Source organism: Candidatus Nitrospira neomarina (genome assembly GCF_032051675.1).
GTDB classification, from domain to species: domain Bacteria; phylum Nitrospirota; class Nitrospiria; order Nitrospirales; family UBA8639; genus Nitrospira_E; species Nitrospira_E neomarina.
Map to the genome: position 1 here is coordinate 1,901,975 of NZ_CP116968.1, position 115,343 is coordinate 2,017,317.

Genomic DNA, 115,343 nt, shown 5'->3' on the forward strand with positions numbered 1-115,343 from the left:
AACGTGCAGCTTTTAGGGCCTTGGCAATAATTCTCCGCGTCTTTTTGGCAAGAGTCGCATTCTTGACAGCTATTGACCATACAGCCAACACCAACAAGATCGCCTTTTTTAAATTTAGTCACACCCTCACCAACGGCCGTCACCACTCCTAATATTTCATGGCCTGGCACGCACGGATATAGTGAATTATCCCAATCGTTTTGGATTTGGTGCAAATCAGAATGACAAACACCGCAATATAAAACCTTAAATTCAACTTCCCCCTTTTGCGCATCTTTTCTTTCGAATGTTACCGGGGCTAGCTCTATATCGGACGATTTTGTGCCGTAGCCATAAACTTTCATAATAATACTCCTGATTATATGGTTGGGTATAATGTGGAATTAATCTGACGTTGCGCCATAAAAACTCTATGTGGTAGCTCCAGGCCACCTACTTTTATTGTCCAAAAAATTTTCCCTCTTTATTCTTCTTTACCATTTTGCAACTCCTATTTTTTTTGTTAATCCTATATCCCCACTACCAATATTACTATGCCTTTCAAGCTGGGCTATTAATTAGTTAGGAGGTAGTTGAATTTTTTTAAAAATGAATATTATATTTGAAATTTCTCTGGCGGCGTCGTTGACTTTAGAATTTGTAAAATAAAAATGGTTCTCATCAATACTAAAGGTGTCTGCCCATTTAACTGTATCACCTTCAACTAAGTGTGTACGCTCCCACCGGGCTTTCTGGGTTAACCTTTTTTATCTTTTAAATCTGTAAAATATACATTTCATGCTTTATCGAATATCCTTCCATCAGTTGCAGCAGCTTTAGTAGTTGTCTCGCCTCCAGGAACGGAAGACGAACAGAACCGCATCAACCACCAGAGTATGTCGGCGAGCATAGAGAACTGTTCGGCGAACACTTTTGCAATCACACAATACGCTTCCGGCTTCACTCATTTACCCCAAAGCGTACCATCCACTCAGATATTGCAAGACCTGCCCCAAGTGTTCATTTTAATTTCCCCAAAAACAGAGAAGTGTTCAAGTTATCGCAACAGACAGAACCCGCTTTAAGACAAACTCCCTTGTGGAGCAAGTAAAAATTGAACGGACTGTATAATTTTGAAGGTGTGAATTAGATGCAGGGGTTCGGCCCGGCAGCCCAGCCACTTTGAATTCGGAGTGGCCAAAATCATTGACGCCCCGTCCGGCTTGACCGGATTGCACGGTCGCGCAGAAAGGGAGACGGGTTAACTCGCGGGGCTCGAACAAGCCCGTCCAGGACAACAGCGTCCGATCATGGGGCCGAACGGCAGGCGTCGGACAATGAGAAAAAAAGCGTGCCGTCTCGCCTCCTTACAAATCAAAATGAATTTTAAGGGTTTTTGCCAGTAGCCAATCCCTTCATCCTGTCCTAAAAATTGAAGGAGTTAATTAATTACTCTGACAGGGAATGTGGAACGATTTATAAGATGCATTCGAGCAAAGAAATTCTGTTCGGTGAGGTGAGAGAAGGAGCTGACGAGGTGAAAACGCCCTCCAACACTTTAATTATCACCGGCAGCAGCGGGCTGATCGGCAGTTCGTTCATTGATCGCGTGGGGGAGAGCTACTGGGAAATGGGCTTTGATCGGGAAGGCCCGCCTCATCCTCCGCCCAGCACCGAGCAAGTTATCGCCTGCGACCTCAGTTCTGATACGAGCGTGAGCGCCGCGATCAACGAAGTGCGTCAGCTCGGATGCACACACATCGCCTCGGTCATTCATCTGGCCGCCTATTACAGTTTCTCCGGAGAGCCCAGTCCGCTTTATGAACAGGTCACCGTACGGGGCACCGAGCGGCTGTTGCGTGGATTGCGTGACTTCGAAATCGAACAGTTTATCTTTTCCAGCACGATGCTTGTGCATGCACCATGCGAACCCGGTGAATCCATCAATGAAGATTCCCCCCTCGGACCAAAATGGGATTACCCACAGTCAAAGGTAAAGACGGAGCAACTCATTTTGCGGGAACGAGGCGACGTGCCGGTGGTGTTCCTGCGCATCGCCGGTGTGTATGACGACCACTGCCATTCGATCCCCATCACGCATCAGATCAAGCGTATCTATGAAAAGAAGATCGTCGCCCGTGTGTTTCCCGGCGACATCACGCACGGACAATCCTTCGTGCATCTTGACGACCTCATCGACGCCCTGGTGCGCGTCGTCGAACGTCGCAAGTCACTTCCCGCAGTTACCACGCTGCTCATCGGCGAGCCGGAAACATTGAGTTATGACGAACTCCAGCGCACGATCAGCCGTCAGCTACACAACGAGGACTGGAAGACCTATCGCATTCCCAGGGCGGTCGCCAAGTTCGGGGCCTGGCTTCAGGGCTTGTTGCCCGGCCCAGGCCCGTTCATCAAGCCATGGATGATCGATTTGGCAGATGACCATTACGCGCTCGATATCAGGCGCGCCCGCCAGCTTCTCGGCTGGAAACCGCAACATTCCCTGCGCGAGACATTGCCCAAGATGACCGCTGCGCTGAAGGCCGACCCGGCCGGCTGGTATAGGGAAAACAAGCTGAAGGCGAAAACAACTTCACCGGATCGGCCGACGTGGCCGCATGTGGCCAACATGTTTCTCGGTCTGTGGCTGATTGGTTCTGCGCCCGCCCTCGGCATGATGAAACCCGCGCTATTCTGGAGCGATCTGGTGAGTGGGGCGGCAGTGATTCTCTTTAGCTCGTTCGCGTTTCGCCATGCGTGGGCAGCCTGGGCTGTGTGTGCGGTCGGTCTTTGGGTGATGAGCGCCCCGCTGCTGTTTTGGGCGACGAACGCCGCAGTTTACAATAACGACTTGATTACCGGTGCACTAATAGTCACCTTTTCCGTCATCATTCCCCGGCTCGGGCTTTCCTCCCCTACCCGCAACTCAAGAACAGGGAACGTTGAGCGAGAAAACGATTCCGGAACCGAATTGTCCGGTTCAGGTATTCCCCCGGGCTGGAGTTATTCTCCTTCCGGGTGGGAGCAACGATTGGGAATCGTGTTTCTGGCGATGGTCGGGTTTTTTCTCTCGCGGTATTTGGCGGCCTTTCAACTCGGTCATATCCCGCATCCGTGGGATCCATTTTTTGGTAATGGCACGAGGCAGGTGCTCACCTCGGACATCTCAAAAATGTTTCCTGTGTCGGACGCGGGCTTAGGCGCGTTTTCGTATCTGCTCGACGCGCTCGCCGGATTGATTGGAGGACGTCGACGCTGGCGTACGATGCCGTGGATGGTGTTGCTGTTCGGATTGTTTATAATTCCGCCGGGCGTGACCAGCATTGTGCTCGTGATTCTCCAGCCGGTCAGCATTGGCGCCTGGTGTACACTTTGTCTGGTGGCGGCGGTCGTGATGCTCCTGATGGTACCGCCGGCGTTAGATGAAGTGATTGCCACCAGTCAATTTCTTCTCCGAACCCGAAACGAAGGTGGGAACCTTTGGCGCGCATTGTGGCTAGGGGAAGGCCAGGCGGAGGAAGAACCGGAGTCCTCACAAAGGCGCTCATCTCTAAAGGAAGTCATCCACAGCATTGAAGTGTTCTCCGCCCCATTGAACCTTTTGCTGAGCGCCCTCGCGGGCATGTGGCTCATGGCAATGCCTTCGGTGCTCGGACTGAACGGGGCGGCGGCGGACAGTACCCACATCGTGGGCGCGCTGGTCGTGACCGTAGCCGTGGTGGCATTCGCCGAACCGGCGCGCTTGGTGCGGTATTTCAACGTGCTGTGCGGTGTGTGGCTCGTACTCGCGCCGTGGCTGGTGGCAGGCGGTACGGCAGCCTGGCCGTGGAGCAGTGTCGTCAGTGGACTTGCGCTTATGGCCTTGAGTTTTCCCCGCGGCCCGGTTGAGGATCGATATGCCGGCTGGCAGCAATTGATTCGTTGAGGAGACGATGAGTCAGAGAACCAACGGTTATGTTTTCATTCGAATAAAGATTAGGCCCATAGAGCCAAACGTGACAAAAATGGAATCTATCGCCGCCCAATTATTAATAATTTCCTGATGGGCTACTCTTCCGTATGAAAACGCGTTCGTCCACTTTTGGAATCCCGCCTACTTAATGTTCTTCTAGCATCTGGGCGCATTTAGCTTACTGGAGATGCTGGCTGTCGGCCCGGCAGCCGAGCCACTTTGGTTTCGGTCAAAGTGGCCAAACCCAGTGACGCCCCGTCCGGCCTCATTGGATTGATCGGACGGGAAGGAGGGAGACGGGCTAACTCGCGGGGCTCAAACAAGCCCGTCAAGAATAAGAGCGTCCGATCAGGGGGCCGACCGGCAGGCGTCGGTCAGGGAAAGAGAGGCAAAATGAAATGGAAAGAGAAGTCGGGTCACCGGAAACAGATCAGGGGAAAAGGGTCAGAATTGCTCCAACACCTGGTAAGATTTTCAACGTGCTCGGGCATAAAATTTCCCAGGTAGTTTTTGTAGGCAAAACACGTGTGCCTATGTGCTTATATCCAGCAGGAAGTTTCGAACGTATTGTTATATCCGCTCACGCCACACCATGGGATTACGCCTAGCGTGAAATACCGCTAACACGATGAGCCGATCGTCTCGGAGACGGAAGAAGATTGAGTACGGAAATCGTCGCACCCGTATGCAACGCACCTCCTGAAACATCTTCGGAAACCGTTGTGGCATTTCACAGGCTTGCAACAGCGCCCTTTCGATTTCTGACACGAACTCTCCACCCAGTCCGGGTTTCTGAGTTTCATACCAAACGGCCGCTTCGTCATACTCAAGACGAGCAGCTCTTCGGAAAAACGCCTGCAAATTCATTTTCCGAGGCGGGAGAGAGTGGAAGCTTTAACCTGCTCCCACGATGTCAAATCGTCCGGATGAGTATCATCCTCTTCGATTCTCTTCTGAAGCTCAGCGCGTTGCGCCTCGGTGAGTGGGACGGCCGCGCTATCAGCCGCAATGCTATCCCAAATTTCCTCCACCAGGGCAAGTCGCTCCTCAAGAGGGAGACGGTCAATACCCAGAGATTTGATCGAAGCGTTCATACGGTCACCTCCTCAATGCAGGGCCAATTTGGCATAGGACTTTGGGTGAAGATATGGGAGCCATTGCTTAGCATATTACATCCCATGTTAGTAAGAAAGCGATTAATTCACGAGCGGAAATCTTTCTAAAAAGTGAGAGGAATGCCTTCTCTGCTCCGGGTTTTTTAAATTGAAATGGCTTTAACTCGCGTTTTTCAAAGAATGGGGAAAACGTCTGGTCAGCTTTAAGATACAGCTTATGATTTGCTGCCAGCAAAACCCTGTAATGGCTTCAAATAATTTCCGCCCTGTTCGGGCAAATATTTAAGCTTACCAAAGATGCCGGGTTTCGGCCCGGCAGCCGAGGTCCTTTTGTTTCGGCAAAAGGACCCAAAACCATTGACGCCCCGCCCGGCCTCATTGGATTGATCGGCCGCGAAGCAGGGAGACGGGCTAACTCGCAGGGCTCGAACAAGCCCGCCAGGGCCAAGAGCGTCCGATCATGGGGCCGGGCGGCAGGCGTCGGGGAGAGAAAAGGAAGAACCAAAAAGGGGGAAGAGAGGTTTTGGCAATAAAAGCTTCTAGCTAACCTAAAAAGTTCGCGACCTATTGATCGACTAGAGCCCATCGGTTATAACCGCGAGTTCAAAACCGGAAAGCATTTGATGAGGGGGCCGAGCCACGGACTCCGTTCACCGGACCTCGCATCAGTTTCTTTCTATCCCACAACGAGCACGCATGGCCCACTGCATCCATACTTTACTCCCGTTCGCTGCCTACGGTCGGCCAAACGAACGCACGCTAAAGCTCAATGGCTCGGCTTGTTCGCGTCTGCTGGAGCGTCGTGTGCGACGATCTTTTTGAATTTTTTTCCAATCTCATTAGCAAAAACCTTGATCTTTTCTTCTGGAATGGCACCGCTCAGCAACATAGGTTGAGAGAATGCATCATGCCATTCGAGCAGGGCTGAATCGTTATAGTAGACATGAAAATGAATAGCCAATTCTGGTTCCGCATGGTGTTTCATGATCCTAGACAACTCGGTCAATATGATACTTGTAGCAGGGACGTGAAATATCTTCGGGCGTGGCCATATAGTTCCCCTAGCAACGTGGGATGATTCCGGAACTGAGTGGGTGGTGATGAAACGATCGATCTCTGCATCCGGAGACCCGCCCTCAAAATAGAGAAAGGCATCTTCTGGAATCCAGCCATTGAGTGCGTTGAACATTTCTTCGAAGGTCTTTGGTCCTTCTATCTCCCAATGGGTCTCTTTTGTATTCAGACGAATGCCTTCCATTTCATCATTTGGTACGGCTTTGAATAGTCTACTGAGCCAACTCATAATTGTCGTACAGAGTCCATTTCTGGGGTAGGTCTTGCAATCCCCCAATCCGCTTCTGCTGCACAAACTATCTTAAAGCGTGACCAATCGCTCACCGAATGTCCTGATTTATGAGCTGGAGTATTGGAGGATTCGGGCGATTAAACTTTGATGCTGAATCTGTCTTTCCTCGTCCGGATCGTCCACCGATTCAATCGATTCGATGGAGCGAACATAGGCATCGGGAAACCGTAAATGCCTGGCGCCTAGAACAATCAGTTCCTTATACCAATGAAAGGGCTTCAGGCTATTCTGAATGTACGATGGCTGAGCCAGGTATGTCAGGCAGGAGTACTCTTGCCCATGGAATTCAACCGTTAGTTGGCTATCATGATATCCATTCCCTTCGAAACGGTCGAGGATAGATTTATGGGTTGAATCAATTTGATAGATGGCCCCATACACTCCATCCGATGCTTCTCCCGTGCGAGCCATATTGCACTTACTCGACCCGTCCTGCCCCCTTTTCTGAAAAGCCAGTCGATAGTGTTTCAACTCAACCACATCAAGCAGTTCGGCAGACGGCACGCGTTCCCGTAACCGGACAGGGTGGAGGTTGGAACCATAGGCCAAATAATAAAGCAAACTCTCACTCATCTTTCATTTTTAATTGAGTAGAAGCACGGGTTATTAGCCCACACTACGATCCAAGAATCCCTGTCGGTTTCCCGTCGATACTGAGCTGATTCTTCTTTTGCCAATGCTCCCAAATTCCTTCCTCCCCCTTCTTCTCCGCCCACGTTGAAAGCACACGACGGTCCTCAATATAGTTCATAAAAGGCACGGCATACCCGCAGGAGGTTTGGACTAAATCAATAGCCACCAAAAAGTATTGTCGCGTTCCTATGGTGGAAGGCAATTGAGTCGAAAACTCCTCCCAACGAGCATCCCTCGGATGAAAGACCTGGGCCGTCCCATAGACGCGCAGGATTCGTGGCGGCCCTTCAAAGGCACACCACATCATGGTGATTCGGTTGAATTCGGCCAGATGGGCTGCCGTTTCGTTCCCGCTCCCGGTCAAGTTCATCCAGAGTATCTCGCGAGAGTTAAGCACACGAAGTGAATCCTGGCCCTTCGGGGAGAGATTGATTCTTCCATCCGGCACAGCCGTGGCCACAAAAAATACCTTTTGTTCACCAATAAATTGGCGTAACTCATCACTCAGCTCTGGAAATTGAACCGCCACGATAACGCTCCATTGATTTTAATTTCTCACCGCGCAGCCCATTTTCAGATCATACCTAAAGAGGGCTCAAAGGCTAAAGAATGTCTGTGGTTCAGCCTAACAATATTTGCACGGACTGTATATTTTTGAATTATGCCGGGTGTCGGCCCGGCAGCCGAACTACTTTGGTTTCGGCCAAAGTAGTCAAAACTATATACGCCCCGTTCGGCATCATCAGAGTGATCGGACGCGAGGAAGGGAGAGACGGGCTAACCCGCCAGGCTCAGACAAGCCCGCCAAGAACAAGAGCGTCCGATCAAGGGCCGCACGGCAGGCGTGGGATAGGAGTAGGGAGGAAAAATGAAGTAGAAAGAGAGGTCATGGCTACCAAACATCCGCCGTGGATGAATGGGTCCGATTTGCTTGAACACTTCTTTGAGAATTGCAATTTATTCACTCATGAGATTTTTTGTGGCCTTTGAGTATGGGGGTGCAGTTCATCGGCCGCGGAAGGCGGTCTACTGAGGAAAACGTTAGTCACCCTTGCACCAAGGGTACGTACTTATGAACTTTCGTTCGAGATCATTTAGAGTTGCCTCAGCCCACTGACATACATCTCCAATCGCGGATGCAGCGTTAGCCAGGTCGTACTCGTACTCATATAGAACTCTGCTCGATGCCGAGAATCCAGCGGTCATCCATGAGCTGAACTCTCCCTTGGCACGCACCAAGGCGGTAACCCAGGAGTTCTGTTTACAGATCTGAGCCTCCACTAGATGCCCTGACTTGGACGAGTCATCGATGATGATGAAGCGAGCTATGGCACCAACTGCCGTGACTTTCTGGCTCAGATCATGGTGAGGATGATCGGGAACATCTCGGATCAGCAGTGGTAAATAGCCAAGTTCGGTCAAGGACTTTGCAATGGTTTCGAGCCGAATCATCCCTCTTTCGTCATATGCACCTAGAAGGAGGACAGTCCTATTCTTGAATTCCGCGATGTACTCGCCAACCGTAACGTTTCGCTGTTTAGCCCGAGCAACCTCGACCATAGCGGCAAGGATTTCGTCTTTCGCGCGAAGCGCAGCCCGGTCACGCGACCAGTATTCCACCGTTCGGTTTGCCTGTACCTCTGCATACGCAATCGACCGTTGCCAGGTTCCAGCACTGAACATCATTTCCTGCAAAATCGCCGAGGCATCTTGAGAGGCCAAGCGGAATGGAAACGCACCATTCAGGTGCAGGTCATGAATTTGGATGTTGGAACCAAGGATTTTAAGTAAGGGGCCGCTTTCTTGAAGGCCACGCGGCGCCCTAAATAAAAGGTCTTCTACCCTCGCGCTGCCTCGAACAATGGTGAGGGAGGTCTCACTGGCCGGTTCGTACTCTAAGGCCACCCCAAATTGCGTTGAGATGTAGCCTGTGATCTTCGCAGGTAGAAGCGCTGCGTGAAGCAAGCGGGACTGATCGTTTTCCGCGAGGCACTCCGAGGCCGTCTCCCTAAGAGTATCGTGGAAGGTCTCCACGTAATCCTTAAGCATGTGATCAGTGACGTTGGACATTTAGAGTCTCAGGAATGGCCAACAGTGATTATATGGATTCGCATAAGTTGCGAATCTTGGATTTTCTGTTCGTAAAACACGCCTCGGGATTTCTCGCCCTGATTTGTAAACTCCGTTTTTATTCGACGGATTTCTATCCGCCCAAAGCTCAGCGGAATCTTCTGAGATCGGCAAAAATCAACGTTCTTTAATGAGTTTAAAGCTCATTCACCAAACTGCAGACCCATAAAAATCGCCTTCTCCAGACGTTCAAATCAGAAAAGATAATTTAATAATTGTCGAGATAAGTCAAGGAAAGATTTGTGTTTTCTTTGAAAATATTCGAGGCCGAAACCAAACACTTGAATCCACCTGGGCTTTGTTCAAGCACGAAAGCAATCGTCCAGCTGGGCACAGATTCTTCGCCGGTGGCTCAGAATGACAATTCAGCTGAAAACTCCGACGCCTGCCGCCCGTCCCCATGATCGAACGCGATTTCTCTTGGGGGGCTTGTCCGAGCCCCGCGAGTCAGCCCTCCATAATTAAGGGCCTATGGTTTCAGCAGGCTCTCCTGGACTTATGGTGAGGCCGAGCAATGCAGCCGACACCGGAGAAAAGGCACTGAAAAAAATCTTGCGTTGGGCGCGGCTGAGTCTCTGGCCAAATCCGGCTGTCTGGCGAACTTGTTTGAGCCATTTGACAAAACTCAGGTCAGGTTACACGAATTGATCCGCCCTCCACGGGGGGGCAGGATTGCGAACCAGTCATTCGCGGTCGGATTGCGCAAGATGGTAGGCGGCAGTTGCAGCTAAAGGTTGGGCAGTATTTGGATTAAAGCAGAAACGTGGGTCGTGGCCAAGTCGCGAACTTCAACCACGAGGTCCGCAACTCGTACTCGGTTCGCGCCGACCTGCAGCTTGAGCCTCTCGTCCAGGCAGGAAGAACCAATCGACATAGAGAAATGGCGGGAAAGCCTGCGGTGCGTAAGTGGATGACGCGCATCCTTCAATTTTGTAAGTCCCGGATCGTCAAGGACACCTTCCAGCCATTGGACGGCCTCCTTCGGCAGCTTTCTAAAAAGCGCCTGCTCCTTCAACCGGTCAACCTCAAAGCTGCCGAGATCGAGTTCTCTTTCCTTTGAGTGCTTGCATATCGCGCGACCGAGAGCTGCGGCGCAAAGGTCGAGGGCGGTCATCGAAGTACCCGCAGCCCACCGTGCATGAGGTACATCAATGACGTCTGGGTTGTGGGTACCGAGGACTGAGCGGCTGGAATCGTAGGAAGCATGGATATCAGCCAGATAGTATAGCGCATCCACCGCAGACACAGCCCAACCAAGAAGTGCCCCCGCTTCGGGCGCGGCATGGCGCTTTTCGAACGCAGCAATGATCCTGGAGCGCTCAGTTGGCCAAGTGAAAGGCGGCATAGGACTAATTCGGGCTATCAATGATTAGGCGAATCTGCAAAGCACCACCTTCATGAATGAGTTCATCATTCATTCACTGAACTGCAGGCCCATCATTATAGTCTCCTCTTTACGTTTAAATAAGAGATGATAATTTAATAATCGATGAAATATGTCAAGGAAAGATTCGTGCCTGTTCGAAAGTTACTCGAGGCCGAAACCAAACGCTTAGATCCCCTCAGCCTCCTTTTCAAATCGAAAAACCAATGTCGGCCTAGGCATAGATTCTTCGCCGTTGCCTCAGAATGACAAAAATGAGATCTCCGAAGTCCGCCGGCTGGCCCACGGGAGGGAAGCTCTCACCCAACACAATAACAGTTGAACACAATGTGGTGCTTTGTTGCGTGGATCGGGAGCAGCGAAGTGTTGGGCGAATATTACTACTGGCTATGGTCGAGGATCTTGGAATAGGAACGAACTACAAGACTTGGGTAGCCGGTATCGAGACACGCGGGATGACCCGAGCCCAGTCATCGCTTCGCAGGCACGTGAGTGACCTTTGTAACGGGACGGACGCCTTTCGTGGCGTAGACGATGTTGACATAGATCAACGCCTGCAGTGTTCCGGCCCCTATGCCAGAATCCGCGGTGGTTTGGAAGGAGGCCGTCGCGGTCACACCTTCAAGGACATTTCCTGGACCCGTGCATTCAACAAATTTACCGGAGCGGGTGGCCGTCCATCGTGGCACGTCTACCATCAGATTGGTGGTAGTAATATCTGTATCGATGGGTCCGACATGAAATGAGTTGATCTCCGAGTGCAGCCCAGTCACCTCATACGTCCATACGAGGTTATTCTGATCCGATGTCGGTACAGGTCCTAAGGGGTCGTGAGTGACAGAGGCCGCCTGGTCTTTGGCTCTTTTTTCATTGCGAATAATGAAGGCGAGAGAACCAGCCATTACAGCGCCCCCGACCAGGACTATGGTGAGACTGACTAGTAAGCCCATGAGAGCCTCCTCTTCGATTCCATAGAATGAGACGCCACACCATCTTTATTTGCCATATAGAGGGTGTTTCGGAGCTTCCAAGAAGCACATGCATTTGCTTCTCCCTCGACTACGGTACTGCTGCCGATTAGTTCGCCGGTCGTCAGAATGCTTTCGAAATTCTGTCGTGCCTCCTTTCGTCTTTTCCTCAGGTCAAGTACGTGAGTTTTGAATTAGCCTGTGACCTTTTTCTTGGACGAGTCAAAAACCCGTTCGACGGAGGGAAGATTCATCCAGTAAATCCTCTAACCCTTCGAGCTAGAAGTATCCTTAAATAATCATAAAAATTTGTCAACAATAAATAATTTGAGAGTGAAAGTTTTCCTGGTTTGAAAACTTACGAAGGTAGCCCGTCTCCCCTCCTTCGCCTCCGATCAATCCGATTCGGCCGGGCAGGGCGTCAATGGGTTTGGCCACTTTTGCCGAAACAAAAGGACCTCGGCTGCCGGGCCGAACCCCGGCAATACGGAACATCACCCCGACACCAACTCAGCGCGAATAAGTATGTGTTGAGGTACGAAGTTGTTCCCCTAGTTCGACGCCTGCCACCCGTCCCATGATCAGACGCTCTTGTTCTCGACGGGCTTGTCTGAGCGCAGCGAGTTAGCCCGTCTCCCCTTTCTGCGCGTCCGAGCAATCTAATGAGACGGGTGGGGCGTCAATGGTTTTGCCCACTTTTGCCGAAACAAAAGTGGGTCGGCCGCCGGGACGAAACCCGGCATCTATCGTATTTCAGGAGTCGGCAGAAATTTTTTCTAAGACTTTTTGAAAGAGGCGCTCCACCCGCTCACTGGAAAAGACGACTTCATAGGGCCTATACGCAGGGCAAAGCCGTACCTGCCGAGCGTGAGTATTCATCATGGCAAGAGTGAACCGACACCCGCAGCAGCGGATCTGGGGAGCCCCAATCAGGGTTGGAACGCATTTCGGAATTGGGTACCCGTGACTTGCTAAATTTGTATATGGTGATAATATACAGGAACCCTTGACTCACCATGATTGACTGGACGCCAATAATCGGTTTTGACTGGGATGAGGGCAATGCTCGCAAGAGTGCCGATAAGCATGATGTCAGTCAGCCTGAGGCTGAGCAAGCATTTCTTAACCGGCCTTTGTTGGTATCGCCTGATACACTGCACAGCCAACGAGAGCCGCGCTATCATGCGCTAGGGACAACCGACAACAAGCGGCAGCTTCACCTGACCTTTACTGTACGGTCTAGTACTGCCGGTATGTTAATTCGGATCATTTCAGCCCGTGATATGCACCGCAAAGAGAGGGCCAAATATGAACAAACGAAAAAAAATTCCTGAGTTCAAAAGTGAAGCTGAAGAACGTGCGTTCTGGGAAAGTCATGACTCCAGCGAGTATATAGAATGGGATAAGGCTCAGGCTGCCTCTTTCCCAAATCTGAAGCTGTCAACAAAAACCATCTCGCTCCGGCTTCCAGAGGGACTGCTGGATCGTATAAAAATTGAGGCTAACAAACGCGATGTACCGTATCAATCCCTTATCAAAACCTGGCTGTCGGAAGATGTTAAAACCCGCTAACAACGGTCCTCACGGTTTTTCGGTGGGGTGAGGTCTCCTGACCGAATCCGGCTCGTTTTCACTACCTACGACACCCTCTGCTGACTTCTGCATGCCCACCCGAAACAAGCCTCCGCTCTGTGCGAACAGCAGGCAGATCTCCTTGCGAGAGAAAACTTAGTGGTCATGCGTGTCTGCCTTAACCGCGTCACCGAAGGCAAATTACCACTCGTTCCAGATGTATCACACCTAAAATGACCCCACCTCTGAAGCCATGGCCAAGGGTTAGGGTCTGAAAATATTCCTTTGGTCCGACGCCTGCCGCCCGTCCCAATGATCGGACACTGTTGTTCTTGACGGGCTTGTGTGAGCCCTGCGAATTAACCCCTCTCCCCCCTTCTTCGCGTCCGATCAATCCGATTCGGCCTGGCGGGGCGTCACTGGGTTTGGCCACTTTGACTGAAACCAAAGTGGCTCGCCTGCAGGGGCGAGACCCGGCAACACAAAACCTCATGCCGACACCAACTCAGGGGTTAAAGGAAGTGTTGAGGTACGAGTTTGTTCCCCTGGTCCGACGCCTGTCACCCGTCCCATGATCGGACGCTCTTATTCTCGACGGGCTTGTCTGAGCGCAGCGAGTTAGCCCGTCTCCCCTTTCTGCGCGTCCGAGCAATCTAATGAGACGGGTGGGGCGTCACTTGGTTTTGGGTCCTTTTGCCAAAACAAAAGGACCTCGGCTGCCTGGACGAAACCCGGCAAACTTTCCAAAAACTGTAAGACTGACAAACGAAAAGAAAAATAATTAAAAGACTCTACCTCCCCTAACCCCGCCTTACAAAGGCGGGGGATCTGCAAAGAAAAGATTGCCATTTTAAGACCATAGCTATGATCAAGAGTTGAAGCTTCCGGTTGATTCTTCTTGGCCTACGATGCGGGGATATCCCCGCATCCACTCATTCGTCCCCGCAATCCCCGCAAATCGAGCAATGCCACATCACGCCTAAGCCACTGTTTTACAACACCTTTTCCATTTCATCGTCGTGGCAAGCCCCTTGCGATAGGAGGGTTTCAACAATCGCATTCGCAACCGGAAAGGAGGTGAACATTCAGAGGGGCCAAATGGCGGATTTTCAAATGAGTTCGCAAAACAAGACGACCGGAAATACCAACGACAACTTACCAACTTCACAAGGAGACAGCCATGAACGTGAAAATTTCTCAGCCAACCACACCACAGCATCACACGGAGACCCAAGCCCCTGCGACCGAAGCCGGTCCATCGGACACCAAAGAGATTATCTACCTCGCCTCCGGGTTACTCATCCTGGTCTTGGGGATAGGCGGCCTCTTGATGTATTCCGAGGAAACGCCCCTGCCTGCAACCGCTTCCCAGGGAATGGATAAGGCGCAAATGGCGAGTGCATTTACCTCTTCTTCCGAACGCCAACCCGCTTCTGACGAACCCCTGGCATTGAGCCAGGCCTTGGCTGAAGAGCCAGTGACCAATACGATCATCCCGATCACCGGAATGGCTGTGAGCCAACCACTGGAGGAAACAGATGTCTATTTTGGGTTTAACGAGTCGACCTTGTCCGATGAGGCAAAGGACAGACTTCAAACCCGAATGGAGAACAGGCCGGAGGGATGGAGCGGCACCCTCCGCATCGTGGGCCATACCGATGCTCAGGGGCCGGATGCCTACAACCGTGCCTTGGGGCTCAAGCGAGCCCAGTCTGTCAAAGCCTTTTTGATGTCTCTTGGCGTGGCTGAGAATGACGTCCAGGTAGACACGTTGGGGAAAGACGGATCGATCTGTCAGGAAGAAACGCCGGAATGTTTTGAACAAAACCGGCGGGCACATGTCGCCTTGCTTCCCGCTTCCACACCAGAAGGAGAATACCTCCACCTGTCGATGACTCCTGCCGACACTGAAAGCCCGGCCGGTGAAGAACTCGTTCTGACCACTGACGAATCACCCATCGTCTCTTCGGACTCTGAAGTCTCCTTCCAGGAGGACGTTCAAGAGGAATCGGTCTCTTCCGATCCACTCCTCACTGTCGAATCCCTTCCGTAAGACTCTCACCCCGGGTTGGCTCACCCTGCTGTGGGTCGGCCCGGGCCCGCCCTGACGGACAGTGTTAGCCCTCACCCTTCATGACGATAAAGGAGCCGGTATGAATTACTGGAAGCAAATTCTTCTGCCTCTTGCATTTTGGCTCACCGGCAGTGTGGTGGATTGCCTGAGTCTTCCTCCCGTGTCCGCTCAACCACCGGAACCTGACGTTACTACACCCTCTCAACAGGCCGGACCGGACATACCTCATGGCTTGTCGATTCGCCCCATGTCGGGAGGACCCTTTCTCCCCGCCCCCACCGTCTCCACCCATGTCACCACGACCATCAGCGCGCTGATCGTTCGCACCAACGTCTCACAAACCTTTTACAATCCCAGCTCAGAATGGGCTGAGGGCATCTATGTCTTTCCGTTACCCGACCAGGCGGCCGTCGATCACCTGCGCATGCGGATCGGCGAGCGGGTGATTGAAGGAATCATTCAAGAACGGGCCGAAGCCAAGAACACATTTGAACAGGCCAAGCGCAAGGGACAGCGCGCCAGTCTCCTGGAGCAGGAACGATCCAATGTGTTTACCGCGTCCGTCGCGAATCTTGCGCCGGGTGAACCCATCATCGTGGACATTGAATATCAGGATACGGTCCGGTACGACCAGGGCCGATTTTCTCTCCGATTTCCGATGGTGGTCGGGCCACGCTATATTCCCGGCACTCCCCTGTCGATGGTCGAAGCGCAATCCCAGACGACCGGCGTGGGATGGGCCGTCAATACCGATCAGGTTCCCGATGCATCACGGATCACGCCGCCGGTACAACATCCCGGCGAAGGCCCCCTCAATCCCCTCACCTTGCAGATCGATCTGGCACCCGGCTTTCTTCTTGATCGCGTGGAGTCCCCCACTCACCCCATTCAGGTTGACACCCATTCCAACGGACGCACGCACATCACGCTGGCCGACCCTTCCACCTTTGCCGATCGCGACTTCGAATTGGCCTGGACTCCGCACGCTTCCCATGAAGCCCAAACACAACTGTTTCTAGAAGAACACGGCGGCGACACCTACGGTCTGATGTTTTTCCTGCCGCCACAACTCATCGAAACCGGGCCGGGTGATATGCCGCGTGAAGTCCTCTTTGTGATCGACACGTCAGGATCCATGGCCGGCACATCCCTCGTGCAAGCCAAAGCCGCACTGAAACAGGCCGTGTCCCGGCTGACTCCCACGGACCGATTCAACATCATTCAGTTCAATTCCATCACGAAACAGTTATTTCCATTGGCCGTGCCGGCTGACACCCGCGCAATTCAACGCGCGCTTTCGTATGTGAGAAGCCTTCAAGCTGAGGGCGGGACGGAAATGCTTCCGGCTGTGGTTCAAGCATTGTCTCATCAAAAAGAAGAACAGCTCTCTCTCAGGCAGGTGATCTTTATCACCGACGGGTTGATCGGCAATGAGAAGGAACTCTTCGCAACCCTTCACCGCCTGCTCGGCCAGACCCGCTTGTTTACTGTGGGTATCGGCTCGGCTCCCAACGGACATTTCATGCGAAAGGCCGCTCAACACGGCCGGGGCACCTTTACCTACATCGGCACCACGCAAGAGGTGCAAGACAAGATGCATCGCCTGTTTGTCAAACTCGAACAACCCGCCTTTCTCAATCTTGAACTGGAAGGTTCCACCGATGGGGCATGGGATCTCCTTCCGGTTCCACTGCCTGATGTGTATGCGGGCGAACCGCTGATGGCAGCGTTTCGAACAACAACCACTCCCGCCCATCTGACAATTTCCGGGACGCACGGAACCGTTCCATGGAAAAGGGTCCTGCCGTTCGCAGCCGGGCTCTCCCGGTCGGGCATTGCGGTCCATTGGGCCAGGCAGAAAATTTCCCAACTCATGGGTCAACAGGCCTCATCACCCCAACCTGATCAATCCGAACCGCAAACGGAACTCCGACAGGCTGTCATCGACGTGGCCACTAGACATCATCTGGTCAGTCGCTACACCAGTCTGGTGGCCGTAGAAACCACCCCTGCTCGTTCTGAACATCGCCCTCTCCACTCCCATGCCATGAAAGCTAACCTTCCGCATGGCATGCAATACGAGGCCATCTTTGGCTGGCCGCAAACCGCCACACCGTCCACGCTCTATCTCCTGGTAGGAATTTTCATGGTTTGGGTGGGATGGTTATGGACGCGACAACAAGCCGCACGAATGTGACACCCCATACGAGTCGGGTGTTGGCTGGCGTGTTGTTGGTTCTGGGAGTCTGGTTAATCGAACAGGGACTGTGGATTTCCGTGAAGGCCATTGCCGCCCAATGGTTCTTGCAACAGGCCTGGGCACAGACTCTTAAGACACAACAGCCCGCTAAGCCCTGGCCGTGGGCGGATACCTGGCCGGTCGGACGATTGCTCGTTCCGCGACACGGCATCGACCAGATCATCCTGGCCGATGCCAGTGGACGATCGTTAGCGTTCGGGCCGGGGCAGGTCGGGCATGGCGCTTTTCCTGACGGAACTCAGTTATTGATCCTGAGCGGTCACCGGGACACACATTTCTCTTTCTTGCGGAAGGTGCAACCGGGAGAGTTCATGATTGTGCACACCGTTCAGGGAAATCGGCTCGCGTATAGAGTGGAAGACACCACAATTTTGAATAGTCGAACGGATCAACTATTCAATAATCCATCCGATGACAGCCTGATCCTCATCACCTGTTACCCCTTCGATGCGGTTCTGCCCGGAGGACCGTTGCGGTATGTGGTCAGGGCAGAACAGGTACCTTCAGAAGTCCTGTCGTCAACAGCGAGTCAATAAATCCCACGATAGGGGATAACGCATACTGGTCTAAAAATGTGCGCTAAGACACCTGTCCAGACCATATCTAGACCTCAACTTCACCAGCGTATTGTACAACGGGATTACACAAGATTTTTTGAGTTAATTTTCACTACGCCATGACATAACGTGATCATGAAGCAAGATAGTTCTCCATAGGATTATTGGAAGAAAGCGAAATCAGACACTAATTCGAAACCGCCGGAGTTATGTACTATCCGGCCAGCTCTTGCCTTTTGCGCTTCTCGAAATCATCCGCAAGCTGGTCAGCTTTCCCGGCATCTATCACTTGTTTCGCTTTTTGAAATACCTCGTTTTCTTCTTCATCCATATGATGGTCTAGTTCATTCTTAAGCTTTTCAAATTTCTGAATCCAGCCACCTGTGCCCATATCCATCTCGTCCAGTTCTTTGATGGCATCGTCGGTCTTTTTGTGCTCGCTCACACTGTGGCGGGCTTTTTCCTGCGCATCCGGCTTTCCGAGCAGCGTAGCATAGAAGGACTGCTCTTCCGCGTTGGCGTGGGCGACAGTTTCAGGCTTGAATTGATCCCATAGTGAGCGTCGGTCAGCGCTGTCGCCGGTTGTGCCCATGATTTCCTTGGCCAATTGACGGTGCTTCTCATGGTCTTGGGTCAGACGTTCGTAGATATTCATAATTTGTTGCTCCTTTAAGATTGTAACTGGTTTGTTTTTTCCGCATCCCCGTCCATGTGAGGGAGAACGGTAACCCTAGCCTTGCCACCGCTATTACCCAACGCATCGGGGAACTCGCCGCCCACGCAATTTTGTTATCCTACCACTCGTGGGGCTTTTGATATGCAGATATGTTCTCCGAACATAGCTGACATTTGTACAGACCCCGTTCACTATGTCCTCTGCGTCAGTCTCTATAGAGAATCACCAGTTTCTTGGTCTTCTCCCGTATCGGCCGGTATAACACCTAAAATGCACCTGATGGCCGAGTTTCTTCACACCAGACTCCCACCACCTGAGACATAATGCTGGCCAGGTTTAAGTTCATGACCCTGGCGTAGAGCGAATTCGTGGGCCCTTTGGTCACCAAATGGATGATCGTCACCCGAGGTGGGCACATACGCATCTTCCAACGGCAAAAATCGTTAAATACGGATATGAAGACGGGATTGAGTAAAGGGGAAGGAAAGTTTCCACAACTTGGGGAAAGGTCCACCACAGCGAGGGGTAATTCCCTTTTCATTAAGACGCGGCTTCACGGTCACCAGAACATCGGACACGATCGTCACCAAGTCCACGTCTTGGAAACCGAAATCACTTTTACCTATCCTCGAGTAGTCCAATAAGGTGTTCTGTTGATCAGGCCCTCCGTACGAGATGACAAATCCATAATGACCTGGCATTTTTGACGCCCCTCCTCACCGTGCACGCGGCCATAGTCCTACCAGAAACCGGAATAGTTGGTATCCTCCGCCAGGGTTCCTACCAGGTTTTCTCTCGATATTCCTACGATACAGTAAATAATATTGCAGTAAGGTGATGGAGAGTAATTACAAGAAACAACAGGACACTCGGGAGCGGGGAAAAACGACAATCTTCCGCACCCGATTTGAAGAGCAGCGGTTTTCCACTCATTAATTGAGAGGATGATGTCATGTCAAAACATATTTTTGTTGTCGGCCTCGATGAGTTCAACCTGGCGTTGCTCACACCGATTGGCCAAAAAAAGTCACTAACCTTTCATCCTCTCTCACGGGCTCATGAGGTGAAACGGCGCGAGAGTTATCACCCGGAAAAATTGTTGCAGGAAGCTGAGCGCATTCTTGACTCGTTTCCGGGGACCGTTGATGCGATTGTAGGATATTGGGATTTCCCCACCACGTGTCTCGTCCCCCTGTTGAATCAAAAACGGGGCATGCCGGGGCCTTCGATGACAAGCGTATTGAAATGTGAACATAAGTATTGGAGCCGATTGGAGCAACGCCAGGTGCTTACTGATATTCCGGAATTTTGCGCGGTCAATCCTTTTGAGCCCGATGCCCAATCGCAGGTGACCCTGGCCTATCCCTTCTGGATTAAGCCCGTTAAAGCGTTTGCCTCGCAGTTAGGCTATCGCATTCATGATGACCGGGAATTTCAGGAAAAGGTGGAGATCATTCGCCAGGGAATTCACAAATTTGCCAAACCGTTTAATTTCTTTCTTAATCACATCACGCTTCCACCATCAGTGGCGGGTATTGGAGGCGACTACTGTATCGCCGAAGCCCTGGTGTCAGGACGGCAATGTACCTTGGAGGGCTATGTCTATAAAAACCAGGTCGAGGTCTATGGGGTGATTGATTCTATTAGAGAGAGCAACCGATCCACGTTTAGCAGATATCAATATCCGTCGCATTTGCCGCAAGAGGTGCAAACACGAATGAAGGCTGCGGCGCAGGCGATCATGCTTCATCTCGGCTATGACCAGGCACCCTTTAATATGGAATTTTTTTACGACGAATCGAACGACCGCCTGTGGCTACTGGAAATCAATCCCCGTATTTCCCAATCGCATTGCGAAATTTTTCGCAAAGTGGACGGAGCCTCCCATTTCGAAGTCATGATCGATCTGGCTCTTGGCAAGAAGCCCGAATTTCCGCACCGGCAAGGGGAGTTCGGCTGTGCGGCAAAAATTTTTCTCCGCAAACATGAAGATGCCGTCGTGAAGCGAGTGCCGAATGATGAGCAGATCACGCGATTGAATGAACAATTTCCGGACGCTCTCGTGAATATTCATGTCAAAGAAGGCATGCGACTCTCCGAATTGACTAATCAGGAAAGTTACAGTTATGAATTGGGGTATATCTTTTTGGGAGCCAAAAATGAACAGGACCTGCTGGAGAAGTACCACCAATGCCTGGACTATTTACCCTTCGAATATTCTTCTTAGCCCGATAGCCCTATTCCCGAAAGGGAACTCTATTCGCATCTGTTAATGGCAGGAACTTTCAAAACCGTCCATTCGTTCCCGTATCCCGTTCGTGAGATGGATCATGTCTGGATCCCGATGTCGGACGGCATTCGCTTGGCCGCCAGAATCTGGCTCCCGGAGCAGAGCGAAGCCAATCCGGTTCCCGGAATTTTAGAATACATCCCCTATCGTAAACGCGATGGCACCGCCCATCGGGATTCCGTCACGCATCCCTATGTAGCCGGCCATGGCTATGCCTGTGTCCGCGTGGATTTACGGGGAAGCGGCGACTCCGAAGGCATTTTGACGGACGAGTATATCCATCAGGAACAGCAGGATGGATTGGAAGTTTTGCAATGGATCGCCAATCAACCGTGGTGCACCGGCTCGGTCGGCATGATGGGCATTTCCTGGGGCGGATTCAATGCGCTGCAAATTGCAGCCCACCGCCCGCCGGAACTCAAAGCCATCATTACGGTTTGTTCCACCGATGATCGATACGCCGATGACATTCATCATATGGGAGGCTGTCTCCTGGGCGACAACCTCTCCTGGGCCTCCACGATGTTCGCCTATAATAGCTGCCCGCCCGATCCTGAATTAGTGGGAGACAGATGGAAAGAATTATGGCTTGAGCGATTACAACACAGCGGTCTTTGGTTGGACACCTGGCTTCGTCATCAGCGGCGCGATGAGTACTGGAAGCAGGGGTCAATTTGTGAAGATTTTTCGGCCATCACCTGTCCGGTCTTTGCTGTCAGCGGATGGGCGGACGGATATTCTAACGCCGTGTTCCGGCTTCTGGCTCACCTCAAGGGTCCCCGCAAGGGTTTGATTGGACCGTGGGGGCATAAATATCCTCATCTCGGTGTCCCGGGTCCGGCCATCGGATTTCTTCAGGAATCCCTGCGGTGGTGGGATCAGTGGTTGAAACAGATTGATACGGGTATTGTAGAGGAACCGATGTTTCGCGGTTGGATGCAGGAGAGTGTCCCTCCCACCACCTATTATGAAGAGCGGCCGGGACGTTGGATTGGGGAACCGACATGGCCGTCATCCTCCATTGCCTCCCAATCCTACCCTTTGGCAGTCGGGAGGCTTGCCAATGCCGATGAGCAAATTTCTGAGCAGGCTTTGAGCATTCAATCTCCCTTAAGTGTGGGGTTGTTTGCCGGCAAATGGTGTTCCTATGCGGCCGGTCCGGACCTGGCACATGATCAGCGGGAGGAAGACGGCGGAGCCCTCGTGTTTGATAGCGCCCCTTTAAAGGAGACGATTGAAATTCTTGGGGCACCTGTTGTGGAGCTGGATCTGCAAGCCAATAAACCCATCGCGTTGGTGGCCGTACGATTGTCGGATGTGGCGGAAGATGGTAAGGCCACTCGTGTCACATATGGATTGCTCAACCTGACTCATCGAAACAGCAACGAACATCCGGAGTATTTGAAGCCGGACGAACGATATCGGGTTCGTGTGCAGCTCAATGATACCGCGCAGGGTTTTCCGCTCGGGCACCGTCTCCGTCTCTCGATTTCTACTTCGTACTGGCCGTTGGCCTGGCCGCCTCCTGAACCAGTCCGTCTGACCGTCTATACCGGGGTTAGCAGGTTATCCATCCCTGTTCGCCAGCCGCGAACTTCCGACAGGCAATTGAGAAAATTCGGTGAACCGGAGGGGGCGCCACCGTTGGCCACAACCTTAATCGAGCCTGAACGTCATAACTGGCGGGTCATTCGGGACCTGGCAAAGGATGAGTCCACTCTGGAAGTCGTGAATGACAGAGGTATTGTCCGATTAGATGACATTGATCTTGAAGTGCAGAATAATGCCGTTGAAACCTACACGTATCAGGCCGATGATTTTTCATCTGTGAGAGGAGAAACGTATTGGGTCCGGAGTTTCACACGTCGTGATTGGTCAGTGAAAACCATCACCCGTACCGTCCTGACGTCCACACCGACCCATTTCCATCTTCGGGCGAATCTGGATGCCTACGAAGGCGATACCAGAGTATATTGCACCAGCTGGGATCAGACCATCCCGCGGGATTATGTCTAGCAGGATTTTAGAACACCCGTTCGTACTTTGCCATCGAACTCCACTGGCCTGAAAGGAGGTAATAAAATAATTGCAAGACTGAAGTCTTGCCTGCACCATTCTCTCCAACTAAAAAAGTGTGTTGTCTTGCAGCTTCAAATCGAGATCTCTGAAACCATGCAGCTTCTTGATTCCAAACCGCGTGATCTACGTCATTATTTGAACCCTCTCCTTTGGGATGGGGATCGCTATACCCCCTAGCAAATGCTTGCTCATTTCTTTTGCCCACTCTAGGGACCTACTCTGCGCGCCATCTAGCTACTAGCAATCTCACTGGCGTCTTTGCAGGATGCCATTCTTGCTTGAGAATTAATCCGTGTCTTGATGTTTGATGAACACCCGGTGAGGAGCAGTGCGCACATACACAAGGCATGCGGTCGATACATCGGGTCCTCCTCACATGCGCCGGGTGTGAAATGTGAAGGGGGCTGTTGAAAAAATCCGCCAGCGGCGTTCTCGCCATTTTTCCGTGCTCACGTACTGGAAGTACGCTCTGCGCGCAAAAATGACTGCGGCCTTCCCTTCGGTATGACTCAGGGCAGGACTGGACGAACTTTTTCGAACCGCCCCGAGGCCTCTAATATGCAACGTGCCTGTGGGTCAATATGCCCGTGGAAATTGTTTTTATTCAACACTCACTGGGCTTCATCCGGTGCCGGTGCACATCCTGCCGAGTGAGGTGAGATCCTATCGTGCCTGGGAGCCCGCCACCACGTCGCCTATGATCGCGCCGATCTCGGGATGCCCAGGACCGCAAGCAAGATGCTGCCCTAGCCGCTCAAAGCCCGTTATCCCTCACAACCATCCCTTCCGCTTAAAATACCAATATGGAGCGATTCCGGATAACACCATGGCGCATACGGCCAGAGGGTATCCCCACCACCAATGCAGTTCCGGCATCACATCGAAATTCATCCCGTAGATGCTGGCAATCAAGGTCGGGGGCAGAAAGACCACGGCGGCGATGGAAAAGGTCTTGATAATCTGGTTTTGTTCGATATTAATCAACCCCATGGCCGCATTCATTAAGAAATTGACCTTTTCAAACAGAAAGGTGTTGTGGGGGAGCAGAGAATCGATATCGCGCAAGATTTCGCGAATCCAATCGCGTACCGTTTCGTCTCCTCGCCCTCGCCGCAGGAGGAAGGCCAAAGCGCGTTGCGTATCCATCAAACACAGCCGGACCTTTCCACTGACATCTTCCTGTCTGGTCAGCGAATCGATCGCCCCATGCAGATTTCTGCCCTCTTTCGCCAGTACCGTTTGACTGATGGTTTCCAATGCCAAATGTGTGGCTTCCAACTGGTCGGCCAGATGTTCAATTTTCAGTTCAAACAAAGCCAGAAGAACCGACAATGGATCCCGGATCAGATCCGATTCATGTCGGGCTCTTCGCCGCATCAGACGAAACAACGGGATGGGATGATCGTGTAAGGTAATGATGCAATTGTCTTTGATCGTAAAGGCCACCGCCCTCGTGGTGGCACGATGATCTTCTTCCTGAAAAAAGAATGAATAGATATGGAGGCTATCCTCTCCTTCATTGACACGGGCACTGGCTTCAATTTCCCGCACCTCTTTGCTGGTGGGAAGAGGTTGCTCGTACAAAGTCTCAATGATTTGCCGTTCGTCGTCCGTCGGGGCAGTGAGATCGATCCACATGGCCACGTGAAGAGTATTGGAAAGCTCCGGGACGGGCAAAGCCTGGAACTTTCCATCATGTAAGGCATACGCGTTGATCAATGGTCGATCCTTTCTTCCTCGCAAGATCGAAAAGAATATCCCTTTATGGTGATCCTTCGTCCGATCCCCGGCTCGGTACCACCAGGCCGCTGCAAAAATTATTGTCGGAGTGGCACCCTCATCAGAGCCACATTAGGATTAGAAGAGCATTAACAAAAGGCCGTTTTTACATCAACGGGATTCGATGAAGCAAGCGACCCTCCCGTGGGCGACAGTCTTGTGTTACGCGGCTAAAACAAGGCGATCCTCTTCCGGTGAAAAGAGCCAAGGGGACGGAGGAATAGCGAGCATTTTTCTATTCCCGTAAAAATCAGGAATAGATCAGAGGGGAAGGGTGGTTCAAATCCTGCTGACGAGAGCCGGTCTTTATGGACCGGTGAAGTAGACCCAGGGGCTTAATGCACCAATCCCGGAAGTGGCCCCACCTCAACAAGCGCAGGAGTGGGCTCCTGGTATGAGTGCAGATACGCATGATGGTCATGCATCGTGGCCCCTTCCGGAAGCAGGTCGTATAATGGGCCGAGTTTTCCACGAATTTTTCTCGCATAAAACTTCGGCAATTCCAAGGTTTCCCCTTCCAGAAAGTTTCGGACCGACACATTCGTATCCAGTAATCCCCGGATCTTCGTATGGTATTTAATCCGGCCGAACCCTTCACTCGACACCGACCTGATGAAATTAAACCATGTGGGAATCCAGCCACGATTCAGCATCATCCGCCTGGCAATCATCGGCCAGGAAAACGCATGCCGGGACAGATCCACGACATAATCATAAAATTCCGGCCAGGCATAATGCTTGGGACGCACATTCATCGCGTGGTTGTTATCAAGAAAATGAAAAGGAAAGGGCAGCACCCGTCCGTCCCGTTGCAATTCCCGATTAAAGGGAGCTGCCTGGCCAAATGCCGTCAGCAGGGAAAAGGCAGGAAAAGCTCCGGGAGCCAAATCCAAAAATTGTTTGGTGAGGTCAAAGGGTTCAGAGCCCTGGTCGGAATCCAGGCCCAACACGAAATTCACCTGAACATAAGGGATATAGCGGAGTATCAGATTGATATGATCGGCCACCTGCTTCACTTTTTCTTGTCCTCTGTGGCGACCGGTCCGGGATTTATCGCCCATGTCATACCACGACTCAATCCCCGGCAAAATGGCCTTGAATCCATTTTGCTTTAATCGTTTCAGGTGGGGTTCGGCCAGGAGCGACAGGGTACTTTCTGCAATGAAGTCAATACTATCGGGTGGAATTGCCGTTTCAATGGCATTCATATATTCCTGAAACCGCACCCCGAAATTCGGGTCGTGCCAGGCCACAATCGGTCGCTTCAACTTTGTCCGCAGAAATTTGAGATCCTCGCTGATCTGATCAAACGACAAAGGCTGATAGTCCACATTGGCGTCAACACAAAACCCGCATGTATAGGGGCATCCCATGCTGCCGATCATCGGCACGACTTTAAATGACGTGGGCGCCTTGGCGATGGTCGGCTCAATAAATTTCCAGCGCTCCTTCGCTCCAGGCAATGCGGTCGGCTGCCGGGTTGCTGCGAGCTGAACTCCCAGAGGACGATGCTGCGCACAATCCGCCAGAATATCCTGAATGAGATTCTTGTCCGTAAACCCCACGACATAATCGAAGTACTTGGCCGCATCCTGCGGATAGCTCCGAGCATGAGGCCCGCCCAGGACCGTCACGGCCCCTCGAGCTCGAAACATGCTACTGATGGCATAGGCGGTCAGAGCGGACCGGGTAAAGGCCCCGATAAACACAATATCCGTCTCGTCCAGCAATTCCCGGTGAAGATCTTCACGACCGGTATAGCAGAAAAAGCGAACCTGATGGCCCAATTCTTCGCACCACACCCCAACGACCTGCGGCATAATGCTCGCCAGGTTTTGATTCATGACCCGGGCATAGAGAGAATTGGTCGGTCCCTTCGTAACAAGATCCAATATCGTCACTCGACGTGGACGCATACATAACCTCCATAAACTCAAGCGCTAAGGCAGGACAGTTCCAGAATGGGGGGAATAGGGTTTGTTAGCAGCCTATGCTGCCCGGGAAGTTCGAAATCGAATCCCGTTGATCGTTCGGAATTTGGGGGGGGGATGTCATTCTTGTTGGCACGAGGATTCATTCTGATCGTCATTCCGAAAGTTTTGCCCCATTTCGCCTTTGTTAAGTTCCGACCTTGTCCCAATGTAGAAAAATTTGAGAAGTAAAAGATCTGAACGGTTAATATTTGCTCAATTATACACGAATGAATCTTACCGAACCTGTTTTAAATTATTACGGATTGGTAAGGTTGCGGGGTTTTTGTACAACTGGGCATTGTGCATGGGAAATTCCAGTGTCACACGTAATCCTGGATGATTGTCGGAAAGACTGATACGGATTCCATGAAGATCGGCAATCGCCGAAACTAAACTAAGGCCAAGCCCGCTCCCGGTTGTCGTTCGACTGGTTTCCAGTCGATAAAAGCGTTGGAAAATTTTTTCTCGTTCGGATTCCGGAACGCCAGGTCCCGTATCGGTAATGACGGCCGTTACCCCGGATAGTCGTTGAGAAAGGATGAGGGAAATTCGGGCTCCTGACGGGGAATGGCGAATGGCATTTTCCAGGAGGTTGACGAGCATTTGGGTGATCAGTCTGCTATCCCCATGGAACTGCAGATCCGGTTGGATGGTGGTAAAGAGAATTTGCTGTCGCTCCTCCGCAATCGGGGCGTAAGTTTCTTCAAGGATTTCAAAAATTTCACTGAGTGAGATCTCATGAAATTTCTGCCGGTAGGCACCAGAGCCCAACTGTGCGATTCCCAAAAGGGCACTGAACGTTTCCAGAATTTCATCATTTTGTTTGAGCGCCTGATCAATAGCCTGCTCATAATCCTCCAGAGAGGTCGCCCGATTACGCGCTCCTTCCAGTTTCTGTCGCATACGCGACAACGGCGTCCTCAAATCATGAGCCATATCTATTGAAACCTGGCGCAATCCTCCCATCAATTTTTCAATTTGTGCCAGCATCAGATTAATTTGGCGGCTCAACCGATCAAATTCGTCATCGGTCCCCTTGAGAGAAATTCGACGGTCAAAGTGCCCCTTGATGATGTCCCCCACAGTGAGATTGATTTCTTCCACACGTCGCAACGTAATGGCACTCACAATCGCTCCGCAGGCAAGCCCCACTATGAGAATAGCGGCTAACAACCATCCAAACGCTTGGCGTAAAAATTCTTTCGCCGCCTCAAGCTCTTTTAAATCCTGCCCGACGATCAATTGGGTGCCGTCCGGCAACAACACCGCCCGGGCGCGAAGTTTATGTGAGGCATTATCAATCGGGATGTCTTTCGGCGGCAGCTCCTGAAACCATTTTCGGACAGGAGCCTCTGACGGCAAATTCTGAACAATTGATCTCCCGGCGCTATCCCGCAACAGGAGGTAAGTCCCCGGTTCCACCAGATCGGGATTTGCCGAATTGAGAGATCCGGCCTGATACTCCTTGACGAGCATCTGAATCTGCCAGGTGATTTCACCGTCAACACGCTCAAGGAGGTACCGGACGGCTATCCAATATGACACGACAAAAGTGGTGATCACAAAAACCGCAAACAGGCACGCGGTGAAAAGGGTTAATCGGAAACTGGCAGTACGTAGAAGCTTACGCATCGGCACTCATACGATAGCCCGTGCCGCGCACGGTATGGATCAGTTGCTGTGTAAAGCCTTTATTGATCTTCATCCTCAGACGGCTGATATGCGTGTCGACCACACTGGTACGGGGATCAAAATAGAAATCCCATACATGCTCGAGCAGCATGGTGCGGGTCACCACCTGACCGGCATTTCGCATGAGATATTCGAGCAGGCGGAATTCTCGAGGCTGAAGCTCAATGCACACCTCTCCCCGTTTTACGATTCGTGTGAGTAAATCCATTTCCAGATCCCCGACGCGCAACCGTGTCTCAACCCTTGAGATGGGCGGACGACGACGCAGAGCCTCAACGCGAGCCTTTAATTCCGAAAAGGCAAAGGGTTTAGTGAGATAATCATCACCACCACATTGGAGTCCTTCGACTCGATGATCAATCTCACCCAAGGCACTGAGAAAGAGTACCGGGGTTTTCACATTCGTGGTTCGCAGTCCCTTGACCAGACTGATCCCGTCCAGACTGGGTAGCATCCGGTCGACAATCAAGACTTCATACACCTCATCGATGGCCTTCTTGAACCCCTCCTTCCCATCCGAGGCAATATCGACCACGTACCCTTCCTCCATTAGACCACTGGCAATATAGGACGCCGTTTCTTGATCATCTTCCAGCACGAGGATCTTCATTACCGTACGTAAGCCTTTATACTTGGTTGGGGATAACTTCAGCATAACACGGGAAAGGGCCCTGTCTCAGCTAAAATCTCCTGGTCCAACACCTGGAGCGAACGAGGAAATCTCCCCCACCATATCATTAAGACCATTTTTTGCGTTTATCGGTTTTACCCGACGTAAGTCCATCATCTTGAAACTCTAAACTCTACTTATATTCGCCTGGGTACATCGCCTTCGTTTAAATCAGAGGCCATCTAGGTTCCGGTGGTTCTTATTTTCAAGAATCTTCTTAGCTGGATGAAAGGGTAAAAAATCGCCGTCAAACGTTGAAGGGGCTTTTTTACATTTAAGGAAAGTCAAGGAATGCCAGTTGCATTAAGACCGATCTTCCTGTACGGTTTTGTAAGAATCGACCGTCTCGCAGGATCCAAGCCATTCTCCGGCTGTTCTGGCCGGTGCCGTAGCCCAAACCTCCTCAGACCGGCCTCGATACGCAACCTCAGCATAGAACAATGTCGTTCGTGCTTCGTCTGGTTGTGTCCAACAAAGGAACCGACTGTCATGCTGAATCAAAAACGCCGAAAAGACCTTCGCAATGTCGCCATCATCGCTCACGTCGATCATGGCAAAACAACGTTAGTGGATGCCCTGCTCAGGCAAACCGGCGCGCATGTCTTCAAAGAAGGCGAAGCCGTCATTATGGATTCGAATCCTTTGGAAAAAGAGCGTGGCATTACCATTTTTTCGAAAAATGCTTCCCTCCTTTATAAAGATACCCGCATCAACCTCGTTGATACGCCTGGCCATGCCGACTTTGGGAGTGAAGTCGAGCGAATTCTACGCATGGTGGATGGCGTGCTCTTGCTCGTGGATGCCTTTGATGGCCCGATGCCCCAAACCAAGTTCGTCCTGAAAAAATCGTTGGAATTGCATTTGAAACCCATCGTCGTGATTAACAAGATCGATCGCCCCAGCGCCCGTCCTGAAGAAATCGTGAATCAAACCTTTGATTTGTTTTGTGAACTGAACGCAACCGACGAACAGTTAGATTTCCCCATTGTGTATGCATCCGGAAAAGAAGGAATGTCCACGCTGGACATGAGTGATCCCGCCGTTGATATGAAACCCTTATTAGACACGATCATTCATCGGGTGCTGCCGCCCGTGGCTGATCCCGAGCAACCGTTTCAAATGCTCGTGACTATGTTGGAATATGACTCCTATATCGGTCGTGTGGCAGTGGGACGGATTGTTCATGGGATGATTGAAGTCGGCAATCAGATCGTCGCCGTTAAACGGGATGGCACCATTTCCCGCGGCAAGGTCACCAAACTGTTGGCTTATCAGGGGCTCACCCGCATCGAAACCGATTTCGCCCAAGCCGGAGACATTATTTCTCTAGCCGGCCATCAGGACGTTCGGGTGGGAGAAACCTTAGCTTCTCCTATAAATCCCACAGCCTTACCGACCGTCAATGTTGATGAACCGACGATTTCCATGAACTTCTCCCATAATACCAGCCCGTTGGCAGGAAAAGACGGAGGGCGCTTTCTCACGTCGCGACACATTCGTGAACGCCTGGCTCACGAAGCCATGATGAATGTGGGCATTAAAGTGGAGGAGGCCGATGGTGGCGAGCGATTTACGGTCTCAGGACGCGGCGAACTCCATTTGTCCATTTTAATCGAAACCATGCGTCGGGAAGGTTTTGAATTAGAGGTGTCACCGCCCAAAGTTATTTACAAAGAGATGGATGGCGAAATTCTGGAACCTGTCGAACTGGTGGTCATTGAGGTAGATCCCGGTTATCAGGGTGCGGTCATTGAAGCCCTGGGTGGCCGCAAGGCTGAAATGAAAGACCTGCGGATCAGTGCGGTCGGCACCGTCCGCATGGAATTCCATATTGCGTCGCGTGCCCTTTTGGGATTTCGCAGTGAATTATTGAGGATGACCAGAGGCAGCGGTGTCATGTCACAAATTTTTCATGAATACCAACCCTTTAAAGGAGAGATTCCTCATCGTTCGGCTGGAGTCCTCATTTCTCATGGTCCTGGACAAGCCGTGGCCTATGGCCTCTGGGGACTTCAAGATCGTGGAGAAATTTTCCTCCATCCTGGGGACGACATTTATGAGGGCATGCTGGTTGGGGTCAACAACAAAGGCAATGACCTGGTGGTGAATGCCATTCGCGAGAAAAAACTCACCAACATTCGGGCCTCTGGAACCGATGAAGCCATTCACCTCATTCCGCCGCGGGAAATGACCCTGGAATTCGCCTTGGAATTCATCGAAGATGATGAACTGGTCGAAGTGACTCCCAAAAATGTGCGGCTGCGAAAGCGCTACCTCACCGATAATGAGCGCCGCTCCGCTCGCAACCTGTCCAAGAAGGCCCAATGACTTTTGCCTCCTTCCTTTTTTCGACCTGATTTTTGGGCCTTGCCATCACTAAACCGTGGGGGCAAGGCCCATGGGCATTCTCTCCGAATCAACCCGCCTGCCTTGTGAAAAAACTCTTTCAACAGAATGTGTCAATGGCACCTTCCTCTCAGGCCTTTCTCAATAATCCCTCGTAAAAATGGCTCACAAAAGACTGGAAAATCACTTTGGTTGCCCCTCTTATTTTCAAATTAACCGGTCCAAGTAGCTATTAGGCAACTCTCCGCCCTACTTGCCATAAGATTTTGACCTCCTAGGCGTTTTCCCTTCTTCAGCACTTTCCTCTTTCATCATTTTTACGTATAATTCAGGCCTACCGTCCAGACGGGAAAAAGCCTTGCCGGCAAGGCCTATCGCCCGATAGCAGTCCATACCATTGTGGAGCAGGCATGAACAACAATTTCTTCAAAGGACATGGCCTGGGCAATGACTATATTGCTCTCGACCCAGCCAAAATGTCTTTTAAATTAACACCGCGGACTATCCGGGCTCTCTGTGATCGGCATTGGGGAGTGGGCAGTGACGGCATTCTGGCGCTCGGGACCTCGAAAAAAGCGGACTTTGGACTGCGCATATACAACCCAGACGGGAGTGAAGCCGAGAAATCCGGTAATGGACTGCGGATTTTCGGTTGCTATCTGTACCACACCAAGCATACGAGGAAAAAACACTTTACCGTAGAGACCAAGGGCGGATTGGTTGAGATCCATTTGGAACTTAACGGCCATGGATACGTGAATGGGGCCACAGTCGATATGGGACGAGCCTCGTTTCAACCCATTTCTCTCCCCTGCACCTTACGGGTGCCTGAATTAATTCAACAGCCGGTTAAAGCCGCAGGCCAGTCTCTCCGGTTTACCGGGGTCAGTGTCGGAAACCCGCATTGCGTGGTGTATAAGAAACAGGAAGAACAATGGACCCGCCAGGACCTTCTTGAAATCGGGCCTGAACTGGAAAACCATATCATTTTCCCCAAACGAACCAATGTCCAACTGGCCGTTCCAACCGGGCCTCGGACCATTTCTATTTTGATCTGGGAACGGGGTGCGGGAGAAACACAAGCCTCAGGCTCCTCCGCCTGTGCGGCGGCTTGTGCCGGAGTACGGTTAGGGTTAGTTAAAAGTCCCGTGTGCGTAAAGGCGCCTGGAGGAACATTGGATATTACCGTTGATCCTCAGTACAACATCACCATGAAAGGGCCCGTCACCGAGGTCGCCAGAGGGGAAATCAGTCAGGCCTTCATAGACGCCCTGCGTTGAAATAGATATCTATTCCCCCCTCCTGGGCTCGCTTTCGGAGTTGAGTTTTTACCCTGCTGGAATTACCTCCCGAACTCTTACAGAAAGGCCAAGACATTCCGAAATGCTGCTACGATAACTCTTTCCAGAAGGGCATCCAGGTCCCTGACTTTCCATCTCGAAGAATCATTAATGATTCTTTCTCAGACTTTTTCTGCACCGTCTCCGAGGCGAAGGCAGGGGGCCTAAACCAGAGACTATCTGCCACCAGACTCATCAGTTCAGACCCTTTGCCCCATGACCATTCAGGCAATAACCATAGGTCCGATTCACACGTTTGCCCTGCTCTGCCTTGCCTGGAGGATCATCCTCCAACACCATGACTCCCGACAACCTGATACAGACCTTCGCGATACAACCTCGAAACGAGCATTCGCCTACTCTCCTGTGTAGGCTGATTTACTCTGGTAACTTCGGAAACTCAAACGGAATCGGTTCGCCGGTCAATGCTTTCAGAAAGGCAATCAGATCGGCTTTCTCTTGCGGCGCCAATCCCAGTGGTTTCATCAATGGACTTAACTGAGGATTGGCATTTCCGCCTTTATCGAAAAAGTCGATCACCTCCTCTAATGTCTTAAAGGCACCGTCGTGCATATACGGTGCAGATTCCGTAATGCTTCGAAGCGTTGGAGTTTTGAATGCCCCTTTATCTCGTTCACGACGAGTCACATAATACCGGCCCAAATCTTCTTTCATCGGTCCCACTTGCGGCACGCCAAGGTTGTGGAATCGATTATCCGTAAAATTAGAATCGTTGTGACAGAGGATGCACCGGCCTTTTCCTTTAAAAAGGGCCATCCCACGCTGGGCGTCTTCTCCCATCGCTTGTTGATCCCCTAAGACAAACTTATCGAAGGCGGAATTGGTGGAGATGATGGTCCGTTCATAGGCAGCGATCGCTTCAGCGATTCCCTGCAAACTCACTCCGGTTCCGAATACTTTCTGAAACTCTTCCTTGTAGCCGCTTATCTTCGCAATTTTGGGAACGACAGCTTCATGGGTCTCAGCCATTTCAACGGGATTATGAATAGGACCAATGGCCTGTTCTTCCAAAGAGCCGGCTCGACCATCCCAAAATTGGAAGGGATTAAAAGCGGTGTTGTACACTGTAGGGGATTGCCGGCCGCCCCGCAGCCCTCCAACGCCCACCGAGGTTTGGTTGGGATCAGCAAATCCCGCAACAGGGTTATGACAAAACGCACAAGAGATCGCATTGTTTTTGGATAACCGACCATCAAAATACAGCTGTTTTCCAAGAGAAAGTTTTGCCGCGTAATTGAGGTTGCCAGGAGGCTGTGGAACAACAGTCGGGAGTGGACCAATGTCGGGAACCGTATGACCATCAACCGTGATCATTTCCACTGCCGAATGAGGGCTCGTTTCACTCCCTATTCCAGTGGAAGTGAGGCTCAGTCCTACCAGGATTGTGCAAAGTACTGTGGTCAGCCCCCTTTTGATTGCTGGCTTCATTCCGTCTTTCCCTCCTGATTAGTTTGATGCCGTTCCCGATGAACAAAACCCTTTATTGAATAGTTTAGTGTACCCTGAATGTCCGCAAAATTAAAACACAATTGCTTCATCTACACTGAAGAGAGATGCTTCAACCTGGTTTTTTAGGTAAGTTCCTATCCAACATGGGGGCCTTGCTGAAAACATCTGATTCGCCATTCCACCTCACAATGAATTTTACATGAAGACACACATGTATCCCATTGATGCGGTCGTTCCACAACTACAGCAGACCCTCAGGCAACACCCAATCGTCCTGCTCACCGCTCAGCCTGGTGCCGGGAAAACGACACAGATCCCGGTGGCCCTTCTCCAAGAACCGTGGTTGATTCCAAAAACCATCATGATGCTGGAGCCTCGACGGTTGGCCGCGCGTGCAGCCGCGCGCCGTATGTCCGATCTTCTGGGGGAAACCGTTGGCACCACCGTTGGATATCGAACACGGTTGGATACTAAAATCAGCCCCAACACAAAACTGGAAGTGGTAACCGAAGGCATTCTCACCAGAATCCTGCAGCACGATCCCTCTTTACAACACTACGGCCTGGTCATCTTTGATGAATTCCATGAACGTAGTCTGCAAGCCGATCTGGGCCTGGCCTTATGCCTGGAATCCCAGAAGGTATTTCGAGAGGATCTCCGGCTGTTAATCATGTCGGCCACACTCGACAGTGCGGCCATCTCCCAACAATTGAGACAGGCTCCCGTGATCAGCTGCGAAGGTAAGATGTTTCCGGTCGAAACCCGTTACGTCGGAAAGCCGGATGGGAAATTTTTCGCCATGCAGGTGGCCCATACCATTCATCGTCTGCTGAAGACCGAACAGGGCAACCTCCTTGTGTTTCTTCCAGGTGCGGGAGAAATCCGCCAGGTGGAACGCCTCCTGGCAGACCTTCCTCTTGACCCCCATACTCGCATCGCTCCTCTCTATGGGGATCTATCCGCTCAGGCTCAGGACCAGGCTATTCTTCCACCGCCTGCCGGATGGCGCAAAGTGGTCCTATCCACGAATATTGCCGAATCCAGTCTCACCATCGAAGGTATTCGTCTCGTCATCGATACCGGGCTCATGCGCGTACCACGTTTTGATGCACGCAGCGGTATGAGCCGGCTGGCCACCCTCACGGTCTCTCAACAATCGGCAGAACAACGTCGCGGGCGGGCGGGACGCCTGGAACCCGGCCTGTGTATACGGTTCTGGTCTGAAGCCGAGCAGCGTACCCTCACCCCCCGGACCACACCGGAAATTCTTGATGCCGATTTAACCTCACTCGTGTTGGAGTTGTGCCAATGGGGAAATCACGATCCCCAGGAATTAATCTGGCTTGACCCTCCTCCTGCCGGCGCCATCGCTCAGGCACGACACCTCCTTCACTCCCTGGGCGCATGTGATACCTATGGCCACATCACCGATCATGGCCGGGCGATGGCCGATCTCCCCATGCACCCGCGACTCGCGCATATGGTCCTGAAGGGAAAGGCGCTGGGAGTGGGAGCCTTCGCATGCGATCTTGCCGCAGCCCTAAGCGAACGAAACCTGTTCAAAGGATCAATCGCACGGGAACATGCCGATCTTCGCACCCGCTTTGATATGCTCTATGGTGGCGCCCCTGTTCAGAGAAACACCCGGGCTCCGGATAGGGGAACCATCCAACGCATTCGCCAGGTCTCTCAGTCGTGGCAACGGACACTGCACATCATCACTCCTCACCATGGCCCCAAACAACAGATTGATCAGTTGGGTGTACTCCTGGCGCTGGCCTACCCCGACCGGATTGCGCAACGACAATCAGATGAGGACAGACGATACCGCCTGGCCAACGGGCGAAGCGCAAGATTTCATCACCCGGATCCATTGGAACATGAAGAATGGCTCGTGATCGCAGATCTTAACGGTGCCCCGGCAACGGCACTCATCTTTGTGGCTGCCCCGATTTCAGTTGAAGATCTCATCTCCCATTGCGGGGATCTCATACAGTCAACGGATTCTGTGATGTGGGATGCCTCGACCCAAGCGGTCAGATCCATCCGGCAACGACGACTCGGAGAACTCATTCTTGAGGAAGGCCGCCTTCCCGATCCTGATCCTGATTTGGTGTTGACCGCGCTCCTCGACGGCCTTCGAAACACAGGCCTCTCCTGTTTGCCCTGGAATCCCACACTCAGAAACTGGCAGGCGCGCGTCCAATTTCTGCGCCGCGCCACGGAACCGGGATCCCCTTGGCCGGATGTCTCGGACGACACACTCCTTGAGACATTGGACCAGTGGCTTGGGCCCTTTCTCAGCAATCTCTCCAGCCTCAATCAGCTGAAACGGATCGATCTTGCCTGGCCGCTTCAGGCGCTCCTTTCTCCTGAACAACGGCGCACGCTCGACACTCTGGCGCCCACTCATCTCACGGTACCGACAGGATCGCACATTCCCTTGGATTATCTGTCAGGAGAGATTCCCGTTCTGGCTGTCCGTCTTCAGGAATTATTCGGACAATGCGACACGCCCCGCCTGGTCAATGGGAGAGTCCCTGTCCTCATTCATCTGCTTTCTCCGGCCAGACGCCCTGTTCAGGTCACCCAGGATCTCACAAGTTTTTGGAAAACCGGTTACACGCAAGTGAGAAAAGAATTGAAGGGCCGCTACCCCAAACACTTCTGGCCCGATGACCCTCTCCAGGCCCCTCCCACTCGCGGCATTAAAAAGCGATAATTTTTTGCGGGAGGTGACACCCATGAACCTGGCAGGCCAATCCGATGAAGAATCATGAGCCATCGCCATCATGGACAATTTCATGGAAGGATCAACCGACATTGACCGTTCCATGCATACGACGGGTTTTTCAAAATGGCTGAAGAATTGTTCACCAAGAAACAAGAGATTGGTCTCAGGCCTACCTTTCAAGGTTACTTGCACTCATTGAGATTCCCAGTGGGGCATACTTGGCTAAAAAACGGGCGCACTCATCCCTTGGTCTCAAAATTCTCAGCAAAGATTTCCCCTTTACACCTTTAGGGAACGTCCTGACTCCCTTGCTATTCTTATGGAGAATTTTTAAGGTACGCTTGATGACTAATTGTTCTATAGGCCTTTTCATTTTCGACCTAAGGAGCCGGCCTCATGCATTCAAAATTAGCTTCTCATATCCTGGTGACGGCGGGTTGGGTCTTCGGGAGCTTTTTCCTGGGATGCTCCAGCGTGGAACTCACAAAGATCCCCCAAAAACCCCTGCCCTTCCATCCCCCTCCTCTGATTGAATTACCATTGGAATTGCCACCGGAAGGAGGTCCACGACGCCCCGTCGATGCCATGTCCCCCACGACCTTATCCGGTCCGGGACCGGAGATTATCATTGTCGAATCCGACCAGCCTGCCTTACGTGCCACAGCAGAACAGGATCCGGACGTGAAGACCCAATTGGGCGATCGTTTTGCCTACATCAATACCGAGGAGGTCCCTGCCAACCAATGCCTGGTGACCCTGCAGGAAGACGACACGGCTAACCCTCGAGCAACGGAACGGGCATCGGCTTCCGATGCCTCCGCATATCGGTTAACTTACTACAGTTACACCCACAATGTGGCCGTGCATGTCTGCATGGAAAATGACCGAATGTCTTCTGTCCAGCAGGATCCGCGTGAGGGCTACCAGCCCGAAGAAGGTGAAGAAGAAATCACGACAGCCATTGAACTGGCCAGAGGAGATCAACGAATTGCCCAGGAGGTTCAGCATCTGCACGGACATGCCATTCTGACTTCCCCTGAAGAATACCGGTACTTCTGGGTGAGCGACGAAGCGGGGTTCGGTGACCGGGTATTTTGGGTCACATTTTCTGAAACGCCGGAGAGCTTGGCCCTCTACTTTGCACGAGTTGACCTCACTTCTCAGACCGTCTTAGACGCAGGCAAGGAGGCAGGACCCCAATGACTAATCCCAAACAAGGAGCGCGTCGCATGGCATCATTTCGATATTTTCTGGCCGGTGTCGCATTGACCGGTACTTTGATGGTCAGCCCCGCTTTGGCCGACTGGGAATCCAAACCATTTACCTGGGGTCCGTGGGCCTTATATCTTGACATGAAAGATGCTGCTGGCCTGGGGCTTCGCAATGTGTCCTATCAAGGCAACCTGATATTAGGTAAAGCGGATTTGCCCGTGATCCGGGTCAAGTATGTCCGGGAGTGGCCGGCCTGGCATCCCTTCAGTTGGTTTGGCCTAGGACGATCCAGTGGCCGATGCGGACCATTCGAGGATCGGATCAGCCCACAGCGCCTCAAAAAAAATCCTAACTGCGATGGGAAAAAGCTCTGTCAGGCCGAACATACCATCCAAGGCGTGAAGTGGTTGGAATTAGGAATGTATGCCAAAATCGGTCAATACCATCTGTATCAGGCCTGGTATCTGAGCGAAGACGGTCGCCTGTATCCAAGCGTTCAGAGCTGGAATCTCTCTTGTAATACCGACCATGAACACCATGCCTACTGGCGACTGGACTTTGATATCAGCGGATCCGATCAGGATCAGGTCTTTGTCCTGGACCGGAATTCTGTAAAAGACAACGGTTGGGGACCGGGGTGGGAAAAATATTTGGTAGAGGAAGATGACAAGAAGCCCGGCACCAACAGCCAGGATCGCGTTTGGTTTGTGCGCGATTATCCCACCGGGCAGGGTGTCTGGGTTATTCCAGGTCCATTTGATGGGAAATCGAAGAAGTTTTCAGATCGTGATGTCTCGATTCGAAAATTTTACCGGGATGAAGATGCCGGCTGGCCATTTGGCGCACGTGGAGATTTGGAATTTAAAAGCGATGAAAGCGTCCAGGAGACCAATGTGGTCTTTTGGTATGTGGCCCATCTTCCTCATAAGGCAGCGGAAGGGGATCGACCGATGCGTTACTGGATGGGGCCACTTCTCCAGGTTCATCAAGAAACTCCCTAACACATCTTGAGGCAGGCGCAACAAGACACTGCCAATGAACTATCGTGATTTCTCTCGCCTGTGGCCTTAACCGGAATAGGTTCCATGGCAGGTAGACCATCGCTTACTCAGCCTTGACCCGCTGATCCGGCCCGAGCATCCCGGTGAGCGCAAGGAGGAAACCCATCAGAAGTGCCAAACTCTCGACAAGAGGTTCTCCCTGCACCGTCAATTTAAGGGAACCTATTCGAGAAGGCCCCAATGCTCCCAAGGAATTTGATACCGTCACATTTCCAAATTAATTTCACAGGCCCCCTCAACAATTTCTTTTCTGAGTATTCAAACTTCCGGTATGGCTTCAATTGTTGGTTTTCCTGCATTGTATCATCGCCTTTTTCAGGAAAGTTTTGCTATGGTGACCTACTCATAACAAACTGCCGATATTTTCAAAATAGTTCTTATTTTCTTCATTATCTCTAGCTTCACGAGTAAGGAACCTTAAGTCATGACATTACTTTCCGGCATCCTAAGCATACGAACCTGTGCGCTCCTCACCTGTGCTTCAATTGTCCTATCGGGTGGGCTCGGATTAGCAGAGCCCGGAATTAATGGCTTCCGGGAATTAAAATTCGGCATGACGGAACAAGAGGTAGCCGCCCTACCAGCCTGCCACACCTCTAAGGAATGTCTCTATGAACTTACCGATAAAAATCGATATATTGAACTGACCTATTTACCCGACCAAGTCTCAGATACGACGGAACCAGCCGGGAAACTGGCAAAGATTACCATCGATATGGGGCTATTTAGAGATGAGTGGTACCAGCAATTACAGATCATTCTTGGAGCGAGTTATCACCTCACCCAGGATCTTACTGAAGCGACCAAGCAATCGTTTCTTTCCGGACAACTCAACGAGCTGAATGCGGGTTTTGAAGATGGACAGGTGTTACTGAAGGTCGTGCGCCGCCCGTTCGGAAATCTGGAATTACAGGTCGTGTATCAAAATGCTGCCCTTGCGAAAGCATTTATTCAAGAGAGACAAGAGGCGACCATTTCCTCCAAATAAATCCACACTGATAGACCATATCCGACCTAGCACTAATGGCTTAGTCATCCCCACCCTCTCTTCATGGCGAGGATTAGGACGCTTGTTTGGGTACGGAAGCTATTTTGGGTATCAACAGGCGAGGCCGGAGATTTTTCTCTTTCGCAAGGAAGGAAATGGGCAGGGTCACCACCCCCGTCTTCCGTTGTTCATGCATCAACTTCCGCCAACACCGCCGGCACAGATCATGATCCTTCAATGAGACAGCCCGTCCTAATTTACTGGAATGGGGATTTCGTCTTGGAGAAATAAAGACCTTCACCTCACTACCACATCTGGCACAACAGATCGCCCCGGCCGCACTGCTTCTTGATGCCCGCTGGGTCTCCAGACCAATGCTTTCAGCCATATATTTTCGTTTTGGATTCCACGCATGTTCATGTGAGGTGACGGATTCGGGAATATCCCATGTCAGCATTCGTCTCATGGCCCCCTCCTTGAAAAGAATGGTCGGCAGTTCAGTAACTCTTACCCTGAGCAAGGGATATGCCTGGCAACACACCGGATAAGCCAGAGAAGAGAAAAGCGTGTGGAAACAAATGATAGAAGATCCAAGGACCAGAAGACGTGGCTCAGGAGGATAGGCAGGATATGCGGTGGAGGGGCATATCTTTCCTGTTTGAAGTCACTGGAATATTGACATCTGTTGGTACTTTTGACAGAGAGAAGGAGAGCGGATTTGCAACACCCATGAGGAGATTGGTCAATGAACAAGACCAGGAAATGCGGGAACATTCCACCGATCTACCCAAGGCAGACACACGCCCCCCACCTGAGGTGGGTATTCATTTTAACCTGACCGACTCACACCCTTTCCGGTGCCGATTCATTCAAAATGAGCCAATACAGCCCCAGGTTTTGAACCGCTTGAGAAAACTCTTGAAAGTCCACTGGCTTGCGAACATAACTATTGGCTCCAAGTTGATAGCTTTTGACAATGTCCTGCTCTTCCTTGGACGATGTCAGCACAACCACCGGGAGATACTTCGTCCGTTCATCAGCTCGTAACCGTCGAAGCACTTCCAGCCCATCAATTTTGGGGAGCTTGAGGTCCAGCAGGATAATTTGAGGCATCTGGCTTAAATCACGACCGGCATGCGCTCCGGTTCCAAATAAATATTCCAACGCTTCCACGCCATCCCGGGCCACCACCACTTCATTTTTTATATTGTTTTTCTTGAGCGCCCGCATCGTTAACTCTTCATCATCAGGATGATCTTCCACTAACAGAATTACTTTGTTGGTCATCATATTCTTCTCCTCCTCCGGTTGCCTTACAACGTAAAATGAAAGGTCGCCCCTTTGCCCACCACTCCTTCTGCCCAAATTTGACCGCCATGCCGTTGAATAATACGATGCACCGTCGCCAGCCCTACGCCCACTCCCGGAAATTCTGTGTAGGCATGAAGCCGTTGGAACGCGCCGAAGAGTTTATGCGCATAGGTCATATCAAAACCTGCCCCATTGTCGGAGACAAAGTAGGCGGCCTGCCCTTTGTATTGGCCATAGCCGAATTCGATACGTGGATGGGCTTGTTGCTGGGTAAACTTCCACGCGTTGCCGATCAAATTTTCTAAGACGGCCCGAAGCAATTGGGGGTCAGCAGTGGCGAATACATTATTGGCCACAATGCCTTCGACCTGCCGGTCCGGTTCCATCTTTTGAAAATCTTCAAGAACAGCCCGGGCTACAGCACTCAGATCAAAGGTCTGGGTATGGATTTCGGCTCGTGTCAACCGGGCCAGATTGAGCATGGCATCAATAAGCTTGGACATTCGTTGACTGGCCGTCCGCACCCTCCGCAAGTAATTTCGTCCTGACTCATCAAGTTTTTCATCATAATCTTCCAATACGGCCTGGCTAAACCCATCAATCCCCCGCAAGGGCGCGCGTAAATCATGGGAGACCGAATAACTAAACGCCTCAAGCTCCTTATTACTCGCCTCGAGTTGGGCCGAGCGCTGGACCAACTGGGAATTGAGTTTGCGTATATCTTCCTCGGCCCGCTTCCGCTCTGCCACTTCCCGAATGAGTTCGGCATTTGAGGCCGCCAACTTTCCCGTTCGCTCCTGGACTCGCTTTTCCAGATTATCTTTCGCCTTCCGAAGTGTGTCTTCGGCCAATAGTCGATCATGAATTTCCAATTCCAAATGTTTATTGGCACTTTGCAGTGCACCGGTTCGATCACGAATCTGCTCTTCCAAGTCACTTGCCACCCGTCCGAGCTTTAACACCACTAACCCGAACCCGCCCATCCAAATGACGACCAACATCCCCATCAACCCATACGTCCCTTGCCAACTCATGCCCATGATCGTCTCCAACGAATCAACGGGATACACGACCTCCAACAAGCCGCCAACCTGCCCGATCTGCCAATCACGTTTTGGACTGTCCGGATGACTGTTATGACACTCCACACATTCCTTCTGCATCCGATCGGCCTTCACGAAACGGAGAGACTCACGCCCCTCGACTTGCTCAAACCGATAAAACGGCTCATCCGTATCAGGATGTTGCATGAAAAATTTCCACGCCTCTTCCTGGAACTCATCAATGAGTCCTCCTGATTTCCTTTCACGGTAAAACGGATAGGGGCTCAGTAATTCCAATCGTTCGCCATTTCGCCCGGCGACCAATCGATTACCCAGGTCACGACTGAGAGCCGCAGGGAGAGGAATTTCGCCTTGATGGTCCCGATACCCTGTCGAGGCTTCAATTCCCTGGCTATGAAGGCGTTGAACAACCTCGACGGTGTACCAAATCCGCATTTCATTCAGCGCTCTGGTATAGATCTCGGATCCCCGAAAGGCCATCGCCGTCACCATTTGGGTTTTCAATTGAGAAATATGCAAATAAATCACGATGAGACAGAGCCCAAAAAGCACGGTTAATACCAAAATTGTATGCCGATGTAGGAGCTCCATGGCTCCCAGGATTCTGTTCAGACAGGTTCGCCATAGTCCCACAACCGACAACGGCAATTCTTTACGAGGCGTCAACTCAGATACCGACAATGGTCTTTCCTATTCTCAATGCAGACGTTTCAATCCCCTCCCTCTTCGAGGGCGGTCCCCTGACTTACGCTATCGGATCCTTGCCAACAAAATTGAGCATTCCTTCCATGAGAGGTCTCCCTCATCCCCATGGGCCGGAAAACTTTGGCTTGCGATTTTTCTCGAAGGGATTACGCCTGAATCCGACTCCTAATGGGGGCCCCACTATTCAGAAGATGATAGGCACCCATCCGGTCAAAAATACTTGCGGACCCTCAAGAAGAGAAAGGGGGAAAGCACAGCAGAGACTCACATTAAGCCCTTTATTCCTTGGCAGGAGAGTGGCCTTCGCGTAATACGACCGATTCCTCCCGCCTGGTATTCTCACTCACACAGGAGCTTGATTTTGTAAAGCGACAGCCATCAAACTTTCTTCCGACTCCGCGATCTTTTCAGAGTCAATCTCATCTGCCAGCGTGGGTTCCAGCTCCTGATCCTCGTCATACGTTTGCCGCACATCCAGAATTTCAATGTCTAATTGAGCTTCAGGGTACAATCGTCGCAAGTCCCATTCTGTAATCCATCCACGTACATACTCGCGCATTCGGGTACTGGATAATTTCTCTACAGCTGAAACAGGTGGCGGTGTCCAACTATAGGCCGATCCATGAAGCGCCCGAAGCCGCTCATATAATGCATCCACCATTGATTCATAGGGACGAATTAATGATTCGCCCTCCTGTTCGATGAGCCGGATACCCTGAATCGCCTGCAATGCTTGCATATGAGTTTCATCCGTCGATTCCTCCTGACACATCTGCTCCATTTTCTGGGAATCCTGTTTTTCTTCCAAGATCACGCTTTGGAAATCATCGGTCAGAGCGACAATGGCAGCAATAGCCGGACAGGTATCCTCGGCTAACACCCCCATCCACCGTGCCACCTCCCTATAGGACTTGGTCCGTTGTTTAAAAGAATATCGCCCGATGATTTCCGCCTCATCAATAAGCAAGATCCACCCTTGATAGCCAGCCGCCACCATCAAGCGTGAGACAAATCGAAACCGTTGGAAGGCCAAATCCTGACTGGAAATTCTATTGAACACATAGGGGTTTTCGGGCGGACACCCCTGAAGATATTTATTGAGTTGGCTATTGCTCAACGGATCTCCCGCCCAATACCGGATCATGCGATGACTCAGCTCAGGATCATTAATCATCCGCTCATAGAGATACAGGCTGGCAGCAAACCGGGAATCGCATCCTTGGTCCTTCCGATGCACCCAATCAAACAAATTGGCAAAGTGCGGGCTTTGGAAATTCAGTTCACCGGCTATTTCGGTGAGAGCATCACCATGTTTACCGGGAACAATGGCATTGTTGATGGCTGCACGAAAGAGAGGTACACCATTATAAAAGGGTGTCTCCTTACTGATCACAATGGGACTGCAGACAAAATTCTTCTCCAGCGCTACCTGTTGCAATGCATGAAGAAGATGGGATTTCCCACTCCCAAACCCTCCTTCAATTACGATACCTTTGGTAGGCGTGTCATGAGGAACGTTCGCCTCCATCTGTTGAAGTAGCCGTCTGAATTTGCCTTCCAGGTCCGGTTGGTGACTTCCCAGTACCTGCACGACATCACGATTCGGCACTCCGGATCGCAGAGCTTCCATGGCGCGTTGATGTCCAACATCACCATTGGCCATCGCCGGCCGATCAGTGTATTCCTTCCTTCCGGTATCGTGTGCATCCCCGGCCTGTTGAGATCCAAGACGAATCAATGCCCCTAATGGGTTTTGGTATTGGCGGTCACGGACTTCGTCCCAAATGCGTAATTTCAACGCCTCATACCGGTTGAGTCCCCTCCGTTCATCTGTCAAAAATTCTTGCGGCACCTGGACCACCAACAAGAAACTTTCCAATTCATCTGTCCCATCAATAAACTGGCGAAGCATTTCGTAGGCATCTAACGTCGTTGAAATGCCGTAATACAGGCCTTCAGGAGAATCCGGCTTCTTACTGAGCAAACATCGACTCAAATCCAGGGACACGACTAACCCTGTTTTCCCAACTAACCGTAACCAACGGCATAACGAAACAAACATATACCGGGCATTGGTCCGATTAATTTTCTGAAAAATTAGGGCTTCTTTGAGAGCCGAAATCTGACGAATCTCCCCGCCAAGCCATGACTTGACCGGCTCGGTCATAAAGGGAACTTCTGAGCCAGAGTCCAATTGCCCCAGACACAATCGGATCATGGCCATACGAAATTCCTGACACATCTGCGTATCTCGATAAATAGCCCGCTCTAACCAACTATTTAAATCTCGTCGCAGTAACGGTTCCGCCCGTTCATTCATCCGGGCGACTCCCGTCATGCAGAACTCCTCCTTGTTGTCCGGAATCTGGTACCCGTTTTCTTGAAGGAGTCGACGAACAAATTGTGAGGCCAGATCATCCCATGGGATGCGACGAGCAATCTGATGGAAAAACTTATCCATCATATGAATTTTGGTGTCTTTGGCATCAACTAAGATGCACGCATACCCCTCCTGCTGAGCCAAGGTAGCCAGTTGCTCTTGGATGTCGATTCTATCCGAGTCAGAATCTGTTACCACAAACTTGACCGATGAACCTCCTTGCCCAATAAATCGTTGAAGATATTCTTGCCGAAGGGTATGAAACCATTCTTGAGATCGTAACTCCATTGCTCGTATCCTTCACAGGTTAAAAAGTCACAGGCATACACAGAAAGGTTTTACAGACGGTTGAAAAGGCAGAGCCCTATGCTGAAACAATGTGTTACCCCGTCTTGAAAGATTCATTCCAATCTGGTGGTTAAATTGCGCAAATTTTCTGATGACAGCCATTTTGGTCAAGATCCAAATTAGTTCGACTCGGAGAGTGCCGGGTGAAGCTGGTCTTCCTCATCCCCTTCTAATTCAGAATCTTCCGAATAATCCTGTCGAATTTCCGTTAATTCAATGTCAACTTTTTGTGTTGGATCAAGACGTGTTAGATCCCATTCGGTAATCCAGCCTTTGACATATTCACGCATCCGGGTGCTGGATAATCGCTCAATCGTTGGGACCTGAGGTGGTTCCCACCCATACGCGGCTCCATGAATGGAACGAATTTTATGGTAGATTTCTTCTACAAGCTGGTCATAGGGACCGACCAAGGGTATGCGTTCGCATTCAATGAGCCGCATTCCCTGTTCTGCTTGGCGGGACAGCACCAAATCGGTTTCCGATCCTGATTCTCGCAGTTTTTCCGGTACTTTTTCCCTATCACCCTTTTCATCCAAAATCGCACTTTGAAAATCATCTGTGAGCGCCATCACCGCCGCCAATCCGGACTTATAGCCGAGATCGGCAAAGCTGGAGGCTTCCAGTCGGCCCAGCCACCTGGCTAATTCCGCATAGGACTGGGCTCGTTGCTTAAAGGAATACCTGCCAATAATTTCTGCCTCGTCGATCAGTAAAATCCAACCAGAGTATCCCGCCGCAATCATCAGTCGTGAAACAAATTTAAATCGTTGCAATGCCATCTCCATGGGTGAGACTCGTTCAAATCGATAGGCAACGCTCCCATCACAGGATTTGAGTAATCGCTTGATTTCAGCATCGGTCAGCGGATCCCCTGCCCAAAATCGAATGATCCGGTGACGTAACTCCGGGTCATTCACCATGCGTTCGTAGAGAAACACCGAGGCCGCAAACCGCCCATCAATTTCTCCGCCCTGACGATGCACCCATTCATAAAAATTCGCGTATTGGGGACTCTTAAAGTTTAAATCCGCTGCCACCTCGGCCAAGACATCTCCTCGTTTTTCGGGGATATCAGCAGCCTCAATGGCCGACCGAAACATCAATGCAGGACTATAGAGAGGCGTTTCCTTACTTATGACGACCTTGCTACACACAAATCTGGATTCCAAGGCCATACGTCTTAAGGATTCCAGCAAATGTGATTTTCCCGTACCAAATCCTCCTTCAATCAACATCCCTTTTGTGGTCCAACCCTTATGAATGCTGGCCTGAGCGTCCTGCAACATCTGTTGAAATTTGGATTTGACCATCGGCTGTGGACATCCCAGCGCTTGGACCACACCCGGGCTCGGGACACCTGCCCTCAAGGATTCAATAACCCGTTGATGCTGCACATCTTCTTTTCGGTTTCCCACTCTGGCCAGGAGACTGCTCTCGGCAAAGACTGCGGTCTGGTCAGTCAGCCTGACCATCGGCGCAAAGGGATTTTGTCGGGTTTTATCCCGGACATCATCCCAAATTCGAAGCTTTAGGGCCTCATACCGATTCAGACCCAACCGTTGATCCGAGAGAAAGGCTTGCGAGGTAACGACCACGACCAATAGCCCTTCGATTTCATCGCTGCCATCAATGAATTGTCTCAGCATCTCATAGGCATCCATAACTGCAGAGGGCGAATAATTCAGGGAGGTTGCACCGGATTCTTTGCCGCCTGTAAAGGCTGAAATATCGATGGTCAAGACCATACCGGGTTTCCCCAACAGGCGGGTCCAATGGGCTAAGGAGACGATGAGGTCACGCGCATTACTACGGGTGACCTTTTCAAAAATCAATATTTTTTTGAGAGGTGCCATTTGTCTCAGCTCGCCGCGAAGCCAGGCCTTAATTGCTCCCGACTCTGTAGAGGGACTATCCGGCAATTCCAGCTGAGCCACACACAACTGGATCATGGCCAGTCGAAATTCCCGACTCATATGAAAATCCTGAAACAAGCTCCCTTCCAACCATGCGTTCACTTCTCGGTGTATCGTGGCTTCATCGCAACTATTGAGAGAGGCCAGAGAAGACCAGCAACATTCCTCCCGCTGTTCAGGAATCTTCCATTGATGCTCTCGAAAGAGTTTTTTGACATACTCGAACGCCAAGGCATCCCAATCAATTTGTCTGGCCATTTCCTTAAACAAGAGATCAATGAGTTGAACCTTCGTACAATGAGAATCCGCGTGAATCGTGACAAAGCCTTGCTCCCGTGACAGCTCCCCCACCCCCACGCTCACAGCTTTGGCCTTCTGTGCCTCCTCCACGACCGCAAATTTGACGGCCGACCCCCCACGACGAATAAACCCCTGAAGATAGGCAGATTTGAGAACGTTCAACCATTCCTGTGGAGACATAAATTTTTCCTCAATATCCTGTTAATCTCATTCGTCTTCTCGGTTCACCCTAGGGAAACTTAAATACGGTCCGGACTCCTTTATCCCGTCTGGACAAAGGAAATTCCATAATAGGTTTTCTCCCGTCCCCCTTGCGCAATCACGGTTAAGGTTTTGTTGGCATCCCGCACACCGGTACTGGCATGAAAGTTTGCCCGATGATTGTTTTTGGTGGAAATGGTTCCACTTTTATCCAATAAATAGACATCCCGGCCAAATTCTTGTCTGGTGTATTCATTGGCCTGCCACGGAAGGAGCGTCAAGAGTTGGTACAGTTCCAAGAGGGGAATCACCGTTCCTTTGCCAATGAGGTGCTTCCCTCGACCCGCCACCACAATGGAATAGGCCGTAAAGACCATCTCCAAAAACGTTTGCGGCTTAAATCGAAGGGGTTTATTTTGAACTTCCTTTAATCGTTTGACCAAGACCGAAGGACGAAGCCGGTTTTCCCGCATTCGATCAATGGCGACCGCACGTTCTTTATGCAGGATGCGTAATAAGACGGGATAAGAAAATAAATAGCCATCGTGCTCATAGAGATTGACACCCATCTGCTGGGCAGTAGTGAGTAGTTCCTGGCGAAACGCTTTGCCCTCCAAATATCCAGCTTCATCAAAATTCAGACGGTCCTGGGTTTTCACAAAGTCACACCCCAGGCTCAGGGTCACCTCCTTGCCTTCCTCCAGTAATTTTCGCAGATTGACCAAATCACCTACTTTCGCTGCATCTTTAATTTTTTTAAATGACGCCATCACCTGCTTCGTGGTTTTTACTAATCCCCCGGCTTGCTCTTCAATATCAGCCAAGGCCTGCTCCAAATTGACGTTCTTCGGGACAGCCTTTGAAGGAGCATTCGGCAACTCAAGCACACCAGCTGCCGAACTCGACCCGCAGGCTTCTACCGTATGATCAATTCCTTCGGCACTCATGTCGGTTATCGAGTCCTCTGGTTTGTGGTGAATTCAGGCAATCGGCTTTGAAGAACCGATTGATCGGCGCATACCTGTTTCATTCGGCACATCCCGGATAATTCTTAATATTTTCGGGCTTATTCCATGAGCATAGTTCATTAAAAACCGACAACGCCTTGCTCGTGCTCAGCGCTTCTTGGTCGGTCCGCAGTTGACCAGTAGAAAGAAAGCCTTTTATGGTTGAACGATTTCTTCAGACTCTATCCATGAAAAATATGGCGCCATTCGCGGTTATTACAGGAGCTTCACGAGGGATTGGGGCCGAATATGCCAGAGCCTTAGCGGCTCAAGGCTATCATCTCCTGTTGGTCGCCCGGGACCAAAGCCGTTTGAATGAATTATCCAAGGAGATTCAACAGACCACCTCTGTTCAAGTCTGGACAGAAGCGCTGGATTTGGCCAAGCCTAACGCGGCTGAAACCCTTTACCAATTAGCTCAATCATATCGGACGGATGTGTCGTTACTTGTCAATAATGCCGGTTTTGGGCTGTATGGCTTATTTACAAACATGCCACTCTCCACGATCCAAGACATGTTACAGGTCCATATCCATGCGACCACAGAAAGCACAAGACTCTTCCTACCTGATATGATGAATCGACGGCAGGGTGCAATTATCAATGTGGCTTCCGTGGCAGGATTTTTTCCAATTCCCTATATGGCGGAATACGCCGCCACGAAAGCCTTTATCATATCTTTCTCTGAAGCCGTGGCGATGGAGGCCAAGGAAAATGAGGTAACCATCCAGGTATGCTGTCCAGGCTACACAAAAACCGAGTTTCATAGGACGGCAGGGCACTGCCCACGCCACATCTCTTCTGCTCACACTCCCCACGACGTCGTACAAAAATCATTAAAGGCCTTGATGTCCCGGCAAACCCTCGTGACTATTGGATGGCAGGGACTGGCAACCCAATGGATAACTCCATTTTTTCCTAAAAAGTGGCTGACGCGTCTTACCAGCCGATTTGTTCGACCAAATACCTCCTCTCATTGAACACACGGCCTCCATAGAAAAGGAGCACAGTATGTCCCATTCCTATTTCCATTCATTTATTGTCCCCCTTAGCATCTGTAGTGTTTGTATCCTAGCCTTTGGCTGCTCTGGCCCTCGCCCAATCCTTTATCCCAACGATCATCTTCAACAAGTTGGCCCCGATCGAGCAGAACAGGACATTGAGGAATGCCAACAGCTTGCAGAGGATTATGTCCCGGAGCACGATGCCGCGTCGGTGGCTGGGAATACTGCCGTTGGAGCGGGAGCAGGGGGTGCCGTCGGTGCAGTCAGCGGGGCCATTCGAGGAGGAGCGGGTATTGGCGCAGCCATAGGTGCCGCAACAGGTGCGACCGTTGGCTTTATTCGTGGCTTATTCCAGGCCTCGCAACCAACACCTGCTCACAAGTCTTTCGTTAACCGATGTCTTTCGGAACGAGGGTACGATTCGATTGGTTGGGAATAGATCAGAAAACACATAGGGAACATAAGGCAAGAACACCTCCAGGCGCTATTCGTGGTTGTTTCCACTTTGAGCCAATCCAGTATCGAAACGTGGCTCACAGGTGAATTAAGGAACGCCTTAAAAAAATGAGGAGCTTTCTGCACGACGGAGGGCTCGCATCAAAACTGGATCTTGATATGCCACTTCACTTAAGGCGTCCAATATATGAAGATCTTTTTCCTTGGCCAGAGCTTTAGCTTTACTGAATTGTCGTGAATTAAATCGGGCCACGGATGGCTGACCATTGATGATCTGACACGCAAGACCTCCACCATCTTTCAGTGCAAGGGTGCCCCCATGATCAAACAAGGTACGAGTCTCATCCACGCTGATCCCATGCAGTTCCGCAAAATCATGGAGCCCACTGGTCTCAATCAAACGTCCATCTGGCATGACACATTTTCGCTTAAAATGGGGAGACCAATCTTTCCGAAAATCAATATATTGAATGTCTCCACTACACGCGTTCCCTGATTCAACTTTTGTCAAATCGATCCCTAAGTTTTTTTGCCGCAACCGATCCTGTAATTCCTGAGGAAGGCCTCGATAAAAAACCCGCTCCATGCCTTCTTCCAACGTTACACCATAACTTTGACGCATGCGTTCGGCTGCCGCATATTGCTCAAGATCCATGACCCACGTGTGTTTCGGATCTTTACCAAGAGGATCAACACGACAGACGAATGCGCCTTTTGTGACAAGCGGACCTTCATGCGGATAGAGATATATCCCCCCGTCTTGAAGCACGCCAGTTATAGATTCAAGAGGAATAGCATAACTTTCAGACAGGACTCGTGCATGCACCTCCAAATCTTCCGGTTCCGTCATTCCGCAGACCATTACATTTCCAGGAGGATCATAATCGGTATAGTTCTCTAGTATATTATAGAGAACCGGGGGTTTCTCTTTTTTTAAGGGACGTTTTTTCACTTTAAACATTCAATACGCTCCTTCACGCTGAGTTTACTTTTTTTGGCCTTGGCCTTCTTCACCCTCGAGGGAAAGCCGAGATTTTCACGACACCGGTGCTTTCCGATTCCACACGAACATTCTCATTTTTAACACCATAATTTTTTCCGTGCCTTGTTGCAGATCTCGAAGTCGTAATGGTAGAAGGAAATCGCTTGTGACTCAACCGAAACACTCTCCTAATCTTCCTATGCCAAAAAATGCCCTCATTCAGGCCTTCCACCAGCTGGAAGCCTTCAAATGGAATCAGCAAGAGGGCTTCCGGCTCGCCTCAGGAAAAAACAGCCCCTATTATGTCGATTGTCGTATTGTATTGGCTCATCCGCACTCACGTCACCTTGTGGCCCAATTAGCCTATCACCTGCTGAAATCCTTAGATTTTACACTGATTGGTGGACTGGAAATCGGAGCCATTCCCCTGGCCACCTGTATTTCAGATTATGGTTATAGGGCCGATCCACAGCGGGAATGGCGAACGTTCGTCGTGCGCAAACAACCGAAGGATCATGGATTAGGCAAATTAATTGAAGGCACTATTCATCCCGGGGAAACAGCTATAGTGGTCGACGATGTTTTAACAACAGGCGGATCATTGATAAAGGCCGCCGAAGCAGCCCGCGCCCAGGGCTTAATTGTGACGCATGGGTTAGTGGTGGTGGATCGATCTGAAGAGGAAGGAAAAAGCAATCTGGCTCACATGGGCATTCAATTGCTCCCGCTTCTCACCCTGGAAGATTTAAGACAAACCCCTCCTTCCGTCCGGTAAGTCCCCCGAATATTTCCCACCACGGTTCAAAACCTTAATTGGTTCTTACGGCCTCAACGGATAGGCATCCTATTTTTCAAAGATTATCCAGTCCAAATTGATCAATGATAATCATTTTAACTCACAACCTCGTCGGTACTCACCTATTCTGGATGACTCACTTGACCGTCTCTTCTAACCAACCATACAATTTTAAAATAATTACTCAACGATTGTCTGATCAATCCCTATTCAGAGAGGACAATGCCGGCTGCCTTAACTTCCTCAAGCAAGAAAGCCATTCCCAATACTACGGAGAATAACCATGAAACGCTTTTCTTTTTCCTTGACAATCGCTCTTCTATTTCTTGGATGGTGGAACCCCACCATTGTTACTGCTGAGCCCTACCTTTTAACCGTTCAGCAACTCAAAGCAGGACTTGAAAAGGCTTCCCAACCCAAACAAAAAGGATTTGTGCTCATCGACGTTCGGAGTCCAGACGAGCATATGAGCGGCTTCATTCCCGGAACGGATTTCAATATTGATTTTCGGGAAATGCAAGGACGCCACCAAGAGCTCAATGCGAAACTGGACCAGCATATCGTGGTGTACTGCCAATCTGGACACCGCAGCAATATTGCTGCTGAAACTTTAATGGGATTAGGATATCAGCATGTGTATAATGTGGAAGGAAGTATGAATGCCTGGACCGACGCGGGATATCCTATCGAACACCCCAAGTAATCGAAAACAGCCTGCGGCAAAGAATGTTAGATTTCGCCTACAGTAGAATAGATGCCGTTAAAGTCCTGATGCATCTCCCGGAAAGCCTCCAAAAGGTGTGGATCAAAATGTGTCGGCTTTGTTCTGTCGTTCCCGTTTAAAATGATGTCGCATGTCTTCTCATGGGTAAACGCTGGTTTGTATGGCCTTTGGCTTCGTAAGGCATCGTAAAGATCGCACAGCATCACAATTCGGCCTGTGATGGGAATCTGTGTTCCCTTCAGCCCCCGAGGATATCCACTTCCGTCCCAACGTTCATGGTGAGTCAGCGCGACTTCCTTGGCCATCTCTAGCAAGGGAGATGTCGAGCCATCCAATAAACTCGCTCCCAAAAGAGGATGCTGCTTAATCGATTGCCATTCTACTTCCGTCAACGGGCCATTCTTTCCAAGAACGGCATCTGGAACTCCAATTTTCCCCACATCATGCATCGGCGCAACGGCGAATAAACAACGAGCGCGTGGCTGATCCCAGCCAATAGCCAAAGCAAGCGATTGCGAGTAATGGCTTAACCGTTCAATATGTGCCCCTGTTTCCTCATCTTTATAGCGTGACGCCCGGGCTAAGCGAAGAATAGTGTCGGCATAAGCCTGTTCCAATTCACAATTTTTCCGTTGCTCTGCCTCCAAAGAAAGCTTAAGGTCCCGGGCGTAAACAAGCATTTGGGCATGAGCTTTTTTAAGCAGTTGAGTTTTCTGACCTTCCTGCTCCAACATCTGCTTGAGATCTTTGGCATAGGCCATGAGTTGAGAGCGGGCCGCCTGGAGTTCCCCTGTGGCAGATACTTGGGAACCTTCGGCCTTCGAATACAGCATACTTGATGAGGGAGAAACCCCATCTTCCTCGTTGGGTTTATCCTCATTCATTAGGCAAGTACTTCCCGAACTTTTTGAATCAACTCTAATGGGCTAAATGGTTTGACCAAATACCCCGCAAGATCAAGAGAAGCTATCTGCTTACGTGCATCAAGCCCGTCTTTCGCCGTTAACATGACAATTGGAATTCTAGCCGTGTCGGAGTGTAGGCGAAGCTTTCGTACCACCTCACACCCATTTAGACCCGGCATCATCCAATCAAGAATCAATAGGTCGGGAATGTGAGTGCAAACGGCATCCACCGCCGCGCAACCATCTATAGCAGTGAGAATCCGATACGAGGGGTCTTCAAGAGTAACCTGGACCAGGAGCCTAAGATCTTCTTCATCATCGGCAATGAGGATCGTTTTCACGGGACCCACCATGGTAAACATTTCGCGTTGGCCCGAAAAAGGCTCAGGGAATATCTAATCCATCACCGAGATATTCATCCTCCTTGATGACATGATCGTCTTGTTGAGATGCAGGTTCAATAGCGTTGTATGGCTCAGAATTCCAAATGTTATTTTCGACTTTTCTGGCCACGGTAATAAAACCGGAATGGGCAACCATTCGGTGATCGGGTCGAACACTCCGGCCTTTAATATTCCACGTCCGCAACAATGTTTCAAAATTTTGAACCATGGTAAAAACTCGGCTCTGTTCCAAAGCCTGTACCGTTTGCATCACCTGCGGCACCGTCGGGACATAACTCAAATATAGACCCCCGGACCGTAATGCCCGTGCCGCATGCGGAACCACTCGCCATGGCTCTGGAAGATCCAATACCACTCGATCAAACATCCAGGCAGACGCCCCTTCCCCAATCTCGATACCTTCGTATGCATTACGAATCTGAAGGAAATGGTTAGGTACCTTTCCCATGAACCGTTCAATATTTTTCGTGGCCGTGGCCGCAAAATCCTCTCGCATTTCATAGCTCACCACACACCCACGATCCCCCACCGCCCGCAAAAGAGCCATCGTTAATGCGCCAGAGCCCACCCCGGCCTCAAAGACCCTGGCTCCTGGATAAATATCCGCCCACATTGGAATGACGGCTAAATCTTTGGGATAAATCACCTGAGCTCCTCGAGGCATTTTCAAGGTATACTCAGCTAACGTTGGATGAACGGCTACCATTAACTTTCCATTAGAAAACTGGACCACTGTCCCATCCGGTTGTCCAATAATGTCATCATGACTAATCCGGTCTCCACTATGCTGAAAGATTTCTCCGGCTTTAAGCGTGACCGCATACGGTCGTTCTTTCTTGTCGATTAAATGAACTCGTTCTCCCGATTGAAATGTTTTCATAAGGCACGCATTCTAGCAAGGCTTTTCTCCGCTTTGATACCCACCATAATGGTGGAGCCTTCTTAAGTGAACCAACTCGACAACTACTCGACATTTCAATGGGATCATTCTTGACACCCTCCCCATTCAGACGTATGATTAATCAACTTCAGTCTTTACATACCTATCGCCACCAAATTCTCAAAATTTTTCAGATCCTTTATTTTTGCAAATGGCATTTGTGCGAATGTTCTCAATATACAAAAAGAATCGAACACCGGCTCTGGAAGGGATCAGAAGAGTTTTTTTAACCACAGCACTCTCGGCTGCTCTTGATGCAGGAATAGTCGCATGGTGATCACAATGGTTGTTGCCAATCTACCATGAAACGCCTTTTTACAGTTATTGGGCTTGGGCGCTTCGGCTATAGCGTGGCACAAGGACTTGTCACCAAAGGATGCGAAGTACTTGCCATCGATAAGGATGAGGAAAAAATCCAGGCGATCAGTGACATTGCGACATTTGCCGTCCAATGCGATGCGACTGATGAACGCGCGTTAAAAGCGGTCAGTGCTCAAAACGTCGATGTCGCAGTCGTCAGTATCGGTGAAAACATTGAAGCCAGCATACTTATTGTTCAAACACTTAAGGAAATGGGAGTAAAATCCATAGTGGCGAAAGCCGTGGCCCCAATCCAGGGAAAAATATTAATGAACCTAGGGGTCGATGAGGTCATCTACCCCGAACGAGATGCAGCTATCCGTCTCGCACATAGGCTTGTCTCACCGAGCGTACTTGAATATTTAGAATTGGCTCCAGGCTTTAGTGTGGAAGAAGTGTCCGTTTCAGAGAGCTTGTCCGGGTTAAGTCTTGAGGATGTTAAGTTACGCGGCAAGCATAACTTGAATGTGATTGGGATAAAAAAACAAGTTACCAGAATGGTCAAGGGGCGCATGATGAAAGAAGAAATATTTAATTTCACCCCAAAACCCGATGACGTCATTGAAAAAGGTGATGTCTTGGTCATGATTGGCCGGGAAGAAGATTTGGACCGTTTTTGCAATAACGTGTAAGAAATATAACAGTTCCGTCAATTACCTCTGCACTTTTTAATTCCTCACCACCTCTCTCCTATAAATTGTGCGTTTTTCCCCTTTCGCACTATCCAGGGAATGCGATGGGCTACCGATTTCTTTAATAGCTATCCTTTCATTCTAAAAGATAGGAGAAATTTCACAGAGCGCAGTTTTGTCGTTAGTTTTCATACTGTTAACCATTTAATGAAATAAGAGCTTCACTTCATACCATCGTAATAGAGGAAATTCAGCTTTTCAAAAATGGGCATTAAGTTCTTTTCCATTGATAGATAAGGGCTGAAACATATCATTGGCTTGGTTTTTGCTTTTAAAGCATTATTTAAGGTTCACATGGATGTTGAACTATCGGCTATCGGAAACCTGAACCCACAGGGGAAACTATCATGGAATACCAAACTGTTTTGGATGAGCCCACAGAATCCGAACTCGCTACCATAAAGACTGAGGGAGTCAAACCTTCAATCAGAGGATTCGGGCCGGCTCTCGAATCATTATATTTCCGATCATTTGGCAGCCGCCCTCTTCTCAATAAAGATTCCGAGATCGAATTGGCGAAGGAAATTGATCAAGCGTCCAGAACAATCAGGGTCATTATCAAACAAAGCCTTCATCTCACTCAGCCATTAAAAAAGGGACCAGAGAAAGAAGAAACTATTGCTTTACTCAAGGAAACGTTTGCCTTGAGTGGTTTTTCGGCTCCCGCCATTGAAAAATTGAAATCCGTTCTGTTGGCCTTAGGCCAAACGAATCCCTCCGTGTCCTCATCCATTCAGGAGCTCTGCCGACAACTTCAAAACGCGAAATTTCAACTAGAAAAAGCGAAATCCGAACTCGTTCAGCGGAATCTTCGCCTGGTTGTAGACATCGCGAAACGATATACGGGTCATGGATTGGCCTTTTTGGACTTAGTCCAAGAGGGGAATATCGGGCTTATGAAGGCGGCAGAACGATTTCAATATCGCAAAGGGTTTAAGTTCAGCACCTATGCCACATGGTGGATTCGACAAGGGATTACGCGATCACTCGCCGACCAATCTAGAACCATTCGTGTCCCCGTCCATTTAAATGAAATCTCCAATAAGATTGCTCGCGCCTCCAAACGGTTGACACAACAGCATGCCCGCCCAGTTCAGTTGGATGACATTGGAGAGGCGCTCAAATTGAGTGTGGAAAAAGTTCATGACACCATTCAAGCCTTTCAAGATCCTATATCGTTAGAAACTCCGGTTGGAGATGGAGAAACCTTTCTCACAGACTTCATTCCGGATATGGGAACTTTGACGCCCGATGGACCTGTCTCACGCCAGGAGACGAACCAACAAGTCGAACGGATTTTGGATTCGCTGACTCCAAGGGAACAAATGGTGATCCGCCTGCGTTTTGGCATTGGCCAAGACGAGCCCTGGACCCTTGAAGAAGTCGGACAAAGTATGTCGGTTACCCGGGAACGTGTCCGCCAAATTGAAGCCAAAGCCCTTCAAAAATTAAAGGAGCCTGCTATGAAGGATATGTTATATTCCATTAAGTAGAAAATCACTGCGTTCATTACCTCATCACTTTTCGCATTCAACCATTTTATTAGGTGGATTTGCCTTTTCTGAGCAAGGGCTTGTCAATCAGCCAATTACCGCCTTAACATAGGGCTATCCGGTGCTTGTTTCATTCTTGAATAAAGACCAGCGCACTTGTTGCCATCAGACCCTATTTACAGACTTCGACAAGAATTCAGAGGCCACCTTGAAGAATTCTACACCCATCTGAATCTGGCCCCGCCCTACCATAGTATTGAAAAAGCGGTTCAACATTTTTCCAATACGCTCAGAACAAAACCTGAAGAATTCTCCCGGGGATTGCTACAAGATGCGTCAAAAAAATGGACGGTATTTCAGGAAATTTTCTTAGCCTCTGGCTTACATAAAAAGCATCGAGGAATCATTCAACAATTAGCTCATTCTCATGATGCGACTTTAGTTGATGAACCTGAATCCCGTCGCTTCCTTCAAAATTTTTTAACAAACTCGCAAGAATCCACTTCCAAGCCAGTAAATCATCCACCACCGCAGCCAATCCTTCCCCACTGACCAATCCTTAACAACCATTTAGTGAAAAAAGTATACATTTGTTTGGTTTCTGCAACACTCAAAAACAGAAAGGCCTAATTTCAACTATAAACACCGCCTTTCTCTAAATCATCGCGTAGTACAAATTTTGCATGTTTAAATACTAAATTCCCAGGAACTTATGCGTCATCAACAAACACTCGAAACATCATCATTCTTATCTGGCATCGGCCTCCATTCTGGTAACCCTGCCTCAATTGCCATTCATCCAGCTCCGGTTAATACAGGAGTGGTCTTTGTGAAGCATGTAGCTGATCAAATCCAGTCATGCCCAGCCAGCATCGCCTTTTTAGGACAAACCGATCATTGCACCACACTGCAAGTGGGTGATTTTGACATACAGACTGTTGAACATGTGTTAAGTGCACTAGCTGGCCTGGAAATCGATAATGCCTACGTGGAATTGCTTGGCAGTGAAATTCCTGCAGCAGATGGCAGCGCCACTCCATTCGTCGATATGGTTTACCAAAGCGGGGTTCTGACCCAGGAAGAACCACGCAAATACCTTAAAATTATTCAACCGATTACGGTGGAAGATGGGCACCGATCAATCAGTGTTCTTCCCTCGGCCCTCCCACAAATAACCTATTTCATTGATTTTCCTCATCCCCTTATACAACAACAAGAATATCACCATTTTTGCACGCCCCAGGATTATGGCAAAAATATTGCCGGAGCCCGTACATTCGCTTTTCGAAAAGAGGTGGAATTTTTATGGTCGCGAGGACTGGGGCTCGGTGGTTCACTACATAATACAGTCGTCTTTGCTGAAACGGGATTGGTCAATGATGATGCCTTACGGTTCTCGGACGAATGCGTTCGACATAAAGTGCTCGACCTTATTGGCGATTTATCATTATTAGGAATTCCCGTTATTGGTCATTTCTTCGCAAAATGCGCCGGACACGCACTCCATACTCAATTAGTCCAAGCCATCATGGATAATTCTGACAAATGGATCATGTTAAACGCGGGAGAATCTGGAAAGGATGGCATCTTCAACGGACAGTCCTCCTCTCATCCAACGATTCACCTCCCTGAACTCCAACCTGCCTTTCACGCATTCTAACCCCTCTCTTTCTTTCCCCACTGTGTGCCCTCAACTAGCATTGCATTTGCTATCTGCCTATCAATAGAAAGGAAGAAATTCTTTTCTCCATTGTCTTCATCCCCCACGCGTGGTAGCGTCTGGCATAACCATGAGACTCCAATCATTTGTCCGCCCTTATAGAACAAGCAGGCTTAAATTATTTTTCATCATTTGCGTCTGCCTTTTCCCGTGGACGCCCGTCTTAAGCGCCACACCAATAGAAAATGATCCCAAAGGATTCTTCGGCAGCCTCTGGGGCCATTCTCTCCAAGATCGCACAGACTTAAAAGAAATCGATTCCATAGATTCAATGCATATTTATACGATTAAACGCGGGGCTCCCCAGCTTGGATCGACTGAGTTGGAATCCGTCAAACTCTATACTTTAGATGGAAAGTATGCCCGGGCACTCTTTCATTACCAGGGGGAAGCTATTCACAAAGCCATCCTACAGTACCTGAGAAATGAGTTTGGACAAACAAACGACCAGTATGGATCCATGATCCGAGGATTAAGCCAACAGTACGCCTGGCGCGGATCAGAAACCCAAATCACACTTATCTACCATGGATTTCGAGAGCGGGGAACTTTAACTGTCGAGGGTCGGATCTATGCTCCACTGTTTCTTGACACACTTTCTGAGAATTCCTATTAATAGCTGAGTTCCTTTCGTGATCACAAACAATAAATTATCAGACATGTGATAATTCGTCGCAAACCTCGCATGGAGGCCATCATGCGTTTCTTTTCGGTTTACCTCTCCTCTCAATTGTGACGAGGAGCAAACAATAAAGGATTTCAAGACGATAATTGGCTCTTCATAATTCAAGAAGCAACAACAATCGGTTCAAAAAAGTATTACTTCACCCCCGGTCATAACTTCCTGATACAAAAATTTAGAGAATTTCACGCTTGGAAGCATTGCGTTTTAACAGAATGTCACGGAATGCGAACTCATGCATTTCGGTTTCCGTTATCTGAAAAAGCGTCCACTCCTTCGGGATACATCCAAAGGAGCATGTCCGGGCCAAAGTTAACCCGGATGACCACCACCTACTTGGTTAAGATCTTAGACTCATATCTAGGACATCAGGCCGACCCCTTCCAGCCCGGCCAAGCCGATCCCATGATTCAATTCACTCACACTAAATTCGAGTTATAGAGTGAAGCGATCAGGCACCACTAAGAAAAGCGATCGTAAGGCGGGGAACAACACGTTTCCTATTTTCAGGTATGACCCCATGCAGTGAGCCCCGAACAATACTCAATTAATTCCTAGATGACAGTCTCCACACTGCTGTCCTTTTCAGCCTACCTTCTCGGCCTAGCCGTGTATAACCAATTCAACACACTCAAAAAGCACCCTTCATGGCATCCATGAATTCAATCGACCTTAAAATGCTATGGGTCAATGAGAAGTCATGGACTCGATCTGATAATGGCTGAGGGTAAGGTCATGTAAATCTGCGTTCATACTTTCCCAAATAAAGCTCCCATGCCTCAGGACGCTTTTCAAGGCGTTGCTAACCTCGTATGGTAATCGTTCCTCTCTCCAGCAAATTTCATGAAAAGCCCTTGACTCCTCCCGAAACAAAGTTCACTATAGGCCCGTTTTCCAACGTCATCCTAGCCGAATACCAATAGGGACTCCATGTCCAATCACATTCGCTCGGATCTTCTCGCCCTCAATCCCCACCAAACAGTATCAATTCAGCGCGTTGGAATAGGCCACCATCAGGTCGTGATTGTAGATGATTTTTATCAATACCCTGATGAAATTCTGAAAGTCGCGTTGAGCCTCCCCTATACCGACCGCTTCGACATCGTGGGAAATTTTCCGGGAGTCCGAGCCCGCCTGAATTATGAGCACCGGGAACTTGTGAAATCTCTAAGCGCACTTTGGGGATGCCCTCTCTTCACATTTTTTTCTCCCCAACCAGTCGTTTTTCAAGGTATCAAAACCGACAACTACGCGCTCAACGTTGGGCAACGGCAACCTCACATCGATCAGGATATCACCGCCATGGTCTATTTGAACCCTGCAGATTCATGTAGGGGTGGAACCGGCTTATATCGCCACCGACCGACAGGATTCGAACGCGTACCGCCTATACCCGACGGGACAATTCGACAACTTGCGGACCAACTTGAACTCAGCGACGAATTTTTCAACAGCCCGGAAGGATATGAAAATTTTCAAAATAGCATGATTTTCAATCCACTCTTCGCTTGTCGAGACAATAGGTATATCAACGATGGAAATGAATATTGGGAATTACTGCAACTTATCGAGATGCGTCCAAACAGATTGATGATGTTTGATGGACGATGTTTTCATTCTCAGTATATCCAACCTGGCCACTACAACGAGGCCTTTCGGGTAAACCAAATTCTGTACCTCAGTCAAAAGGAAAAAATGCTCTGATAATTTAATACCTCCACCCCGCCTTCCCTACCTACATTTCGTCATTCGTTTTTATTAGACTTCCTACTCCTCCGAATCCAAGCTTGAACAAAAATCAGAACATTATAAGGGTTCTTTGCCTCTATCTGGTTTACAAAGTGCGAGAGAATACCCATCTCAACCAACGGTGAAAAAAAGAAAAAGGCGATCTCCAAACCCGCATAGATCCAGGCCTATGATGCTCTGGTCAGGTCATCCCGGTCGTGTTCCTTGCAAGTACGCTTTTTCCTCGTACCCTTTCATCACCAGAAGAAACAGGCAGGCAACAAGAAACATGATGCCTGCAAAAAACCAATAGTAGTCCGGGCCAGTCAACGCAACAGTCCCATCTGAATTCTGAATCCAATAATTTACAAAGGCGGTAAATCCGTTTCCTAAGGACACGGAAAGCAGAAATAAGCCCATCAGAAGCGATTTGAGTTTGAGTGGAGCCTGTGTATAGGAAAATTCGAGACAGGTAATCGACACCATAACCTCCGCCGCCGTAATCACCACGAAGGCCAATAACTGCCAGGCAATCGCCGGTTCCATCCCCGATTCAATTTGTTGCTCGATATAGGCTGAGATCAGAAACGCTCCAACCGCCAGAAAAAAGCCCATAGCCATTTTTCGCAAAGATGTGAGGCGAACCATTCTATTCAACACCGGATAGACCACATAGGTAAACAAAGGAATAAACACCATGATCAAGACCGGATTCACTGCTTGAATTTGCGAAGGCAGCCATTCAACACCCATCCAAACCCGATCCATATGTTGGGCTTGAAGAACCCACGCGGAAGAGGTTTGGTCATAGAGGGACCAAAAAAATGCGACAAACACATAAATACCCGCCAACTTCCCAATCCCTCGCCATGTCTGTGGACGAGAAAGCGCTTGAAATACGCCTGAACGGTCAGGAGGAATATGCGCATAGTGGGCCCGGCCAGACCAAAAAATGATGGTCGCCACAAACATCAAGATGCCAGGCACCCCAAATGCCAGGCCGGGGCCAAAATGCTCCAACAGCCAGGGGGTGAGCATCACGGATCCGAATGCCCCCACGTTGATCGCAAAGTAAAACCAGGCAAAGGCCTTGGTTAAAAGATGTCCATTGACCACACCAAACTGATCCCCCAAATTAGCTGACACACAGGGTTTAATTCCCCCGGAGCCGATCGCGATTAAAGTCAATCCAACAAGCAGGCCAAATCGGGTGTGATCTAAGGCCAAAACGACATGGCCGCCACAATACACCAGAGAAAGGAGAATGATGGTTTTATATTTTCCCCAAAAGGCATCGGCCAAGATCGCCCCCAAAAAAGGGAAAAAGTACACTCCCGAGGCAAACAGATGGAAATAACTTTTCGCTTCTGCCTCGCCCATGGGATCCAAGCTTCCCTGTGTATTCAGCAACATCCCCGTCATAAACACCACCAGAATGGAACGCATCCCATAGTAACTAAATCGCTCAGCGCCTTCATTGACAACCAAATGCACGACTCCCGATGGCATGGAAGGCGTGGGCAATGGTTCTGTTCGAAATTCATGTTTTTTCATGAACAAACTTTCATCTGAAAGAAGTGGACAACCATTAAAAATTCGTATAGATCCTATCCGGTGAGAACGGCTATGTCAGTCCGACAAGCAAACTTCCGTCCCCACCGGAATGTCATTGTATAATGCCAACTCCTCTCCCGCCATTCTTAGGCATAATCCTCCTCGCCACCCTTTCAGTTATTAGAATATGGCTTCCCACCCCGGTACAGTCCGAGGAATCATCGGTTACGACTCTTGATACGATGATTGTCACAGGTTCCGCCCAACCCACCCAACCCCACCAATCAACTCAAAGCATTACCACCCTCAATGCTGAACAGATTGCCCCCCTTCAGCCCAATCGGGTTACCACCATCCTCCAGCAAGTCCCAGGACTGCATACCGATGAGATGAGCGGGAGAAGTGGAATCAGCTCAGTGTATCTCCGAGGAGCCGATCCCAACTTCACCTTGATTATGCTGGATGGAGTCCCCATGAATGACTCAACGAACCAGCGAGGCGGATCAGTTGATCTTTCCACTATTCCTATTGATCGGATTGAGCGAGTAGAAATTGTTCGGGGGCCTCTCTCGGCATTTTATGGTTCTGAAGCCATGGCGGGCGCAATCAATTTTATTACCAAATCTGCTTCCACGGCTCCCTCCTTCCGCCTCTTGGGCGAAGGAGGTCGATACGATTATCTCAAAGGGCTCGTCCAAACCGGAGGATCACTGGGACCATTGTCCGCCAATCTGACGCTGTCCCATACCCAAAATGGAGAGCAAATCGAAAAAGATTCATTTTTGATGGACTCAGCTGGATGGAATTTTTCCATTCAGACAGATCCCAACTTCGACATCCAACTAAACGGGCAATATACAGATTCAACGGTCCGGAGTTTTCCGGAAGGCAGTGGCGGGTCGAAACTGGCTTTACTCCGGGAAACCGAACGACGAAAGACCCAAGAATTCCTGACCGGTTTGTCAGCCTCATTTCACATTCCTGCGGGTTGGCAGCATCAGGTATTTCTGAGCGTCACCCGAAGACTTCAAGACGTGTCAAACCCCGGAATTCTTGCGACTCCAACCACCTATGCCCTGCCTCCGGCTGACTTTGACACTCTTTATACCCGTTTTCAAACACGCATGACGACAACGTGGACGATCAGCCCCCAATGGAAATTTTCACTTGGTGAACAGCTGACTCATGAACGCGGAAGCCGGAACGGGACTCAAGACCTGAGTTCCTTCGGAGGCTCCTCTAACCAGCCAGATGACTTTGCCATCCGGCGGACACTCGGAGGAACCTTTGCGGAACTCACGACCGTCTGGTGGCAAAAACTGACCCTGAACTCCGGGGTTCGAGCCGATATCTCACAAGGGTTCCAGCCGAAGATTAGCCCCAGGATTGGTGCGAAATATCAACTGTTCGACTCAATCCAGATTCGTGGTGGCTATGGAAGGGCGTTCAAATTGCCCAGCTTATCCAGTTTAGGAGACCCTTTGATTGGCAACCCTTCCTTACAACCCGAAACCAGCGTCGGGTGGGATCTCGGCCTAGAGTATCACACATTGGATGAACGATTTACCGCAACGATAGAATACTTTCACAACCGGTTCAAAAACCTTATTGACCTCGATCCCGACCTCCTCAATCAAGGAATTATTCGCCTGGCCAATATTGATGAGGCAAAAACTCATGGTTGGAATATTTCCTTGTCCCTCACGCCAATCCCTGCTGTTTCTTTTCAGTCTAGTCTCACACACCTCACCACTCGAGTGACGGAAACGGGAGATCAACTAAGAAATCGCCCAAAATGGCGCGCATGGGTCGGGGTTATGATGAAGCTCTCTTCGACCCTCAATGTCAAAAGCCAAGTCACATGGGTCAGTTCAAGTTTTGATTTTCAAGTTCCAACCCAAACCACACGAGTAGGAGGATTTGCCAAGGCAGACATCACGGTCAATTACTATCCCTTTACTGAATGGAGTTGCTATGCAGCCCTCGAAAATGTCACCAACTCCTCATATGAACAGTTTGCCGGGTTTCCAGCTCCCCCCTTGACCTTTCGGTTAGGACTGGAATACCGGCCAGCATTGTGAGGTCAGTAATTATTTCTCATAAAGAGGCATTGGTTCCATCATCACCCAAGCTTTCTCCATGATCCTTTTGCAGAAACCTGCTTAAGCCAGGGCATGTTTTGACCGAAAAAGGGAATGACGTTGAAAAGAGGCAGGCGAAGATGTGCTAAACATCGCCTCCTACTTTACATTCACTAGGAATCTTACATGCAACTCATCCTTCCATTAGATCCGGTTCAGGACGAAGAGCGTTCCACGATTTTTGCCAGAGTTAAAAGCTGTAAATCCTTGCCGATTCTGTCTCCCTTGGCCTCGACCATCCTTAAGATGTGCCAAAATGAGGAAACCAATGCCTCCGAATTAGCCACGATCATCAGCCAGGATCCCGGAATGGCGGCTCAAATCTTATTTATGGCGAATTCGGGGTATTACGGCGGGTCCCGACACAAGGTAACCAGCATTGGACAGGCCGTGACCTTGCTTGGATTTTCAACGATCGCCAATCTGGCTCTATCTTTTTGTTTTTACCGTTTAATTAAGGACATGAAAGAGGTCTCAACATCCGGGATTGACCATGTAAAATTTTGGCGGCGATCCATTCTGGCCAGTGTTGCAGCTCGTGCCATTGGAACACACTTCGCCTTTCCTGATGTCGAGCTTATGTTTCTTGGTGCTCTGCTTCAAGACATCGGACTATTGGCCTTAAACGAGGTGGCTTCACGGGAAATTGTCTCTCTCCAGGAATACAATCAGGACCATCATGCCAATTTACACCAGTATGAACTTGAAAACTTGGGAGTTGATCATTCACAGGTAGGAGCCTGGTTGGCCCAACATTGGCAACTTCCTGAGGAGTTTCAGTTGGCCATCCTCTATAGCCATACGCCCGAATTATTTGAAACGCCGCCGGACTTTCAATCTCTGGTGGATACCGTTGCACTCTCCGGTATCATCGCGGACATCTGGATTAATCCCGATACCGAGGCGGCCATTGCCTCAGTCCGTAAAAATAGTCAGGGTCGCTTATCCGTGCAACCGGAAGATTGGGAACCGATTCTTGAGCACATGATGACGGGAATTCCACAAATTGCCAGTTTTTTTCACAGCCGGATTGGGAACTTCGAAGACATCGCCCACATCCATCAGGTAGCCTTACAACAGCTGAACTCCACTGATCCCCAATTATTCAACTAACCATACCCAACTCCCGCCACTCTGCCTCAGCCGTTCTTCCCCACTCCGTCATGCAGTCGCCAGATACAATTGGTTCCGACCATTGTCTTTTGCCCGATACAACGCACGATCTGCACGTTCAAGCCAGGAGAGCACGGTTTCACCGGGAAGTAGCTCCGCCAAACCGACCGACGCCGTGACCGGAATGGTGATATCTTGATAAGAAAATCCCTCTCCTCTCACGGCATCCAGCAATCGCTCACCCAGTCGTTGACTCAGTTTCCCATCGGCTCCCTGAAGCAAGACACAAAATTCCTCCCCTCCATATCTGGCAATAAAATCAGTTTTTCTGGGAAAAGTCGATACCAGACGTTTCGCCACCTGCTGTAGCACCACATCCCCAGCCGGATGACCATAGGTATCGTTCACAAGCTTAAAATGATCGATATCAACCATCAAAATGCAGGCCGACGTCCCAGAGAAAAAACTCATCCCGGCCGTTCGTTCTAATTGAAGATCCAAGGCCCCACGATTATACAGCTGGGTCAGAGCATCTAGCGTCATTTGCTTTCGCGCACCTCCCAGTTCCTCCTCAACAAGACGTAATTTTTCTCCGAGATTTTCCAATCGTTGCTGCTGACGTTCTTTTCGTTCATCCACAAGAGCACTGATGCCTTCAACCACAGCCAATAAGGCCTGCTTCACATCGTGAAAGGAACCGTCCTCGGTTGCCGTGCGCAATTGAACGAGATGATTGGTCACTTTTTGATCGGTTTCCTGATCCTCGACAAACGCGCGCCCCATGATATTGGTAAATTCGCAAAGAACCGTTCGCATATCTTGAAGATTCCGTGTCACATAGGATTTTTCCTGTTGACGATGTCCATTAACAAATTGCGTGAGCGCCCCCCAATCACGGCGTGGGCCAGCCTCGGGTTTTTTTGAATCGTCGGCATCAATCTGAGTGCCCACCAACACATGTCTCGCCCACCGTTCAAACTCTTTTTCTATATCCTCTTCCGACAGTTGATCGAGTGCAAATGCATGACGGCCGAGACATCGCAAAACCCTGGCTAGGGATTCATATGCCTTGTCGGACTCTTCGGAGATCTCTGTGGCCCCAGATCCGTTGGCGACCGGCTCTTTTGGGGCCCTATTCTCATGAGAGTGATCTTTTTTCCCAATGGACCAAGATCCTAACATTCCTTCCTCCTCTTCAATTCACTTCTGCCTCTGTCTGTGTCGGTGACCACCCAGCGAATGCATGGGGAGAGTGGGGTGACGGTTTGATTCCGTTATCGGCGTTTCCTCTATGTCTCTTGAGTCACTTTTTGTTATGCTCTTCGCCAAGAGCTACACAACACCATGTCTCAATGACTACCTTGATATTCCATTTCATCGTTCACGCGCATTTTCCTGAACCCTCGTGAACCAACGATACACGATCTCCAGCAGACAAAATTCCCATTTCAAACGATGGGTATCGTTACTTGACTCACATGGGATTAAACGGCATCGCCGCTGTCTCGTTTCCGGGAATAAACTCCGGAAGGAAATCGGGACGCATTCTGGGATAACTGTCCACGAGATCTTACTTCCGCCCTCGTGGACCTCCAGAGATGACCTCCCTTCTCAGGCCCTCCAGTATGAGTTATCACATTCCCTGTTTCAGGAGTTGGACGTGTTTGGGACGAAAGAACCGCTCCTGGTCTGCGGTGTCCCCGAAATGTCGCGAAGAGATCTTCGCCAGGCCCCCACTGGATTGGAAGTCCTGTGCCCGATTGGAGACCCTGGGAACCTTGGAGCCTTACTTCGGTGCTGTCGGGCCTTTGACGTGCAAACGGTCGTGTTGCTTCAGGAGGCGGTACACCCCTTCCACCCGAAGGTCATTCGTGCCAGTAGCGGTGCGGTGTTTGCCCAGTCCTTGGAATGGGCAGGCTCCATCACCGACCTGGATGCCCCGGAAACCTTGCAATGGATTACAGCGTTAGATTTGCACGGGACGGATATGTCCACGGTACAATGGCCTAAACATGTTCGATTACTGATCGGCGAAGAAGGTGCAGGTGTTCCACCTTTTCAGTATTTGGAACGCCTGTGTATTCCTCAAATCCATCCATCGATCCCATTAAATGCGACAGTCGCAGGTAGCATCGCCCTCTATGCGTATCGCCAACACCACTCACAGTCCTAACCACCTGCGATCCAACTGATTATGAGGCACTTGGTAGCTCGTGGTAGAACCCTGCGAACAGAGCAACACCCACACATGTTATGCACACACCACAGCCGCATCAGGATCAGGGTCTGACGATGATTCAACCAGGCAGATATCGTCACTATAAAGGGAAAGAATACCAGGTTATTGGCGTTGCCAAACATTCCGAAACAGAAGAAGATCTCGTGGTCTACCGGGCACTCTATGGCGAATTCGGCCTGTGGGTCAGACCGGAAAAGATGTTTAGGGAAAAAATTGAAGTAGAGGGGAAACTCGTCTTCAGATTTGAATATATCGACGGTGCCAACACCGGAACAGACACCACAACCATCAAACCCTGAGGAGTGTAACCGGAATTCGTCTGATCAGACAGAGTGCCTTTCCATGTTGATTGCCGGCTTGGCCAGACATCAAATCTATGATTCCGCTGAGGGAGGCTCCTGGGAATTCTCCCCTCAAAGACCGTGCCCGTCATACACCTTGTTTGAAAAACTATCTAGAGAATGCTCCCTCGACACTCACAACTGTTCTGCCAACACAGCACGCGTTTGTTCTTCTCTATAGGCATTCAACCGTTTGGAGAGAGAAGCATCTGCCAAGGCTAAAATCGCAGCAGCCAACAACGCCGCATTCACGGCTCCAGCGCCTCCTATCGCCAAGGTTCCTACAGGAATACCTTTGGGCATTTGCACAATGGACAGGAGGGAATCGAGGCCTAGCAGAGCCTTTGATTGCAGGGGGACACCCAACACCGGCAATTGGGTTTTGGCCGCAATTGCCCCGGCTAAATGGTACGCCCCTCCAGCCCCGGCAATAAATACCTGCACTCCACCAGCCTCCGCCTCACGAATATACTCCTCCAAGGCATCTGGAGCCCTATGGGCAGAAAAAACCCGATTCTCATGGGTTATATCCAGCTTAGTCAGCGTTTCACCCGCTAACCGCATCGTGTCCCAATCCGATTGGCTGCTCATGAGAATTGCAACCCGAAATGATGACTGAGCCATAACCTCTTATACTCCTTCTTACCGTTTTTATTCACAGATGACGAGGGATGGCGAAAAAGTCCATGGTTCCATTAAACGGGCTTACGATAGCGCATCTTGACCCAAGTTGACCATATAACAGAAACTGTCTTACACTAGTTTTCCTCCGTTTTTGTAAGAATTTTCTTTAGGAGCTAAAAAATTTTCTCGCGGGATTTCATATACCGGAGAGATATATTATTCACCTCATTCATAATGGGAGAGAAAGATTATGGCAATACGTCTAGGAGATGAAGCACCAAATTTTACAGCAGAAACGACGCAAGGTACCCTGAATTTCCATGAATGGCTTGGTGACGGATGGGGCATACTCTTTTCACATCCTAAGGATTTCACTCCCGTGTGCACCACGGAATTGGGAACCATGGCGAACATGACGGAAGAGTTTAAAAAACGAAATGTGAAAGTGTTGGCTATCAGCGTGGATCCACTCGACTCCCATAAAGGCTGGGTCAAGGACATTGATGAAACTCAACATTGTACGGTGAGTTATCCCATCATTGCCGATCCCGAAAAAAAGGTCGCAAACCTCTATGATATGATTCACCCCAACGCACTCGATAATATGACCGTTCGTTCGGTATTCGTGATCGGACCGGATAAAAAGGTCAAATTAACGCTCACCTATCCCGCATCAACTGGCAGAAATTTCAACGAAATTCTCCGGGTAATTGACTCACTGCAATTAACGGCCAAACATAAAGTTGCCACACCGGCAAACTGGAAAGACGGAGAAGATTGTATTATCACACCAGCCGTGACGGATGCAGAAATCCCCGCACTGTTTCCGAAAGGGCATCGTGCAGTAAAACCTTATCTACGCTTTACCCCGCAACCCAACCGTTAGAGCTTCTGACAAAAAAGTTGAGGCAGCGCCACATGTGTATGGCGCTGCCTCCCGTGACGCATCCAATCTTTTCTCTCCGCATCCCCTCCCAATTACTGAAGGAGTCAGGTTCTCACATGGCTACCTTGACCACGTTTATCTCACGAATTGAGGAGGTACCTTCAGACTCGCAAGTGACCCAGGACCACACCAAGTCAGAAGAAAACGTACATTCAAGTTCTACACGGAGGGAGATTGCTGACAGACAAGTGACGTACTCCCATCAGGACTCGCTTCCGTCCAACCCTTCTCAGAAGACGCTTCAAAGTTGAACCACCTGTGGGCATTCAAGAGAAAAGTTGAAAAAGGACAAGAAGGAATTGCAGTAAAAGATCAGTCAAGATTGATGGGTCTCAAACAGGGCCACATGCAACTCATAGGTACGATGACAGGAGCCACATTTGAATTCTACCGCAGACTGTTCGATATGGACCAAGCTGACCCGGACATCGTGAGGATGATTTTGAACACATCCTTGAAGCAGAAATAGTTCCTGACGCGCAATGTCGGTACCCGACTCCGTGGGTACAAGGGCCTGCGGAAGGGTTAAACGATGGCGCATCTGACAATTTGTACAGAGCACCCCGACAATTTGCGGAGGAGAAACAAGCTTCACATTCAGACAAAGCGGATGTACTGAGAAACATTGCTGAAGAAAGGCTCCGCTTTTATGCACACTCATGCGTTTAATCCCATCAATTCTATTGTGTGAAAATTTCTATCACCACGGTGAGGATCTCTTGCTGACTTCTGTGAACTGAACCATTCCTAGCCCGAAAGTCCGCGTTGAAACGGATCGGGGGGTTGGGGAATTTGACAGAGCTCCCGCTCCCAATGGCGCAAGATCCCCTCTTTGTCAAAGGTCAAAACATACATAAAACAATAAACTTTTTCACGTGGGCCACCTTGAGCCCCACCCATCAGACTTCCAGCCTGCTTACCCAAGGCTTTGACTCCGGACGGATCCAATTCACTTTCGGACATCGCAAACCTGTACGTCCAAGTGGTCGTGTCCGAAAGCAATGGATCTTTAACGATATGAGGTTTTCCCAGCTTCCCTTTGATATCGGACTGCGTTAAAACCCCCACGCCATCGTCGAAATAGCTATCACGCCAGTGAGAACAGGCTGCGAGTGCGAGACAGAGCATAAGGACTACCCATGGATTCAATTGGCTCACAATCAGACGATGAGGCATCGCACTACCGGATGATTCAGTCATCCCCCTTGCCTTGTGAACCCACAAAACAGGCCTTCACTAATGCAAACACTTGTGCAACTAAGCCCGTCGCAATCATCCCTAAAGCGGTGGGAAGCATGGGAGAGCCAGGATGTTCTAATCCATGAATACCCAGCACAAATCCTACCGCAACACACAGAATCCCTATGACTCTGGCAATCATAACGGAACGAGGTCTCCCGGTCGATGTTGAAACAGGAGGAGACTTCTCTGAGGAAGAAGGACTATTAACAGGTTCTCTTGCCATCCTTATTCCATCAGGATTTGGTCAGTTTTCTGTATCGAATTTGATGGGGACGTTCTGCAGCCTTCCCTAATCGCTTTTTGCGATTAGCCTCATATTCACTGTAATTGCCTTCATACCAACTCACCTGGCTGTTCCCTTCAAAGGCTAATATATGGGTGGCCACACGATCCAGAAACCATCGGTCATGACTGCTGATCACCGCACATCCTCCGAAATGATTCAATCCCTCCTCTAAAGCCCGCAGAGTATTGACATCCAGATCGTTCGTCGGCTCATCCAGCAATAACAGATTCGCACCCTCTTTCAACGTGCGGGCCAAATGAACCCGGTTGCGTTCTCCTCCCGACAAATCCTTGACCATTTTTTGTTGATCAGATCCTGAAAAATTAAACCGGGACACATACCCACGCGAATTCACTTCCATCCTTCCTAATGTAACGGTTTCTTTTCCATCAGAAATACATTCCCAGACGTTTAAATTACCATCAATCTCGCGGTTCTGATCTACATAGCCCAATGTGACCGTTTCACCCAGAGTCAGATTGCCGGTATCCGGTTTAACCAACCCGGCAATAATTTTAAACAGGGTGGACTTTCCCGCCCCATTTGGCCCAACCACACCGACGATACCCCCTTTGGGCAAGGAAAACGAGAGATTATCAAACAGCAGGGAATCCCCATAGCTCTTCGAGAGATTAGTGGCTTCCACCACGACATCACCAAGACGCGGGCCGGAAGGAATATAAATCTCCAAATCGTCAGTTTGTTGACTCTGCTCTTCACTCACTAATTGTTCATATTTCGATACGCGGGCTTTCCCCTTAGCCTGGCGGCCTTTGGGAGACATACGAATCCATTCCAGTTCCCGTTCCAACGTTTTTTGTCGTTTCGACTCGGATTTTTCTTCCTGCGCCAGTCTCGCCTGCTTCTGCTCCAACCAGGAAGAATAGTTGCCCTGGAAGGGAATCCCTTGCCCACGATCCAACTCCAGGATCCACCCAGCCACATTGTCTAAAAAATACCGGTCATGGGTCACCGCAATCACGGTGCCCTTATATTCCTGAAGGTGCTGCTCCAACCACCCCACCGTCTCCGCATCCAAATGGTTTGTGGGCTCGTCAAGCAGCAAGATGTCGGGTTCCTGGATCAGCAACCGGCACAAAGCCACCCTCCGACGTTCGCCGCCTGACAAGAGGTCAACTCTGGTATCCGGTGGTGGACAGCGGAGGGCATCCATGGCGATTTCCAACTGATGCTCCAATTCCCAGCCATTGACCGCTTCGATTTGCTCTTGCAGTCTGCCCTGCCGTTCGAGCAACTTTTCCATCTCTTCAGGACTCACATCTCCCGAAAAGGCCTGACTGATCTCTTCGTAATCTCGGAGCAATTGGGCAACCTCGGCCCGCCCTTCTTCAACGACTTCTTTCACCGTTTTACCTGGCTCCAAATACGGCTCCTGTTCAAACAGTCCTATGGAATACCCCTTTGAGAAGGTAATTTTCCCGATATAGTTGGTATCCACGCCGGCAATAATTCTGAGAAGGGTACTCTTTCCCGATCCATTCAATCCCAAAACCCCGATTTTTGCCCCGTAAAAAAATGAGAGATAGATATCTTTCAAGACCTGCTTTTTCGGGGGATGGATGCGGCCCACACCCACCAAAGAAAATATAATTTGTCGATCATTCGTACTCATGCCGTTCGCTCCAATCAGTTCTCACACGATCCACGATTTGTCAGGGTTGCAAGAAAGCACATGCAGATGCCAACCTTACCAAAGGAATACGAAGATTCACAATGCAGTGCGGCAAATGGGCCCCCTTTCCTTACAAAATGTGACTGGGATATGCTGCCCATAAAGAAAAGGATCCGTCATGGAAACACCCCATTGAATTACAGGCGAGACAGAGTATGATAAAGAAAAGTCCACATGACCCAGGTTCTTCAGATCGTGAAACACGCTCAAGTCTCTCGCTCAATATCGTGTCCATCTAAATGTAGATCTACCACCTTGCCCAATAACATCAAATACTGTGCTCAATGTGGAAGCGTCGTTGAAGAAAAAATTCCTTCGGGTGAATCCCTTCTCAGAGCCGTCTGTTCCTCCTGCCATACCATCCACTATGAAAACCCCAAGATCGTGGCGGGCAGTATTCCTGAATGGGAAGACAAAATTCTCCTCTGCCGACGGGCCATCGAACCTCGTTTAGGGCTCTGGACCTTTCCGGCTGGATTTATGGAATTAGGCGAGAGCACCGAAGAGGCGGCAACCCGGGAAACCCTTGAAGAAGCGCACGCGGAAATCACCATTCATAGTTTATTCGGTATATTTAGCCTTCCACATGTCTCTCAAGTCTATGTGGTCTACCGGGCCCATCTACAAAACCTGAACTTTAAACCGGGTCCGGAAAGCCTGGATGTCCAACTGATTTCCCTTGCCGACATCCCCTGGAACCATCTGGCCTTCCCCGTCATCCATGAATCGTTAACTCGATACGTCAAGGATATCCAAACCTCCACCTCTCAAACCCATTCTTCCGTCGTCCCCATCCAAAAAGCTCCGTCCTTTTATACATCCTAACCGTCGACCCACCAAAGGATTAACATATAGGAAAATCTTGTGTTCCAGGCTTGAGGGAAGTGAGGGCAGTGGGGACGGGCGAAAAGGACAGGAGGTTAATGCCTCGACTGTTCCAAGGCTAATAGGGCGGTTTTGATGGGTAATCCACCTCCGTAACCAACCAGTTTTCCATTAGATCCGATTACCCGATGGCACGGCACGATAATAGAGACAGGGTTTTGGCCATTGGCGGCTCCCACAGCTCGTGAGGCCTTCGGCCTGCCAACCTGTTGAGCAATTTCTCCGTACGACACGGTTCGGCCATAGGGAATACGTTGAAGGGCCTTCCAGACATGACGTTGAAAGGGGGACCCTTGTAGGTTCAATGTGATCTGAAACCGTGTCCGGAAACCATCAAAGTATTCCTCCAGTTGCTCAAGCACCGCATGAAACGGCTCACGTGATTGTGTCCATGTCGGCTGAATATCCAGAGGGTGGGCTCCATCTTGAAACTGCAGGCCCTGCAACCCATCTGAGTTTCCCACCAAAAGAAGGCGGCCAACCGGACTTGGACTAATCCAGTAAAAAATCCCGGTATCCTTGGAGGCTTTTTGGGGCACTGGTGGCTTCACGATCCTGATCCTCCCGATTATCGCAGGTGAAACCGTCTAGGGTGCGGCCGAAATTGAAGATGGACAGGCTGACGAACATTTTCCTATGATCGGACCATGTCCATTCAGCAACATTTAAGTCAGTGGTGTCAAACCAGAGGACTCTCTTTGGCCGACCTGAGTCAACAAACGGGCGTGGCCCTGACGAAATTACAGGATTTCCAAAAGGGCAATTGGGACCCTCCGTTGTCCACGATGGCGTTGATTGCAGAATCCTTGAATGTGCCTGAGTCCTGGCTCCATCATGATCCCCGGACCCTTTTGCGGTTATGGAATGACTCTGAGGAAGATAATCCGGAACTTCCGAGCACCTCCTCTCCCGATCCCCTCTTTCAACGAATAATCCAAACCAGCCGTGATTACCAAGACCTCTTCGTCTTGCTCACGAGCCTGCTGCACCACGGTGATCCCAAATTAATTCGCGCCGCTCAGGTAAACCTCCAAAGCCTTTTCAAGCAGGTGCGCCCCACCACTGTTCCCTGGGGGTCTAGACCTCCAGGACACTTCGAACCTCCCAACGATTAACCACCCAAACCTTCTTACCCAAAGATTGAGTTGAACCAAAGAAAGAAATGGCTGTTATGAAAGTTGGATAGGAACGGGAGAAGAACGAACGAAACCGACCAAAGCCCTTTGCACGGTTTGGAGAAGCTCATCAACAGTAAAGGGTTTTTGCAGGGTGCAGGTCGGCTGGAATATTTGGTGAGGGCCCTTCATGGTCTACCAGATGCAGGAATATTTCCCGTCAGCGTGATCATCGGAATACGAGAAGATTGTTCAAGAACAGGTGCAGTGGGTTGGTCATCTCTTTCTTCCATCGCCAACACATCCATAATAATCAAGGACGCTTGGAAATTTTCATGATTTTGGAGCCCCTCCTGGCAGGACCTTGCGGCCATAACCATATACCCGGCTGTTTCCAAAGAAAGAGAAACAGACTCCCTCACCTGGATATCATCATCAATCACCAAAATCCTATTCATTCGTTCACCAGTAGTATTCACGAATAAAAATGCTCGCTATCCTTGAAAAGGCGCAACTTCCATCGCCACTTAAATATGAGCAATTTATGTTCCTTCCCAATGAAATTGTCCCTCAATAAATTTTTCATTAAAAAATCAAAAACTTACACCATTACATCAGAAATAGTTTAGTGACCGATATGAAGGAGGAAACCTGCAACATGCAGGGTTTATCATTCACCGTTTTCCCCATCATCCCCCTAATGAACCTCCAAACCACCTGACGGGTCTAGGAGCCAGCCGAGCATTCCTCGAACAATCCTTAAAATTTGTGTAAGTGGGAGTGTTGAATAATAAAGATTTTCAAGGGAAAATTTGCCCAGGATCAGATTTCTCATCAAAGGCTCCGGGTCGGTTCAAAAAAGTCCGTCCAGCAAGGCCGCAGCCGTTTTTACGCGCGGAGCGTACGCGTAGTACGTGAGCACGGAAGAATGGCGAGAACGCCGCTGGCGGCTTTTTTCAACAGACCCTAAGTGGACATCAAACCTGCGACTGTTTCCTCCATAGCCACCATAGTTGAAATCCGAACCCGGAAAGCATCGCGGCCAAGCCCACATATAATCCGGTCACTTGCCCATAAAGAACTCCGGCCAGTAAAAACATGGAACTTCCAAACAGATACAAACACACGGCTTGAGTAATAACAGAAGTCATCCCACGATGAACAAACTGGCCTTGAAAAAAACTTTCCCATGGACTCAAAGCGGGAAAAATCACCATGAGCCAGAGGGCTGTGGAGGCCAACACGGTCAGCTCAGGAGTCAGAGCCGCACCCCATTCAAACCAGAGAGTGGAGAGAGGAGTGGCTGCAATGATAAAAAGGATTCCGCTCGTACAGATTGAAACTATCGTCACAAATTTCTTCAGAGGGACGAGAAAATGCGGTCGGTCATAGAGGGCGACAACCACCTCCTGCATCGCCAATCCTCCACTCCGAAACACAAACGAGAGCCCACCCAACACCGGCCAGACAGCCAAGGACTCTATCGCGTTTGGCATCCGACTGATGGCCGCACTGACAATCGGTAGATTCCCAAGAGAAATGAGTGGAGTAAATGCGAGAGGCCAATAAAACACGCGTAATTGATTCAGTGTGAGAGGCAAAGGATGCACCGGACTCATTTTAAGATTGGTGAGGATCGGACGCACGAAAAACAAAATAAAGCCAGCCTCGACCATTGCCCCGGAAGACATCGCGACTGTCGCCACGACAATCCCTGGAAAACTCTGTAGAACGATTCCGCAAATTAAGACCGAACTGCTTATGAATAAACGGACCAAGGTTCCCAGTCCAATCAGGCGCGTCTGCCCTGCACGAATCACCACTCCCTGAAAAAACCTTCTCACCGCAATCGAGAGCGTCCATGGCGTCATGCATTGAAGACCGATTCTGGCCGGTTCCACAATAATATCAGGAACACCTAACACGTCTTGTACGATCATCCCGTACACCGGCGTAAAGGCCACGACGACATGCACGACAGTGAGAAGACTTCCCAAAACCAGAATGAAATTTCGAATAAGCCGGTAGGCCAACCAATCCTTACATAAGGCGGTGGACGCAACCAAAATCATAATGACGGGTGCCTCGATCAACAATGAGAGAGGAAAAACCACTCCACCATAGGCTGCTAAATGGACCTCAGGATCGGCCAGGCGGGATACCGTGGCCGTGACCAGTGGAAACTCCAAACCCATGAGCATCCAACTCGCGGCCAAGGGCCACCACATGCGGAAAATCGTGAGGAATGGAGAAGGAGAGGCAGGTAGGGCCTGCGTGTAAGCAGTCACGAAACGACAAGCGGATCAAAAAAACCCATATTCATAGTGTCTAAAATAAATAGGAAACCTGAGAGGAGGCAAAAGGGAACCAGGTTCATATGCAAATGAATACGGCTACATATTCGGGGAAGTAAAGTAGAGCGTCATGCACGAAAGGGAACCGCCCTTTCGTGATGAGCCTACCTTATCATGAACACGAGGAGTTCCGCCAAAAGGTCAGAACCGGAGCTAGAAAGCAGTTTTAGGGCCATTGGTGAAGGAGCCAGAGGCGTTTGGAGTGCCGGGGGCAACAAATTCCTCGTCTCCAGATTTTTCCGCCATCGTCGAATCGGGTTCCACTGCAAAACGCCCCCCATGGCTTTTCTGCTGGTTAGCTTCTTCCGCCTTGACTTTCTGGGCGTCATCCTGATCGACACAAGACGGCTTCCATGTCGAAGCTTCAATTTCACACGCTTCTCCGGGATAGAAACGAAGTGAATCCCAATGTGTCACCCAACTCTTGACATATTTCCGCATACTGGTTCCCGGGGTAATTTGGGCGGGATCATTTGCCGCATTTTCCCACATATGCCACCCATGCCCTTTCAGATGAAGCGATCGAATCGTCTGATAGGATTCTTGAATAATATCGTTCGGTGGCTGTCCAAGGGGAATGCGTTGGGTCTCCAATAAGCCCATGCCTTTCTCCGCTTTGTCGGCCAGTAGTCGTTCGGCTTCCGTCTGCTTCGCTCGAAGTTTTTCCAAAAGTTTGACCTTGTCACCTTTTTTCTCTAAGACCTCTTCCCGAAAATCATTGGTTAAGGCCAGCACAGCACCCAAGCCGGGCAGAGTAGGACCGCCATCTGAGTTCATGAGGCGTGCCACTTCGGCATAAGATTTCGCGCGCTGATTCACCGAATATCGGCCAATCAGTTCGGCTTCATCGATCAGCAAAATCCACCCGGCATATCCGGCGGCTTGCATCAGACGGGCAGCAAATTGAAAGCGCTGAAGCGCCAATTCTGCAGCCGATATTTTTCCAAACGCATACCGCTCTCCAAATCCGGCTTCTTGCAGGTACTTTTTTAAATCTCCTACCCCGATGGGGTCTCCCGTCCAAAATCGAGTCATTCGGTGGCCCAATTCCATATCGGAGCTCAATCGTTCATACAGCATCAACGTCGCGGCAAACCTGGCATCAATCTGACTCTCCGGATCATTCACCCACGTCACAAGATTCTTATAGCGCGGTGCCCAGACATCACATTGACCCGCAATTTCCGAAAACACTTCCCCGCGTTTGTCGGGAATCACCGCAGCTTCGATCGCAGAATAATACAAACGGACAGGGTGATACAGAGGCGTCTCCTTACTGATCACAATCCTGCTGCAGATGAAATTGGCATCCAGCGCCAGATTTTGGAGATACTCCAGGATATGCGATTTTCCACTACCAAAGGCGCCCTCGATCACCATACCCCGTGGGCACGGACCCGCAGTAATATTTTGCTGTGTGGCTTCTAATAACCGCCGAAAACGTCCCTCCGCCTCTGGCTGAAGACATCCAAGCGTCGTCACCACATGCCGGTTCGGAACCCCCGCCCGAAGACCTTCAATGACACGACGGGCTTCTCCATCAGGCACCATTCTCCTTGGCGTGGCGGTGGAAGCATGCGCTTCTTCAGAAACCTGCTGATGATGGTCTTGGATCCGGACCAACGAGGCCAACGGATTCTGACGGTGTTTCGGACGAACGTCATCCCATACCCGCAATTTCAAAGCCTCGTACCGATCCACACCACGACGGGAATCGGTCAGGAACTCTTGCGGAGCCAGGACCACCATCAGCAAGCCTTCCATCTCATCAGCCGAATCAATAAATTGACGAAGCAATTCATACAAATCTATGGTGGCTGAAGGCGAAAAGGACAGGGAGCCATCATTCGGCAACCCATCCTTTTTCATAAGATACCGAGAGATATCGAGTGAGAGAATGAGGCCCCCCTGTCCTGTTAATCGAAGCCAGCGAGTTAAAGAAGACAGCATGTACCGTGCGTTATGACGCGAAATCTTTTGATAGATCAGCGCCTTTTTGACGCCACTCACCAGTCGAAGGTCTCCACACAACCACTCTTTCACCGCTGAGGCCAAGACACGATCAGAATCGCCGGCATCCAGCTGAGCCATACACAGCCGGATCATCGCCATGCGAAATTCACGGCACAGGCCCGAATCGCCTTCAATCGCTTTTTCCATCCATGTTTGAATATCCCGGCGGAGCATCGGCTCCTTCCGTTCATTCACCATCGCAACCTGCCGCAACGAGAATTCCTGTCGGTCTGAAGGAATTTGGTGCCCATGCTCTTCGAGTAACCGTTGGAGAAACCGATACGCGAGTTCATCCCAATCTATTTGTTTGGCAATTTTCTGAAACAATCGCTCGATCATGTGGGCTTTTGTGAATCGCGCGTCGACTTTTGCCAAGACATATCCTTCACGTTTGGCCAGTCCCTCTAATTCCTGTTGGCAGGTTTTTAATCCGTCTTCACTGGGAAACACCGCAAATTTGACCGCTCCACCCCCCTCACGGACGAAACTCCCAAGATATTCATGGTGAAGAATCCCCAGCCATTCGGAAAGAGCCAGATTAAATCGGGGACCCTCCTCGGAGTGAATACTGTTCTGGGGCGATGATTTCGTATCCGGCGGATGTTGTTGCACAGATTCCGGCTTGTCCGGACATGAGTCAGAGAGCAAAGAAAGGGAGGAAGGCAGACCTTCTTCTGTTCTCACGGACTGTAAGCGATTTAAGGCCTCAATTAATTTGCTCATCGTACGGTTCCTTCCCCCATGTTCATTCTGAAATTTTCAGACTTTTCCCACTCCACACCTGATTCATTGACTATGCCCACAGTCTACCGGGCTCTCGTCACCTTGGACCTCTTACACAGGAAAATGCACACTGATTTGACAGGCACGTTTATACAATTGATTAGCTCGCGCTTCGCATATTTCATCATCGTGTAGATGAAATAACGTTCGTCCGATTTCATGAAACGGCACACCCAGATCCACGGCATCCAGCACGCGGAGATACATCGGCCATTCATCCCGACATTTTCGCCGTTCGAGATTTCGACCGACTTGATGTTTTTGCCATTCCATAAGATCTGCCTTCACTTTTTCAATTTGCCCCGACAACGGCTTTTTCAGATCAAACACGGCCGCCATTCGCCATTCCGACAAACACAAGGTGACCTCTTCACCTCCCCCCAGCCAATCCGGTCCCTGTCCGAAATAGATCCGACCGTAATTCGAATCAAATGACAACATCCAGGGTTTGGCAATGGCGGGATTCGGAAGGCCACTGAGATGGTATTTTTCTAATGAATTGGGCATGCGAGCTTTAAATGCCGGATGATCCGGCGTAAAAACTTTTTTGCGATATCGAGTGGGATACTGAGGATCTTTGGCACAGGACAGATCAAAATCGTATGTTTGCAGGTAGTGTTGTTCCCAATCCTTCCGGTAATCCGAACGACGCCGGAGAAACTCCCACCGCCAAAAGGTATCGTTTAAACTCTGGGCGCAGGGATAGGTCTCCTCACGTTGCCAGTTGGGAACGGTCCCTACCACTCGTGGATGCCGCTGTAGTTCTTTGGGCGGTCGTTTACTGCTCGACATATCGCCGGACCTCCTGTTCAGGAGTATTCAAGGTAATTCGCGGGATGAGAGGTACGTGCCGGGTCCGAATTGCGCCCAAAGACAGTCAATCCCGGCTAACGCGACATTCCAGCAACCGGCCTCAAACCCGCAAGGACTCAGGAATACTGATAGCACGGTCAAAAAAAGAATGGATTCGGTTCTCAAACTACAGAACAAACGAGGCAGGTGTCGGGAGATAAGCTGAGTGATCTTTACTCATGATGAGGAGAACAGGTTTTGCGCCTTGACCAAGACACTCCATGGACCCATCCAAACCAGGAGAGCACCGTCACACAACAAGCTAAAGCAACCATGGCCAAGACAAAACAAATTTTCCCTAACATGTCGAAGACCCCCAGGAGAGCGGTTCTTCATTCCTGCCTCTACTCTCTGTATCGGCAGGGTTTTTACAGGTCTTTACTCGATGCCAAAAAAAACATACCCTTTCTTTAAAGAAAATAACTCCAAAAATGCTACAAAACAATAGGCAAGACTTTCTTCTCGGCGATTTCCACATTTTCTCTTAAAAAACAATTGTTTACAGAAAAAATTCTATTGGAAGATGCCTCAGGCGGCGATTTCAAGTCCACTACACGCCCAGAGTTCATATTCACGGTCCAGCCACGGCTTTGAGCAGATCACTATTCAATTGAACCGACAGTAGAAACAAACTTATAAATTACAGAGCCCAGTTGGTTGGCACACCCCTCATCGGCTCCAAGGGGAATGGATCAGCGTACCGGACCCAGTTAGTGGAGACACTTCTCCCAAGGACCCAACCCTTTAGCCAAGAAGGAGCTCGAACTTGTGAGTGTCCTGCGACAAAAACCACCAGAGATCTCGAATTCTTCGGCCACTGGCGATTCAACAAAAAAACCAGGCATGCCTGACTTCAAGGGATTGGACGCTGGAACAGGACCTTCTCCACGGGCGCGAACCAGCGTCATCTTGTTCCATAAGCCCAAAGGGTATCTGGTGACTCGAAAAGATGAGAGGGAGAGAAAAACGGTCTATCATATCCTACCGCCTTTCCTATTGCAGGAAGGCTGGGTACCAATCGGCCGCTTAGACAAAGACTCCCGTGGCCTCCTGCTCTTCACTCAAGATGGAACAATGGTTGATCGGCTCACCGCACCAGGCGGATGCGAAAAAACCTATGAGGTTGAGATCCGGGGAAGAATTTCAGACGATGACTTGTCCCGCGTGTTGCAGGGAGTTTCCACTTCCATCGGAATATTAAAAGTACACAGGATTACAAAAAAAAGAGAAGTCGGACCCAAAACACAGCTAGAGGTCGTCTTACAGGAGGGGAAAAACCGGCATCTCCGTCGAATCTTTCACGCCCTGAAAGATCCAAAATTTCATACGCCGCTCAAAGTTCTCGATCTCAAACGCATACAAATCGGCACTTTGCCCTTGGATATCCCCGTTGGAACATGGAGGTTTTCAACACCCGACGAGGAGAGACAATTGTTGGCTATTTTCAAAATACCAATACATCGGGGTTGAATCTTTGGTGAAAGAGCTCTTACTTCTTATCAATTTTTGCCCATGAATCTCGAAGAGGTACCGTCCGGTTAAAGACCAAACGACCCTGAGTAGAATCCGGATCAAGGCAAAAATATCCCTGCCGCTCAAACTGAAACCGACTACCTGATGGCGCCCCTCTGAGACCGGGTTCGACCTGGCAATCAGACAACACGGTCAAGGAATGTGGATTGAGCAGGTGGTGAAGATCCTGAGGCTCACTCCCCGAACCGGGATTCGGTTGAGTCAACAGGGCCTCATACAGTCTGACTTCGGCAGGAAGGGCATGTTGAGCCGAGACCCAGTGGAGAGTCCCTTTTACCTTACGACTTGATTGACTCCCGCCACTTTTCGTTTCAGGATCGAAGGTACATCGTAGAGCCGTCACTTCTCCGGTTTCGGGATCGCTCTCGACACCGACGCAGCGAATAATATAGGCATAGCGCAGACGTACTTCCTGCCCTGGAGATAAGCGAAAAAACTTTTTAGGTGGATCTTCCCGGAAATCATCCTGTTCAATATACAGCTCCCGGGAGAAAGGGATTTCACGTGTGCCCTGGGTGGGATCCTCAGGATTATTAATCGCCTCTAAGATCTCAACCTGCCCAACCGGATAATTTTCAATAATGACTTTCAGAGGATGCAATACCGCCATCACCCGCGGCGCCGACCGGTTCAAATCTTCTCGGATCGTATGTTCCAACACGGCCATTTCAATCACACTGTCACGTTTCGCCACCCCCACCCGCTCACAAAAATTTCGAATCGCTTCAGGCGTGTAACCCCGACGCCGTAGCCCTTTTAAGGTGGGCAATCGGGGATCCCCCCACCCGTCCACATGCTTCTCTTCCACCAACTGGTGAAGCTTGCGTTTACTCATCACAGTATGCCCGAGATTCAAACGGGCAAATTCAATTTGCTGGGGATAACACGAGACCTCACACACCCGGAGCAACCAATCATATAAGGGACGGTGATCCTCAAACTCCAGCGTACACAACGAATGCGTAATGCCCTCCAACGAATCGGAAAGAGGATGCGCAAAGTCATAGGTTGGGTAGAGGCACCAGTCATCACCGGTCCGATAGTGGGTGGCATGTCGGATACGATACAAGGCAGGATCTCGCAGATTAATATTCGGCGAGGCCATATCTATTTTGGCTCGCAATACATGGGCCCCGTCCTCAAATTCTCCGGACCGCATCCGGGCAAATAAGGCCAGATTTTCTTCAACAGTACGATTCCGGTACGGGCTATCCTTCCCTGGCTCAGTCAGGGTCCCTCGAAAAACACGGATCTCCTCGGCCGTTAAACTATCCACGTAGGCATGGCCGGTTTGAATCAGTCGCACCGCAAATTGATACAGTTGCTCAAAATAGTTTGAGGCAAAAAAGAGGCGATCATCCCACTCAAAGCCCAACCACCGGACATCTTCCTGAATGGAAGAGACATATTCCATGTTCTCCTTGGTCGGATTCGTATCATCGAAACGAAGATTGCACAGCCCACCGAATTCCTGGGCAATGCCAAAATTCAAACAGATGGATTTCGCATGACCAATATGTAAATGCCCATTCGGCTCAGGGGGAAAACGGGTATGCACTCGTTTGCCAATAGTCTGGCTTTCGAGATCTGCCATAACCTTGGCTCTAATAAAGTCGATGGAAACATGTTGGTCTGGTGACGACATAGTAAACAAGCTTTCAGAAAATTAAATGAAACATTTCCCAGCGCCTCGCATCTTCAAAAAATAAAACTCGGGCTGTTTGATTCCCGTTTCTAGGCAGAGAGAGTGTCCGAAAAGGTCCGAGGACGGCCTTTCCAAACAACTTTTCCAGACGACCTGTGGGTTATTCGCCAGGCGTGGAGAGTACAGTTGCCCCCACGCTACCATGAGTCGCGCCAACTCTCAACACGAGCCAGACAAGATTCGATCCCCCAGGGTTACGAAAACCCGTCCAACCGGCTCCAGACAGAGACGGCATGAGCGTCGCAACTCTCAAAAATACCAGGCATGACGGCTAGAGAGAAAACGAGGATCCCGAGGGGCAAATTCAATCCGGCCTCCGGAGGCAGATCGGCAAGTCACCGCCCCAGGATGTAATCGATTCATCTAGTGGATTCGAATCAAGAACCTTGGGTTAGGGCACGGAAGGAATGACAGGGAGTGAAGAGCACTTCAACGCCCCTCAGGAGGCCTCTTCCCTGTTACATGTATTGGAGATGAGGTAAAAAAAAACAACCAACAGCGGATGGACCGCAACCGGATTTTAGGAGAAGGTTTTGGTATACACAAAGTTCTGACGCACGGACACTCCATCTTTGCCCGGTGCAGCGGGTTTTCCCTGTTGGGCTGCGCCCTTCTCTTTTGGCCCTTTGGAGCCTTCTTCATGGTTCGCGTTCGATTCAGCGAATTCAGATCCCTTCGCAGCTTTCGATTCCCCACCCTCGTCCTGACCATTTTTCAATTGCCTGGCCCACAGGTTGGGCTGACAAACAAGGTGAAAGTTGGGAGCAGGGACGGAATCATCAATGCGCCATAACTCAAGTTCCGCGCCATAGAATGTCACTTCATCACGGGAAACGCCATTCAGCCAATCCAGGGTTTGGCGAATCTCCGCAGAAATACCCTGGGCCACACACACCACCGTCTTCGCATCAAGGCCCGCAGCATACATAATCAGTTTACCCAGCGCGTCGGGATCAATGCCCTCCAAATGACCCAACACAATCACGTAACTCCCGGTCTTCGCATCTTTGGCGAGAACGCCTCCGGCCAGAATACTCAGAGGAATGTCACTGCCGGCCGGCTTGAGGGGGCGCTCGATCGTCTCTCCCAATATGTCTAAAATTTCTTCCTGCTGAAGCCATGAAGCAAACCCGTCGGCCTCATTTCCCCACACTTCACTCAAATTTATTTTTCGAAGCTTTCCAACCGGTTTTGCCATAACAACCTCAACCGAAAAAAATTGTTGTTTTCTACTGACTATTCCAATGCGACGTACTAGTCTTATCGACAGGTATTCAAAAAAGTTAAGACACAAAAGACATAAGGCACCACCTCCCCATGCACCATATCCTATCCCGTCATATCCAACCGGTAACGGGACAACCAGATTCCGAGAAGACCTCATCCAAAACGCCCGCTGTCCTGAGCCATTCCTGGATTTTCCGGTTTCAATCAGGTAAATGGTCAGGCAAGACATTCACGTAAAAAAAATTACCTAATTATCATTGATCTTTCTTCAAATTAGAGTACAATAGATTAAGTTCATTCACGCATGAATTGGTCCTCGTATCCCATTCAACCCCTTCTCCGGACTCGAAGACCCCTCTGGATCGAGGGACCAAAAGGATGGACAGCAAGGTGTTTCCCAACTTTAACAGGAGGTTTCTGCTATGAATCGATTATCCCTATTAGGGCTGAGTCTCGTCTGTGCGCTCGGACTGATGGCTTCTTTTTCAGGGTGCGGGGAAACGGAAGGGCCTGCCGAAAAAGCCGGGAAGACCCTTGATCAAGCGGCAGAAAATACAACCGAATCCGTCGATAACGCTATGGAAAGCACAGGGGAAGCCATGGATAACGCAGCCGAAAAAACAGGAGAAGCCGTCGACGAGGCCATGGAAAGTACCGAGAAAATGGCAGAAGATACCGCGAAACATTAAAAAAGTTTCCTGACCTCACGTCTCTGAGGGTCTAAATCCCCTCCAAACTGTTCCAACTTGTGATGGCAAGGGCCGGGAGGAGGTGGGCAATATCTCTCATCTTCCTTTTATTCTCTGATCTTCAGGTGGCCGATGGCATACCATGAGGACCAAGGGAAAAAAGGGTTATGAAAACGAGTTTACGCTGAAACGGCAGGGTCAGGACTAAAGACCAGTCAGTGATTCCGAATTAAGAGAAGGGTAAGTTCCATCGCACACTCAACCTATTGAACCAAGAGGAAAACGAGACATGATGATCGATAAGTGGATAAAAACGATCTTGGCCGTCTTAGCCCTCATTGTTGCGCTCTCAGTGGGCAGTCCCTTCGCACGGGCAGAAAACAAGTGGGCCTTTGGAACGGATATCGGTTTCCTGTCAGATACCACCGACGACACCGTGTTCACACTCAGTTTTCAGGGAGACTATTTTCTCAACTCACAAGTTTCTGTTGGCCCGCAACTCTTGTTTTCTCCCGGCGGCGACCTCACTCAAGTCACCTTCGCCGGAATCGGTCGGTATCACATTCCCGTCGGTGCGGTCACCATCATTCCTTTTGGTGGAATTGGCTTTGTCTATGCAGATTTGGAACACGGCCGTCGTGATGACAGCGATGTCAGTTATAGCTTTCCTTTTGGGGCTACCGCAGCCTTCAAGATCAATCGGACCGTTGATCTGTCAAGTACACTCATTTTTACTTTCCAGGATATTGATCTGGATAATCGGAAAAATAGCGACAATTTCAACATCGGTATGTTATTCGGCTTTCGGTTCCAACCCTAATACCCTCACATCACCCTTCACGATGGCAGGCGGTCGTATCGTTGGATGACCATTACCATGGGGCCTGACATGCTCAAAGAGATTGGGAGAGCCTACACCATAAATAGATGAATGGATGCGTTCCCATCGTGTGAAGCTGCCAGAGGGTTTTTACTCCTTCACGCTTTCTAAATACTCGGCCATTCGATCCAACGCCAACGCATTCAGTCGCTTCCCATACCATCGGGGCATCACCCGATCGGAGTATCCGGGCACCACGTACGCGCCTGGATTCAAAATCGATTCCTGGACATATTCACGAACGGTTGTCGCCGTCCCCTGATATTGAGGGTCCGCCAATCGAAGGGGTCCATTCGTCCCTAGGATTAACCGGGGACCTTCACGCCCCAGAGCAGGCGCAATACCTGGAATGGTATGACAGACCGCGCAGCCGGATTGCACAAACAACTTTTCCAGTGGCTCGGTGCCCGTGGCCAGTGGCACATCGGTCAGCTCCACAGACGGAACTTTGGCGGATGGGGACTTTGGTTGCTCCGGATTGGTGGATTCCCCCACGCGGGCTTCGCTAGGATCCGAAGGCGATTGATTGAACAGATTCACTGAAATGGTCGCCATGATCCCGCAGGCCACCACAATAAAAATGAGAAAGGTTTCCCGGCTTCCTACAAATTGTGAAGACTTTGGTTTTTTTTTCATAGACGCGTTCACGATCCTGCGGTAAAGATTGAAGGAATGACCAAACTAAATGAACCACCAACTCATAAAACCTGAGGTGGTCTACCGAAAGTTCTCGTGCCCTGTCAAATAGTCATTCCCCGTGCAAGGTGAATCACACCTACCCCGACCGGCCACTTCCCTGTCTCATGCCCTTATCCTGACTTGTCTTACGCACAGGAGTTTTGGTATCCCACACATGAGAGACAATCGAAAAGCCGCCATCGAAAGCCTCACCCCGCTCACACATGACTAATCATTGTTTGTGGCCGTCCCAACCTTTTATTCCACACCCGTGGTTAGATGGCCCGCACCGCATGACCCTTCTCCCCCGCTGGTGGCCCCGTGGTCGTTTCCCATCGGAATTGCCCACACAAGACCGTATCTTTCAGGTCTCTCCCGAAGTGGGCCTACTCACAAAATGTCATTGGCAACCCTGCCCCTCACAGCACCCCACCATCCTGATGGTTCATGGCCTTGAAGGGTGCACTGAATCCCACTATATGCGGGGCCTGGCCAGGAAATGTTGGGATGCAGGATGGAATTGCATTCGCATCAATCAACGCAATTGTGGCGGATCCGAACATCTGACACCCACCCTCTATCACAATGGGCTCAGTCAGGATTACGCCAGGATTATTCAAGAAATTACCGAAGAGGATCGCTGCACCGCGGTGTGGCTCATCGGGTATTCCATGGGAGGCAATCTTGCCCTCAAATTAGCTGGCGAGCATGGAACCACCCTCCCCTCTCTTCGTGGAGTCGCAGCCGTCTGTCCCAACATCCAGCCCGCAGCCTGCGTACGCGCCCTGCAACATCCTTCAAATTGGCTGTATCATCGGTATTTCCTAAAAAGCTTAACCGCAAAATTACGCAAAAAAGCCCGCCTCTTTCCAGGTCGGTGGGATCTCTCACACCTCTCTCATATACGGACCATGTGGGAATTTGATGAAATCTATACCGCTCCAGACGGAGGATATCGAGGTGCCGAAAATTATTACGAACAAAGCGCCGCTCGAAACACGCTGTCCTCAATCACCATCCCGACTCTCGTCATCACCGCCCAAGACGACCCGTTTATCCCCTACCACATGTTTGCCGACCCTGCTCTCGACGCCAATCCTTTCATCCAGCTTGAGGCGCCTGCTCATGGGGGCCATTGCGGATTTCTTCAACGGCACTATAAGTATGAGGATCCTTTTTGGGCCGAAAATCGTCTATGCGACTGGATTCATGCTCGACTCAACTCAGCATGACCACGATCGGTTCCTGGACTTCTTCCCTTTTGAACGCCATTCAAACCCCCTAAACACTTATCGCCTTCACGCCTATTCTCCACTTGCCTGAGACCTCTCAGGTAGGGTAGAACTCTGTTCAAATGCGTAGCCAATCCTTTCTGTCACGATTCCCATCACAAGTTTTCACACGTCCATGAAATTAAAACCCGGATCCCCAGGAAAAGGCATTCTTCGCCAAATGCATAAGGCGCAAGAAAAATATTTGGAAGGCTGGTTGGATGTTCCCGCCCATGTGCATCACACCGCCTATCGTATGGCGAACCCGGCAGTGGAACGTCCCCAAAGTCGAAAAGAGTTTCAACAGCTTCTGACCTGCTTAGAGATCGATTCCGCCCACGCCGTCATGGAAGACAAGGTTGGATTCGGAGTAAAGAAAGGCACGAATGGGGACAAACTCATTGTCATTTGGGAGGCTCACACTGAATATTACAGCTATCAGGTTTGGCATATTCCCTCTAACGCAACCCAGCCATTGGGATTCGGCCCGTTGGGATTTTTCGACTATGTGTTTCCCTTTTCTCCGTTGGGCATCCAAGTCAACGCGTTGGATCTCTTAATCATCCCTGAGCGTACTTACGACCAGGAGGAATTAAGAACCCTTCTCCCGGGACCACAATTGTATGCCAGCCAGGTTCTGGGGGAGAACATCTGCGTGGCCACCAGCTTTACTCCAGACGAACATGATCGGGAACGATATCTCATTTGGGCTCCTGATCCTGTTGTGCTTCGGCAAAAACTAGCCAGACTCATGACGATTGTGACGACTCTTGAAAATTATACCCATCTGATTCTACTGCCTTATCCAGCCTTTTCCCGGTCGGTCGATCAGGTTCAAATCTTCGAACAGCGTCATCTCTATCAACGGACCCTTATCACGAAAGAACTGAACCGAGCCACGCATAGCACGCTTCAACAATGGCTGGAAGGGTTAACCCATGATTTTCTTGAAGTGGGACGGTTGACCGCTTCGCTGCGGTATCGCCTTTCCGCTTCGGTCCCCTATGATCGAATTGTGCACAGTAATACCCAGGCCCTCCAGGAGCAACCGCTGCCCTACGGTCGAACGCTCATCGATTATTTTCAATGGAAAATCACAGGAGTCGCCGATGGATACCAGCAATTGCTCTCCCGTGTTCAGGCTCTAGAGCAGGATTTTGAGGGTACCATTGCAGTCTTGCGTACAAAGGTGGAACTACTCTTACAAGAACAAAATTTGGCGCAACAAGATCAAAATGTGAATCTCCTGGCCAGCTTGGATAAGACCACCAAAAGCCAAGTCGTTTTGCAACATACCGTGGAAGGCCTCTCCGTAATCGTGATTGCCTATTACGTGAGTGGGTTAGCCAACTACCTCTTTAAGGCCCTGCACGAAATCGGTTGGCTCGACACGTATGAGTTGGCCTCTGGAATCTTCGTGCCCATTGCTCTAGGTCTCTCGTTTGCCATCATCACATGGGGAAGAAACCGCATCCAAAGGAAAATTACAGCAATGCCTCCTGCCTCCACCTCTCATACTCCCGATGGTGCTTAATCGTTCCTCCCATATTCCTCGTTCCTGCACCTGTATGACCGCAGCCTGATCCGACAAACCAGGGACAGGCTCCCTCCGGATTTCTCCACAAACCAACCGATTACCCCCGCCCGGGGTCCAACCGCCAACCCCAAAAAGCTAAAATCGATTCATTTCAAGTACCTCAGGGAAATATCCGAGAATTATAAGAAATGGTCGACGTTTAGGCTATTGAACACCAGAGTTGCACCAGAAGGGATCACCATGCTAACAGCCGAGGAATTGGTAAAAAATTGCACAAAACTCTTTACCCTGCCGGAAGTCTATCTACAGGTCAAAAAGGTCATCGATAATCCAGAGTCCACCATGGCGGATCTGTCCAGGGCGATCAGCATTGATCCCGGCATGACCGTCGCCGTCCTCAAATTAGTGAATAGCGCATTTTATGCCATGCCGCGAAAAGTCGAGACCATTTCGCGGGCTGTCGGAATCCTCGGTATGCAACCGCTCCATGATCTGACGCTCGCCATCTCGGTCACCAAAACCTTCTCAGGCCTCAATCAACACGTCATGAGCATGAGTGTCTTTTGGTCCAACAGCTTCTTTAGTGGACTGGTCGCACGGGAGTTAGCAAGAAAATGTTTTCTGGTGGATAGTGAACGGATGTTTGTAGAGGGCCTGTTGAGAGATATCGGGCATCTCCTCCTCTATGAGCAACTTCCCGAACCGTCTGAGGAGGCGTTACGAGAGTCGGCCAAAGATGGCTCTCCCGTTCATATATTGGAACAACAGTTGTTGGGCTTCGATTATACCGAAGTGGGTCAGACACTCATTGAGGAATGGCAACTGCCAAAGAATTTCGGGATCGCAATTCGCTATCAGAACAATCCATCCGGGACCAGCGAGCACGGATTTGAAGCAGCGCTCCTCAATATGGCCGGCGCCCTCACGGAAGGGTTCCAATCACCCCAGGGACATGCCCAATGGCACCATCTCGTGGCTCCTGAATCGTGGAAATTAACAGGACTGGATGAGGAAGGCCTCCAAGAATGTATGCTGGAAGCAGGCAAACAGCTTTCCGGCATGTTACTCCTTATGGAAGAAGCACGCCAACCCGTTGGAGCCTCATAAAAACAAGGGAGACCGGAGTGTCAACGGGTTCAACGGAAAATCCGGACACGGGAATGTCCCCTCAACTCAAAAAAGGCTGAGTCCTATGACCACAAAAACGTACCCGTCGGTTATGTACCAAAAGCCTCCGTTACTCGATGTCACCTTCCAAATGACCTTTCCACAAAATTTACAAATCTCCTCCGCTCCGCCGGTCAATTTTCAAAGAAGGGTCAAAAATCTTTTTCCAAATTTTTCACTGACACAAGATAAAGCATCCTATAATTTCCTCAGTGCCGATCAGCGCTGGCAACTGGTCTTAAGTCCGGGATCTCTTGCGGTAGTGGCCAGACATTATGAAGGCTGGGACACCTTTCAGACGCATATCCGGTTAGCGACGAATGCGATGGAGAACGAATATCCCCCACCGTATCTCTCCCGTATCGGGTTACGTTTCAGAAATATCATCCGGAGGTCCGCCCTTGGACTTGCGAACAAAGATTGGAATCACCTGCTACAGAACAAATGGACAGGAGATCTCGCCTGGTCTGAGGTGGCCGGAGCCATGAAAGCCACGCACACTGAAGTGATGATGGGACTGAATGGAGGAGATGACCTGGTGTGCGTGCGACACGGACTCGTTCCGATCGCGCAACCTGTACAAGAAATGGGCTATCTCATCGATCATGATTTCTTTGTGAGTGGACAATTTGCAATGACAGAACTCGTAGGCAAACTGACAGAATATCATCAAGCCGCGCAACGATTTTTCAAATTATGGATCACCGATTTGTTGCATCAGGCCATGAAACCGCAGATCTCCTGAAGGAAGACGCCCATCTGCTGAACACGCTCAAAAGAAAATACGCCACACGTCGTACGAACTGCTTTATTCCATCAGCGCACGACTTCACATAAGGGAGTGTTTAAAAAAGACTTGTCCGGTAAGGCCGTAGCCGCTTGGACTCATGAAGCATAGGGAGGTCTATACGAGCACGACCAGGTGGCGAGAACGCCGATGGTAGCATGGTTCAAAGCTCCCTGTTCGGGAGGCGACTCCACCCCCAGCTCCCGCTAGGATACTGAGTGACTCATCAATTTCTCATCTTGAGCTGACGCTTCGACCGCTTCATCAACCGTCCACTGTTCCACCCGATTTCGCCCATTCTCTTTGGCCACATACAAGGCTTTGTCGGCTTGGGCCACCAATTCCAAATAATCAGAAGCTCCTAAGGCGGCGGCTGACACACCAAAACTCATCGTAATTTTCTGCCCGGACGTCGTGCGAATAGCCGCACTGGCGGAAACTTCAATGGTTTCCCGTAACCGTTCGGCCACCAACATACCCTCCACGCACGTCTGCCCAGGCAGGAGAATGCAAAATTCCTCTCCCCCATACCGGCCAATAATATCCAACGGACGCAAAGCGGTTGATAACAATTTTGCCACGAGTTCAATCACTTGATCCCCCACCGCATGGCCAAACCGATCGTTATACGATTTGAAATGGTCGATATCCGCCATAATACAGACCATATCGCTCCCATCATGTTGAGCCTTCTCCCACTGTTCTTCAAACGCCTCAAATAACGCTCGCCGGTTGCAACATCCCGTCAAGGGATCTCGGTGAGCCAGTTTCTCTAATTCGGTTTTTGATAACTCCAACTCCCGAATCGTACCTTCCAATACCGTCACATCATTGAAAGATACCAAAATGCCTCGGACCTGCTTGCGTTGACCCAAGATGGGAGTGCAATTGACTCGAAACTTCTTCACCGTTTTCCCCATCCTCTCCCAAACCAGGGGGACATCTAATTTCAAGCATTCTCCCTGTCGCGCCGTTTTCCACGGGTAAATGTTCAGCGGGTCACCCATGTCGGATGACGTCCATTCAAAACTATCCAATGTTTTCCCGATCAGGTCGTGAGGAGCCACATCAACAATGAGGCTAAAGGCGCGATTGGCGAGCACAATACGGTCCTCACCATCCAGGAACACCACACCCTCTGCCAACACATCAAACGCGGCTTGCACCCGCATGGGCACCACCGAACTGGGATCGAGTTGCCGCAACGTTCGTTTCATATACAGAAAATAGCCCACAAACCCGTAGACCATGACCAGCGCAAGAAATCGCACCCAGGCATTATTAAGCACATGGGTCCAAAATCCAGTATCCAGAGAAGGAAACCGGAGTTGTAAGGTTCCCCAATGGAGGTCCCCGTTGAAAATGGGAATCTGAATGTGTTCGGGCGTAGAATGGTCCCCTGATGGTTGCGTCCAGAGAGCCTGATGGGGCCCGGCCATGGCCATAATCTCACCACTTTCCAAGACCAATGCCACTGATTGGATATCCCCATTCCGTTCGACCAGGAGATCCAAAGCCTGCTGGAGGTCCTGATTGTCCCCCCTCTGCGCCAGGATGGAATACTGGACAGCCATCGCTTCGCTAAACTTTTGCCGGTAGGTAAAGATTTGAGCAGCCTGGTCCGGAATGAGACCCACCATCAGGTCACTGATCAAGAGAATACTCAGGGTCAGGGATACCAGCCCCAGACTCATCCAGAAGATGGGTGTCAGTCGTTTCATGAGGATCCGGAGGAAAACGTGGAGGAAGGGCGAACCGATTGATCACTATTCTTGTCCAACATCCGATCCAATCCGTGATGCTCCCGGGTCTCCTTCTCTGCGGCTTCCTTCATTTTCTTCGTCAAACTTTCCCGGCTCTTTTGATCCATATCCAGAATGGCAATAGGGTCAAAGTTCCGCCAGGCCGGGAGCGTCGCCAATACGCTCGCCAGGAGCGTGCCACTTCTCACCAGCCACGCCAGAAGGACTCCCGATACGCCCAGCCCCGTGTATTCCATCATCTTGATGAAAAAGGACCGTTCCTCAATGGTTTGTTGGGTGGTCTCTTTCAAATCATCGGCAAAAGAGTTCAGCTGCTGAAGGAATTCCTGGCTCAGCTCGATGCTGGAAAGCAGCACTGGGGCCGGAGTATAGGCACGAATTTGTTCTGAGGTGGTTCCAAAAGTGCCTGGACGCAGAAATGGGGCGACCTCCAAGACCCTATTCCAGTCAGGAACTGACTGTGGATCAGGATGTCGGGTAAGATCCCGTCCCGCTGGAGGTTGACCACCGAATGAATCCGGAAACCCGATCGGGGGTGTTCCTGGAGGCGAAGTATTGGTATCAAGCGGCGCCTCCGGAGTTGGACGAGGGCTTGGCGCAGGCGTGGGCGTGGGATCTGGTTGCGGCGAGGGCGTTTGGGGCATGCCTTCCTGGATATCTGTGACGGTCACCTGAATCATTTGAGAATCCACACCCCCGTTACCATCGCTCACCTGTACCACCACCTCATAAATATTATTCGCATCGGCATCGGTGGGTGTCTCAAAGTCCGGGGGCACGGTGAAGGTCAACACCCCGGTGGTCGGATCAATGGTGAATAACGCCGCATCCGCCCCGCCTAATATCGTATAGGTCAACGGATTTGCCGGCATATCTACATCCGTGGCCGTCACCGTCGTAACATACGTTTGATTCTCTGCCGTATTCATTACCGCCGTGGGGCCGCCCCCATTACTCGTGATTATCGGCACATCATTGTCATCGGTCACCGTCACGGAGATGGCTTGCGTATCCACACCGCCATTACCATCACTCACCTGGACGGTCACCTCATAGACATTATTGCCATCAGCATCTGCTGGTGATTCAAAGTCGTGAGCCGTATTAAAGGCCAAGACCCCCGTACCGCTGCTAATGGAAAACAGACTCGCATCCGCTCCGCCAATGATAGTGAAGGTCAGCGTATCTGCCGGTAAATCAACATCAGTGGCCGTAACCGTGGTGACACTCGTTTGATTCTCCACCGCATTCACTGCAGCCGTGGGACCGCCACCATTACTGGTGATGACCGGTGCATCGTTCACCGCTGTCACCGTGATACTGGCCGTATCCGTCGCGGTACTAAACGCGGTGGTCCCCCCGTTCGTCGAGGCATCCACCTTCGTCCCTTCCGTCCCGCTCGTCTGATCCCACGCCCGGTAGGTCACCGTCGCACTGTCCGCATTCTGCCCATCCGGCACAAACCGCAAACTGTCGGTCGCCCTCAGCAGGAGGGCCGAGGCATCACTGACCGCCCCCACCGCCGTCCACCCGCCGCCAATGTCATACTCCCACGTACCATTGCCACTGGTGAGGCCCGTGATGGCGATGCCCTCCACCGCCCCCGTGTCCACATCGGCAATGGAGCTCCCCACGATGGCCGAGACCAGGTCGCCGCTATTATTGGTCTGATCTTCGGTGATGGTGGTGAGCGTGGGACTGGCCGGCGTCAGCACTGGGGCATCATTGACCGCCGTCACCGTAATCGTCGCCGTATCCGTCGCCGTCGAGAAGGCCGTCGTGCCCCCATTGCTCGAGACATCCACCTTCGTGCCTTCTGTCCCGCTCGTCTGATCCCACGCCCGGTACGTCACCGTCGCACTGTCCGCATTCAAGCCATCCGGCACAAAGCGCAGACTGTCGGTCGCCCGGATCAGTAATGCCGAGGCATCACTGACCGCCCCCACCGCCGTCCAGCCGCTCCCGATGTCATACTCCCACGTCCCGTTGCCACTCGTGAGACCCGTGATCGCGATACCCTCCACCGCCCCCGTGTCCACATCGGCAATCGAACTGCCCACAATGGCCGACACCAGGTCGCCGCTATTATTGGTCTGATCTTCCGTGATGGTCGTGAGACTCGGCGCCGCCGGCGTCACCACCGGGGCATCGTTGACCGCCGTCACCGTGATGCTCGCCGTATCCGTCGCCGTCGAGAAGGCCGTCGTCCCCCCGTTCGTACTCGCATCTACCTTCGTGCCTTCCGTCCCGCTGGTCTGATCCCACGCCCGGTAGGTCACCGTCGCACTGTCCGCATTCTGCCCGTCCGGCACAAACCGGAGACTATCCGTGCTACGGAGCAAGAGCGCCGAGGCATCACTGACCGCCCCCACCGCCGTCCACCCGCCCCCGATGTCGTACTCCCACGTGCCGTTGCCACTCGTGAGACCCGTGATCGCGATGCCCTCCACCGCCCCCGTGTCCACATCGGCAATCGAACTCCCCACGATCGCTGACACCAGATGGCCGCTGTTGCTGGTCTCATCTTCCGTGATGGTCGTGAGAGTCGGCGCCGCCGGTGTCACCACCGGCGCATCGTTGACCGCCGTCACCGTGATGCTGGCCGTATCCGTCGCGGTGCTAAAGGCTGTCGTCCCCCCGTTCGTACTCGCATCCACCTTCGTCCCTTCCGTCCCGCTGGTCTGATCCCACGCCCGGTAGGTCACCGTCGCACTGTCCGCATTCAAGCCGTCCGGCACAAACCGCAGACTATCCGTGCTACGGAGCAAGAGCGCCGAGGCATCACTGACCGCCCCCACCGCCGTCCAGCCGCCCCCGATGTCGTACTCCCACGTGCCGTTGCCACTCGTCAGGCCCGTGATCGCGATGCCCTCCACCGCCCCCGTGTCCACATCCGTGATACTCGCCCCCACGATCGCCGACACCAGGTCACCACTGTTATTGGTCTGATCTTCGGTGATGGTCGTGAGGGTCGGCGCCGCCGGTGTCAGCACCGGGGCATCGTTGACCGCCGTCACCGTGATACTGGCCGTATCCGTCGCCGTCGAGAAGGCCGTCGTCCCGCCATTGGTCGACGCATCCACCTTTGTTCCTTCTGTCCCGCTCGTCTGATCCCACGCCCGGTAGGTCACCGTCGCACTGTCCGCATTCTGCCCGTCCGGCACAAACCGCAGACTATCGGTGCTGCGCAAGAGCAGGGCCGAGGCATCACTGACCGCGCCCACCGCCGTCCAGCCGCTCCCGATGTCATACTGCCATGTGCCGTTGCCACTCGTGAGGCCCGTGATGGCGATGCCCTCGACCGCCCCCGTGTCCACATCCGTGATACTCGCCCCCACGATCGCTGACACCAGATGGCCGCTGTTGCTGGTCTCATCTTCCGTGATGGTCGTGAGGGTCGGCGCCGCCGGGGTCACCACCGGCGCATCGTTCACCGCTGTCACCGTGATGCTGGCCGTATCCGTCGCCGTCGAGAAGGCCGTCGTGCCCCCGTTCGTACTCGCATCCACCTTCGTGCCTTCCGTCCCGCTCGTCTGATCCCAGGCCCGGTAGGTCACCGTCGCACTGTCCGCATTCAACCCATCCGGCACAAACCGTAAGCTATCGGTACTACGCAGTAAGAGGGCCGAGGCATCACTGACCGCCCCCACCGCCGTCCAGCCGCCCCCGATGTCGTACTCCCACGTCCCGTTGCCGCTCGTGAGGCCCGTGATGGCGATGCCTTCCACCGCCCCACTGTCCACATCGGCAATCGAGCTGCCCACGATGGCCGACACCAGGTCGCCGCTGTTGCTCGTGTCATCTTCGGTGATGGTGGTGAGCGTGGGACTCGCCGGCGTCAACACCGGCGCGTCATTGACCGCCGTCACCGTAATCGTGGCCGTATCCGTCGCGGTCGAGAAGGCCGTCGTGCCCCCGTTGGTCGAGGCATCCACCTTCGTCCCTTCCGTCCCGCTCGTCTGATCCCACGCCCGGTAGGTCACCGTCGCACTGTCCGCATTCTGCCCATCCGGGACAAACCGCAGACTATCCGTGCTACGGAGCAAGAGCGCCGAGGCATCACTGACCGCCCCCACCGCCGTCCACCCACCCCCGATGTCGTACTCCCACGTGCCGTTGCCACTCGTGAGGGCGGTGATGGCGATGCCCTCCACCGCCCCTGTGTCCACATCCGTGATACTCGCCCCCACGATCGCTGACACCAGGTCGCCACTATTGCTCGTGTCATCCTCCGTGATGGTCGTCAGCGTGGGACTGGCCGGCGTCAGCACCGGCGCATCGTTCACCGCTGTCACCGTGATACTGGCCGTATCCGTCGCGGTACTAAACGCGGTCGTCCCCCCGTTCGTCGAGGCATCCACCTTCGTCCCTTCCGTCCCGCTCGTCTGATCCCACGCCCGGTACGTCACGGTCGCACTGTCAGCATTCTGCCCGTCCGGCACAAAGCGCAAACTGTCGGTCGCCCGGAGCAGTAATGCCGAGGCATCACTGACCGCCCCCACCGCCGTCCAGCCGCTCCCGATGTCATACTCCCACGTCCCGTTGCCACTCGTGAGGCCGGTAATCGCGATGCCCTCCACCGCCCCCGTGTCCACATCCGTGATACTCGCCCCCACGATCGCTGACACCAGATGGCCGCTGTTGCTCGTGTCATCTTCCGTGATCGTCGTGAAGGTCGGCGCCGCCGGCGTCACCACCGGCGCATCGTTGACGGCCGTCACCGTGATGCTGGCCGTATCCGTCGCGGTGCTAAAGGCCGTCGTCCCGCCATTGGTCGACGCATCCACCTTTGTGCCTTCTGTCCCGCTCGTCTGATCCCACGCCCGGTAGGTCACCGTCGCACTGTCGGCATTCTGCCCATCCGGCACAAACCGGAGACTATCGGTGCTGCGCAAGAGCAAGGCCGTCACATCACTGACCGCCCCCACCGCCGTCCAGCCGCTCCCGATGTCATACTCCCACGTGCCGTTGCCACTCGTGAGGGCGGTGATCGCGATGCCCTCGAGCGCCCCCGTGTCCACATCGGCAATCGAACTGCCCACAATGGCCGACACCAGGTCGCCGCTATTATTGGTCTGATCTTCGGTGATCGTCGTCAGCGTGGGACTCGCCGGCGTCAGCACCGGCGCATCGTTGACCGCCGTCACCGTGATACTGGCCGTATCCGTCGCGGTGCTAAAGGCCGTCGTCCCGCCATTGGTCGACGCATCCACCTTTGTGCCTTCTGTCCCGCTCGTCTGATCCCACGCCCGGTAGGTCACCGTCGCACTGTCGGCATTCTGCCCGTCCGGGACAAACCGGAGACTATCGGTGCTGCGCAAGAGCAAGGCCGTCACATCACTGACCGCCCCCACCGCCGTCCAGCCGCTCCCGATGTCATACTCCCACGTGCCGTTGCCACTCGTCAGGCCCGTGATCGCGATGCCCTCGAGCGCCCCCGTGTCCACATCGGCAATCGAACTGCCCACGATGGCCGACACCAGGTCGCCGCTGTTGCTCGTGTCATCTTCGGTGATGGTGGTGAGCGTGGGACTCGCCGGCGTCAACACCGGCGCGTCATTGACCGCCGTCACCGTGATCGTCGCCGTATCCGTCGCCGTCGAGAAGGCCGTCGTCATCACTGACCGCCCCCACCGCCGTCCACCCACCCCCGATGTCGTACTCCCACGTGCCGTTGCCACTCGTGAGGGCGGTGATGGCGATGCCCTCCACCGCCCCTGTGTCCACATCCGTGATACTCGCGCCGACGATCGCCGACACCAAATGGCCGCTATTGCTCGTGTCATCCTCCGTGATGGTCGTGAGCGTGGGACTCGACGGTGTCAGCACCGGGGCATCGTTTTCCGCAACCGCAGTCGTGTTAAGCGAAAATTCCGAGGTTGAACCATAGTTACCGCCTCCCAAATCTTCTGTGGCGGTGGCCGTCACAAACTCACCTGTTGTTACCGAAGCGTTCAAAGTGAGATTAAAACTCCCATTGCCGCTGCCATCCGTCGTGACGCTCGTAAAACCAAGATAGGTTTGGCCTTCTCCGTGACCGGAAGGATCTTCGCCGGTCGCAGTGGTATTCTTGAAAAACTCAACCCGGAACGAGGAACTGGCCGTACTATTGAAGGTCCCGTCTATAGTGACCTGGGTCGGCGAATCCACATCGGCGGTAGCCAGCACAGGAAAATTCTGCAGGTCGTTGGCACCCGCATCGGCATCACCCGCGTCGTTGACAGTAACTCCGGTACTTCCTAACTCAATGCCCAAACCGGTATTTGAATGAATCTGGTTACCAAGAATACTATTGTTCGTCCCTCCGGTGACATTCACACCATTATTGGTGTTGTGTGCGATGAGATTGCCTTCGCCGGCATTCACCCCACCCACCTTGTTACTCGAGGTGGCGATCTGAATACCATCGCCGACATTTCCCAAGGCAACAGTTCCCGCGGCATCGGTGCCGATTTTGTTACCCAGCACGCGATTTCCCGTCCCGATGATCCACACACCCCATTGATTATTGCCGGAAATGAGGTTCCCCTCCCCCGTATTTGAGCCTCCAATCGTGTTGTTACTCCCGTCTACAATAATTCCTCCCCAGGGCCCCACACCGACCTGTCCATTGCCGACAGCCGCAGTGCCTGAAATATTGGTGCCAATATAGTTTCCTTGGATGACTGTCCCGGAAATGCCAGGATCAACATCCACACCCTCGTCATTATTCCCGGAGATCACGTTGCGGTCTGCAGCGGCGGCACTGCCAATGGTATTATTATTCGCGGTGATCGTAATACCATCTATGGCGTTCCCCTGGTCAACCGCCCCGGTATTATCCAAACCGATCCAGTTGCCCACCACAACATTGTTGGCACCACTGAGTTGAATACCGCTGAGGCTGAAGCGATTGATAATCAAACCCTTGATCGTACTGCCGGCGCTCCCCGAGCCAAGAGTCAGTCCGTTTGCACTACCCGCACCAGTGCCATTCAGTTCGATTTGCAAGACACCATCATTTCCAGTCGCAAGCGTATTGGCCGATGAACCAGCCTGCGTGTACCCGTCAATCACCACGACATCGGTAAGGGTGGTTAAAGCTGAAGACGGACTGATCGTATGCGGGCCGGCCCCCGCAATGTTGAAATTGATTTGATCCGCCGCCCCATCATTACCCGTGTTGTTGGTGGCAATAATGGCTTCTCGAAGAGAAATAAACCCATCAAACCCCTTATCCGCCAGCAAGGCTGCGATCGAGGAGGTATCCCCATCGGCCGTATCGGAGGTCGTATCGACTGTCAAAGTGCCGACGTTATCGACCACGGTAACGGAGATGGCTTGCGTGTCGAATCCACCGTTCCCGTCACTGACCTGCACGGTCACTTCATACACATTGTCCGTGTCGGCATCCCCGGGCGCCTCGAAGTCCGGAGCGGCATTAAAGACAAGGACGCCAGTGCCACTCCCGATAGAAAACAGAGCCATGTCCGCTCCACCAATGATGCTATATTGCAGCGTGTCTGCCGGCACATCTACATCTGTGGCCGTCACTGTCGTCACAGCAGTAATATTTTCACTCCGGGTAAGGGCGGCAGTGGGCCCCCCTCCGTTAGTGATGATAGCCGGGGCATCGTTGACCGCCGTCACCGTGATCGTCGCCGTATCCGTCGCCGTCGAGAAGGCCGTCGTCCCGCCGTTGGTCGACGCGTCCACCTTCGTCCCTTCCGTCCCGCTCGTCTGATCCCACGCCCGATAGGTGACCGTCGCACTGTCCGCATTCAACCCATCCGGCACAAACCGTAAGCTATCGGTACTACGGAGCAAGAGCGCCGTCGCATCACTGACCGCCCCCACCGCCGTCCAGCCGCTTCCGATGTCATACTCCCACGTGCCGTTGCCACTGGTGAGGCCCGTGATGGCGATGCCTTCCACCGCCCCACTGTCCACATCGGCAATCGAGCTGCCCACGATGGCCGACACCAGGTCGCCGCTGTTGCTCGTGTCATCTTCGGTGATGGTGGTGAGCGTGGGACTCGCCGGCGTCAACACCGGCGCGTCATTGACCGCCGTCACCGTGATGCTGGCCGTATCCGTCGCGGTCGAGAAGGCCGTCGTGCCCCCGTTCGTACTCGCATCCACCTTCGTCCCTTCCGTCCCGCTCGTCTGATCCCAGGCCCGGTAGGTCACCGTCGCACTGTCCGCATTCTGCCCGTCCGGCACAAACCGTAAGCTATCGGTGCTGCGCAGCAGCAACGCTGAGACATCACTGACCGCGCCCACCGCTGTCCACCCGCCCCCGATGTCATATTCCCACGTCCCGTTGCCGCTCGTGAGGCCCGTAATCGCGATCCCCTCCACCGCCCCCGAATCCACATCGGTGATCGAAGCGCCGACGATGGTCGACACCAGGTCGCCGCTGTTCGTCGTGTCATCTTCCGTGATGGTGGTGAGCGTGGGGCTGGCCGGCGTCAACACCGGCGCATCGTTTTGGCTGCTGATCGTCACCGTCGTGTCGTAGTTGGCACTGGTGCCCCCGTCCCCATCGGTCAGCACATAGCGCACCGTGCGGCTGCCCAAGGTCGGGTTGTCCGTGTCCGTGTTCTCATAGGTGATGTTCTGCACCAACGCACTCACCGCCGCCGAATCGGCATTGGCATCGAGCGTGATGACCAGGTCGGTCCCGCCACTGCCCCCCGTAAAGGTGCCGATTTGCGTGCCGCCATAACTGACCGCACTGCCCGCCACGGTGATATTGGTGGGGCCCGCCCCCTGATCGCGGATGGCCAAGACATCCTCGGCCGCATCACTGCCCGCTTGGAAGGAGACCGTCAACGTCCCCGTGTCAAAGTCCGCCGAGTCCACATCACTCACCGCCGCATTGCCACTCTGGTCGATGACTTGCGCGCCGTCGCCTTCGGTGTAGGCCAACGTGTCGCCCCCCAGGTTGGCAATGACCGGGATGTCATTGACCGCGGTGGCTGTCGCGTTAAGCGCGAATTCGGAGGTTGAACCATAGTTGCCGCCGCCAAGATCTCTCGTGGCAGTAGCGGTCACAAACTCACCGGCGGTAACCGAAGCTGTAAGGGTGGTGTTGAACGTCCCGTTTCCACTTCCGTCTGTCGTGACGCTCGTAAAGCCGAGATAGGTTTGTCCTTCTCCGTGACTGGAAGGATCTTGCCCGGTAGCAATGGTGTTTTTATAAAATTCGATCCGAAAGGTGCTACTAGCTGTACTATTGAATGTTCCGTCAATGGTGACCTGCGTGGGTGAGTCCACATCAGCCGTCGTGAGCACCGGAAAATTCTGTAGGTCGTTAGCGCCGGCATCTCCGTCCCCTGCGTCATTGGCGGTTACGCCGAAACCGTCTTCTGTGCCTCCCTCGAGATTAATTCCCCGGAGAGTGTTTCCATAAATCCGGTTCCCCAGGATCGCATTTCCAGTAGTAGGAGCATCGCGTACCTCAATCCCATGCAGGTCGTTTCCGAAAATCAAGTTCCCTTCGTTCGCACCTGTCCCACCAATAAGATTGCCAGTAGCCCCGTCTCCCGTATCTTCATTGAGATCGATGCCATCACGGCTGTTCCCAAGGTCGAGTGTGCCCGTATAGTCCGTCCCGATATAGTTTCCTTGAATGATGTTGTTGTCGCCGTTGTCGATTTCGATCCCATCGCTGTCATTGCCTGAGATCACATTTTGTGCGCCGGCGGCGGAACCTCCAATGGTATTTCCGTCGGCATTGTCGATCTCAATCCCTTCCTGCGTATTCCCACGATCAAGGGTTCCTCCGGCGTCGGTCCCGATATAGTTTCCCCGGATTTGATTTCCTGTGGCACCGGCACCGGCAAGCGCAATTCCGCTGAATATGTTTCCGGATATTACATTGCGATCAGCGGCAACAAGACCACCGATGGTATTATTGGCTGATTCAATTCGAATACCGCCTTGAATACCCGTGCCGGACGTATTATTTCCCCTCGTCGTCGTGCCGTCGGCGTCGAGGCCAATGTAATTTCCCGCAATCAGGTTATTCCCCCCTTGGAGGAGGATGCCGTTCTGAACAAAATTTTGAATGACCAGCCCACGGAGAGTCGAACCGCCCCCAGTCCCACTGATCACTAATCCGTTTGACCCGGCACCTGCGCTGGTGCCGTCTATCTCAATGATGGGTGTGGTCCCAAAATCCGGCTCGGTGGTGCCATCGATGATGACGGCCTCCGTGATTGATGGCAGAGCCGAGCTGACGATAATCGTATGGGCACCCCCCGTCAGCGCAGCGGGTATATTGAACACAATAGTATCGGTCCCGCCTGTCGCATTGGTTGCCGCAACGGCCTCCCTTAATGAGATGCGGCCGTCGGCGCCACGCGCGTTACCCAGATTAGTGATGCTCGTCGTCGTGCCGTCGCTGACATCGCTCGTCGTATCGACGACCACTATGCCGGTAGAGGTTGCGGTGGCGTTGGCCGCGAACTCCGAGGTATCGCCGTAGTTGCCGCCGCCGAGATCACGCGTGGCCGTTGCCGTGACGCGATCACCCGCGTTTATCCAGACGCTATTCAGGGTTACGTTGAAGCTCGCATTACCGGATCCATCAGTCGTGACGGTCGTGAAGCCCAGGTAGCGCTCACCTTCACCATTAGAGGCGTCCGCAACGGAAGGGCGATTGGCAAAAAATTCGATACGATAGGCGAGACTGGCATTGGTGTTGAGTGTACCGACAATCGTCGTGCCGCTCGTATTAGAGTTGGCAGAAGTGAGCACGGGAAAATTTTGCAAGTTGTTGGCGCCGGTGTCCGGATCACCCGCATCGTTAGCGGTGACTCCGCTCGTACCCAGGTCAATGCCCAAGTTACTGTTTGAATGAATTCGATTCCCAAGTACCGCATTACTACTTCCGTTAACGATATTCACCCCATCCAATGCGTTGAAGGCGATGAGGTTGCCGGCTCCTGCTGCCGTCCCGCCGATCAGGTTGCCGGTCGCACTGCCCTGGACTTCCACTCCATCGTCTGAGCGATTCCCTCGGTTCAACGTGCCGCCCGCATCCGTCCCGATGTAGTTTCCCTGCACAATGTTATTATTCGTGTTGATTTCGATCCCTTCGAAATTTTTTGAAATGACATTTCTGGCAGCCGCTGTGGTGCCGCCAATCGTATTGCCGGACCCCGTTATAATGGCGATCCCGACATCGGTATTGCCCCCTCCGGTTGATCCGTCAGGATCAAGACCGATGTAATTCCCTTGGATGAGATGTCCGGTGACTCCTGAACCCACGATGGTGATTCCTTCGTCTCCACTGTTGGTGATGACGTTACGGTCATTAGCCCCGGTACCGCCGATGATGGCGTTGGAACCAGCAATTTCAATCCCATCATCTCCATTTCCTACGCCGGTCGAACCGGTCCCGGTTGTACCGATCCAATTCCCAACCACGGTGATATTGTCCGCACCCGACTGAATAAGGATCCCGTCTCGAGAAAATCCCGTGATCATCAATCCTCGGACCGTACTGCCGTCGCTGGTCCCGGTAAAAGAGAGGCCATCTCTGCTCGGCCCCCCCAGTGAAGACCCGTCTATTCGAATGACCGGCGTACCCGCGAAATCGGGTTCGCTCCAGCCATCAATGAGCACCGGGCCAGTAATGGGATCCAGCTCACTCCCAGTGAGAGTGATGACGTGTGGGCCCGCACCGGCAATGCTGAAATTAATGGTGTCACTCCCGGCATTGGCATTGGCATCGAGAATGGCTTGTCTGAACGACCCTGCCCCGGAATCATTGGTATTGGTCACGGTATACGTGGCCAGCACCCCTTCCCATACGTCTTGCGTGGCCTGGCCGATCACAATGGACGACTCAATGAAGCCGGTGGAAATTTCCAGTTGCCAGTTGGCATATTCGCTCACGTGCCCGGTGCGGTCCGTGCTGGCGGCGATATCCGCTCTTGTGAGATCCGCTAAGGCCTGGATAGCCGAGAGGCCGCCTGCTCCACGCCCGAAGTTACAGCCGTAGATCAACAGATCGGCGTCGGCAGACAGACTCTGTCCAATCTGACTGAGCAGCGCCGCATAGTGATTGCTGATCGAATCGTTCGTGAGAAAGGCCGTACCCAAATGCATCTCGGCCTCGGTGCCTTCCCCGATGAGATGAATGGCGTCGATATCGCTCCGATCCTTGAGGGCTTCCGCAATCTGTTCGATCCCGTCCCGTCTCGCATCCAGAAGAATAACTTCCGCGGCCGGATCGATCCCGTCCATAAGCGTCTGATAATTTTCAACACGCGTATCGATGAAGACGATCTCTTTGCGGTCCGAAGACGTGGAGAGGGAAAGACCGGAGGACCAGAGGGCGTCATTGTCGGAAGTATCGTGAGTGTTGGAATCCGTACTTGTCTCACCATTGACTTCGGGAACGCCCGGTTGATCTTGCGTGGTGGTGTCTTGAACGACTTCCGCTCCCGTGGCGAGGGCGGCTCCATCGAATAGGATCCGTGGCTCCAGGGCGATACAGGTTCCGGTCAATCTGGCTGTATCCGGTTCTTGGGGTGGGGTGGGCTTCCGCTTCTTCTTCGCGCCAGGTTTCACCACCTTAGGGTCCTTCCCGGCCTGGAGCGTCGCGGGCTTGCAGTGCATGGATTTCATATGACGATCTTTAATCATGAAAGAATACTGGAGACGAATAAATTCCGGTCACACATTGTTGAAAAAGCCTTGATACTCCATAGGTCATCGATTAACAGATTCATCCCCTCAAAAAAGGAGACGTTTCTATATCTTTTGTCGGACCTTGGGGAATGACTCTTGATGCGGATTAAGAAGGGTTTTAGGGGGTTATTTTCCGGCTACTGCATGTTGGTGGATGTTCTGTCACGTATCGAAAACATCCTGCAAGTTGGGTTGCGGGAAATGGTGTTGAATACCACGCCATTCAGGTATCGATCAGTCTTTTCAGTCTCTCTGTGAGGCATGGGGAACCGGCTTGCCATTGCATACTTTTCTCCTTAAGAGCATTCACGCTTTTTCCGATACAAAGGCACACCCCTCACATCACCGGGGAAAGGTTCAGACATCTCACCACCACACCAAGCCACGACGGACCCGTTGACCGGGTGACAAACCAAAGACATTCCGAAACCTACCATAGAGAGGGACATGAGGATGGAGATTCAAAAAACCGTGCAAGCGTTTCAGCGATTGAAAGGACAGGAAACTATACTCCAAGCGGCCGGCGTCGATACGGCCGATACAAGCGAGCCACCATCACCCTGCCATGTGATCGGCTTTGCCGGTGCCAAGGGAGGAGTCGGAACGACCACGGTAGCACTCAATGTCGCCATGACCCTTGTTCATGGAGGCCATCGCGTCATCTATGTCGAGCTGAGCCCCCATTTGGGAACGGCCACGCGGCTCCTTCACATGCCACACCAATCGCCTTTGCGCAATGCAGCGACCACGTTAACAGACATGAATGAAGCGGTGGTGAGCCAACTGCTCATGCAACATTCGACAGGACTGCAAGTCCTCTGTGTACCCATTTGGGATCAAGAAGTGGGGGCTCAAGTCTCCACGGAATTCCTGACCGTATTATTCCGGGAACTCAAAGGACTCGCAGATTATCTGATACTTGATTTTCCGTTGGAACCCTCTTTTCCATCCATATGTTTTCTCGGTCAATGTCAGATCCTGGATCTCGTGATGGAGAGCGATGCCATTGGTATGAATTTAGCGAAAAACCAATTAGCGTTTATCCGAAGCCACTGCGAAACTCCCGTGTTTGTCACCCTCGTGAATCGCTCGGGTATTCCATTAGCTGACGGGGTCCAGAGTATCCAGGAAGAAATCGGCTATGAAATCCCGGTCGTCATCCCCACAGCCTCGGAGTTATGTTATACCGCCGGCATTAAAAAATTGCCGATCGTCTGCTTCAACCCCGAAAGCGTCCCTGCCATGCAGTTTGTCAAACTGAGCGAACACCTGCTCGGGTACTTTTCCGAAGACGGTCCGGAGCCAAAACGAGACCGACGAGGCCGGGACCGCCGGAAAGGCAACCGTCGAGACCGTGGTGTCTGGTAACCTCTTCTCCCTTTTTCACACGTTGTTCCGGAAAAGAGGGACGTCAGACAACCGCCCTCTCCAGCCTGTCGTCAGACCCATGGGGACTCCCACATCTCAAGAGAATACGTGGGGTAGGAAAACCAACCCCAGACTCATCCAACAGGTGGGCGTCAGTCGTTTCTTGAAGGTCGTAAGCGGGGAGAAATGGAAGGCGTAGAAGATGTACCAACCTCCGGATCCAACATCTGATCTAAGCCTTGATACTCTCCGGCCTCCTTTTGTGAGGCTTCTTTCATCCTTTTTGTCCAACTCTCCCGACCCTGTTTATCCATATCCAATATCGCAATGGGGTCAAAATTGCGCCAAGCCGGGAGGGAAGCCAACACGCTCGCCAACAGCGTGCCACTTCTCACCAGCCAGGCTAAAAGGACTCCCGATACGCCGAGCCCGGTGTATTCCATCATGGTGATGAAAAAGGACCGCTCATCAATGGCTTGCTGTGTGGTCTCTTGTAAATCTTGGGAAAACGCGTTTAACTGTTGAAGAAATTCACGACCCAGTTCGATGTGTGAAATCAGCACCGGGGCCGGAGCATACGAACGAATTTGTTCTGTGGTGGTCCCGGAAACCGCTGGGCGCAGGAAGGGGGCGACATCCAAAACCCTGCTCCAATCCCGAACCGGCTGAGGGCCGGGCCTACGTGAAAGATCCCGTCCCAGTGGGGGTTGACCATCGAAGAAACCCGGAAACTCGGAAGAAGGCGTCCGCGTGGTCGAATAATCGATATCAGAAGGCGGTTCCGAAATTGGGTGGGGCCCAGGGTCAGGGGTGGGGATGGGATATGGCTGAGGTAGAGGCTGTAGGGGAAGGGGAAGAACTCCTTCCAGCGTATCTGTGACGGTGATACTCATCATTTGTGTATCCGCTCCCCCATTGCCGTCACTCACCTGCACGGTGACCTCATAGATATTATTCGCGTCAGCATCGGCGGGCGTCTCAAAGTCGGGGGCGCCCGTGAACGTCAACACCCCGCTGGTCGGATTCAGGCTGAATAGCCCCGCATCCGCGCCGCCGATGATGCTATAGGTCAGGGTGTCCGCCGGAACATCCACATCGGTGGCCCTCACGGTGGTCACACTCGTTTGATTCTCCGCTACATTCACCGCTGCTGTGGGGCCGCCACCATTACTGGTGATGACTGGCGCATCATTGACCCCCGTCACCGTGACCGTCGCCGTATCCGTCGCCGTCGAGTAGGCCGTCGTGCCGCCGTTGGTCGAGACATCCACCTTCGTGCCTTCCGTCCCGCTCGTCTGATCCCACGCCCGGTAGGTCACCGTCGCACTGTCGGCATTCAAGCCATTCGGCACAAAGCGCACGCTGTCGGTGGCCCGCAACAACAACGCCGACCCATTACTGACCGCTCCCACGGGCGTCCACCCGCTACCCGTGTTGTACTCCCACGTGCCGGTGCCACTGTTCAGCCCCGTGATGGCAATACCTTCCACCGCCCCACTGTCCACATCTGCGATGGAGGCCCCCACAATATTCGAGATGAGGTCGCCGCTATTACCCGTGTCATCTTCCGCAATGGTGGTGAGACTTGGCGCAGCCGGGGCGAGGACCGGCGCGTCATTGACGCCGTTAATCGTGACGTAGACCGTCCCTGTATCTGTGCCTCCGTTGCCGTCGTCAATTGTATAGGCAAATTGGTCAAACGTTTGCTGCCCACTATCCAAATTGTCGAACTGTCCATTGGGATCGTAGTTGAAACTGCCATCGGCGTTGAGGGTGACCAACGCTCCGGACGCAAGGGAAATGGGATTTCCGATATTTGCGGCATTACCATTGACCTCACTTACCACAAATGGATCACTATCAACATCGATATCATTGGTAAGCACCCCAGCCATCGGGATATTAAGAGGTGAGTCACCGTTTGTGGCATAGCCAACCCATGTCGGCTCCTGAAAGGGCGTGCCTCCACCCAACGCTCCGTTGTTACTTGAGGGTGAAATATCTGTCGCAACGGTTCCTACACCTTCTGTCAACCGCCAGTTACCCACGAGCCCCGTTTCAGCACCGGTGAGCCACTGATTATAGTTGGTGGCAATTTCCACCCCGGTCCTCGCGACATTCCAAATTCGCACCTCACTAATCGATCCCTCGAAATACTGCCCTGTTGGATTATTCGAACGACCACCGATACGAAGATCGTCGAGTGTGGGGTGAGCATCGCCAATGGACCCGGAGCCGTTATAGGTATCGACAGGTGATCCATTGACATAGGTAATCACAGTGCCGCTGCTGTAGGTAATGGCGACATGCGTCCATTCATTGAGAGGCACCACATAACCTGTGTCATACCAACTCCATCCAGGGTCCGTGTTGGCAAGGGCCCAACGAATGCTTCCATCAGGAAATATTCCTACTTCATATTCCCCTTCCTTATTAATAATGAGCGCACTACTGCTGGTCGGGAAACTTGTTGGCCGGAACCACGCCTCCATCGTCATGGTATTGCTCATTTCCAAGCTGACGTCATTACCCAGCTGAACATAATCATCCACACCATCGAATGTGAGGCCGGAACGATCATCTGCAGCGATCGGCGCATGGTTAACCACGACATTTGCGGAGAATTCCGAGGTGTTGTTCGATGCATCGTTAGCCGTTGCCGTCAAACGGTCGCCGGCTGCGAGCAGGCTGGTCGAGAAGCTGAAACTGAACTGCCGCGCCGAGGCATCGACGCTGCCCGGCGTCGATCCGCTCACAAGGCCGGAGTCCAGATAGGTCTCACCTTCGCCGTAGCCGCTCACGTTCGGCGCCGATTTGAAGAACTCGACAGTCGCGCCTGCCCCTGCCTCCCCAGTGACCGTGACCGTCGTACCCGAGACCTGCACGCTGTAGATCACGGGAAAGTTCATCAGATTGTTGCCGCCGGTGTCGGCGTCGCCGGCATCATTGGGGGTCACGAAAGGCGCGGTGCCCAAGTCGCCCGGGTCGCCCGCCGGCAGGAGATCGATACCGATCCCCCCTCCGGGGCCCGTGCCATTGCCGTAGATCGAATTCTGCGTGATCAGATTGCCCGTTGACGAGCCGGACCGAATCATCACGCCCGCGCCAGCATTACCGCTGCTGATGTTCTTACTGATCGTCAGGTTCGATGAGCGGGCGCGAATGCCGGCTGATTCGTTGCTCGCACTGCCGTTATTGCTGACCGTGTTATTGTCGACCAGCGATCCGGTAGCGGTGATGAGGTCCAACGCCGGCCCGGCATTGGCGACAATCAAGTTGCCCTGGACCGTCTGCCCGATGCTGTTGCTATTGGTGGCAATCGCATCGGCGCGCATGTTGCTGCTGCCGAAGGCGTTGCCGCGTAATTCATTACCCGTGATCAGCCAGTTGTTCGAGCCGCTGAGCAGGTTGATACCCGATTCGGTTGCGAAGCCGATCAGGTTGTTGCGAATGATGCCGTTGTCTCCACCGGCCGAGTAAATATTGGAGCCTTCGGTCTTGGCTCCCGGCGCCGGCGCGCTAAAGGTGCTCGCGTCGGCGCCGATGATGTTGTCTTCGATCAGCGCGTTGGCCGCGGTGCTGCCGATGGTGATGTTGCCGTTGCTCGAGGTGCTACCAAAACCGTAGATCGCCACGCTACGGATCGTCACGTTGCTGGCGTTGAGGGCCAGGCCGGTGGTAAGGCCGGCGCCGTCAACAATCTCGATCTCCGGCCGCGCGACCTGCGACAGCGTCAGCGCATCGACACCGACGGTGCCTCCGGCTCCGAGCAGGCCGGTATTGGTGTTCCCAATATTGACCGCCTGCGTGCTCCCGTCGATCGTCAGCGCATCGGTGATTGCCGGAAGTAGCGACGTGACCGTGATCGTGAACACACCACGGCCCGCGTCATAACCGGCATCGCCCGTAGGGATGGCAAAGGCAATGCTGTCGGTTCCAGCATTGGCATTCGCATCAGTGATCGCTTGACGCAACGACCCTGCCCCCGCATCATTGGTATTGGTCACTGTGTAGGTCGCCAACACGCCTTCCCATGCCGCCTGGGTCACGGCATTCATGATGACAGATGTTTCAATAAGGCCGGTAGAGACTTCCAAATTCCAGTTGGCATATTCGCTGACGTGCCCGGTGCGATCCGTGCTCGCCGCAATATCCGCTCCCGTGAGATCGGCTAGCGCCTGGATAGCGGATAGACCGCCGGGTCCACGCCCAAAGTTACATCCGTAGATCAACAGGTCGGCATCGTCAGACAGACTCTGCCCTATTTGACCGAACAGTTCGGCATATGGCCCGTGTATCGAATCGTTGGTGAGAAAGGCCGTGCCCAAATGGAGTTCCGCTTCGGTGCCTTCCCCAATGAGATGAATGGCATCTACAGCACTGCGGCCCTCAAGCGCTTCCGCAATTTGGTCGATTCCGTCCCGTCTCGTATCCAGAAGAATAACTTCCGCGGCCGGATCGATCCCGTCCATGAGCGTCTGGTAATTTTCGACACGGGTATCGATAAAGACGATTTCTTTACGGTCGGAAGACGCAGAGAGGGAAAGGCGAGAGGACCAGAAAGCCTCCTCGTCGGAAGAATTCGTATGAGTCGAATCCGTGGATGTTTCGCTCTCAATGCCGGGAACCCCCGGTTGATCCTGCGCGGTGGTGTCTTGAACGACTTCCGCTCCCGTGGCAAGGGCGGCCCCATCAAACAGGATCCGTGGCTCTAAGGCAATAAAGGTTCCGGTCAATCTGGCGGTGGGGGATTCTTGGGGTGGGCTGAGCTTCCGTTTCTTGGGGACACCAGATTTCCCCACCCTGGTGTCTGTCCCGGCTTCAAGCGTCGCAGGCGTGCAGCGCAGATGTGTCATGTGACGATCTTCATTCATGATATGAATCTGAAGACGACTAGTTTCGAGTCACAGATTATTCGAAAAGCCTTGGTACCCCATAAGTCATCGATCAACGGAGTGGTCCCCTAGGATGGAGGTTTTCCCATATCCTTTGTCGGACCTTCGGGAAAGACTCTTGATGCGCATTGAGGACTGTTGTAGCGGGTTCACTGCCGGCTTCGGAATGTTGGTGGAGGTTTTGTAGGGAGTAGAAAAAATTGCGTGAGGCTTAAAAATAGGCAGGAGCCTGTCAACACAAATAAAACAGATAAAGGGTCTGTTGAAAAAAGCCGCCAGCGGCGTTCTCGCCATTTTCCCGTGCTCACGTACTACGCGTACGCTCCGCGCGTAAAAACGGCTGCGGCCTTGCTGGACGGACTTTTTTGAACCGACCCGGAGCCTTTGATGAGTAAGCTAATCCTGGACCAATTTGCCCTTGCACATCCTTATTATTCAACATTCCCATAAAGTTGCCAGACATCCTTACTCTATAGTAAGGATTAGCTAAAATTGAGAGGAGTAAGCCATGGCTGTTGCCACGTTGACCAGCAAAGGACAAATTACCCTTCCAAAGGAGA

General features: G+C 51.5%; 83 protein-coding genes and 1 pseudogene (2 of these 84 running past the window's edge). 39 read left to right on the forward strand and 45 right to left on the reverse strand.

The features are described from left to right. Positions 1-344 carry the start of an NAD(P)-dependent alcohol dehydrogenase gene (locus PQG83_RS08465; protein ID WP_312748471.1) on the reverse strand. It extends 790 nt beyond the left edge of the window, so only the first 344 of its 1,134 coding nucleotides appear in the window; it begins with the start codon at positions 342-344; its stop codon lies off the left edge, out of view. A 1,118-nt stretch (positions 345-1,462) separates the two neighbouring features. Here PQG83_RS08465 and PQG83_RS08470 point away from each other — a divergent pair. Further along, positions 1,463-3,904, forward strand: a complete 2,442-nt coding sequence (locus PQG83_RS08470) for a vitamin K epoxide reductase family protein (protein WP_312748473.1) — start codon at positions 1,463-1,465, stop codon at positions 3,902-3,904. Positions 3,905-4,501: 597 nt separating this feature from the next. Here the strand turns inward: PQG83_RS08470 and PQG83_RS08475 are convergent. The 8 genes from PQG83_RS08475 to PQG83_RS08510 form a co-directional block, all read right to left on the reverse strand. Beyond that, positions 4,502-4,798, reverse strand: a complete 297-nt coding sequence (locus PQG83_RS08475) for a type II toxin-antitoxin system RelE/ParE family toxin (protein WP_312748475.1) — start codon at positions 4,796-4,798, stop codon at positions 4,502-4,504. Continuing rightward, positions 4,795-5,025 carry an addiction module protein gene (locus tag PQG83_RS08480; RefSeq protein WP_312748477.1) on the reverse strand — a complete coding sequence of 77 codons (231 nt, stop codon included), beginning with the start codon at positions 5,023-5,025 and terminating at the stop codon, positions 4,795-4,797. Before PQG83_RS08480 ends, PQG83_RS08475 begins: the two co-directional genes overlap by 4 nt. Before the next feature lie 787 nt (positions 5,026-5,812). Continuing rightward, positions 5,813-6,349 (reverse strand): hypothetical protein, encoded by a 537-nt coding sequence (locus tag PQG83_RS08485; protein WP_312748478.1) that lies wholly within the window; start codon positions 6,347-6,349, stop codon positions 5,813-5,815. A 108-nt stretch (positions 6,350-6,457) separates the two neighbouring features. Next, entirely contained in the window at positions 6,458-6,985 is a 528-nt protein-coding gene (locus PQG83_RS08490) for a gamma-glutamylcyclotransferase family protein (protein WP_312748479.1), read from the reverse strand. A gap of 43 nt (positions 6,986-7,028) precedes the next feature. Beyond that, positions 7,029-7,574 (reverse strand): pyridoxamine 5'-phosphate oxidase family protein, encoded by a 546-nt coding sequence (locus tag PQG83_RS08495; RefSeq protein WP_312748481.1) that lies wholly within the window; start codon positions 7,572-7,574, stop codon positions 7,029-7,031. Between the two features lie 512 nt (positions 7,575-8,086). Continuing rightward, on the reverse strand, positions 8,087-9,115 hold the full coding sequence (locus tag PQG83_RS08500; protein WP_312748483.1) for a hypothetical protein: 1,029 nt from the start codon (positions 9,113-9,115) through the stop codon (positions 8,087-8,089). A 787-nt stretch (positions 9,116-9,902) separates the two neighbouring features. Beyond that, positions 9,903-10,520 carry a hypothetical protein gene (locus PQG83_RS08505; protein ID WP_312748485.1) on the reverse strand — a complete coding sequence of 206 codons (618 nt, stop codon included), beginning with the start codon at positions 10,518-10,520 and terminating at the stop codon, positions 9,903-9,905. A 509-nt stretch (positions 10,521-11,029) separates the two neighbouring features. After that, the gene (locus PQG83_RS08510) at positions 11,030-11,509 is read right to left on the reverse strand and encodes a hypothetical protein (protein WP_312748487.1); all 480 of its coding nucleotides are present in this window, start codon (positions 11,507-11,509) and stop codon (positions 11,030-11,032) included. A gap of 1,034 nt (positions 11,510-12,543) precedes the next feature. Here PQG83_RS08510 and PQG83_RS08515 point away from each other — a divergent pair. The 5 genes from PQG83_RS08515 to PQG83_RS08535 all read left to right on the forward strand — a co-directional run bounded on the left by PQG83_RS08515 (position 12,544) and on the right by PQG83_RS08535 (position 17,969). Then, positions 12,544-12,861, forward strand: coding sequence for a BrnT family toxin (locus PQG83_RS08515; protein ID WP_312748489.1), 318 nt, complete (start codon positions 12,544-12,546; stop codon positions 12,859-12,861). Then, the gene (locus tag PQG83_RS08520; protein WP_312748491.1) at positions 12,836-13,099 is read left to right on the forward strand and encodes a BrnA antitoxin family protein; all 264 of its coding nucleotides are present in this window, start codon (positions 12,836-12,838) and stop codon (positions 13,097-13,099) included. Before PQG83_RS08515 ends, PQG83_RS08520 begins: the two co-directional genes overlap by 26 nt. Before the next feature lie 1,180 nt (positions 13,100-14,279). Continuing rightward, a complete protein-coding gene (locus PQG83_RS08525) occupies positions 14,280-15,152 on the forward strand; it encodes an OmpA family protein (RefSeq protein WP_312748493.1) in 873 nt (290 codons plus the stop codon). Between the two features lie 100 nt (positions 15,153-15,252). Then, complete coding sequence (locus tag PQG83_RS08530) at positions 15,253-17,370, forward strand: marine proteobacterial sortase target protein (RefSeq protein ID WP_312748495.1); 2,118 nt, start codon at positions 15,253-15,255, stop codon at positions 17,368-17,370. After that, complete coding sequence (locus PQG83_RS08535) at positions 17,340-17,969, forward strand: class GN sortase (RefSeq protein ID WP_312748496.1); 630 nt, start codon at positions 17,340-17,342, stop codon at positions 17,967-17,969. Before PQG83_RS08530 ends, PQG83_RS08535 begins: the two co-directional genes overlap by 31 nt. A 235-nt stretch (positions 17,970-18,204) precedes the next feature. Here the strand turns inward: PQG83_RS08535 and PQG83_RS08540 are convergent, their stop codons facing one another. After that, positions 18,205-18,645 (reverse strand): hemerythrin domain-containing protein, encoded by a 441-nt coding sequence (locus PQG83_RS08540; protein ID WP_312748498.1) that lies wholly within the window; start codon positions 18,643-18,645, stop codon positions 18,205-18,207. Between the two features lie 464 nt (positions 18,646-19,109). Next, complete coding sequence (locus PQG83_RS08545) at positions 19,110-19,367, reverse strand: hypothetical protein (protein ID WP_312748500.1); 258 nt, start codon at positions 19,365-19,367, stop codon at positions 19,110-19,112. A gap of 251 nt (positions 19,368-19,618) precedes the next feature. Here PQG83_RS08545 and PQG83_RS08550 point away from each other — a divergent pair, with 251 nt between their 5' ends. Then, on the forward strand, positions 19,619-20,893 hold the full coding sequence (locus PQG83_RS08550) for an ATP-grasp domain-containing protein (protein WP_312748502.1): 1,275 nt from the start codon (positions 19,619-19,621) through the stop codon (positions 20,891-20,893). A 45-nt stretch (positions 20,894-20,938) separates the two neighbouring features. Then, on the forward strand, positions 20,939-22,972 hold the full coding sequence (locus PQG83_RS08555; protein WP_376753557.1) for a CocE/NonD family hydrolase: 2,034 nt from the start codon (positions 20,939-20,941) through the stop codon (positions 22,970-22,972). 834 nt (positions 22,973-23,806) lie between these two features. Here PQG83_RS08555 and corA read toward each other — a convergent pair. The 4 genes from corA to PQG83_RS08575 all read right to left on the reverse strand — a co-directional run bounded on the left by corA (position 23,807) and on the right by PQG83_RS08575 (position 29,089). After that, on the reverse strand, positions 23,807-24,754 hold the full coding sequence (gene corA, locus PQG83_RS08560) for a magnesium/cobalt transporter CorA (protein WP_312748505.1): 948 nt from the start codon (positions 24,752-24,754) through the stop codon (positions 23,807-23,809). Between the two features lie 395 nt (positions 24,755-25,149). Next, entirely contained in the window at positions 25,150-26,730 is a 1,581-nt protein-coding gene (locus PQG83_RS08565; protein WP_312748507.1) for a B12-binding domain-containing radical SAM protein, read from the reverse strand. A 291-nt stretch (positions 26,731-27,021) separates the two neighbouring features. Next, the gene (locus tag PQG83_RS08570; protein ID WP_312748509.1) at positions 27,022-28,419 is read right to left on the reverse strand and encodes a sensor histidine kinase; all 1,398 of its coding nucleotides are present in this window, start codon (positions 28,417-28,419) and stop codon (positions 27,022-27,024) included. Continuing rightward, a complete protein-coding gene (locus PQG83_RS08575; protein WP_376753586.1) occupies positions 28,412-29,089 on the reverse strand; it encodes a winged helix-turn-helix domain-containing protein in 678 nt (225 codons plus the stop codon). Before PQG83_RS08575 ends, PQG83_RS08570 begins: the two co-directional genes overlap by 8 nt. 549 nt (positions 29,090-29,638) lie before the next feature. Here PQG83_RS08575 and typA point away from each other — a divergent pair. Together typA and dapF are read left to right on the forward strand one after the other, a co-directional pair. Further along, on the forward strand, positions 29,639-31,477 hold the full coding sequence (typA, locus tag PQG83_RS08580) for a translational GTPase TypA (RefSeq protein ID WP_312748512.1): 1,839 nt from the start codon (positions 29,639-29,641) through the stop codon (positions 31,475-31,477). A gap of 428 nt (positions 31,478-31,905) precedes the next feature. Continuing rightward, positions 31,906-32,775, forward strand: a complete 870-nt coding sequence (gene dapF / locus PQG83_RS08585) for a diaminopimelate epimerase (RefSeq protein ID WP_312748514.1) — start codon at positions 31,906-31,908, stop codon at positions 32,773-32,775. Between the two features lie 438 nt (positions 32,776-33,213). Here dapF and PQG83_RS08590 read toward each other — a convergent pair whose 3' ends face one another. After that, a complete protein-coding gene (locus tag PQG83_RS08590; RefSeq protein WP_312748515.1) occupies positions 33,214-34,284 on the reverse strand; it encodes a cytochrome-c peroxidase in 1,071 nt (356 codons plus the stop codon). 220 nt (positions 34,285-34,504) lie between these two features. Here PQG83_RS08590 and hrpB point away from each other — a divergent pair, with 220 nt between their 5' ends. The 4 genes from hrpB to PQG83_RS08610 all read left to right on the forward strand — a co-directional run bounded on the left by hrpB (position 34,505) and on the right by PQG83_RS08610 (position 40,300). After that, on the forward strand, positions 34,505-37,027 hold the full coding sequence (hrpB, locus tag PQG83_RS08595; RefSeq protein ID WP_312748517.1) for an ATP-dependent helicase HrpB: 2,523 nt from the start codon (positions 34,505-34,507) through the stop codon (positions 37,025-37,027). A 408-nt stretch (positions 37,028-37,435) separates the two neighbouring features. After that, positions 37,436-38,242: a hypothetical protein gene (locus tag PQG83_RS08600; RefSeq protein ID WP_312748518.1), complete on the forward strand. Its 807-nt coding sequence runs from the start codon at positions 37,436-37,438 to the stop codon at positions 38,240-38,242. 26 nt (positions 38,243-38,268) lie between these two features. Then, entirely contained in the window at positions 38,269-39,252 is a 984-nt protein-coding gene (locus PQG83_RS08605; protein WP_312748519.1) for a hypothetical protein, read from the forward strand. A gap of 484 nt (positions 39,253-39,736) precedes the next feature. Then, a complete protein-coding gene (locus PQG83_RS08610) occupies positions 39,737-40,300 on the forward strand; it encodes a hypothetical protein (RefSeq protein WP_312748521.1) in 564 nt (187 codons plus the stop codon). Positions 40,301-40,373: 73 nt separating this feature from the next. On the opposite strand, the gene PQG83_RS08615 is transcribed toward PQG83_RS08610, so the two are convergent. The 6 genes from PQG83_RS08615 to PQG83_RS08640 form a co-directional block, all read right to left on the reverse strand. Further along, entirely contained in the window at positions 40,374-40,766 is a 393-nt protein-coding gene (locus tag PQG83_RS08615; protein ID WP_312748522.1) for a hypothetical protein, read from the reverse strand. A gap of 377 nt (positions 40,767-41,143) precedes the next feature. Further along, complete coding sequence (locus PQG83_RS08620; RefSeq protein WP_312642615.1) at positions 41,144-41,590, reverse strand: response regulator; 447 nt, start codon at positions 41,588-41,590, stop codon at positions 41,144-41,146. Positions 41,591-41,613: 23 nt separating this feature from the next. Next, entirely contained in the window at positions 41,614-43,356 is a 1,743-nt protein-coding gene (locus PQG83_RS08625; RefSeq protein WP_312748524.1) for an ATP-binding protein, read from the reverse strand. 367 nt (positions 43,357-43,723) lie between these two features. Then, the gene (locus tag PQG83_RS08630; protein WP_312748526.1) at positions 43,724-46,048 is read right to left on the reverse strand and encodes a BREX system ATP-binding domain-containing protein; all 2,325 of its coding nucleotides are present in this window, start codon (positions 46,046-46,048) and stop codon (positions 43,724-43,726) included. A 179-nt stretch (positions 46,049-46,227) separates the two neighbouring features. Next, positions 46,228-48,504, reverse strand: coding sequence for a BREX system ATP-binding domain-containing protein (locus tag PQG83_RS08635; protein ID WP_312748528.1), 2,277 nt, complete (start codon positions 48,502-48,504; stop codon positions 46,228-46,230). Positions 48,505-48,584: 80 nt separating this feature from the next. Beyond that, complete coding sequence (locus PQG83_RS08640) at positions 48,585-49,472, reverse strand: hypothetical protein (RefSeq protein ID WP_312748530.1); 888 nt, start codon at positions 49,470-49,472, stop codon at positions 48,585-48,587. A 218-nt stretch (positions 49,473-49,690) separates the two neighbouring features. Here PQG83_RS08640 and PQG83_RS08645 point away from each other — a divergent pair, with 218 nt between their 5' ends. Further along, complete coding sequence (locus tag PQG83_RS08645) at positions 49,691-50,512, forward strand: SDR family NAD(P)-dependent oxidoreductase (RefSeq protein WP_312748532.1); 822 nt, start codon at positions 49,691-49,693, stop codon at positions 50,510-50,512. Positions 50,513-50,543: 31 nt separating this feature from the next. Then, entirely contained in the window at positions 50,544-50,975 is a 432-nt protein-coding gene (locus tag PQG83_RS08650; RefSeq protein ID WP_312748534.1) for a YMGG-like glycine zipper-containing protein, read from the forward strand. A 117-nt stretch (positions 50,976-51,092) separates the two neighbouring features. Here PQG83_RS08650 and PQG83_RS08655 read toward each other — a convergent pair whose 3' ends face one another. Next, a complete protein-coding gene (locus tag PQG83_RS08655) occupies positions 51,093-51,953 on the reverse strand; it encodes a hypothetical protein (protein WP_312748536.1) in 861 nt (286 codons plus the stop codon). Between the two features lie 187 nt (positions 51,954-52,140). On the opposite strand from PQG83_RS08655, the gene pyrE reads away from it, so the two are divergent. Together pyrE and PQG83_RS08665 are read left to right on the forward strand one after the other, a co-directional pair. Next, positions 52,141-52,749, forward strand: coding sequence for an orotate phosphoribosyltransferase (gene pyrE, locus PQG83_RS08660; protein ID WP_312748538.1), 609 nt, complete (start codon positions 52,141-52,143; stop codon positions 52,747-52,749). 304 nt (positions 52,750-53,053) lie between these two features. Then, positions 53,054-53,473: a rhodanese-like domain-containing protein gene (locus PQG83_RS08665; protein ID WP_312748540.1), complete on the forward strand. Its 420-nt coding sequence runs from the start codon at positions 53,054-53,056 to the stop codon at positions 53,471-53,473. A gap of 26 nt (positions 53,474-53,499) precedes the next feature. Here the strand turns inward: PQG83_RS08665 and PQG83_RS08670 are convergent, their stop codons facing one another. From PQG83_RS08670 to PQG83_RS08680, 3 genes are read right to left on the reverse strand one after another with little or no spacing between them, the layout of a single operon-like run. Then, positions 53,500-54,378: an HD-GYP domain-containing protein gene (locus PQG83_RS08670; RefSeq protein ID WP_312748541.1), complete on the reverse strand. Its 879-nt coding sequence runs from the start codon at positions 54,376-54,378 to the stop codon at positions 53,500-53,502. Beyond that, positions 54,378-54,740 carry a response regulator transcription factor gene (locus PQG83_RS08675; RefSeq protein WP_312748542.1) on the reverse strand — a complete coding sequence of 121 codons (363 nt, stop codon included), beginning with the start codon at positions 54,738-54,740 and terminating at the stop codon, positions 54,378-54,380. Before PQG83_RS08675 ends, PQG83_RS08670 begins: the two co-directional genes overlap by 1 nt. 43 nt (positions 54,741-54,783) lie before the next feature. Continuing rightward, positions 54,784-55,683, reverse strand: a complete 900-nt coding sequence (locus tag PQG83_RS08680) for a tRNA (adenine-N1)-methyltransferase (protein ID WP_312748544.1) — start codon at positions 55,681-55,683, stop codon at positions 54,784-54,786. A gap of 362 nt (positions 55,684-56,045) precedes the next feature. Here PQG83_RS08680 and PQG83_RS08685 point away from each other — a divergent pair, with 362 nt between their 5' ends. From PQG83_RS08685 to PQG83_RS08705, 5 genes and pseudogenes are all read left to right on the forward strand, one after another. Continuing rightward, complete coding sequence (locus tag PQG83_RS08685) at positions 56,046-56,735, forward strand: potassium channel family protein (protein WP_312748546.1); 690 nt, start codon at positions 56,046-56,048, stop codon at positions 56,733-56,735. An 842-nt stretch (positions 56,736-57,577) separates the two neighbouring features. Further along, positions 57,578-58,288: pseudogene (locus PQG83_RS21135) on the forward strand (sigma-70 family RNA polymerase sigma factor); the annotation flags it as partial. 712 nt (positions 58,289-59,000) lie between these two features. Beyond that, positions 59,001-59,948, forward strand: a complete 948-nt coding sequence (gene lpxC / locus PQG83_RS08695) for a UDP-3-O-acyl-N-acetylglucosamine deacetylase (RefSeq protein WP_312748550.1) — start codon at positions 59,001-59,003, stop codon at positions 59,946-59,948. Positions 59,949-60,279: 331 nt separating this feature from the next. Further along, positions 60,280-60,624 carry a hypothetical protein gene (locus tag PQG83_RS08700; protein ID WP_312748552.1) on the forward strand — a complete coding sequence of 115 codons (345 nt, stop codon included), beginning with the start codon at positions 60,280-60,282 and terminating at the stop codon, positions 60,622-60,624. Between the two features lie 996 nt (positions 60,625-61,620). Beyond that, positions 61,621-62,394, forward strand: a complete 774-nt coding sequence (locus PQG83_RS08705; RefSeq protein ID WP_312748553.1) for a DUF6445 family protein — start codon at positions 61,621-61,623, stop codon at positions 62,392-62,394. Between the two features lie 231 nt (positions 62,395-62,625). Here PQG83_RS08705 and PQG83_RS08710 read toward each other — a convergent pair whose 3' ends face one another. Next, on the reverse strand, positions 62,626-63,972 hold the full coding sequence (locus tag PQG83_RS08710; protein ID WP_312748555.1) for a POT family MFS transporter: 1,347 nt from the start codon (positions 63,970-63,972) through the stop codon (positions 62,626-62,628). A 122-nt stretch (positions 63,973-64,094) separates the two neighbouring features. Between PQG83_RS08710 and PQG83_RS08715 the strand changes: the two genes are divergently transcribed. Together PQG83_RS08715 and PQG83_RS08720 are read left to right on the forward strand one after the other, a co-directional pair. After that, positions 64,095-66,053, forward strand: coding sequence for a TonB-dependent receptor plug domain-containing protein (locus PQG83_RS08715; protein ID WP_312748557.1), 1,959 nt, complete (start codon positions 64,095-64,097; stop codon positions 66,051-66,053). Positions 66,054-66,239: 186 nt separating this feature from the next. After that, complete coding sequence (locus tag PQG83_RS08720; protein WP_312748559.1) at positions 66,240-67,226, forward strand: HDOD domain-containing protein; 987 nt, start codon at positions 66,240-66,242, stop codon at positions 67,224-67,226. A 48-nt stretch (positions 67,227-67,274) separates the two neighbouring features. Here the strand turns inward: PQG83_RS08720 and PQG83_RS08725 are convergent, their stop codons facing one another. After that, positions 67,275-68,408: a GGDEF domain-containing protein gene (locus PQG83_RS08725; protein ID WP_312748561.1), complete on the reverse strand. Its 1,134-nt coding sequence runs from the start codon at positions 68,406-68,408 to the stop codon at positions 67,275-67,277. Between the two features lie 478 nt (positions 68,409-68,886). Between PQG83_RS08725 and PQG83_RS08730 the strand changes: the two genes are divergently transcribed. Together PQG83_RS08730 and PQG83_RS08735 are read left to right on the forward strand one after the other, a co-directional pair. Then, positions 68,887-69,399 carry a TrmH family RNA methyltransferase gene (locus tag PQG83_RS08730; protein WP_312748562.1) on the forward strand — a complete coding sequence of 171 codons (513 nt, stop codon included), beginning with the start codon at positions 68,887-68,889 and terminating at the stop codon, positions 69,397-69,399. An 80-nt stretch (positions 69,400-69,479) separates the two neighbouring features. Beyond that, positions 69,480-69,764, forward strand: a complete 285-nt coding sequence (locus tag PQG83_RS08735) for a DUF1653 domain-containing protein (RefSeq protein WP_312748564.1) — start codon at positions 69,480-69,482, stop codon at positions 69,762-69,764. 177 nt (positions 69,765-69,941) lie between these two features. Here PQG83_RS08735 and purE read toward each other — a convergent pair whose 3' ends face one another. After that, positions 69,942-70,430, reverse strand: a complete 489-nt coding sequence (purE, locus tag PQG83_RS08740) for a 5-(carboxyamino)imidazole ribonucleotide mutase (RefSeq protein ID WP_312748566.1) — start codon at positions 70,428-70,430, stop codon at positions 69,942-69,944. 250 nt (positions 70,431-70,680) lie between these two features. Here purE and PQG83_RS08745 point away from each other — a divergent pair, with 250 nt between their 5' ends. Continuing rightward, a complete protein-coding gene (locus PQG83_RS08745; RefSeq protein ID WP_312748568.1) occupies positions 70,681-71,316 on the forward strand; it encodes a peroxiredoxin in 636 nt (211 codons plus the stop codon). 376 nt (positions 71,317-71,692) lie between these two features. On the opposite strand, the gene PQG83_RS08750 is transcribed toward PQG83_RS08745, so the two are convergent. From PQG83_RS08750 to ettA, 4 genes are all read right to left on the reverse strand, one after another. Further along, positions 71,693-72,037 carry a hypothetical protein gene (locus PQG83_RS08750; RefSeq protein ID WP_312748570.1) on the reverse strand — a complete coding sequence of 115 codons (345 nt, stop codon included), beginning with the start codon at positions 72,035-72,037 and terminating at the stop codon, positions 71,693-71,695. A gap of 86 nt (positions 72,038-72,123) precedes the next feature. Next, on the reverse strand, positions 72,124-72,576 hold the full coding sequence (locus PQG83_RS08755) for a hypothetical protein (protein WP_312748572.1): 453 nt from the start codon (positions 72,574-72,576) through the stop codon (positions 72,124-72,126). Beyond that, positions 72,569-72,757, reverse strand: coding sequence for a hypothetical protein (locus tag PQG83_RS08760; protein WP_312748574.1), 189 nt, complete (start codon positions 72,755-72,757; stop codon positions 72,569-72,571). The genes PQG83_RS08755 and PQG83_RS08760 overlap by 8 nt, the downstream gene beginning before the upstream one ends. Before the next feature lie 94 nt (positions 72,758-72,851). After that, positions 72,852-74,537, reverse strand: a complete 1,686-nt coding sequence (gene ettA, locus PQG83_RS08765) for an energy-dependent translational throttle protein EttA (protein WP_312748576.1) — start codon at positions 74,535-74,537, stop codon at positions 72,852-72,854. 234 nt (positions 74,538-74,771) lie between these two features. Between ettA and PQG83_RS08770 the strand changes: the two genes are divergently transcribed. Continuing rightward, a complete protein-coding gene (locus PQG83_RS08770) occupies positions 74,772-75,422 on the forward strand; it encodes an NUDIX hydrolase (protein ID WP_312748578.1) in 651 nt (216 codons plus the stop codon). Between the two features lie 95 nt (positions 75,423-75,517). Here PQG83_RS08770 and PQG83_RS08775 read toward each other — a convergent pair whose 3' ends face one another. Next, positions 75,518-76,033 (reverse strand): methylated-DNA--[protein]-cysteine S-methyltransferase, encoded by a 516-nt coding sequence (locus PQG83_RS08775; RefSeq protein ID WP_312748580.1) that lies wholly within the window; start codon positions 76,031-76,033, stop codon positions 75,518-75,520. Positions 76,034-76,129: 96 nt separating this feature from the next. On the opposite strand from PQG83_RS08775, the gene PQG83_RS08780 reads away from it, so the two are divergent. After that, positions 76,130-76,597 (forward strand): helix-turn-helix domain-containing protein, encoded by a 468-nt coding sequence (locus PQG83_RS08780; protein ID WP_312748582.1) that lies wholly within the window; start codon positions 76,130-76,132, stop codon positions 76,595-76,597. 188 nt (positions 76,598-76,785) lie between these two features. On the opposite strand, the gene PQG83_RS08785 is transcribed toward PQG83_RS08780, so the two are convergent. From PQG83_RS08785 to PQG83_RS08800, 4 genes are all read right to left on the reverse strand, one after another. Continuing rightward, complete coding sequence (locus PQG83_RS08785) at positions 76,786-77,055, reverse strand: response regulator (RefSeq protein WP_312748584.1); 270 nt, start codon at positions 77,053-77,055, stop codon at positions 76,786-76,788. A 519-nt stretch (positions 77,056-77,574) separates the two neighbouring features. After that, on the reverse strand, positions 77,575-78,825 hold the full coding sequence (locus PQG83_RS08790; RefSeq protein ID WP_312748586.1) for a hypothetical protein: 1,251 nt from the start codon (positions 78,823-78,825) through the stop codon (positions 77,575-77,577). A gap of 279 nt (positions 78,826-79,104) precedes the next feature. Beyond that, positions 79,105-81,687 (reverse strand): BREX system ATP-binding domain-containing protein, encoded by a 2,583-nt coding sequence (locus tag PQG83_RS08795; protein ID WP_312748588.1) that lies wholly within the window; start codon positions 81,685-81,687, stop codon positions 79,105-79,107. A gap of 111 nt (positions 81,688-81,798) precedes the next feature. Next, positions 81,799-82,539 carry a hypothetical protein gene (locus PQG83_RS08800; protein WP_312748590.1) on the reverse strand — a complete coding sequence of 247 codons (741 nt, stop codon included), beginning with the start codon at positions 82,537-82,539 and terminating at the stop codon, positions 81,799-81,801. An 828-nt stretch (positions 82,540-83,367) separates the two neighbouring features. Here PQG83_RS08800 and PQG83_RS08805 point away from each other — a divergent pair. Further along, entirely contained in the window at positions 83,368-84,069 is a 702-nt protein-coding gene (locus tag PQG83_RS08805; RefSeq protein WP_312748592.1) for a pseudouridine synthase, read from the forward strand. A 19-nt stretch (positions 84,070-84,088) separates the two neighbouring features. Here PQG83_RS08805 and PQG83_RS08810 read toward each other — a convergent pair whose 3' ends face one another. Together PQG83_RS08810 and PQG83_RS08815 are read right to left on the reverse strand one after the other, a co-directional pair. Then, positions 84,089-85,777, reverse strand: coding sequence for a glutamine--tRNA ligase/YqeY domain fusion protein (locus PQG83_RS08810; RefSeq protein ID WP_312748594.1), 1,689 nt, complete (start codon positions 85,775-85,777; stop codon positions 84,089-84,091). 580 nt (positions 85,778-86,357) lie between these two features. Continuing rightward, positions 86,358-87,035 (reverse strand): hypothetical protein, encoded by a 678-nt coding sequence (locus PQG83_RS08815; protein WP_312748595.1) that lies wholly within the window; start codon positions 87,033-87,035, stop codon positions 86,358-86,360. A gap of 451 nt (positions 87,036-87,486) precedes the next feature. Here PQG83_RS08815 and PQG83_RS08820 point away from each other — a divergent pair, with 451 nt between their 5' ends. Both PQG83_RS08820 and PQG83_RS08825 read left to right on the forward strand, forming a co-directional pair. Beyond that, complete coding sequence (locus PQG83_RS08820) at positions 87,487-87,753, forward strand: hypothetical protein (RefSeq protein WP_312748597.1); 267 nt, start codon at positions 87,487-87,489, stop codon at positions 87,751-87,753. A 289-nt stretch (positions 87,754-88,042) separates the two neighbouring features. Continuing rightward, on the forward strand, positions 88,043-88,573 hold the full coding sequence (locus PQG83_RS08825) for an outer membrane beta-barrel protein (protein ID WP_312748599.1): 531 nt from the start codon (positions 88,043-88,045) through the stop codon (positions 88,571-88,573). Positions 88,574-88,723: 150 nt separating this feature from the next. On the opposite strand, the gene PQG83_RS08830 is transcribed toward PQG83_RS08825, so the two are convergent. After that, entirely contained in the window at positions 88,724-89,269 is a 546-nt protein-coding gene (locus PQG83_RS08830; RefSeq protein WP_312748600.1) for a c-type cytochrome, read from the reverse strand. Positions 89,270-89,604: 335 nt separating this feature from the next. Here PQG83_RS08830 and PQG83_RS08835 point away from each other — a divergent pair, with 335 nt between their 5' ends. The 4 genes from PQG83_RS08835 to PQG83_RS08850 all read left to right on the forward strand — a co-directional run bounded on the left by PQG83_RS08835 (position 89,605) and on the right by PQG83_RS08850 (position 94,031). Then, the gene (locus tag PQG83_RS08835) at positions 89,605-90,543 is read left to right on the forward strand and encodes a YheT family hydrolase (protein ID WP_312748602.1); all 939 of its coding nucleotides are present in this window, start codon (positions 89,605-89,607) and stop codon (positions 90,541-90,543) included. A 175-nt stretch (positions 90,544-90,718) separates the two neighbouring features. Further along, complete coding sequence (locus tag PQG83_RS08840; RefSeq protein ID WP_312748604.1) at positions 90,719-92,116, forward strand: DUF3422 family protein; 1,398 nt, start codon at positions 90,719-90,721, stop codon at positions 92,114-92,116. A gap of 243 nt (positions 92,117-92,359) precedes the next feature. Then, positions 92,360-93,226: an HDOD domain-containing protein gene (locus PQG83_RS08845; RefSeq protein WP_312748605.1), complete on the forward strand. Its 867-nt coding sequence runs from the start codon at positions 92,360-92,362 to the stop codon at positions 93,224-93,226. Between the two features lie 85 nt (positions 93,227-93,311). Next, positions 93,312-94,031 carry a TIGR04255 family protein gene (locus tag PQG83_RS08850; RefSeq protein ID WP_312748607.1) on the forward strand — a complete coding sequence of 240 codons (720 nt, stop codon included), beginning with the start codon at positions 93,312-93,314 and terminating at the stop codon, positions 94,029-94,031. 248 nt (positions 94,032-94,279) lie between these two features. On the opposite strand, the gene PQG83_RS08855 is transcribed toward PQG83_RS08850, so the two are convergent. The 3 genes from PQG83_RS08855 to PQG83_RS08865 are packed head-to-tail and all read right to left on the reverse strand — an operon-like array spanning position 94,280 to position 108,457. Next, positions 94,280-95,794, reverse strand: a complete 1,515-nt coding sequence (locus tag PQG83_RS08855) for a GGDEF domain-containing protein (RefSeq protein WP_312748609.1) — start codon at positions 95,792-95,794, stop codon at positions 94,280-94,282. Next, entirely contained in the window at positions 95,791-101,454 is a 5,664-nt protein-coding gene (locus tag PQG83_RS08860) for a cadherin domain-containing protein (protein ID WP_312748610.1), read from the reverse strand. Before PQG83_RS08860 ends, PQG83_RS08855 begins: the two co-directional genes overlap by 4 nt. Beyond that, positions 101,393-108,457: a DUF4347 domain-containing protein gene (locus tag PQG83_RS08865; protein ID WP_312748612.1), complete on the reverse strand. Its 7,065-nt coding sequence runs from the start codon at positions 108,455-108,457 to the stop codon at positions 101,393-101,395. Before PQG83_RS08865 ends, PQG83_RS08860 begins: the two co-directional genes overlap by 62 nt. Before the next feature lie 516 nt (positions 108,458-108,973). Between PQG83_RS08865 and PQG83_RS08870 the strand changes: the two genes are divergently transcribed. Beyond that, a complete protein-coding gene (locus PQG83_RS08870; RefSeq protein ID WP_312748614.1) occupies positions 108,974-109,888 on the forward strand; it encodes a CpaE/TadZ family protein in 915 nt (304 codons plus the stop codon). A gap of 152 nt (positions 109,889-110,040) precedes the next feature. Here PQG83_RS08870 and PQG83_RS08875 read toward each other — a convergent pair whose 3' ends face one another. Continuing rightward, positions 110,041-114,744 (reverse strand): DUF4347 domain-containing protein, encoded by a 4,704-nt coding sequence (locus tag PQG83_RS08875; protein WP_312748616.1) that lies wholly within the window; start codon positions 114,742-114,744, stop codon positions 110,041-110,043. Between the two features lie 547 nt (positions 114,745-115,291). On the opposite strand from PQG83_RS08875, the gene PQG83_RS08880 reads away from it, so the two are divergent. After that, on the forward strand, positions 115,292-115,343 hold the 5' portion of the coding sequence (locus PQG83_RS08880) for an AbrB/MazE/SpoVT family DNA-binding domain-containing protein (RefSeq protein ID WP_312748617.1). It continues 188 nt past the right edge of the window; the window shows 52 of its 240 coding nt (coding positions 1-52); its start codon is at positions 115,292-115,294; its stop codon lies beyond the right edge, outside the window.

Coding starts and splice junctions, on each gene's coding strand:
- PQG83_RS08750 (WP_312748570.1), bottom strand. CDS start 72,037: ATGAGTGTGCATAAAAGCGGAGCCTTTCTTCAGCAATGTTTCTCAGTA.
- PQG83_RS08525 (WP_312748493.1), top strand. CDS start 14,280: ATGAACGTGAAAATTTCTCAGCCAACCACACCACAGCATCACACGGAG.
- PQG83_RS08600 (WP_312748518.1), top strand. CDS start 37,436: ATGCATTCAAAATTAGCTTCTCATATCCTGGTGACGGCGGGTTGGGTC.
- PQG83_RS08790 (WP_312748586.1), bottom strand. CDS start 78,825: ATGTGGTGGCCCTTGGCCGCGAGTTGGATGCTCATGGGTTTGGAGTTT.
- PQG83_RS08555 (WP_376753557.1), top strand. CDS start 20,939: ATGGCAGGAACTTTCAAAACCGTCCATTCGTTCCCGTATCCCGTTCGT.
- PQG83_RS08760 (WP_312748574.1), bottom strand. CDS start 72,757: ATGATTGCCAGAGTCATAGGGATTCTGTGTGTTGCGGTAGGATTTGTG.
- PQG83_RS08530 (WP_312748495.1), top strand. CDS start 15,253: ATGAATTACTGGAAGCAAATTCTTCTGCCTCTTGCATTTTGGCTCACC.
- typA (WP_312748512.1), top strand. CDS start 29,639: ATGCTGAATCAAAAACGCCGAAAAGACCTTCGCAATGTCGCCATCATC.
- PQG83_RS08570 (WP_312748509.1), bottom strand. CDS start 28,419: ATGCGTAAGCTTCTACGTACTGCCAGTTTCCGATTAACCCTTTTCACC.
- PQG83_RS08550 (WP_312748502.1), top strand. CDS start 19,619: ATGTCAAAACATATTTTTGTTGTCGGCCTCGATGAGTTCAACCTGGCG.
- PQG83_RS08605 (WP_312748519.1), top strand. CDS start 38,269: ATGGCATCATTTCGATATTTTCTGGCCGGTGTCGCATTGACCGGTACT.
- PQG83_RS08825 (WP_312748599.1), top strand. CDS start 88,043: ATGATGATCGATAAGTGGATAAAAACGATCTTGGCCGTCTTAGCCCTC.
- dapF (WP_312748514.1), top strand. CDS start 31,906: ATGAACAACAATTTCTTCAAAGGACATGGCCTGGGCAATGACTATATT.
- PQG83_RS08865 (WP_312748612.1), bottom strand. CDS start 108,457: ATGAAATCCATGCACTGCAAGCCCGCGACGCTCCAGGCCGGGAAGGAC.
- PQG83_RS08650 (WP_312748534.1), top strand. CDS start 50,544: ATGTCCCATTCCTATTTCCATTCATTTATTGTCCCCCTTAGCATCTGT.
- PQG83_RS08630 (WP_312748526.1), bottom strand. CDS start 46,048: ATGGAGTTACGATCTCAAGAATGGTTTCATACCCTTCGGCAAGAATAT.
- PQG83_RS08645 (WP_312748532.1), top strand. CDS start 49,691: ATGGTTGAACGATTTCTTCAGACTCTATCCATGAAAAATATGGCGCCA.
- PQG83_RS08520 (WP_312748491.1), top strand. CDS start 12,836: ATGAACAAACGAAAAAAAATTCCTGAGTTCAAAAGTGAAGCTGAAGAA.
- PQG83_RS08500 (WP_312748483.1), bottom strand. CDS start 9,115: ATGTCCAACGTCACTGATCACATGCTTAAGGATTACGTGGAGACCTTC.
- ettA (WP_312748576.1), bottom strand. CDS start 74,537: ATGAGTACGAATGATCGACAAATTATATTTTCTTTGGTGGGTGTGGGC.
- PQG83_RS08470 (WP_312748473.1), top strand. CDS start 1,463: ATGCATTCGAGCAAAGAAATTCTGTTCGGTGAGGTGAGAGAAGGAGCT.
- PQG83_RS08755 (WP_312748572.1), bottom strand. CDS start 72,576: ATGACTGAATCATCCGGTAGTGCGATGCCTCATCGTCTGATTGTGAGC.
- PQG83_RS08770 (WP_312748578.1), top strand. CDS start 74,772: ATGACCCAGGTTCTTCAGATCGTGAAACACGCTCAAGTCTCTCGCTCA.
- PQG83_RS08680 (WP_312748544.1), bottom strand. CDS start 55,683: ATGAAAACATTTCAATCGGGAGAACGAGTTCATTTAATCGACAAGAAA.
- PQG83_RS08830 (WP_312748600.1), bottom strand. CDS start 89,269: ATGAAAAAAAAACCAAAGTCTTCACAATTTGTAGGAAGCCGGGAAACC.
- PQG83_RS08510 (WP_312748487.1), bottom strand. CDS start 11,509: ATGGGCTTACTAGTCAGTCTCACCATAGTCCTGGTCGGGGGCGCTGTA.
- PQG83_RS08715 (WP_312748557.1), top strand. CDS start 64,095: ATGCCAACTCCTCTCCCGCCATTCTTAGGCATAATCCTCCTCGCCACC.
- PQG83_RS08850 (WP_312748607.1), top strand. CDS start 93,312: ATGACCACAAAAACGTACCCGTCGGTTATGTACCAAAAGCCTCCGTTA.
- PQG83_RS08745 (WP_312748568.1), top strand. CDS start 70,681: ATGGCAATACGTCTAGGAGATGAAGCACCAAATTTTACAGCAGAAACG.
- PQG83_RS08635 (WP_312748528.1), bottom strand. CDS start 48,504: ATGTCTCCACAGGAATGGTTGAACGTTCTCAAATCTGCCTATCTTCAG.
- PQG83_RS08705 (WP_312748553.1), top strand. CDS start 61,621: ATGTCCAATCACATTCGCTCGGATCTTCTCGCCCTCAATCCCCACCAA.
- PQG83_RS08505 (WP_312748485.1), bottom strand. CDS start 10,520: ATGCCGCCTTTCACTTGGCCAACTGAGCGCTCCAGGATCATTGCTGCG.
- PQG83_RS08795 (WP_312748588.1), bottom strand. CDS start 81,687: ATGAGCAAATTAATTGAGGCCTTAAATCGCTTACAGTCCGTGAGAACA.
- PQG83_RS08720 (WP_312748559.1), top strand. CDS start 66,240: ATGCAACTCATCCTTCCATTAGATCCGGTTCAGGACGAAGAGCGTTCC.
- PQG83_RS08535 (WP_312748496.1), top strand. CDS start 17,340: ATGGACGCGACAACAAGCCGCACGAATGTGACACCCCATACGAGTCGG.
- PQG83_RS08835 (WP_312748602.1), top strand. CDS start 89,605: ATGACCCTTCTCCCCCGCTGGTGGCCCCGTGGTCGTTTCCCATCGGAA.
- PQG83_RS08735 (WP_312748564.1), top strand. CDS start 69,480: ATGCACACACCACAGCCGCATCAGGATCAGGGTCTGACGATGATTCAA.
- PQG83_RS08670 (WP_312748541.1), bottom strand. CDS start 54,378: ATGAATGAGGATAAACCCAACGAGGAAGATGGGGTTTCTCCCTCATCA.
- PQG83_RS08875 (WP_312748616.1), bottom strand. CDS start 114,744: ATGACACATCTGCGCTGCACGCCTGCGACGCTTGAAGCCGGGACAGAC.
- PQG83_RS08780 (WP_312748582.1), top strand. CDS start 76,130: ATGTCCATTCAGCAACATTTAAGTCAGTGGTGTCAAACCAGAGGACTC.
- PQG83_RS08640 (WP_312748530.1), bottom strand. CDS start 49,472: ATGAGTGCCGAAGGAATTGATCATACGGTAGAAGCCTGCGGGTCGAGT.
- PQG83_RS08620 (WP_312642615.1), bottom strand. CDS start 41,590: ATGATGACCAACAAAGTAATTCTGTTAGTGGAAGATCATCCTGATGAT.
- PQG83_RS08870 (WP_312748614.1), top strand. CDS start 108,974: ATGGAGATTCAAAAAACCGTGCAAGCGTTTCAGCGATTGAAAGGACAG.
- PQG83_RS08475 (WP_312748475.1), bottom strand. CDS start 4,798: ATGAATTTGCAGGCGTTTTTCCGAAGAGCTGCTCGTCTTGAGTATGAC.
- PQG83_RS08565 (WP_312748507.1), bottom strand. CDS start 26,730: ATGCGTCCACGTCGAGTGACGATATTGGATCTTGTTACGAAGGGACCG.
- PQG83_RS08485 (WP_312748478.1), bottom strand. CDS start 6,349: ATGAGTTGGCTCAGTAGACTATTCAAAGCCGTACCAAATGATGAAATG.
- PQG83_RS08615 (WP_312748522.1), bottom strand. CDS start 40,766: ATGAGACGAATGCTGACATGGGATATTCCCGAATCCGTCACCTCACAT.
- lpxC (WP_312748550.1), top strand. CDS start 59,001: ATGCGTCATCAACAAACACTCGAAACATCATCATTCTTATCTGGCATC.
- purE (WP_312748566.1), bottom strand. CDS start 70,430: ATGGCTCAGTCATCATTTCGGGTTGCAATTCTCATGAGCAGCCAATCG.
- PQG83_RS08545 (WP_312748500.1), bottom strand. CDS start 19,367: ATGCCAGGTCATTATGGATTTGTCATCTCGTACGGAGGGCCTGATCAA.
- PQG83_RS08785 (WP_312748584.1), bottom strand. CDS start 77,055: ATGAATAGGATTTTGGTGATTGATGATGATATCCAGGTGAGGGAGTCT.
- PQG83_RS08725 (WP_312748561.1), bottom strand. CDS start 68,408: ATGTTAGGATCTTGGTCCATTGGGAAAAAAGATCACTCTCATGAGAAT.
- PQG83_RS08515 (WP_312748489.1), top strand. CDS start 12,544: ATGATTGACTGGACGCCAATAATCGGTTTTGACTGGGATGAGGGCAAT.
- hrpB (WP_312748517.1), top strand. CDS start 34,505: ATGAAGACACACATGTATCCCATTGATGCGGTCGTTCCACAACTACAG.
- PQG83_RS08610 (WP_312748521.1), top strand. CDS start 39,737: ATGACATTACTTTCCGGCATCCTAAGCATACGAACCTGTGCGCTCCTC.
- PQG83_RS08855 (WP_312748609.1), bottom strand. CDS start 95,794: ATGAAACGACTGACACCCATCTTCTGGATGAGTCTGGGGCTGGTATCC.
- PQG83_RS08845 (WP_312748605.1), top strand. CDS start 92,360: ATGCTAACAGCCGAGGAATTGGTAAAAAATTGCACAAAACTCTTTACC.
- PQG83_RS08655 (WP_312748536.1), bottom strand. CDS start 51,953: ATGTTTAAAGTGAAAAAACGTCCCTTAAAAAAAGAGAAACCCCCGGTT.
- PQG83_RS08540 (WP_312748498.1), bottom strand. CDS start 18,645: ATGAATATCTACGAACGTCTGACCCAAGACCATGAGAAGCACCGTCAA.
- PQG83_RS08490 (WP_312748479.1), bottom strand. CDS start 6,985: ATGAGTGAGAGTTTGCTTTATTATTTGGCCTATGGTTCCAACCTCCAC.
- PQG83_RS08800 (WP_312748590.1), bottom strand. CDS start 82,539: ATGTCGAGCAGTAAACGACCGCCCAAAGAACTACAGCGGCATCCACGA.
- PQG83_RS08710 (WP_312748555.1), bottom strand. CDS start 63,972: ATGAAAAAACATGAATTTCGAACAGAACCATTGCCCACGCCTTCCATG.
- PQG83_RS08860 (WP_312748610.1), bottom strand. CDS start 101,454: ATGACGACGGCCTTCTCGACGGCGACGGATACGGCGACGATCACGGTG.
- PQG83_RS08810 (WP_312748594.1), bottom strand. CDS start 85,777: ATGTCGTCACCAGACCAACATGTTTCCATCGACTTTATTAGAGCCAAG.
- PQG83_RS08480 (WP_312748477.1), bottom strand. CDS start 5,025: ATGAACGCTTCGATCAAATCTCTGGGTATTGACCGTCTCCCTCTTGAG.
- PQG83_RS08665 (WP_312748540.1), top strand. CDS start 53,054: ATGAAACGCTTTTCTTTTTCCTTGACAATCGCTCTTCTATTTCTTGGA.
- PQG83_RS08840 (WP_312748604.1), top strand. CDS start 90,719: ATGAAATTAAAACCCGGATCCCCAGGAAAAGGCATTCTTCGCCAAATG.
- PQG83_RS08590 (WP_312748515.1), bottom strand. CDS start 34,284: ATGAAGCCAGCAATCAAAAGGGGGCTGACCACAGTACTTTGCACAATC.
- PQG83_RS08700 (WP_312748552.1), top strand. CDS start 60,280: ATGCATATTTATACGATTAAACGCGGGGCTCCCCAGCTTGGATCGACT.
- PQG83_RS08575 (WP_376753586.1), bottom strand. CDS start 29,089: ATGAAGATCCTCGTGCTGGAAGATGATCAAGAAACGGCGTCCTATATT.
- PQG83_RS08685 (WP_312748546.1), top strand. CDS start 56,046: ATGAAACGCCTTTTTACAGTTATTGGGCTTGGGCGCTTCGGCTATAGC.
- PQG83_RS08820 (WP_312748597.1), top strand. CDS start 87,487: ATGAATCGATTATCCCTATTAGGGCTGAGTCTCGTCTGTGCGCTCGGA.
- PQG83_RS08815 (WP_312748595.1), bottom strand. CDS start 87,035: ATGGCAAAACCGGTTGGAAAGCTTCGAAAAATAAATTTGAGTGAAGTG.